Genomic DNA, 115,343 nt, shown 5'->3' with positions numbered 1-115,343 from the left:
GTTGGCATAGCCGACAACGTTATGGTTGTTGTCGTAGAACGAGAACGGGATCGACGATTCACGGTTTCCCAGCTTGATAACGCCGTTATCCTTGATCGACTTGAGGGTACCGGTTTCCTGCGCCTGAGCAGCACCTGCCATCAGGCCAACACAGCACATCGCCAACGCAATTTTCGAGAGGGTCATTCCTTGGTCTCCTTGGCAAAAACGAGTGCATTTTAGCACTGCAATTACCGATTTTTTTATTCTCGATTGTTCGGAACGAGCGTCTTTTTTGACGTAACTCGCTCCGAACGTTCCTTTTTACGCACGAATGCGTACTACTACTTAGCCGGACTATACCCTATCGATCAGGGGTACAGACCACGCATTTCACGCGCCTGCAGAATACGGCTACACGCAACGATGAATGCGGCTGTACGCAGCGAAACCTGGTGCTCCTGCGCCACGTGCCACACGCCGTCGAACGCTTCGCGCATGATGCGCTCCAGACGCTGGTTGATCTCTTCCTCGGTCCAGAAGAAGCTCGAGAAGTCCTGCACCCATTCGAAGTACGACACGGTCACGCCACCAGCGTTGGCGACCACGTCAGGCACGACAAGAATGTTTTTGCTACGCAGGATGTCGTCCGCAGCCGTCGTGGTCGGGCCGTTGGCGCCTTCCACCACGACCTTGGCGCGGATCTGATCGGCGTTCTTCTCGGTGATCTGGTTTTCCAGCGCGGCCGGGATCAGGAATTCGCAGTCGATCGACCAGAATTCTTCATCCTTCATGGTTTCCGCGGCCGGGAAGCCACCCACGCCGCCGGTCTCGGCCACGTGCTTAAGCAGGTTCGGCACATCGAGGCCGTCCGACTTGTAGATCGTGCCGGTGTGATCTTGCACGCCGATGACATGCGCGCCGGCTTCATGGAACAGGCGGGCAGCGATACCGCCCACGTTGCCGAAGCCCTGCACGATCACGCGCGCACCGCGCACGTCCATGCCCAGACGACGGGCTGCTTCGCAGCTCACCACGAACACGCCACGGCCGGTCGCTTCGCGGCGGCCCAGCGAGCCACCCAGCGAAATCGGCTTGCCGGTCACGACGCCGGTGGCGGTGGAACCCTCGTTCATCGAGTAGGTGTCCATCATCCACGCCATGATCTGCTCATTGGTGTTGACGTCCGGTGCCGGAATGTCTTTCGTCGGCCCGATGATGATGTTGATTTCGCTGGTGTAGCGACGCGTCAGACGCTCCAGCTCGCCACGCGAAAGCTTGCGCGGGTCGACGCGGATACCGCCCTTGGCGCCGCCGTAAGGCACGTTCACCGCTGCGTTCTTGACCGACATCCAGGCCGACAGGGCCATGACTTCGGACAGCGTCACGTCCTGGTGGAAACGCACGCCGCCCTTACCGGGTCCGCGCGAGGTGTTGTGCTGAACGCGATAGCCCTCGAAGTGGGCAATGGTGCCGTTGTCGAGTTCGATCGGGCAGTCGACCACGAGAATACGCTTCGGGCGCTTGAGGGTTTCGACCCAGCGCGAGAGCGAACCGAGGTAGGGGGTAACGCGGTCGACTTGTTGGAGGTAGTTACCCCACGGACCGAGGTGTTCGGCGTCGAGGTAAGAGGGCAAGGCATGTGACGTTTGAGACATCGTTGGATTCTCCGGCTTCAATCTGCACCGCCGGCACACACCGCGCCAGCGACACGAATGGCTGGCACTTTACAAAGAACCCCGATTAACAATCCAATGCCGAATAAACATGCATCTATGCATTTCCTGCATAGATGTGAGCATCCCCTCAATTTTCCGGTACGTCAGGCAAATCGCCGCGATCACGCGTCAACGGGGACGTCCTTACCGGATGCGAATAGCCCTTCTCGCGGCGTAGCCCTACTCCGTATCCGGTCTATTGACGATGCCTATCCGGCGGCGTCCCGCAGCCATCAGAGAGGCGTGAGACTTAGCCTTTGACCTGATCCCGAACAGCCTGCCAGAAGGCTTCGACGACGTCGCGCTTGGCGCGCTCGCGGCGGTTGCTTGCGTCCGTATAGGCGAGCCGGTCCCGATACAGACGGATTTCCATGTCCAGGTGCCAGGGCGTCGCGGCTTTGCCCGGCGGCGCGAGGTCGATCAGTTCGCCGCGCGTTACCGAATCGACCACCGCGCTCTCGGGCAGAAACGCCACGCCGTGTCCGGCGAGCACCATCGCTTTAAGCGCTTCCGCCATGTCCGTCTCGTAGACCTTGTCCAGATGCGGACGGCTCGACACATCCCCCACGAGCAGATCGGCCATCCGGCCGAGGTAGGCGTTGGACGTATAGGCCAGATACGGCACCGGCGCTTCGGGGGTTCCGGGCAACTTGAAGCGGGCGCGTTTTTGTGCGGCCGGGGCGCTGTACGGACTGAAGCGCTCGCTGCCGAGCACGATCATCTCGTAGCGCGCCGAGTCGAGCTGCAGCGGCTGGCTCGGGTGGTAGTAGCACATCAGAAGATCGCAGCCGCCGTCGGTGAGCGACATGGCCGCATCGTGCACGTTGAGCGCACGCAGACGGCTGCGCAGCAAGCCCTGACGCTTTTCCAGCTGCTTGAGCCAGCGCGGGAAGAACGTCATCGAGAGCGTGTGGGGGACGGCGAAGTCGATCACCGAATGATCGGCGGAACGTTGTTCGCGCAGCAACGCGCGGGCTTCCTGCGCCTGCGCGAGCAACGTCAGCGCCTGCTCGTAGAAGACCTCGCCAGCGGGCGTGAGGCGCGTCGGATAGCTGGACCGGTCGATGAGTTCGCTGCCCAGCCATGCTTCGAGCGACTGGATACGCCGCGAGAAGGCGGGCTGCGTCACGTGACGCAATTCCGCCGAGCGGCTGAAACTGTTCGTCTTGGCGAGGGACACGAAGTCCTCGAGCCACTTGATTTCCATGCGGTGCTCCCGCGCAGGCGATGTCAGTGCGCAAGTCTACTCAATCGCCTGCCGGGATGACAGACCCTTGCCCGTCATCCTCATGCAGAATTGCGCACACTCACGCACACTCACGCCCAGCCGCGCTCAGGACACCACCGTGGCGAAGTGCGATGCCTCGGCATCCCCTTCCCCGCCACGACGCTGTTGTTGCAACGCCCACATCTGTGCGTAGAGGCCTTCCGCGTGCAGCAACTGATCGTGCGTACCGCGCTCCACGATGCGTCCCTTGTCGAGCACGATGATCTGCGCCGCGTGCACCACCGTCGAGAGACGGTGCGCAATGACGAGCGTCGTCCGTTCGCGTGCGATGTTGCGCAACTCCGTCTGAATCGCCTGTTCCGAGCGCGAATCGAGTGCCGATGTTGCCTCGTCGAAAATCAGAATATGCGGATTCTTGAGGATGGTCCGCGCAATCGCCACACGTTGCTTTTCACCGCCGGAAAGCTTCAGCCCGCGCTCGCCAACCATCGATTCATAACCGGCGGGCAGGCTTTCGATGAAGTCATGAATGTGCGCGGCCCGCGCGGCGGCAATCACCTGCTCGCGCGATGCGGACGGATTGCCGTATGCGATGTTGTAGTAGATCGTGTCATTGAACAGCACCGTATCCTGCGGCACGATGCCGATGGCGGCGCGCAGCGAATCCTGCGTGACGTTGCGAATGTCCTGACCGTCGATGGAAATGCGCCCGCCGTCGAGTCCGGGGAAGCCTACGTCGTAGAAGCGGAAAAGCAGACGCGAGAGCGTCGATTTGCCCGAGCCGCTGTGGCCGACGACAGCGGTGGTCGTGCCCGCCGCAATGGTGAAATCGACGTCGTGCAGAATCTGACGCGCAGGCTCGTAGCCGAAGTTCACGTGGTCGAACCGCACCGTGCCGCCATTGCATACCAGCGGTTGCGCGCCCGGCGGATCGGCCACTTCGCGATTCACGTCGAGCAGCGTGAACATGCGGTCCATGTCGGTCATCGCCTGCTTGAGCTCACGATAGATCACGCCGAGGAAATTCAGCGGGATGTAGAGCTGCAACATGAACGTGTTGACGAGCACGAGATCGCCGAGCGTCATGCGTCCGCTCATCACGCCCTGCGTGGCATGCCACAGAATCAGAATCAGCCCGCTGGCGATGATCACCTGCTGGCCGAAATTCAGCACCGACAGCGAGTTTTGCGAACGGATGGCGGCCGCGCGATAACGTTTGAGGTTCTCGTCGTAGCGCTGCGTCTCGAAGGCTTCGTTGCCGAAGTACTTCACCGTCTCGTAGTTGATGAGCGAATCGATGGCGCGGGCGTTGGCCTTCGAGTCGAGTTCGTTCATCGTGCGACGAAAGTGCGTGCGCCACTCCGTGACCTTCACCGTGAAGGTGATGTAGAACACGAGCGCCACGAGCGTGACGATGGCGTAGAACGCTTCGTAGCGCACGACGAAGAAGCCGAGCACCAGCGCGACTTCGATGAGCGTGGGCAGAATGCTGTAGAGCGAGTACGAGATCATCGACTGGATGCCTCGTGTGCCCCGCTCGATGTCGCGGCTCATGCCGCCCGTCTGCCGCTCCAGATGGAACCGCAGCGACAGTGCGTGCAGATGCCGGAACACCTTGAGCGCGATCTGACGCACGGCGCTTTCCGTCACCTTCGAGAACAGGATTTCGCGCAGTTCGGTAAAGAGCGACGTCGACAGGCGCACCACACCGTAAGCGATCACCAGCATGCCAAGGCCGCCCACGACAATCAGGCTCGGATCGTTCGTGGCACGCGCCGTCGCCGAGAGCGACGCCACCGGGCCGAGGGCGTCGACGATGTGCTTCATGATGACCGGCACGCCGAGGTTGGCGACCTTCGCCAGGATCAGGCACGACAGCGCCAGCGTGACGCGGCCGCGAAACTCCATCAGATACGGAATCAGGGATTTAATGACCTGCCAGTCGCCGCGCGCCGGTTTGGCGGCATTGGGCTTGCCGGAAGCCGCCGGCGCGGGCTCGGCCGGAGTAAAACGTCTCATGGTGGGGTGGGGCGGCGTCCGGCTCGCGAGAGGGCTTTCCGCTAGAATCGTTGATGACGTATTTTCGCAGAACCCGGCGACGTGCGCTGAACCCCGCCAAATCGACGCCGGCCAGCTTTCCCGCTCTAGCAAGGAACCTCATGAGTACCCCGACCCCTGCCCTCACGGCCCTGCCCGAAGAAAAAGAACTGGCGTTGCGCGTGATGCCGATGCCCGCCGACGCCAACGCCCACGGCGACGTCTTCGGCGGCTGGATCATGTCTCAGGTCGACATCGCCGGGTCGATCCCCGCCGCACAACGCTCCAACGGCCGTGTGGCGACCATCGCCGTCAATTCGTTCCTCTTCAAGGAGCCAGTCTTCGTCGGCGACTTGCTCAGCTTCTACGCCACCATCGTCAAAACGGGCAACACGTCGATTACCGTCTATGTCGAGGCTTACGCCCAGCGCATGCGCCTGTCGCACGAGATCGTCAAAGTGACCGAGGCTATGGTGACGTATGTCGCGACCGACGAAGACCGCCGTCCGCGCCCGCTGCCGAAGCTCGACGCCGTCAGTTGACGTCAGTTGGCTCTGGGGGACGGTAGCCCCGCGCGACCGTCCGACCGGTGCCAGACGCAAAAACGCCGCACGCCTCGCGAATCGGGGCGTGCGGCGTTTGTCTTTTCTACGGACGGACAGACGGTCCGAAAGCAGCAGAACTTACGAAATCTTCGTGAAATCCGGCTTGCGCTTCTCGAAGAAGGCCGTGAATGCTTCGCGGGCCTCGGGCGACAGCAAACGCTTGGCGAACTCGACGCCCTCCTCGCCAATGCGTGCCTGCACGTCGCTTGCGCCGTCAGCCTTCATCAGTTGCTTGGTCACGCGCAGCGACCCGGCAGGCATGGCGGCCAGTTGTGCAGCACGCTTCGCCGCGAACTCTGCCAGCTCGGCGGCGGGCACGATGCGGTTGACGAAACCCATCGCAACCGCTTCGTTCACGTCGAACGGCTCACCGAAAAGCAGCTTCTCGGCGGCGCGGTGATAGCCGGATACGCGGGGCAGCAGCCAGCTCGACGCGGCCTCCGGGCACAGTGCCAGTTGCGAGAACGGCAGCGCAAAGCGGGCCGAATCGGCCGCGTAGACCACGTCGCAGTGCAGCAGCATCGTCGTGCCCACACCAACGGCATTGCCCGCCACGGCGGCCACGATCGGCTTGGTCGCCTGACTGATGGCGCGCAGGAACTGGAACACGGGCGCGCTCTCGTCCTTCGGCGGATTCTTCAGAAAGTCTTCGAGGTCGTTGCCTGCCGAGAAGGCTTCGGGCTGGCCCTGAATCAGGATCACGCGCAGCGAGGCGTCGTCTTCGGCTTCGTTGATCCCGTCCGCGAGTGCCTGATACATGTCGGCGGTGATCGCGTTTTTCTTCTGAACGCGGTTGAGCGTGAGCACCTGCACCGCGCCCTGACGCTGCACCAATACGTCTTCCATCGTGTGTGTCTCCTCGGTGTCCCAATAGCGACAGATGACGACGCAGGGGGCAGCCACGCATTTGCGAAACCGCACCCCGGCGTCCTGAGCCGTCGTCAATCCTGGCGTCTGGCGTGCCGCCCATGCACGGGCGGAGTCTGCCTTACATGCGCTCGATGATGCCCGCCGCGCCCATACCGGTGCCCACGCACATCGTCACCATGCCGTACTTCAGGTTGTGACGGCGCAGCGCGTGCACCACGGTCGCAGCGCGAATCGCGCCGGTCGCGCCCAACGGGTGACCCAGTGCAATCGCGCCACCCATCGGGTTGACCTTGCTGGTGTCGAGGTCCAGATCCTTGATGACGGCGAGCGCCTGCGCGGCGAACGCTTCGTTCAGTTCGATCCAGTCCATGTCCTGCTGGCTCAGCCCTGCGGCACGCAGCGCCGCCGGAATCGCTTCCTTCGGCCCGATGCCCATGATCTCGGGCGGCACGCCGCGCACGGCGAACGACACGAAACGCGCGAGCGGCGTGAGGTTGAACTGCTTGAGGATCTTTTCGCTCACGACGAGCAACGCACCGGCGCCGTCCGACGTCTGCGAGCTGTTACCGGCCGTGACCGAGCCCTTGTTCGCGAACACGGGACGCAGCTTGCCCAGCCCTTCGATGGACGTGTCGGGACGCGGACCTTCGTCGAGCGAGAGCGTGCGCGTCTTGATCGAGACTTCACCCGTGGCCAGATTCGGGAAACGCTCGACGATCTCGATCGGCGTGATCTCGTTCGTGAACTCACCGGCCTGCTGCGCCTTGATCGCCTTCTGGTGCGAAGCCAGCGCGAAGGCGTCCTGCGCTTCACGGGTCACGCCCCACTGCTGCGCGACCTTCTCGGCGGTCAGGCCCATGCCGTAGGCGATGCCCACGTTCTCGTCGCGCTCGAAGATCGACGGCGAGAGCGACGGCGTGTTGCCCATCATCGGCACCATGCTCATGCTTTCGATGCCGCCGGCGATCATGGCGTCGGCTTCGCCCACACGAATGCGGTCGGCGGCCATCGCCAGCGCAGTCAGGCCCGAGGCGCAGAAACGGTTGACGGTGACACCACCGACCGTGTTCGGCAGTCCCGAGAGCAGCGCACCGATACGCGCCACGTTCAGGCCTTGCTGGGCTTCGGGGATGGCGCAGCCGATGATCGCGTCCTCGATGACCTTCGGATCGAGATCCGGCACCTGAGAGAGCGTGCTCTTGAGGATGGTCGCGAGCAGATCGTCCGGACGCGTGTTCTTGTAGCTGCCCTTGGGTGCCTTGCCGATCGGCGCACGCGTGGCGGCAACGATATAGGCGTCTTGCAGTTGTTTGCTCATGTCAGTCTCCGGTCGGCTTAGTTGCGCACCGGCTTGCCGGTCTGCAGCATGCCCATGATGCGTTCCTGGGTCTTCGACGTGCCCAGCAGTTCGATGAAGGCGCGACGCTCAAGCGCCAGCAGCCATTCTTCGTTCACGAGGCTGCCCGCTTCGACATCGCCGCCGCACACGGCTTCGGCAATGCGCGAGGCGATCAGGAAGTCGTGCGCCGAGATGAAGTTGCCGTCGCGCATGTTCACGAGCGACGCCTTGATCGTCGACACGCCCGAGCGGCCTGCCACCGGAATGCCTGCAGGTTTGAGCGGCGGACGGTAGCCGGCGACCGACAGCGCGCGCGCTTCGTTGCGGGCGACCGACAGCAGTTCGTGCACGTTGTAGACGATGGTGTCCGACGGCTTGAGATAGCCCATGTCGCGGGCGTCGAGCGCGGAGGCCGAGACCTTCGCCATCGCGGCGTTGGTGAACGACTTCGTCACGAATTGCAGATACTGGACGCTACCGGCAGCGGTGGCCGCTTCGGCCGCACGAATCGCCGCTTCCTTCAGGCCGCCGCCGCCCGGCACGAGGCCGACGCCGACTTCCACGAGACCGATGTAGCTCTCCAGCGCTGCCACACGCTTGGCGCTATGCAGCAGCAGTTCGCAGCCACCGCCCAGCGCGATGCCGGACACGGCCGAGACGACCGGCACCTGCGCGTACTTCACACGCATCATGCCGTCCTGGAACTTCTTGATGAACGGCTCGATCCCCTTGGCACCGCCCATCATGAAGGCAGGCATGGCCGCTTCCAGATCGGCACCTGCCGAGAACGGACCACCCGGTGCGCCGAGCTTGAGCGACGTCGGCTGCCACACGACCACGCCGCGATACTGCTGCTCGGCCAGATCGATAGCGCGGGTCAGACCGTCGATGACGTCCGGCCCGATGGTGTTCATCTTCGTCTTGAACGAGACGATCAGCACGTCGTCCTGCCCCGGGGTCTCGTCGACCCACAGACGCGCGGCGTCGGTCTCTTCGATGGTCTTGCCGAACTTACGCGGATCGGCGCTGGCCTCACCCACGAGCGATGCCGGGAACACCTGACGCTGATACACCGGCAGCGTGCTACGCGGCACGAAGGCGTCCTTGGCCGGGTTGTACGAGCCTTGCGCGGTGTGAACGCCACCGGCTTCGGCCACCTTACCGCCCGTCACCCACTTGGGCAGCGGAGCGTTCGACAGGGCCTTGCCCGCGTCGATATCTTCCTGCACCCACTGGGCGATGTCCTTCCAGCCTGCGGCTTGCCAGTCTTCGAACGGCCCCGTCGTCCAACCGAAGCCCCAACGAATCGCGAAGTCGACTTCACGTGCGTTGTCGGCGATCTGCTCCAGATACACGCCGATGTAATGGAAGACGTCGCGGAACACGGCCCACAGGAACTGCGCCTGCGGGTTGGTCGATTCGCGCAGCAGGCGCAGACGCTCAGCCGGTGCCTTCTTCAGAATGCGCGCGACCATTTCGTCGGCCTTCTTGCCCGACTCGACGTACTCGCCCGTTTGCGGGTCGAGTACCTTGATGACCTTGCCTTCCTTCTTGTAGAAGCCCGCGCCCGTCTTCTGACCCAGCGCGCCCTTCTCCACCAGTGCTTTGAGCACAGGCGGCGTGGCGTACGTCGGGGCAAACGGGTCGTCCTTCAGGCCGTCCTGCATCGTCTTGATGACGTGCGCCATCGTGTCCAGACCGACCACGTCGGCGGTACGGAACGTGGCCGACTTGGCGCGACCGAGCTTGCTGCCCGTCAGGTCGTCGACAACGTCGAACGGAATGCCGAACTTTTGTGCTTCGGCGAACACCGCCAGAATCGAGAAGACACCGACACGGTTCGCGATGAAGTTCGGCGTGTCCTTCGCACGCACGACACCCTTACCGAGCGTGGACGTGAGGAACGTTTCGAGCTGATCGAGGATTTCCGGCGCGGTCGTTGCGGTCGGGATCAGTTCGACCAGATGCATGTAACGCGGCGGGTTGAAGAAGTGCACGCCGCAGAAGCGTGCCTTCAGATCGGCGTCGAAACCTTCCGAGAGTTCGGTGATCGACAGCCCCGACGTGTTCGACGCAAAAATTGCGTGCTTGGCCAGATGCGGCGAGACCTTCTTGTACAGGTCGTGCTTCCAGTCCATGCGCTCGGCGATCGCTTCGATCACCACGTCGCAACCGGCAAGCTTTTCGAGGTCGTCCTCGTAGTTCGCGGCTTCGATGTATTGTGCGTCGGCCTTGTCGGCGAACGGCGCGGGACTCAGCTTCTTCAGGCTCTCGATGGCGCGCGTGACGACGCCATTCTTCGGGCCTTCCTTGGCCGGCAGATCGAACAGTACGACGGGCACTTTCGCGTTGACGAGGTGCGCGGCAATCTGCGCACCCATCACGCCGGCGCCGAGTACGGCAACCTTGCGTACGACCAGGGGTTTGTTGGTTTGGCTCACGGTGATCTCCTCCGCTCTCAGAACAGGTCGACGTCGACTTCCATCAGCGTCTTCGCGCCGGCACGTGCCATGCGAATTTGCGACGCGGTCTCCGGCAGCAACTTGGCGAAGTAGAAGCGCGCCGTGGCGAGCTTCGATTCGTAGAACTTGTCGCCGCTGCCTTGCTTGTCCAGTGCAATACGCGCCATGCGCGCCCAGAAGTACGCGAAGACCAGATGGCCGACCACGCGCTGATACGGCACGGACGCCGCACCGACTTCATCCGGATTGGCCATCGCCTTCATGCCGATTTCCATCGTCAGCTTCTGGACCTTGTCACCGATATCCGCGAGCGGATTGATGAACTCCTGCATCTCTTCCTTGGTGCCTTCGGCTTCCACGAAGTCCGACACGAGCTTGCCGAACTTCTTGAGCTTCGCGCCCATGTCGCCCAGCACCTTGCGGCCGAGCAGGTCGAGTGCCTGAATCGAGTTGGTGCCTTCGTAGATCATGTTGATACGCGCATCGCGCACGTATTGCTCCATGCCCCACTCGGAGATGAACCCGTGACCGCCGTAGATCTGCATAGCGTGGTTCGTGCACTCGAACGCGTTGTCTGTCAGGAACGCCTTGATGATCGGCGTGAGCAGCGCGACGAGGTCGGCCGCTTCTTTACGCTCGGCTTCGTCGCCGTGCGACAGTTCCTTGTCGATGTGCAGTGCGGTCCAGTACGAGAAAGCACGACCGCCTTCCACATAGGCCTTTTGCGTGAGCAGCATGCGGCGCACGTCCGGGTGCACGATGATCGGATCGGCGGGCTTGTCCGGTGCCTTCGGGCCGGTGAGCGAGCGCATCTGGATGCGTTCCTTCGCGTACACCAACGAGTTCTGATAAGCGACTTCGGTCAGGCCCATGCCTTGCATGCCGACGCCCTGACGCGCCGCGTTCATCATCACGAACATGGCGTTCAGGCCCTTGTTCGGTTCGCCCACGAGCCAGCCCTTCGCACCGTCGAGGTTCATCACACACGTGGCGTTGCCGTGAATGCCCATCTTGTGTTCGATGGAGCCGCACTTGATGCCATTGCGCTCGCCGGGTGCGCCGTTCGCATCGGGGATGAACTTCGGCACGACGAACAGCGAGATGCCCTTCGTTCCCGGCGGCGCATCCGGCAAACGTGCCAGCACGAGGTGAACGATGTTGGCGGCCATGTCATGCTCGCCCGCCGAGATGAAGATCTTGGTGCCGGAGATGGCGTACGAACCGTCGCCGTTCGGTTCGGCCTTCGTGCGCAGCATGCCGAGGTCGGTGCCGCAGTGCGGCTCGGTCAGGCACATCGTGCCCGTCCATTCGCCCGACACGATCTTCGGCAGATAGGTGGCTTGTTGTTCGGGGGTGCCGTGGGCGTGCAGACACTCGTAAGCGCCGTGCGACAGGCCGGGATACATCGTCCACGCCTGATTGGCCGAGTTGAGCATTTCGTACAGGGCGTTGTTCACGACCTGCGGCAGTCCCTGACCGCCGAATGCCGGATCGCACGCCAGTGACGGCCAGCCAGCTTCGACGTATTGCTGATAAGCGGCCTTGAAGCCCGTGGGAGTGGTGACGACGCCGTCGCCTTCGTATTTGCAGCCTTCGCGATCGCCCACCTGATTCAGCGGGAAGACGACTTCGCTACAGAACTTGCCAGCTTCTTCGAGCACCTGATTGATGGTGTCGGCATCGATGTCCGCGTGCTTCGGCATCGCCTTCAATTCGTTTTCCACGCCCAGCAGTTCGTGCATGACGAATTGCATGTCGCGCAGCGGCGCGTTGTACTGTCCCATGACCTACTCCTCCGAACAAATCGAATCGAATCGCGGACGGCTCGCGCCTCACCCGCGCTGATAAGACGAAATCAGTTTTTCCAGTGCCACTCGGGTCATGTCGACGGCGCCGGGGTCCCGAAGGAAGCGCGCGTCGTGATGCAGGCCGAGTGTCAGGCTGTACATTTCAAAGAGCATCAGGCGCGGATCGGTGTCCGGGCGCAGATGTCCCTCCTCCTTCGCTTGCGTAATCGCGCGCAGCAGGGCAGATCGCCACAACTGCACACTCTTCACCAAGGCTTCGCGCACCGGACTGGCCGCACGATCGTCATACTCGACAGCACCGCTGATATAGATGCAGCCCGTCGTCACTTCGCGAATCCGCTTGTCCATCCAGCGATCCACCAGCGCTCTGAGTCGCGGCAGCCCGCGCGGCGCTTCCATACTGGGAGCGAACACTTCTTCGTCGAAGCGCCGGTGGTATTCCATCAGCACTTCGATCTGCAAATCCTCACGCGACCCAAAGTGCGCGAAGACGCCGCTCTTGCTCATTTGCATACGATCGGCCAGCAAGCCGATCGTCAGCCCCTCAAGCCCATCCCGCCCCGCCAGTTCAAGCGCGGCATTCAGGATCGCGGCACGTGTCTGTTCACCCTTTCGCATATGTTTTGCATCGCTTTGGTTATCCGTTCTTCGATGCTAACCAAAAAATCGAACGGCCGTCCTATTATTGGGAAACGTCCATGGGGTAACAAGGAATTTATTAGACCGGAATACCTAATCGGTATTGGGCCTGGACCCCGGCCCGGCGGGCGCGGGCAGGCGGTTGGGGAGGGGCGGACGCCGCTCAGTCGTACTTGCCGCGCGTGAGCAGTTTCATCGCCAGGCGATAGAGCCGGTAGGCCATCCACTGACGGAAGCGCCGCCAGCGCGAGCGTTCGCCGTAGCGCTCAGGGTCGATCAGACGTGCGTCTCCGAACGCGCGACGGATATGGTCGCGCAGCTCGATGACAACGGGATCGTCGAGTACCACGACATTGGCTTCGTGATTCAGAAACAGGGACAGCGCGTCGAGATTCGATGAGCCGACCGTCGCCCAGACATCGTCCACCACCGCCACCTTGCCGTGCAACTGACGCATGTCGTACTCACCGATGCGCACCCCGGCGTCGAGCAGCTTGGCGTACAGCCACGGCACCGCCGTATCCAGCAGACGGAATTCCTTGCGGCCAATGAGCAGATGCACCGACACGCCGCGTCTGGCGGCTTGCGTGAGGGCGCGTCGCAGACGACGTCCCGGGACAAAGTACGGATTGGCGAGCCAGACTTCGTGACGGGCCCGTCCCAGCGCCATCAGATACGCCTTCTCGACCGCGCGACGATTGTGGAGGTTGTCTCGCGCGACGAAGGCCGCCTGACCGGCATAGGGCGCATGCAAGCGCCCGCGCAAGCCCCGGCGACGGTGGCGGAACGGTGTACGGAGATACCCCGGCGCCAGACGCTGCCACTGAAGGTGAAACGCCGCGACAATCTCGGCGACGATGGGTCCCCGGCACTGCACTGCGAAGTCCCAGCGCGGGTCGTCCATGCGCGTGCCGCCACCGCCACCGCCGTTGTAGTCGTCGATGATGTTGATGCCGCCCACGAACGCTACCGTGTGATCGACGATCGCGATCTTGCGATGCGTGCGCGAAAAGCCGAACTTGCCAAACAGCCGGGGGTTGTAGATGCGATGCGCCACCCCGTTCTCACGCCAGGCATCGAAGAACGGCAGGCGTCGGCTGGTGCCGATGCCGTCCGTGATCACGCGCACCGTCACCCCACGTTGCGCCGCCCGCTGTAGCGCGGCGCTGACGTTCTCCCCCGCGTCGTCGGCTTCGAAGATGTACGTTTCGAGCGCCACGTCGTGCTCAGCGCGATCGATGGCGTCGATGAGGGCGGTGAAATAGTTCGCGCCGAGATAGAGCAGTGCCAGTTCGTTGTCGCGGGAGAACGGCAGATATTTGCTCATCGGCTGGGCGGGGGGACGATGGGGACGATGAGGACGATGAGCACGCAGGGCATGGGGCGGGCGATCAGCGCACGCGCAACGGCAACTGCCGGATGGCGTCGCCGTTCGAGGGAGAGAAACAGCGCTCGGCGGCCGCTTCCCACGGCAACCAGACATAGTCGACGTGCTCGCGCGGCGAGAGCGTCACGACCGTGTTTTCCGGGACACACAGGCCGAACCAGTGCTCCGTGTTGCGCGTGACGCCCGGCGCGTAGCGATGCGCCCAGCGCGGGTAGATGTTGTACTGAATCTCGTGATGCCAGTCGGTCAGCGCGGCATCGGGCACGGGTGTGCCGTTCGCCACACGAATGCCCGTCTCCTCGAAGACTTCGCGCGCGGCGGTCTCGACCAGCGGCTCGTCGAGCTGATCCTTGCTACCGGTGACGGACTGCCAGAAATTCCCCGCGTCGGCACGCTCGATGAGCAGAACGTCGAGCGCCGGCGTATAGATCACGACCAGCACGGATTCGGGAATCTTGAAGGGTTTCATGCAGGCAACGGGGTTCAGGCAGCGATGATGCATTGTATAGGGCCTGCGCGACGTTGCGGTGCACGGATGCCGACATCACGCGTGCGTATCGCCCCGATCACCGGCATTGCCACATCACACACGCCAGAAAGCAAAAACCCCCTCGCCTCACGGCAAAGGGGGTTTTCCAACCGGCGCGCCATGCCGGGACACAGGTCCCGGCCGTGGCTTGCGGTTGCGACGCGTCGGCTTACGCCTTCGGTGCTTCCGGCTGACGCAGACGGATGTGCAGTTCGCGCAGTTGACGTTCGTCGACCGGCGACGGCGCTTGCGTGAGCAGATCCTGTGCACGTTGCGTCTTCGGGAACGCGATCACGTCGCGAATCGAATCGGCACCGGCCATCATCGTGATGACGCGGTCCAGACCGAACGCGATACCGCCGTGCGGGGGCGCGCCATATTGCAGGGCGTCGAGCAGGAAGCCGAACTTCGCGCGCGCTTCTTCTTCACCCAGCTTGAGTGCGCGGAACACCTTGCTCTGCACGTCTTCCTGGAAGATACGGACCGAACCGCCGCCGATTTCCCAGCCGTTGAGCACCATGTCGTAGGCCTTCGCCAGGCACTTGCCCGGATCGGTCTCGAGGTAATCGATGTGCTCGTCCTTCGGGCTCGTGAACGGGTGGTGGCAAGCGACCCAGCGGGCGTCTTCCTCGTCGTACTCGAACATCGGGAAGTCGACGACCCACAGCGGACGCCAGCCGGCTTCGAACAGGCCGTGCGACTTGCCGAACTCCGAATGACCGATCTTCAGACGCAGTGCGCCGATACCGTCGTTGACGACCTTTTCCTTGTCCGCGCCGAAGAAGATGATGTCGCCGTCTTGCGCGCCGGTGCGCTCAAGGATCGAAGCGACTGCCGCGTCGTGCAGGTTCTTCACGATCGGGCTTTGCAGACCGTCGCGGCCCTTGGCCACTTCGTTGACCTTGATCCAGGCCAGACCCTTCGCACCGTAGATCTTCACGAAGTCGGTGTACGCATCGATTTCGCTACGCGAGATCTCTGCACCGCCCGGCACGCGCAGGGCGACCACACGGCCGCCTTCGGTCGTGGCCGGCACCGAGAACACCTTGAAGTCCACGTCGCCCATCACGTCGGTCAGTTCGGTGAACTCGAGCTTCACGCGCAGGTCCGGCTTGTCCGAACCGAAGCGGCGCATCGCCTCCGAGTACTCCATGACCGGCACCTTCGCGTCGAGTTCGACGTCGATGGCTTCCTTGAACACGTGACGGATCATGTTCTCGAACAGATCGCGGATTTCCTGCTCCGAGAGGAACGAGGTTTCGCAGTCGATCTGCGTGAATTCCGGCTGACGGTCAGCACGCAGGTCTTCGTCGCGGAAGCACTTGGTGATCTGGTAGTAACGGTCGAAGCCAGCCACCATCAGCAGCTGCTTGAACAGCTGCGGCGATTGCGGCAGCGCGAAGAACTGACCGGCGTTCACACGCGACGGCACGAGGTAGTCGCGCGCGCCTTCCGGGGTGCTCTTCGTGAGCATCGGCGTTTCGATGTCGATGAAGCCTTGCGCGTCGAGATACTTGCGCACTTCCATCGCCACCTTGTAACGCAGGCGCAGGTTGTATTGCATTTGCGGACGACGCAGATCCAGCACGCGATGCGTGAGGCGCGTGGTTTCCGACAGGTTTTCGTCGTCGAGCTGGAACGGGGGCGTAACCGACGGGTTGAGCACCTGGAGCTCGTGGCACAGCACTTCGATCTTGCCGCTCGTCAGGTTGGCGTTCTCGGTGCCGGCCGGACGGCTGCGCACGAGACCCGTGATCTGCACGCAGAACTCATTGCGCAGGCCTTCGGCGGCCTTGAACATCTCAGCGCGGTCCGGATCGCACACGACCTGCACCAGACCTTCGCGATCGCGCAGGTCGATGAAGATGACCCCGCCGTGATCGCGGCGGCGATTGACCCAGCCACAAAGCTTGACCGTCTGGCCCAGTTGTTGCTCGGTCACCAGACCGCAGTAGGAGGTACGCATGGACATTTTGCTGTTCCGATTTTCAAAAAATGGCGCCGACAGATCCCGGTGGCTCACAGGAGCGGACCGGGACGTTGTTGGCGCGGGTTGTGGGCGGGCGCCACCACGCCCATCGATACGATGTACTTCAGTGCAGCGTCGACCGTCATGTCGAGTTCGATCACGTCGCTCGCCTTCATCATCAGGAAGAAGCCCGAGGTCGGATTCGGCGTCGTCGGGACATAGACGCTCACATACTCGCCCTGCAAGTGATTGACCACATCGCCGCCCGGCGCGCCGGTCAGGAAAGCGATGGTCCAGGACTCGCCGTGCGGATAGCGCACGAGCAACGCTTTGCGAAACGCGTTGCCGCTGCTCGAGAGCAATGTGTCGGAGACCTGCTTGACGCTGCCGTACAAGGGTCCAACGATGGGAATGCGCGTCAGAATGGCTTCCCACCAGCCGACCAGCTTCTGGCCAATGAAATTATGCGTCAGAAGGCCGACGATGAACACGAAGGCGAGCGTGACGATCACGCCGAAGCCCGGAATGCGCAGGCCGAGCAGGCGCGACGGCTGCCACTCGTCCGGCAGGAGCAGCAAGGTCTGATCCATCGTGCCGATGATCAGACCGAGCACCCAAAGCGTGATGGCGAGGGGCACCAGCACCAGCAGGCCGGTGAGGAAAATCGTCTTCAACGCGGGTTTTTTGACGCTCATGGCAGGACTCGCGAATGTGGTCGGCTACTGGGGGTCAGGGAAAATTCGGCTTAATGGCAGGCGCAACCGCCGCCGCAGCTCGCTGCCGGGGCGCTCGACGACTCGCCGCCAGCCGAAGCTGCACTCGACGACGCGGAGGCGCTCTCGCCCGACGACGCGGCTGCCGGGGCTGCCGATGCTGCTGCGCCCGCTGCCGGGGCGCTCGTGCCGCCGGAACCACCGCGGAAATCGGTCACATACCATCCCGAGCCCTTGAGCTGGAACCCGGCAGCAGTCACCTGCTTGCGGAACGAGTCCTTGCCGCATTCGGGGCACTGGGTGAGCGGGTCATCGCTCATTTTTTGCAGCACATCCTTGGCGAAACCGCATGTTTCGCAACGATAGGCATAGATAGGCATGATTCTTTCCGACGGAAAAAGGCGCGCAAAGCCTTGAATTATAACCGCTTCACAAGGCTTTCGGGATTTGTACGGAGATAAATGGGGGCGTCGTGAGGCAAGATCAAGACCGGGCGTCGCCACGATCCGCGTGGCAAGCCGCGCCGTCAATGGAAAAGGGCGACTGCCGCCGCCCTCTTGCCCTGCACTCGCCGTCAGCCATTTCGCAGCCACCTAGCGAGCACTCACATGCACCGCATCGGCAGACTCAGTCCGCCGGGATCAGATCGTCGAGACCTGCTGCTCCTGCGGCTGACCGCGCTCCGAGGCCGGTTGCAGCAGCGAGCCGACGACCATCCCCGCGATCGACGCCAGCAGACCGGCCAGTTGCGGCGGCACCAGCGCTTCCGGCGCAAGGGCTTCGCAGGCAATCCACACGATCAGCCCGAAGAACACGGCCAGCGTGCCGCCCAGCGAGCTGGAGCGCTTCCAGTACAAGCCGAACGCCAGCGGCACGAAGCAGCACACGAGCGTGACCTTGTACGCGCTCTCGACCATCTGGAAGATCGACGCCTTCGAGTTCATGGCGTACACCAGCACCAGCGCCGTGAAGCACAGCACGACGATGCGCATCAGACGCAGCAGATGCTTGTCGTCGATCCGGCCCTTGAGCATCGGACGAATGATGTTCTCCGCGAACGTCACCGACGGCGCCAGCAGCGTCGCCGACGCGCAACTCTTGATGGCCGAGAGCAACGCGCCGAAGAACATCACCTGCGCGACGATCGGCACGCTGGTGAGCACCAACTGCGGCAGGATTTGTTGTGGGTCCGTGCCGATGTACTTCTGCACCATCGACGGGGCGATCAGGAGCGCCGAGTAGGCGAGGAAAATCGGAATGAACGTGAAGAAGAAGTACAGCACGCCGCCCGTCACCGAGCCGGAGACGGCAATGTTCTCCGACTTGGACGACATCACGCGCTGGAACACGTCCTGCTGCGGGATCGAGCCGAACATCATGGTGACGCCCGCCGCTATGAACGCTAAGACATCTGCCGGATTCATCTCCGGCAGGAACACGAACTTGCCTGCCTCAGAAGCGTGCGCGATCACCGCGCTTGCCCCACCCGGCACCATGCCCGACACGACCACGGCGATATACACCAGCCCCACGACGATGATGATCATCTGGATGAAGTCGGTCACGGCCACCGAAATCATGCCGCCCAGCAGCGTGTAAGCGAGCACCGAGACCGCACCGATGATCATGCCCGTCGGCTCCGACATCGCGCCGCCGGACACCGTATGGAACACGAGCCCCAGCGCCTTGATCTGTGCGCCGACCCAGCCGAGGTACGAGATGACGATGGCGACCGACGTCACCACTTCGACCGTCCGGTTGTACTTGAGCTTATAGAAGTCGCCGATCGTCATGAGATTCATGCGATACAGCTTGCGGGCGAAGAACATGCCCACGAGGACCAGACACATCGACGAGCCGAACGGATCGGCCACCACGCCGCGCAGGCCCTCACCAATGAACGTCGCAGGAATGCCGAGCACCGCTTCCGAGCCGAACCAGGTCGCGAACACGACAGCCACGACCATGCCATAGGGCAGACGGCGGCCAGCGACGGTGAAATCCTTGGTATTGCGGACCTTGAGGGCGGCCAACAGCCCGATAGCCACCGAAATGACCCAATACAGAATGACAAACCAGATCAGCATAACGCGGCCCCAGCCAAGCCCCAGAGCGACGGTTGCGGCAGGGAAACGTCAACGGCAGGCGTGATCCGGCCGAAAGAAGCCGCCGCGCAAGCCAACGAAACCGAGCCTTGGGCCGCAGCCTTCCGGGCAACAGAAAATCAGGTCGTGCATGACGGGGCTGATGCGATTCAGCGCTCGGGAGCGCCCGTTTTTGCCACCTGGGGAAAAAATTTTGGGCCGATTATAGCGGCGCGCGGGATGCGTGGGGAAAAAAGTCACAAATCCCCGGACGGATCGTGGCAAATATCGGGAAATACCGAGTGGCGGTTAGGCGCAGTTGGCGTCAGCGACGTGTTGCACAAATGCGTCGCCACGAGAGATCAGCGACGTCGCCAGACCATCCAGTGCTCGGCCCCGGCAAAGACCGGCACCGAGTCGTCGACGAGACGGTCGGCTTCGCAGACGAAGTCCTGCGACAGCAGCGCGTCGAGGGCTTCCGGCGCGATGCCGAACGGCGGCCCCTTCGGCGTTTCCTTGAGGAAGAAGAATCCGGCCAGACGTGCGCCCGACGGCAGCAGCTGCGCCATGCGACGGGCGTAGTCGGCCCAGAGATCGCGCGGCAACGCACAAAGGAATGCGCGCTCATAGATCACGTCGAGCGTGAACGGCGGCGTGTAGGCAAAAAAATCGGCTTGCTCGACGAGCGACGCTCGCGCACCCAATTGAGACTTGGCGGCATCGACGGCCCCCGGCGAGAAGTCGATGGCTCGCACCGGCCAGTCTTGTGCGTCAAGCCACGCGGCTTCGTACGCTGCACCGCAGCCAGGGATCAGCGTGGCACGCGCAGCACCCTCGCCCGCAACGAACTCACGCAGCGCCTGCGGCACACCGGCGGCGTCCCACGGCATGAAGGCGCTGGCGAAACGTTCGTCCCAGAATTCCGCGCGCGACGGATCGCGATGCGCAAACGAGGGAACCGGCGGCGTCCCGCTCTTCTCTGGGGACTCTCCTTCGCGCGAGGCGTGGAGCACCATCGAATGTCTGCGATTCACGACCACGTCCGTCCCCTTCTCAATGCTCAGCTATACAGCCACACGAACGCCGTTAGCACACCGATGGCGATACCGCCGACCAGACAGAATGCGCCCGTCAGCAGGCGGTTGGTGCGGCGTTGCTCCTGAAGGAGTGCGAGCAGCAGCGTGTCGTCTTGCGGACGTGCATGCGCCGCCAGTGCCTGATGGATGAGCCGCGGCAATTGCGGCATCGTCTTGCTCCACTGCGGCACTTCCGCTTTCAACCGCTCCAGCCAGCCGCGCGGGCCGATCTGCTCGGCCATCCAGCGCTCCAGGAACGGCTTGGCCGTCTTCCAGAGATCCAGATCGGGATCGAGCTGACGCCCCAGCCCTTCGATATTGAGCAGCGTCTTTTGCAACAACACGAGTTGCGGCTGAATTTCGACGTTGAAGCGGCGCGACGTCTGGAACAAACGCATCAGCACCAGCCCCAGCGAAATCTCCTTGAGCGGACGATCGAAGTACGGCTCGCACACCGCACGGATCGCGCCTTCAAGTTCTTCCACGCGGGTGTCCGGCGGCACCCAGCCGGACTCCAGATGCAGCGACGCCACTCGGTGATAGTCGCGACGGAAGAACGCGAGGAAGTTCTGCGCGAGGTAGTTCTTGTCGAATTCGGACAGCGCCCCGACGATGCCGCAATCGAGCGCGATGTAGCGTCCGAACGTTGCGGGATCCAGGCTCACAAGAATGTTGCCCGGGTGCATATCCGCGTGGAAGAAGCCGTCGCGCAGGAACTGCGTAAAGAAGATCTCGACGCCTTCGCGCGCCAGCTTCTTCAGATCGACGCCCGCCTCGCGCAGCACGTCGATCTGGCTGATCGGCACGCCGTGCATGCGCTCCATCACGAGTACCGAACTGGAACTGAATTCCCAATAGATCTCCGGCACCATCAACATGCCCGAATCGATGAAGTTGCGACGCAGCTGCGCGGCGTTGGCGGCTTCGCGCATCAGGTCGAGTTCGTCGTGCAGATACTTGTCGAACTCGGCCACGACTTCACGCGGCTTCAGGCGCTTGCCGTCCGGCCACAGACGCTCGACCCAACCGGCGAGATCGCGCATGAGCGCCAGATCGCTGTCGATCACGTTGAGCATATTCGGACGCAGCACTTTGACCGCAACTTCCTTGCCTGCATGCTCGCCGTCGCGAACCCGTGCAAAGTGCACCTGCGCAATCGATGCGCTCGCCACCGGCATGCGCTCGAACTCCACGAACACTTCGTCGAGCGGACGGCCCAGCGACTTTTCGATGCTCGCATGTGCGACCTGCGGATCGAACGGCGGCACCTGATCCTGCAAGCGAGCGAGTTCCTGTGCGATGTCCGGCGGCATCAGGTCGCGACGCGTCGAGAGTACCTGCCCGAACTTCACGAAGATCGGACCCAGCGATTCGAGCGCCAGACGCAAGCGTTCGCCGCGCGGCGCCTTCAGCCCGCTACGGCCAATCGTGAGCACGCGCAGCAACCCTCGCGTGAGGGGATGCGGAATGCTCGAGAGCACCAGCTCGTCGAGTCCGTAGCGATAGCAGACGAAGAAAATCTTGATGAGACGCAGAAGACGCATCGGTCAGCGGCCTCCGGTAGTGCGGGACGCCGCAGCGGGCGATCCCTTCAGACGTTCTAACTTCTCGAGACGCTTTTCCAGCCGCGCGAGGTCGTCGCGCAGCGTGCCGATATCGGTGCGCATCGCATCCAGACGCGGACGCGCCACCAGCAGCGGGTTCTCTTCCACGAAGTAGTCGGCCAGCGAGCGCACCAGCGTGCCGCCCGTGCGGCGAGCACCGGCGACAGCCGCGCGGCCGGTCTCCGTCACGCGATGGGCGGCGGCGTCGCCAATGAATTTGCTGAGGTCTTCGGCCACTTCCCAGCGCAGATGCTGCGCCAGATAGGACACCGTATTGGCGAACTCGGCGTCGCCTTCGATCTTGACGTGGCGCATCACGGCGGCCTGTCCGCCGCCCGCGAAGTCCGCCAGCGCCGCAGGGGGCACCGAGATGCTGACATCGCAGGGGAAGTCCGCCTCAGTGGCGGCCAGATAGCCGTCGTCGCCCACGCGCAGGCGCACGTCGATTGCCGACATGGCCAGCCGGGCGGACGCGCCGACATGATGGCGCAGACGGTCGCGTGCCCACGGTTCGCGGGCAAGCAAATGGTTCACGGTGGCGGCAAAGGCTTTGGCGGCTACGGTCATGAGCTTGGCGGCCGGCCGGTGCTGAACACCGGTCGCACCGAAAGACGCCGTCCGCAGACAACCTTCGGACGGCAAAAACAAAAGAGCCCGCGCATTGACGCGCGGGCTCTCATTGTAAGGCAGGTTACGCCAAAAACGTCGCCAGCCTAATTCAGCTTAAGCCAGCTTAGGCGAGCTGCTGAATCCCGGCGAGCACCCAGCCACCGTTACCGGTCACCGGCTTGGTCAGGTTCCACACCTCGTTGAACGGCTCGGCGGCGGCACCTTCGGCTTCGCGGATCAGGCCCGAGAAGCGAACGCTGGCCATGTACTCGCTGGTCGATTGCTCGATGCCGAGGAGTTCGGCGTCCAGTTGCACGACGTCCGTACGGTTGGTCGACTTACCGCGCTCTTCGAGGTCCATCTTGATTTCCGCAAACATCTGCGGCGTGGTGAACTCGTTGATGTCGGCCTGATCGCCCTTGTCCCAAGCGGCTTGCAGACGGTTGAAGTACACCTTCGCGCTGCGCAGGAAGCCTTCCGTGTCGAAACCGGCAGGCACACCGAACGACTCGGCTGCGGCGGCACCGGCTGCGGCACCTGCGGCGACCGGGGCAGCCGTCTGGAAGGCGGTCTGCTGCGGCTGTTGCGGCTGCTGCTGGTTATCCCATTGCTGACGCAGCGAATTGTTCGACGATGCGTCGTTGCCTGCGCCTGCATAGGCCGGCGTCTGGGACTGCGACTTATTGCCACGGAAGCGGCGGATCAGCCACATCACGGCGAACGCGATCAACGCGATGATGATGACGTTGGCCATCATGCTGGCGAACGCGCCACCCATGCCGAAGTGCGACAACAGGGCGGCAATACCGAGACCTGCGGCCAGACCGGCGATCGGTCCGAGCCAGCGGTTGGCCGGTTTGGCGGCTGCGGCCGCGCCTGCGGCACCTGCGCCAGCGGCCGCCGGAGCGGCCTGAGTCGGGGCTGCGCCCGGGGCGGCTTGCGCCGGCTGCTGCGGCGTTGCCTGACGTTGCGTCACGGTGTTGGACTGCTTGCCGATGCTCCGGCCGCCGCCAACGCGCTTGGCGTCAGCGTCCGCGATCGTCATGCCGACCGCCACTACGCCGGCCACAACGCCCAACAACAGCTTGTTTTTCAGGAACTGGAACATCGTTCTGGTCTCTCCGTGGAGTTATAGGTTGCTGTCTACTGACAGACGTCAACCCAAATGGTTCAGACGTTTTTTACGTACTAAAACCAGATAAGGCGACGGGCGATTCTGCCACAGCAAAATTAGCTTGTACTTAGGGGATGGCAAACAAAACGCCCCGGCGCGGCGTTTCACCGCAATCCGGGGCGCTGTATGTCGTCTGGACGATCAGGTAAGTAAGTGTGTACTCAGAACTTACGTCCGATGTGCAGGGCGACGACACCGGCGGTCAGGTTGTGGTATTCCACGCGCTCAAGACCGACGTCTTCCATCATCGTCTTGAGCGTTTCCTGATCCGGGTGCATGCGAATCGATTCGGCCAAATAGCGATAGCTGTCGGCGTCGCCCGCGATGCGCGAGCCCAGCCACGGCAGCACTTTGAACGAATACGCGTCGTACGCCTTTTCCAGCGGCTGCCAGACCTTCGAGAACTCCAGCACCATGACCTTGCCGCCCGGCTTGATCACGCGGCGCATTTCCGCGAGCGCGGCGTCCTTGTGGGTCATATTGCGCAGGCCGAACGCCACCGTCACCACGTCGAAATAGTTCGACGGGAACGGCAGCTTCTCGGCGTCGCAGAGCAGCGACGGCGTGACGATCCCGTCGTCGAGCAGGCGATCGCGGCCCACGCGCAGCATCGATTCGTTGATGTCGGTGTGCCAGACTTCGCCGGTCGGGCCTGCCGCCCGTGCGAACGCTTTCGACAAGTCGCCCGTACCGCCTGCGATGTCGAGCACCTTGAAGCCGGGGCGCACAGCGGCGCGTCCGATGGTGAAGGCCTTCCAGATGCGGTGCAGGCCGCCCGACATCAGGTCGTTCATGATGTCGTACTTGCTCGCGACGGAATGGAACACCTCGGCAACCTTGCCAGCTTTTTCCTTCTCGTCGACGGTCGTATAACCGAAGTGGGTCTGATCACCCATTGCACATCTCCAAAATCAGGTAAGCGGGCACACACTCGCGTGCGTGCGGCGCCGGGGCCTCAATGGTGGTGACAGCCACCGGCCGCCGGCGACACCATCGGCGTGTCGCGATCGACACCCGCTGCCGCGAGCTTGTCCAGGTATTCCTGCCACAGCGCGTCCTGACGCACGCACAGCTCGTAGAGGTAATCCCACGAATAGATGCCGGTGTCGTGGCCGTCCGAGAAGACGGGACGCACGGCGTAATTGCCGATCGGCTCCAGACCGTTCAGCGTGACGTCACGCTTGCCGGTTTGCAGCGTCTCCTGCCCCGGCCCGTGCCCACGCACTTCCGCCGACGGCGAGAGTACGCGCAGCAATTCGAACGGCAGGCGGTAGGTCTTACCGTCCTCGTAACCGAGTTCCAGCACCTTTGATGCGCGATGCAGCGTCAGGGAAACGGGAATCGGCGTGTCTTTCTCCAGCCCAGCCATGATCTTGCTCCAGAAAATTCGGTCGCCGCGCGCACATGCCGCGCGAGTGCCGCATACGGCACATCGGCGGGCAGTATAGCCGCTCGGGCGTGCTCAGTCAGGCCTCTGCATCAAGCAGGCCAGCCCGGCATGCGTTCCAATTCTGCCACGATGGCCTCGCGCAACGCCGGTAGCCATGCCGAGCGCTCTGCGATGACCGCCTCCGGCAGTTCGCGCTGCGGCGCGCTCCAGACCGAACCGGGAAAGTGGATGTCGTCGCGATAACGCGGAATCACGTGCCAATGCACGTGCGGCACCATATTGCCCAGGCTCGCCACGTTGACCTTGTGCGGCGACATCACCGTGCGTTGCGCGGTCTCGACGGCGAACACGGCGCGCATCACATGCTCGCGCGCCGCCTGCGGCAAATCGCTCATCTCCGCGACGTGCTCGCTCCAGATCACGCGCGCGAAACCCGGATAACCGGGCTCGCTCGCCAGCACCACGCGCAGCACAGGATCGCGCCACACCACTTCGCCGCCGTCACCAGCGCAAAACGGACATTCCATGATGATTCTCCCTCCCGTTGGCCTGTCGCGCTGCCGTCCCAAATGCGATGAAAGCAATGAAGGAACGGCACACGTCAGTGCTTCTTTCCTTTGCGGCGCTTACCGGTGGCCGGATCGACCGGCCCCAGAGCGAGTTCGGCGAAGTCGATTTCGCTGAGCAGCTCGCGTAGCGTTTCGTCGTTGATGCGGTGCGTAATGCGCAGACGCGACAGCTCCACACGCTCCGCCTGCAACGCGGCGGCCCGCAGGCGCCGCTCCACCTCGACCTCACGCACCGCGCGCTCACGCATCTCTTCGGTCGCCGTCGCAGCGTTAAGGGTTCGGCGATACCGGCCCATCACCCGCGCCGCCGCTTCCGCGCACACGGCCGTATCCAGTTCGTCACCCGACTTGGCGATCATCTTCTGCAGCGACTCCACCGCGCGAATCGCGGCCTCGGACGCCGCCAGCCGCGCCTCACCCATCTCGCGATTGCGCGGGTCTTCGACCGGCCAGCGCACGCCGCGCAGCAGGATCGGCAACCCGAGGCTGCCACCGATGAGCGAAAGCAGAATCACGCCAGCGGCGAGAAAGATCAGCAGATCGCGTCCCGGGAACGGCGCGCCGCCCGGCAGCGCCAGCGGCACGGAGAGCGCACCGGCCAGCGTCACCGCACCGCGCACACCGGAGAGCGCCGTCACGCCGGTGAAGCGCATGCCCGGCTTCATCGTGATCTCGCCGCGACGCATGCCGAGGAAATACATCACGCGCCACGCCGCCCACACCCAGCAAAAGCGCAGGACGATAAGCACGGCGGAGATCGCGCCGACGTAGAACATCAATTCGCCGAGATTCGTCAGCGTTCCCCACAGATGCTCGCTCGGACGCAGCGCCGCGCGCACGATGTCCGGCAGTTGCAGGCCGAGCAGCACGAACACCGAGCCGTTGAAGACGAATTCGAGCATCGACCACACCCCGTTGCCGAGAATGCGCGTCGCTGTACGGGAGTTAAGCAGATCCGTCGAACTCACCGTCATGCCCGCCGCCACTGCCGCCAGAATCCCGGAGAAACCGAAGTGCTCCGCGAGCAGATAGGCGGCGAATGGCATGAGCAGCAGAAGCAGCACGACAGTCGCGGGCTCTTCCGTGGAGGCGTCCAGCACACGGCGATGGAATTGCGTGAACAGCCACGTCACCGCCCAGCCCGCGAGCAGGCCGCCCAGCGCGATGACGAAGAAAGAGAACGTGGCGTTGCCGATAGAGAAGATGCCCGTGGTCGCGGCCACCAGCGCGAACTTGAACGCGACGAGGCCCGACGCGTCGTTCATCATCGCCTCGCCTTCGAGCACATGCATAAGCCGCGTGGGCATGCGCATGCGCCCGGTGAGCGCGGAGACGGCGACGGCGTCGGTCGGCGAGAGCACGCCGCCGAGCGCGAACGCGACGGCCAGCGGAATCGACGGGATCATCCAGTGGATGAAGTAGCCCACGCCGAGCACCGTGAAGATCACGAGGCCGAGCGCCATCGCGACGATCGGCACGCGCAGGTGCCAGAACTCGCGCTTGGGCATGCGCCAGCCGTCGGCAAACAGCAGCGGCGGGATGAACAGCAGGAAGAAGATCTCGGGATCGAGATCGATGTGCAGACCCGCGCCCGGATAGGCGAGCGCGGCGCCCACGGCGATCTGCACGAGCGGGACAGGCAGGAATCTGACGAAGCTGACCAGCACGCCGGTCAGCGCCACTACGAACAGCAGGATCAGTGCTGTGTAGACTACCTCCATGCCACCTCCGTGGTCCGTCGGTCAATCATCGGCCGCGTCCCCCAGAGGCGCACGAGGGGTGAGAGGTGCATCAGACCAGCACGCGTTCGATGCCGCCGTTGTTTGCATCCTTGACGTAGTCCACCAGCCACTGATCGCCCAGAATGTGCTTGGCGATCTCGACGACGATGTAGTCGGCGGTGACATCGGCATCGTCGTTGTAGCGCGACAGACCTTGCAGGCACGACGGGCAGCTCGTCAGGATCTTGACGTCTTCCACCTTACCGTCCGCTCGCAGCTTCGCCGCGCCCTTGCGCATTTCCTCTTCCTTGCGGAAGCGGATCTGCGTCGAGATATCCGGACGCGTGACGGCCAGCGTACCCGATTCGCCGCAGCACCGATCGTTCTTCTCGATCTTGTAGCCGTCGTTCTCGCTGCCCATCAACTGGTTCACGAGCTTGACCGGGTCCATCGTCTTGATCGGCGTGTGGCACGGATCGTGATACATGTAGCGCGTACCGTTCACGCCTTCGAGCTTCACATTCTTCTCAAGCAGGTACTCGTGGATGTCCACGATACGGCAGCCCGGGAAGATCTTCTCGAATTCGTAACCTGCGAGCTGATCGTAGCAAGTGCCGCACGACACCACCACCGTCTTGATATCGAGGTAGTTCAGCGTGTTGGCCATGCGGTGGAAGAGCACGCGGTTGTCCGTCACGATCTTCTCGGCCTTCTCGCCCTGCCCCGATCCGCGTTGCGGATAGCCGCAGCACAGATAGCCCGGCGGCAGCACCGTCTGCACGCCCACGTGCCAGAGCATCGCCTGCGTGGCGAGACCGACCTGCGAGAACAGGCGCTCCGAGCCGCAGCCCGGGAAGTAGAACACCGCTTCCGAATCTACCGTGGTGGCCTTCGGGTTGCGAATGATCGGCACCACCTTGTTGTCTTCGATGTCGAGCAGCGCGCGCGCCGTCTTCTTCGGCAAGTTGCCCGGCATCTTCTTGTTGACGAAGTGGATCACCTCTTCGCGCAGCGGCGGCTTGCCGACGGTTGCAGGCGGGTGTGCCGTCTGCTTCTTGGCGATCTTCTTGAAGATGTCCGCACCGAAGCGTTGCGCCTTGTAGCCCCAGTCGATCATCACCTTGCGGGTGATGTTGATCGTCTCGGGGTTGGTTGCGTTCAGGAAGAACATCCCGGCGGCCGCGCCCGGATTGAACTTCTTTTTGCCCATCTTGCGCAGCAGGTTGCGCATGTTCATCGTCACGTCGCCGAAGTCGATCTTGACCGGGCAAGGCGTGGCGCACTTGTGACAGACCGTGCAGTGATCGGCCACGTCGTTGAACTCGTCCCAGTGCTTGATCGACACGCCACGGCGCGTCTGCTCTTCGTACAGGAACGCTTCGATGAGCAGCGACGTTGCGAGAATCTTGTTACGCGGGCTGTAAAGCAGGTTCGCGCGCGGCACGTGCGTGGCGCACACCGGCTTGCACTTGCCGCAGCGCAGGCAGTCCTTCACGCTGTCGGCAATCGCGCCGATGTCCGATTGCTGCATGATCAGCGACTCGTAGCCCATCAGCCCGAAGCTGGGCGTATAGGCGTTGCGCAGATCGGCGGGCAGTTCGGGCAGATTGAGCAGCTTGCCCTTGTTGAAGCGCCCTTCCGGGTCCACGCGCATCTTGTACGCGCGGAATTCGCCGATTTCGGCTTCCGTCAGGAACTCCAGCTTGGTGATGCCGATGCCGTGTTCGCCCGAGATCACGCCGTCGAGCGAGCGCGCGATGTCCATGATGCGGGCCACGGCCTTGTGCGCATCCTGGAGCATCTCGTAGTTGTCCGAGTTCACCGGGATGTTCGTGTGCACGTTACCGTCGCCAGCGTGCATGTGCAGGGCTACGAACACACGACCGTGCAGCACGCGCTTGTGGATCGCCTGCGCTTCGTCGAGGATCGGCTTGAACTCGCCGCCCATGAAGATCTGACGCAGTTCGGCACGAATCTCCTGCTTCCACGAAATGCGCACCGTGCGATCTTGCAGCAGATCGATGAGACGCGTTTCCGGATGCTTGTTCAGACGGTCGTTCAGCGCGACGTTGATATCGCGAATGCCGTGACGATTGAGCAGCGGGATGGCGTCGGCGAGCGACATTTCGAAGTTGTCGCGCAGGTACTCCCAGCGAGCGCGCACCTCGCGCAGCATCGTGAGCGCCGTCTGCACGCGATCTTCGAGAAGTTCGGCCGACGGAATTTCGTTCGCGTCGTCTGTCTTGCCGAGCGGCAGATTGCCCGCTTCGAAGAACGTTTCGAGCGCGTCGACCAGTTGCAGCTTGTTCTTGAGCGAAAGCTCGATGTTGATGCGTTCGATGTGATCCGTGTACTCGCCCATGCGATGCAGCGGAATCACCACGTCTTCATTGATCTTGAAGGCGTTCGTGTGACGCGCGATGGCGGCCGTACGCGAGCGGTCGAGCCAGAACTTCTTGCGCGCCTCGGCCGACACGGCGACGAAACCTTCACCGCTCTTGCCGTTGGCCATGCGAATGACTTCCGACGTCGCTTGTGCGACCGCGTTGTCGTCGTCGCCGACGATATCGCCGATCAGCACCATCTTCGGGAACGCGTTGCGCTTCGACTTCGTGGCATAGCCCACTGCGCGCAGATAGCGCTCGTCCAGATGCTCCAGACCGGCGAGAATCGCGCCGCCCGCAGCCGTCTGCGCGAACATGTAGTCCTTGATTTCGACAATGCTCGGAATCGCTTCCTTCGCCTGGCCGAAGAATTCCAGACACACCGTGCGCGTGTGCGCGGGCATCTTGTGCAGAATCCAGCGCGCGCTCGTGATCAGGCCGTCGCAGCCTTCCTTCTGGATGCCCGGCAGACCGGCGAGGAACTTGTCCGTGACGTCCTTACCCAGACCTTCCTTGCGGAAACGCTTACCTTCGATCTCCAGCATCTCGGTCTTGAGCAGCACTTCGCCCGGGGCCTGATTGCCGTCGAACCATTTGAGCTCGAAGCGAGCGACCGGGATGTCGTGAATCTTGCCGAGGTTGTGATCGTGACGCGTGACTTCCAGCCAGTTGCCCTGCGGATCGACCATGCGCCACCAGGCGAGGTTATCCAGCGCGGTGCCCCACAGCACGGCCTTCTTGCCACCGGCGTTCATGGCGACGTTGCCGCCGATGCACGAGGCGTCGATCGACGTCGGGTCCACCGCGAACACCAGACCGGCGCGCTCGGCGGCTTCGGCCACACGGCGCGTGACCACACCTGCGCCCGAGAAGATCGTGCCGACCGGCTTATCGACGCCCGGCAGTTGCAAGTATTCGACCTCGTCGAGCTGTTCCAGCTTTTCCGTATTGATGACGGCCGAGAACGGCGTGAGCGGAATCGCGCCGCCCGTGTAGCCCGTGCCACCTCCACGCGGGATCACCGTCAGCCCCAGTTCGAAGCAGCCCTTCACCAGCGACGCCATTTCGGCTTCGCTATCCGGGGTCAGCACCACGAACGGATATTCCACGCGCCAGTCGGTCGCGTCCGTCACGTGCGAGACACGCGACAGACCGTCGAACTTGATGTTGTCGCTGGCGGTCGTGCGACCGAGCACCTTCTTCGCGCGACGGCGCAGTTCCGCCATCTTCTCGAACTCGGCGGCGAAGTCCGCCACGGCGCGGCGTGCGGCCACTTCCAGTTGCTCGACGCGGGCAGCGCGCTCGCGGCCATGCGCGTCGGCGTGTTCGGCCACGTCGGCACGGCGACGCTTGTCGATTTCGTTCAGACGGTGGTCGAGCGCGTCGATCAGCAGCTTGCGGCGCTTCGGATTGTCGAGCAGGTCGTCTTGCAGATACGGGTTACGGCGTACCACCCAAATGTCGCCGAGCACTTCGTACAGCATGCGCGCCGAGCGGCCGGTACGGCGTTCGGCACGGAGTTCGTCGAGGATCGCCCAGGCGTCCGCGCCGAGCAGGCGCATGACGATTTCGCGGTCCGAAAACGACGTGTAGTTGTAAGGAATTTCACGCAGACGCGGGGGTTGAGCGGCTACGGCATGCTTAGCGTCGTGCGGCTCGAAGGCAGGCAAGGGTGCGTTCATCTTGTCGGGCTCGTCATTGCGGCGGTGCATCCGCCGTCGGCGTTCGTCTCGCGGGACGCGCCGAAAGTCAAAATCGGGTATGCGCTGGGCGTGCCAACCGCAGGCGCAAGGGGTGCGCGCGGGCCGGCAACGGTCAATCTGCGGTCAACGAGATCGACGACTGCCGTGCAAGGACGCCGATGACGAATCGTGTTCGGTCATCGGGCAGAAGCACAGAGGGGTGAGGCAGTTGGTGCGCATGCCCAGATCTTTCTTCCGGCTTGGGAAAGTGTTGGTAGGGGAATGTAGGTCGAATTGTACTTCATTGCACCGCAACACGTCGGCGCCGCGCCGAAAACCCCTGCGTGACGCGTCAATCCACTCTTTTCCATCGCACTTCCATCGCACGTGAACCTGCTGCGCGCCTCATCGCTACGTTGATGGCGGCTTCACAACGACGCCGACGCCAGCACCCACCCCTCACTTTCACCATAAAAGCACACCGCTATATTCCTTTAGATACAACGACTTGCGCCGTACTTCTGAACTGAAATTTCCATGGAATGGGAGTATGTTCTACCCGTCCCCCGACTTATCCACCCATCAAGAGGTGTTTCCATGGCTTCGTTCCAACTGAACGGCAAAACGGTGAAGGTCGACGTCGACCCCGCCACTCCCCTGCTCTGGACCTTGCGCGACGCGCTCAACATGACCGGCACCAAGTTCGGTTGTGGCATGGCGTTGTGCGGTGCCTGCACCGTCCATCTCGACGGCCAGCCCATCCGTAGCTGCGTCACCCCTGTGTCTGCCGTCGAAGGCAAGAAGATCACCACCATCGAGAACGTCGGCGCCGATCCGGTCGGCGCTGCCGTGCAGGCTGCATGGGTCAAGCACGACGTGCCGCAGTGCGGCTACTGCCAGAGCGGCCAGATCATGTCGGCCACCGCCCTGCTGCGCGATAACAAGTCGCCGAACGACGAACAGATCGATACCGCGATGGCGGGCAACATCTGCCGTTGTGGCACGTACGCCCGCATTCGCGCGGCCATCAAAGACGCCGCATCGTCGCTGGCCTGAGGCGAGGAGACACCAACATGCGTGAACTTCGTTTCTCCCAACGTCCCGGCGTTGCCGTGGGCGACTTCACCGGCGTGAGCCGTCGTGGCTTCCTCAAGACGTCCGCCATTGCAGCGGGCGGCCTGATGCTGGAAATGTCGCTGCCCGGCATGATGCGCACGGCCAGTGCACAGGGCGCGGCCCCGGCAGCGGTCGTGCCGTCCGCCTTCGTGCATATTGCCCCGGACGACACTGTCACCATTCAGGTCAACCGACTCGATTTCGGACAAGGCGTGCAAACGGCGCTGCCGATGCTCGTTGCTGAAGAACTCGATTGCGACTGGTCGAAGGTCCGTGGCGAGCTGGCCCCGGCGGCCGACGTCTACAAAGACCCGATGTTCGGCATCCAGATGACGGGCGGCTCCGGCTCCATTGCGCACTCTTGGATGCAGTACCGGCGCATTGGCGCGTCGGCGCGTGCGATGCTGATTGCGGCGGCAGCCCAGCAATGGAAAGTCCCGGCCGACCAGTTGCGCACCGAAAAGGGCGTCGTGCTCGGCCCGAACGGTAAGCGCGCCACCTACGGCAGTCTCGCCGCTAAGGCGCAGGCCATGCCGGTCCCGGCCAACGTTGCGCTCAAGGATCCGTCCGCCTTCCGCCTGCTCGGCAAGCCGACGGGTCGTCTGGACGCCAAGGCCAAGTCGACCGGCACGCCGATGTACGGCATGGACTTCAAGCTGCCGAACCTCAAGGTAGCGGTCGTGGCGCGTCCGCCGGTGTTCGGCGCCAAAGTGAAGACGTTCGACGCCAAGGCGGCGAAGGCCATCAAGGGTGTGCGCGACGTCCTTGAAATTCCGGACGACCGTGGCGGCACCGCCGTTGCCGTCATCGCCGATGGCTACTGGCAGGCGAAGACTGGCCGCGATGCGCTCAAGGCCGAATGGGACACCAGCGGCGTCGAGCATGTCGACACCACGGCGCAGTTGGCCAAGTACAAGGAAATGGCGAAGACGCCGGGCACCGTCGCCATCGACGCCGACGTCTCCAAACTCAAGGGCGCACCGAAAACCCTCGTGGCCGAGTACAGCTTCCCGTACCTCGCCCATGCCCCGATGGAACCGCTGAACTGCACGGTGCAGATCTCGGGCAAAGGCGCGGAAGTGTGGACCGGCACGCAGTTCCAGACCGTCGATCAGGCGGCCATTGCGCGCACGCTCGACCTCAAGCCTGAGCAAGTGAAGCTGCATACACTCATGGCGGGCGGTGGCTTCGGCCGTCGTGCGGTACCGACGTCCGACTACGGCGTTGAGGCCGCGCAGGTCGCGAAGGCATGGCATGGCGCGGGCCATCGCGAGCCAGTCAAGGTCATCTGGAGCCGGGAAGACGACATTCACGGTGGCTACTACCGTCCGATGTACGTGCACCGTGCCGAGATCGGTCTGGATGCCAAGGGCAACGTGCTCGCGTGGAATCACACCATCGTCGGCCAATCGATTCTGGCGGGCACGCCGTTCGAGAAGATGATGGTGAAGAACGGCATCGACGGCACGAGTGTCGAGGGTGTCTCGGGCACCCCGTACGCCGTACCGTTACGCCTGACGTTGCACAGCCCGAAGGTGAACGTGCCGGTGTTGTGGTGGCGTTCGGTGGGCAACACCCACACGGCGTTCGTGATGGAGACGTTGATCGACGAATTGGCGAAGAATGCGGGCCAGGACCCGGTCGCGTACCGCTATGCGTTGTTGGGCGACAAGCATCCGCGTCACCGTGACGCGTTGGCATTGGCCGTGGAGCGCTCGGGTTACGGCAAGACCAAACTGCCCGCAGGGCAGGCATGGGGTGTGGCCGTACATGAATCGTTCGACTCGGTGGTGGCGTACGTGGTGGTGGCAGAGATGCCTAACGGTGCATCGGGTGCACCGCGTCTGGTGAGTGCCACGGCGGGCGTGCATTGCAACTTCGCGGTCAATCCGTTGACGGTTGCGGCGCAGGTTGAGGGTGCGGCGTTGATGGGCTTGGGCACAACGTTGCCGGGTGCGGCGATCACGCTCAAGGATGGCGAAGTCGAGCAGAGCAACTTCCACCAGTACACGGTGGCGCGTCTGACGGACATGCCCGCGATCAATGTGCACGTGGTTAGCTCGGGCGACGCACCGACGGGGATGGGCGAGCCGGGTCTGCCGCCGTTGGCACCGGCGTATGCGAACGCCGTGTTTGCGTTGACGGGCAAACGTCAGCGCGCGTTGCCGTTCGAGGTCACAAGCGCGTAATCACTAGCCACTAGCCACTAGCGCACTAGCGCACGAGCGCGTAAGAAGGTGGGTCCTGGGAAAGCATGATGGTGAGCCGGACCGGGGCCCCTTTCTGAACCGAGTTGGGTCTATGTCTGAGGGGCGGAAAGGGGCCCCGGTCCGGCCTCCGGACTTCGTGAGGACCTCTGGAAGGGGCCTCAGCCGATGAGCAGATGCTTGAATGGCGCGAAGATGCCTTGCCAGAACGATTCGGGCACACGCAGCATCAGGTAGGTGATGGCGACGTAGCGGAGTGTCTTGCCGATGGCGACATAGATAAGGCATGAACGCCACGAGAGCCGGAGCCATCCGGCAAGGGTGCAGAGTGGATCGCCGACGACGGGCAGCCACGAAAGCAAAAGCAGCGGTGGTCCGAAGCGTCGCATCCAGCGGGTGTAGCGTTCGTTCATGGGCGCTTTGCCGTCCGCGTCCCCTTTGCCTGCCTTCCCCTGCGGCACATCGACAACCACTGCGACACCACCGACCGCCGCCGCCCGCGCATGCGCCCGTCGGCGCGCCTTGAGCCGCACGAACGCGCGACGCGCCGCGAACCCCATCCACCAGTCCAGCATGCCGCCGAGCGTATTGCCCACGCTCGCCACGACAATGGCCGTCCAGAACATATGCGGATTGAGCGCCACGTAGCCGAAAAGCGCGGGTTCCGAGCCCATCGGCAGCAGCGTGGCGGAGAGAAACGACACCAGAAAAATGGCGGGCAGGCCCACGCCGGGCAACGCCAACACGCCCAGCAACCAGGTGATGAACGACTCCATGCAGCTCCGCAGAAAGCAAAATCCGACCGAAAAACATCGCAACGCCATCGCCCCCGACCGACCAGACGGTCAGCCAACGACACGGCGAATGCGTGCACACGCGTTTGGCAGAAACAAAAAGTCTGGCGCATAATGCGAGACCATGACCCGACCCTCGACGCCGCCCGTGGCCATTCTACTGGCAGGCGGACTCGGTACCCGCTTCGACGCGGCGGGGCGCCGGAACAAGCTGCTCGCGCCGCTGCCCGGAGATCCCCTGAACCGACCCGTTGCCCTCGCCAGCGCCCACGCGCTGCTGGCTGCATTGCCGCGCGTAATCGCGGTGGTGCGACCGGACTCGGCCGAGCTGGAGAACGTGCTGTTGCAGGCGGGTTGTGAAGTCGTCATGAGCCACGCTACCAAGCGCGGCATGGGTGCGACCCTCGCGGCGGGCATCAACGCCGCCTCCGACGAAGATCCGCCCCCGGGGCTCGAGCATCTCGACGGCTGGCTCGTCGCGCTGGCCGACATGCCCTACATCCACCCGAATACCCTGCGCGCGATTGCAAACGGCCTCACGTCGCCCGAAGCCATCGTCGCCCCGAGTTATCAGGGACAGCGCGGCCATCCCGTCGCGTTCGGTTCCGCCTATACCTCACGTCTTGCCGCCCTCGATGGCGACATCGGCGCGCGCGACCTGTTGATTAGCGAGCACATTACGATCGTCGATGTCGACGACGCCGGAATCGTGCGCGACATCGACACCCCAGACGACCTACGCTAGGGCGCGCACTCCCCTTTCCAGTTTTTCCCCGAAAGACCAAGCGCGACCGCCCCGGCGGAAGTGCTGGTCTATCATTGTCCTTTTGTTCCTTGATGTGCCTAACCTGAAGAAGCCCTAAATCATGTCTGACGCAGCTCCCGACTATCTGAAGAAGATCCTGACCGCTAAAGTCTACGACGTCGCCTTTGAGAGCGAACTCGAACCGGCTCGCACGCTTTCCATGCGGCTGCACAATCGAATTTATCTCAAGCGCGAAGACAACCAGACGGTGTTCTCCTTCAAGATTCGGGGCGCGTACAACAAGATGGCCAATCTCAGCGAGGCCGAGCGCGAGCGCGGCGTGCTGACCGCGTCCGCCGGGAACCACGCGCAGGGCGTTGCCTACTCGGCGGCGCGTCTGGGCTGCAAGGCCGTCATCGTCATGCCGGTCACCACGCCGCAGGTCAAGATCGACGCCGTGAAAACCCACGGCGGACGCGCCGTCGAAGTCGTGCTCGCGGGCGACTCTTATAGCGACGCCTACGCGCACGCCATGACGCTGCAAGCCGAACGTGGCCTGACCTTCGTGCCGCCGTTCGACGACCCCGACGTTATCGCCGGTCAGGGCACCATCGGCATGGAAGTCCTGCGTCAACATCAGGGCCCGCTGCATGCCATCTTCGTGCCCATCGGTGGCGGTGGACTGGCGGCCGGTGTCGCGGCTTACGTCAAAGCCGTGCGTCCTGAGATCAAAGTCATTGGCGTGCAATCGGTCGACTCCGACGCGATGGCGCAATCCATCCACGCTGGCGAGCGCATCCTGCTAAACGACGTCGGTCTGTTCGCTGACGGCACCGCCGTCAAATACGTCGGCGAAGAAACCTTCCGCCTGTGCAGCGAGTATCTCGACGAAGTCGTGCGTGTCGACACCGACCAGCTCTGCGCCGCCATCAAGGATGTCTTCCAGGACACGCGCAGCGTGCTGGAGCCGTCCGGCGCGTTGTCCGTGGCAGGCGCGAAGCTGTATGCCGAGCGCGAAAAGCTCAAGGGCGAAACACTCGTCGCGATCACCTCGGGCGCCAACATGAACTTCGACCGCCTGCGCTTCGTCGCGGAGCGCGCCGAAGTCGGTGAAGCACGCGAAGCGGTGTTCGCCGTCACCATTCCCGAGGCACGCGGCAGCTTCAAGCGCTTCACCGAAGTGGTGGGCAGCCGCAATGTGACCGAGTTCAACTACCGAATTAGTGAAGCGTCCAGCGCCCACATCTTCGTGGGCATCCAGATGCACAACCGCGACGAAGGCGAGCGCATCAAGGCCGGTTTCGAGCGTCACGACTTCCCGACGCTCGATCTGTCGAACGACGAACTCTCCAAGCAGCACATCCGCTACATGGTGGGCGGCCGCTCGGCGTTGGCCAGCCACGAAGTGCTGTACCGCTTCGAGTTTCCGGAGCGTCCGGGCGCGCTGATGAAGTTCCTCTCGGCCATGAGCCCGAACTGGAACATCAGCCTGTTCCATTACCGGAATCAGGGCGCGGACTACAGCAACATCCTCGTGGGGATTCAGGTCCCGAACGACGAGAAGGCCGCGTTCCGCGACTTCCTCGCAACGCTCGGCTATCCTTACTGGGACGAAAGCGACAACCCCGTGTACAAGCTGTTCCTCGGGTAAGTCGCGACGCACTCATTCACGCACTCAGCCACTGACACACGACAGGAAATCGCCGCCGCCATGCCCATCACGCTCGAGAACAAACTCGTTGTCGCGATCTCGTCGCGCGCGCTGTTCGACTTCGAAGAGGAGAACCGCGTGTTCGACGCGGGCGTGGCGAGCGGCGACGATCAGTCGTACATGCAGTATCAGCTCGACCGTCTCGACACGCCCGCCCCGGCGGGCGTCGCTTTCCCGCTCGTACAGAAGCTGCTCGCGTTCAATCAGGGCGGTGATACCAGCGGTGCCGGTGACACGAAAGACAAACATCGCGTGGAAGTCGTGGTGCTCTCGCGCAACGATCCCGTGAGCGGCATGCGCGTGTTCCGCTCGGCGCGACAACTCGATCTCAAGATCGAGCGCGGCGTGTTCACGCGCGGACGCGACCCGTTCGGCTATCTCAACGCGCTGGGGGCACATCTGTTCCTGTCGGCAAACGAGCGCGATGTGCGCGGCGCGCTTGCCGCCGGTTTCCCGGCTGCACGCGTGTATCCGGACTCTGCGAAAAAAGCCGAATTGCATCCCGACGAAATCCGCATCGCTTTCGACGGCGACGCGGTGCTCTTCTCCGACGAGGCGGAGCAGGTCTTCCAGCGCAACGGCCTCGACGCCTTCCAACAGCACGAAATCGAGCGCGCCGCCACGCCGTTGCCCCCCGGTCCGTTCAAACCGCTGCTGCTCGCGCTGCACCGTTTGCAAGCCCTCGCAGGCCATGAAGTGCCGGTCAAAATCCGCACCGCGCTCGTCACAGCGCGCTCGGCCCCGGCCCACGAGCGTGCCATTCGCACGCTGATGGACTGGAAAATCGACATCGACGAGGCGATGTTCCTGGGCGGGCTGGACAAAGGCGCATTCCTGCGCGAGTTCGAGCCCGATTTCTTCTTCGACGATCAGACTCGCCACTGCGAATCGGCGGCCCGCGTCTCCCCGACCGGTCACGTCATCAGTGGCATCGCCAATCATGACCACGCCTGAACAATCCTCGCTCGGCAAGGAAGTTGCCTACACCGAGCAGTACGACCCGTCCCAACTCTTCCCGATCGCCCGTGCGCCCGCGCGCGCCGAAATCGGCGTACCCGACGCCCTGCCGTTCTTCGGCGCGGACATCTGGAACGGCTACGAACTTTCGTGGCTCAACGAGAAGGGCAAGCCGCAAATCGCGCTGCTGACCGCGATGGTGCCCGCCGATTCGCCGTTCATCATCGAGTCGAAGTCGTTCAAGCTGTATCTTGGCTCGTTCGCGCAGACGAAGCTGGCGAATGTCGACGCCGCGCGCGCCCTGATCCAGCAAGACCTGTCGGAAGCCGCAGGCGCTCCGGTCCAGGTGCGACTCGTAGAGCCGAGCGGCTTTGCCAAGCTCGAACTCGACGAACTCGACGGCTTGCTCGTCGACCGGCTCGACATCGATACCGACATCTACGTGCCGGATGCGTCGCTACTCACCGCCGCGTTCGACGAAGCGCCCGTGGACGAAACGCTCGTGTCCAACCTGCTCAAATCGAACTGCCCGGTCACCGGCCAGCCCGACTGGGGCAGCTTGCAGATCCGCTACGTCGGCCCGCCGATCAATCAGGAAGGCTTGCTCAAGTACGTGATTTCGTACCGGCGTCACACCGGCTTTCACGAGCAATGCGTGGAAGGGATCTTCATGGACATCATGCGTCAGTGCAAGCCGACTCAGTTGGCGGTCTACGCCCGCTACACGCGACGCGGCGGACTCGACATCAATCCGTTCCGTACCAACTTCACGTTGCCGATGCCGGACAACGCACGTACGGCGCGTCAGTAAGCGAAACCGGGGCTGTCATCCCAGATAGCCCAGCTTCGCCATCAGTTTCAACGCGGCGTTCCTGACGTTGGCGTATTTCGGCTCGCCGTCGCAACGCACCAGCGTCTGCCTCATCGCCTGGCACGCGCCGTCGAACTGGCGCAGCTCGATCAGACACTCCCCCACGCGATACATCGGCCCGGGGGCGTCCTCGTCCAGGAGCGCCGCCGCCATGAACAGCGGCAGCGCCGCCTCGGGCTCGCCCTGACGTTGCATCGATAGCGCGAGCGCCACCGCGTAGTCCGCTTCAAGCGGACACGCTGACAGCAGCGGCGCAAAACACTCGATGGCCTGAGCAAAGTCGCCTCGCTCAAACGCCCCGTAGCCACAGCGATAGACGGCGTCGCACTGCGCAGCATCCCATGCGCCGGGGCGCGGCAGATCCATCGCCTCGCGTTGCGCTTCGGCGTCGCGCACCGCCGCCAGCGCTGCGTCGATCTTTCCGGCCATGAACGTCGACGAGGGCGCATGGCCCGCACATTCCAACGGATCGTCAGACATAGTCACGTGACCCGACCTCCCTCGGCGACTCGAATTGCACGCGCGTGCTCAACGACGTCATCTCACGCCCGGCCTCGCGCCGCTTCTTCAGGCACAGACAGACCTGCCCCAGCCCGAAAGTCACGGCGAGCGTCGACAACCCTGCCATCCCTCCGCCGACGCCCACACCGATCCAACGATCCTGCCGCGCGACCTCCGAGTCGTCGTCCGAGGCGGAGGCTTCGAGGCAGTAGTACGCGCCGGTCGCCAGCCCCAGCAGGCCAAGTACCGTAATCGCCACGCCGGTCAGTCCGCCCGACAGCCCACCGCGCCCCAACCGGCTCATGGTCTGGGAGCGTAAGCGGACGTCATCCGGCGTCACGGGGAAATCGATAGTGATGCGGGCGTCTTCGGCGGACTCGATGGCAGCGCGGTGCGTATGCGTAGCCGGTGCGCTCGGCCCTGTCTCGCCGATGGGTCCTGATCTCACGATGACCTCCTTTCAGGTTAGGAGGCTGAAGATTGCGCGCTTATGCGACAACGAACCATCGAAGGCAAACCGCAGACTTTGCGAAACGGTAACGTCCGTCTCGGTCAACCGGAAGGCGCAACGTCCAAATGAAAAAGCCGACGATGATCGTCGGCTTTCTCCAGATGCTCTCAGTCAGGCAGCGGCGACTTACGCAACCGGCTTCTTGTACGCCACGCAATCCACTTCCACCTTGCAGTCGATGACCATGCTCGACACCACGCAAGCGCGGGCGGGCGGATGATCCCCGAAGTACTCCTTGAACACCTTGTTGAACGACGCGAAGTCACGCGGGTCGTCCAGCCACACGCCGATGCGCATGACATGTTCGGTGCCGTAACCGGCCTCGGTCAGAATCGCGATCATGTTCTGGATCGCCTGATGCGACTGGGCGACGATGCCCCCGTCGATCACTTCGCCGTCTTTCATCGGGGTCTGTCCCGAGACGAACAGGAAGCCGTCGGCTTCGGTCGCGCGTGCAAAGGGCATGCGCTGGCCGCCAGTGCCCTGCCCGCCTTCCACGCCATATCGTTTGATGCTCATCATCGCTCCTTTCAACGAATCGTTTTCAACAACACCGGCTCAGAACAACAGTTCAAAGCACCGGCTGCGGCGTGCCGCGACGCACAAAGCGTCCGGCACGCGCGTTCTGCGTCGGTGCGCGGTCCTGCCACGAGAGCACACCGTTGACCCACACCGCCGAAATGCCATACGCGGGTTGCATCGGATCGGTAAACGTCGCGGCATCGGCCACGGTCGCCGGATCGAACAACACCAGGTCGGCCCAATACCCTTCACGCACAAGTCCACGCTCGCTCAGACCGAAACGCTCGGCGGAAAGCCCCGTCATCTTGTGGACGGCTTCCGCCAGCGGGAAAAGTGACTGCTCGCGGCTGTAACGTCCCAGCACGCGCGGGAACGCACCCCATAGACGCGGATGCGGCAGAGGGTCGTTAGGCAGCCCGTCCGAGCCGACCACCGTCGCCGGGTGACTCAGAATGCGGCGCACGTCGTCTTCTTCCATGCAGTGATACACGGCGCCTGCCGGTTGCAGACGCTTCGCCGCTTCCATCAGATCGACGCCCCAGTCGGCAGCAATCGTCGCGAGCAGCTTGCCGCCCTGATCGGGATGCGACTGGGACCACGTAACGAGAATGTCGAAGTCGTCGGTGACCTGCTTGAGATCGAGCGTCGACGAACTCGCCGTGTATGGATAGCAGTCGCAGCCGACCGGCTGAAAGCGCTGTGCCTTGTCGAGTGCTTCGAGAATTTCGGTGCTGCGTCCCCAGTTGTCGACGCCCGCACACTTCAGATGCGAGACGACCACCGGCACGCGCGCATGACGTCCGATGCGGAAGGCTTCGTCGAGCGCTTCGAGAATCTCGGCGAATTCGGTGCGCAAGTGCGTCGCATAAAGACCGCCCGCCTCAGCCAGCGGTTCGGCCAGCGCGAGCACTTCCTCGGTCGGTGCGGCATTCGCGTTCGCGTAGGCCAGTCCCGTCGACAAGCCCAGCGCGCCGTTGTCCAGCGCTTCGCGCAGTTGCGCGCGCATGCCTTCGATTTCGGCTTCCGTCGCCGGGCGGTCGAGACGATCCATATGGTTGTTGCGCAGCGCAGTGTGGCCGATCAGCGCCGCCACATTGATCGACGGTTGCGCCTTTTCCAGCGCTTCGACATAGGCCGCGAAGGTCGGGTACTGGAATGCACTCGCCTCGCCCAGCAAGTTCATCGGATCGGGCGGATCGCCTTTGAGCGTGACCGGCGACGCGCTGATGCCGCAGTTGCCGACGACGACCGTCGTCACACCTTGCGACAGCTTCGGCGTCATTTCCGGCGCGCGCACGACGTTGGTGTCATCGTGCGTATGGACGTCGATGAAGCCGGGGCTCAGCACGTTGCCGTTGCCTGCGACGACTTGCTTCGCCTGCCAGCCCGAGCGCTCCCCCGCTGGCGCAATCGCGTGAATGCGGCCGCCGCGCAACGCCACGTCGAAACGGTCGTCCGTCATGGGTGCGCCGGAGCCGTCCGCCAGACGAACGTCGGTGATCAGCGTATCGACCGTGCGATCGGCAAGATTTTCGGTGCGGTCAGTCATGGTCAGTCTCCCAGAGGCTGGCGATCGCCGCCGCCCCGATGTGTGTCGAGCACATATTTGATTCGTCGCAACAGCGCCTGACTCTGCGGCTTGGCGAGCAGCGCCAGTTCCGTAGCCAGCACGTCCATGGCAAGCAGCATCGCGTAACGCGACGACGACGGTTTGAAAATGAAATCGGTTTCCAGCGCGCGGATCGGCAACACCTCGTCGGCGAGCGCTGCCAGCGGCGACCCCGTCGCGGTGACGGCCACGACCTGCGCCCCGTATTCGCGCGCAATTTCGCAGGCAGATAACAGCTCCGGCGTGTGACCGCTCACCGAGAAGGCGAGTACGACGTCGTCGCGTCCGAGCGTACCCGCGACCATGCGAGCCAGCACGGCGTCCTGATAGCTGGCGACCGGGCGGCCCAGACGCACAAGACGGTAGCGCGCCTCGTCGGCCAGCAGCGACGACCCGCCACCCATCCCGAACGCGTACACCATGCGCGCCGAGAGCAGTCGCGTGGCGGCACGTCGCACGGTATCGGGCTTGATGAGTCCGCGATGCACCTGCAACGTCGTCTGAATATCGTCGGCAATCCGGTCGATGGTCTCGCCGCCACCGTCTTGCCCGCTGGCCGCACTCGCGCCGAGAAAGCGCTGGCCGACGACCGCCGCCTGCGCCAGTCGCAGCTTGAGGTCGCGCACGTCGCGGCAACCCATCGCCTTGGCGAAGCGGGTCACGCTCGCCTCGCTCACGCCAGCGCGCTCGGCAAGCACGTTGATCGACGCTGCGGCAGCGCCCGCCACGTCTTCCAGCACGACCTGCGCGACTTTGCGTTCTGCCTGACTCAGGGCGTCGCTGCGTTCGGCGACGCGGGTCACGATATCGAAGGTTTCGGCCATATATCCGGTCTGTGCGGCGTCTCAACGGTCGGACGCCCAATATTTGTTACTTTATAACAAAACTGTCAAACGCTGGTAATTAAACGCTATTATAGAAGCCATCCAGCAGCTTTCAGCGCACAGACATGAGGAGATATGGGAATGAGTGATACAAACTATCAGCACGGTATGATCGATACCCTCAACAAGGGTCTGGGTGCGCTGGACGCGCCGCTCGCGCCCTCCAACACGACCGGTCTTGGCTGGAATCTGCTGAACGAAGACCTGAGCCTGCCGACGGCGGTGCTCTACGAGGACAAGATTCGTCACAACCTCGCGTGGATGCAGCGCTTCGTGCACGAATATGGCGTGAAGCTCGCCCCGCACGGCAAGACGACGATGGCCCCGAAGCTGTTCCGTCGCCAGTTGGATGGTGGCGCATGGGGCATCACGCTCGCCACGGCACAGCAGACGTACGCGGCCTACCATCACGGCGTGCGACGCGTACTCATGGCGAACCAGCTCGTCGGCAAACGCAACAAGACGATGATTGCCGACCTGCTGAAGGATCCCGACTTCGAATTCTTCTGCCTGGTGGACTCGGCTGCTGCGGTGGCACATCTGGGCGAGTTCTTCCGCACGCGTGGTCAGACGATTCAGGTATTGATCGAACTCGGCGTGACGGGTGGTCGCACGGGCGTGCGCGACGCTGCGCAGCAGCAAGCCGTGCTCGACGCACTCACGCAGTATCACGACGCCGTCAAACTGGCGGGCGTGGAAGTCTACGAAGGCGTGCTGAGCACGGAAGCCGATATCCGCGCCTTCCTGCAACGCGCCGTGAGCATCACGCGCGAACTGGTCGCAGCGGGTCGCGTCGAGCGCAACCCGGCGGTGCTCTCGGGTGCGGGCTCGGCGTGGTACGACGTGGTCGCGGACGAATTTGCGCACAAGGACGTGGGCGCACCGCTGGACGTAGTCCTGCGTCCCGGTTGCTATCTCACGCACGACGTGGGCATTTACAAGGCGGCGCAGGCACAGATCGCGACGCGCAACCCCATCGCGAAGCAGATGCGCTCGCAACTGCAGCCGGCGCTGCAACTGTGGGCGTACGTGCAATCGATTCCCGAACCCGAGCGCGCCATCATTGCGCTGGGCAAGCGCGACGCCGCGTTCGACGCAGGCATGCCGGAACCCGCACAGCAGTTCCGTCCGGGCGAGAGCAAGTCGCCGAAGGCGACGCCCGAGCACTGGGAGGTCACCGGCATGATGGACCAGCACGCCTATCTGCGCATTGCGCCGGGCGACGACATCCGCGTGGGCGACATGATTGCGTTCGACATCTCGCACCCGTGCCTGACGTTCGACAAGTGGCGTCACCTGCCGGTCGTCGACGGCGATTACAACGTCGTGGAGATCGTGCAGACGTTCTTCTGATCGTCGTCACACCGTTCGTCCTGAACACAGCAAGGAAAAAGCCGCTTCGAATTCGAAGCGGCTTTTTTGTGGTCGACATCCGCCGGGGCGAGCGACCTATGACGCGTTTTTGGAAGCACGCTTTCTTGCAGGCGTGGTGTCCGTGGCGTTCGCAGCGCTCGCCGCGTTCGATCCGGCAGGTGCAGCAGCGCCCGATTTCGCTCTGGACGCCACCGACTTGAACTGCGCCTCCAGATGCACGAGCGCGCTCTCCAGCGTGGCGATCTCATCCGGCGTCATGCCTTCGAGCGTGTCGTCGAAGAAAGCCTGACGGCGCGGCGTCGCCTCGTCGTGCACGGCCATGCCCGCTTCCGTCAGCGTGACGTTCGTCAGACGATTGTCGTCGGGGTCGGTCGCGCGCGACAGCCAGCCGAGCGCTTCCATCGATTGAAGTTGACGCGTGAGCGACGCCGGGTCGAGTCGGCAATGCTCCGCAAGAAACTTCTGCGAGCAGGTGCCGCGTTCGGCCAGCGAGAGAATGATGCGCCAGCGCGGCAGCGGATGTCCGACCTGCGCGTCGAAGGCGAGCATCATCGCGCGGTAGGTCAGACTCAGTTGCTGAATGACGTTACGTTTCAAAGCGGTCGGCATCGCGTCACTCCCCGGCTGGCGGCTGCGGTTGCGTCTTCGCGCCGCGCGTCAGACGAATGAGCGGCACGCGTCGCACAAACCACAACCCGGCAAGCGCCGCCGCGAGCGACACCATCTGGCCATTGTGAATGGCGGCGACGAGCGACGTGCGCGCCGATTCGATAAACAGCGCGCCGTTCTGGCCCATGTGCGCGAGCGTCATCAGGAAGTCGCTTTGCGCGGTAGCGTTCACGAGGATCTGCGGATCGGAGAGCTGCGACGTGAAACGCGTGCCTTCGTTAGCCGCCAGCGCATCGGTGACGCGTGCCGTATAGCTGTGATTCACCAGCGTGCCGACGATGGCCGTGCCGAGCATCCCACCGATCATGCGCAGCGACTGCATCAGTGCGGTGGCGATGCCGAGGTGCGCACGCCCGGCGACCTCCTGTGCGAAGACCGTCAGGTTCGGCATCACGAAACCGAGGCCGAGACCCGCAAGGAACATGTAGGCGGCGATCAGCAGATGCGAGGTACCGCGATGCGTAGTGATGATGCCTGCACAGGCCAGCGCAAGCAGCAGGAAGCCGCCGTACAACATTACGTTCGGATTCCGCAGACGGGTAATCAGACGCCCGTTCACGATGCTTCCCACGGTGATACACACGACCAGCGGCGTGATGAGCAAACCGGTTTCGCGCGGCGAGAGTCCGAAGCCGCCTTGCAGCAGCAACGGCGCATAGAACAGCAGCCCGAACATCGAAAAGCCCGCAAAGACGGACAGCACGAAAAGCGGCGCGAGCGATTTGTCACGGAACATCTCGAACGGCAGGATCGGATGCGAGGTGCGCTGCTCCCACCGATAGAGCGCGAGCGACGAGACGACCAGCACGACAGCCAGCGTCACCACGCCGCGCGAGAGACCGTCGGCAGGCAGCCATTCGACGAGCATCTGCAAGCTACCGAGCGCTGCGGTGATGAGCACGGCGCCGAGCCAGTCGATACTGGCTTTGCTGTGTTCTTCGGCACGCATTTGCGGCAGGTGGCGTCCGATGAACCAGATGCCGAGCAAACCGACGGGTAGATTGACGTAGAAGACCGAACGCCAGCCGTAGGCTTCGGTGAGAAAGCCACCGAGCGAAGGGCCAATGGCGTTCGCAATGCCGAAAGCGGAGCTGAGCATGACCTGCCAGCGTAGACGCACGTGAGGATCGGGGAACAGTTCGGGGACACACGCGAACGCGGTCCCGACGAGCATACCTCCGCCGATGCCCTGCAGGGCGCGGGCCAAGACGAGGAACGGCATGCTGTTCGCCGCACCGCAGAGGACCGACGCGGCTGTAAAGACGATGATCGCCGCCATGACGAAGCGCTTGCGGCCGTAGAAATCGCCGAGGCGTCCGAAGATGGGGACGGTGATGACGGAGGTGAGGAGATACGACGTTGCGACCCACGCGTAGTACTCGAACCCCTTGAGTTCCGCGACGATGGTCGGCAGTGCGGTCCCGACCACTGTCTGGTCGAGCGCCACCATCATCGTGCAGAAACAAAGGCCGAGCATCGCCACGAGCGACTGTCGGAAGGGCAACACCTGCCCCGCCGAGTGCGGGGTGCTAGGACTGGGAGCCATTTTTTTGGACGGATCAATGTTTGATCAGTCAACGATTCTAGCACGTTTGGTGCGTAGGGGATTTGGACGAGCTGCTAATAGCAATAAAAACGGTAAAGGCGTACCGGGGTCGGGGGTGACCCGTAGGCCACACTGCCGGGCACGGGTCATATAGCGGCAAAGTGTTACGACCGCTTTCGGCCATCAAGAGCCACTGCTCTTTTCGCCCTCAATGGCCAATCAGCGCCGCGTTCCGGCCGTTCGGCGCTCAAAGTAGACCCCTCCCCGAGACACGAGGAGTTGCTGGTTCTGACACATTGGTCGACTTAACCTCTCAGCTCGCCGGATTGCGTGCCATGACGATCCACGCGGCGCCGTTGATCATCACCGACCGCTCGCCGGGAAGGCTCGCAAAGGCGGCACTAACTGCGGCCGAGGCGCGCGCGCGGATGTCGTCGGGCTGATCAGCGAGCGCACGCGACAGTGGGCCGACCTCGAGCGTCATCCTCACTGCGTCGTCGATCGCAGCGTCCCGCGTTTCGCCCTCGCCGAATGGGACGACCGCGTCGAAGGGCGAGATAGCGATATCGGTAAAGCCGGCCGCCGTCAGGATGCCTGCCACGCGCTCCCGGTCGCCGAACGAAAACGGGCCGGGCGCTTCGGGATTGGGCAGCGCGGTCGGCGGGAGGATGCCCTTGAGCGCGCCAACCGGCAGGCGCATCCAATCGTTCTCGGTCGCGCCGCGCCAGCAGACGAAAGCGACCCGACCGACCGGCCGGAGCGCGCGTCGCATATGGGCGAACGCCGCTGTCGGATCGTCGAAGAACATCACCCCGAAACGCGAGAACAGGATGTCGAACGCGCCCTCGGGCAGCTCTGCGCTGCTGGCGTCGGCCACCTGAAACAGGGCCGGCGTATCCGGTCGCGCAAGCGCGCGCGCCTGGCCGATCAGCGGTTCGGATATGTCCACGCCCAGCACTTGCCCCCTCGCGCCGACGCGGGCGGCCAGAGCCAGACTCGACGCGCCCGCGCCGCAGCCGATGTCCAGCACGCGCTCACCCGTCGCGGGCGCGGCGGCTTCGATCGCGGCCTGGCCGAACACCGACACCAGAGCGTCGAGCCGGGCCTGGTTGGCAACCCAGCGCTCCCCGCTTTGACCGTTCCAGTCACCCACCTGATCAGCACTTTGCTTTGCCATGTCATCTCCTTGACTCGACGGTCTGCCTTTCACCGCGCCGATCTACGCCGACCTTTTCGAAGGCGACGACGCAGCGGGAGAAAGGAACCTGTGCTCTCAAACCACCATCGATTGCTGGGCGAAGATGCCCGCCATCGCACCCTGCGAGGATGCCTGGGTGACCGACGGCAAGAAGGGCGTGGCAAGGTCGCCGACGGCGTAGATGCCGGGCATGCTGGTTTGGCGTCGGTCGTCGACGTTGAGGACCACGCCGGTGGGCGTATCGAGCGTGGCGAGGCCCAGTGATTCATGCAGGCTTGCGGACGGCTTGTTACGCGGATTGGCGAACAGGATGTCAACGGCGACATTGCTGCCGGTATCGAGATTGACGGTGGTGATATGGCCCTTCTCGTGGGCGATCTCGACGATTCGGCCATCGACGAGAGGTATGTTGCGGCGTGCCAGATCGGCCTGGATATCGGGCGCGATGTCATGTCCATCGGCGAAGACAGTCAACGTGTCAGTCCAATCGCGGAACAGCTTGGCAGACTGATACGACTGCGGACTGGACCAGACAAGGCCCCAATGCTGGCCAGCGACTTCAAAGCCGTCGCAATACGGGCACGGCACGATGGACGTGCCCCAGCTTTCGGCAAAGCCCGGCACATCAGGCATCTGGTCGGCGACACCATAGCTCAGGATCACGCGGCGCGCCCTCAGGCTTTCGTGATCGTCAGTGACAACGCAGAAATCGTCGATGGCGCCAGACACGCTCTCGGCCCGGGCATTGACGAGGCTGATCGTTGGATAACGCGCCAGCTGCTGCCGCGCCTCGGCCAGGATGTCCAGCGGCGGCTTGTGGTCGTGGCCGAGCAGGCCATGCGAGTGGCCGGCAAAGCGGTTGCGCGGCCGGCCCGTATCGAGAACGGTGACCTTGCGGCGGGCACGGCCGAGTTGCAGGGCGGCGGCGAGGCCGGCAAAGCTGCCGCCAATGATGATGACGTCGTTCATGGTGATGGGCTCCGGGTTGTGAATGAGGAGTGGGCCGGGGACACCGGATCTGGACGACCGGTTGAAACCTGCCCTTGGCTTGCACATTGCGATACTGGATGGTATCGTATTAATCAATTTGAATACTGTCAAGTACTGGAATTATCGTGACCGAAAACAGCCAGGGCCGGCGCGGCCGGCCCGCCAACGAGGCGCTTCGCCAAACGATCGTCGACGCGGCCTGCGAACTCTTTGTGGAATTGGGTTTTCAAGCGACGACGATGGACAAGGTCGCCCAGCGGGCGAAGATTTCCAAGCTGAGCATCTATCGGCACTTCGAGAACAAGGAGGCGCTGTTCAGCGCGGCCATGGTGGCCCATTGCCACCAATTTGCACCGCAGGCCCTTTCTGAAGGCGTCGACGGTTCGGCCGAAGATCAACTCATGGCGGTCGGGGCCTCCCTGCTCCGTACGCTGTTGAGCCAGGGCGCTCGAAGTGTCGAAGCCATGGTGTTGGCCGACAAGACGAATCAACCGTCGTTAAGCAAGCTCCATTACGAAGCTGGGCCTGCCTATGTCATCTCCCAAATCGAGGCTGTGTTGCGTCAGTTGCACGCGAAAGGGATGCTGAACGTGCCCGACGCGCACCTGTCCGCCCGCTTGTTTGCCGCGCTTTTCAAAGGATCGGATCTGCTGCTGATCGCACGCTTCGATGAGGCGAGAGCAGAGGACGACAACGAAATCGAATCCTATTGCCGGTCGGCCGTCGCCCTGTTCATCGCTGCGCACGGTGGCGCCTAAAGGCGCGCTCTCGCGGCCGCTGAAGAACACGCAGCAATTGCATACGCTGTTCGCCCCGAGCAACCTATGGATGATGCGTGGACGGCTGATGGGCTAGTCTCATTGCATGAGCGCAAAAGCCGCCCGCGCAGGCAGGCAGAGGCCGCTTTCACACGATAGCGGTCGCTACTGCGGCCTGAGTGGAACGACAGAGAAGGGTCGAAAATCGCCGTTCGTTATCATCTGTGTAACCGACTTTATTCCTCAGCACTACGCAGATCGCTCGCCGGGGCGTGACCGTAACCGTTTGAACGGGGAATAGCGATCCCATTGTTTTCAAGTAGTTACTACGCGTCGTGGTAACCGTTTTTATTACTAATATCAGCTGCTAATAGCAATAAAAACGGTAAAGGCGTAGCGGGGTCGGGGGTGACCCGTAGGCCACACTGCCGGGCACGGGTCATGTAGCGGTCAAAGCGTTACGACCGCTTTCGGCCAAGAAGGGACGCTCCACGTCGACACCGAGATCTCGGATGATTCGCGCTTGGATGACTCTCATCTGCGAGTTGCTCTAAAACAGTAGAAGCAAATGTCCATGGCTTTTCCCAATCGAGAAACGCAATCGCAGCCTTGATGAGTTCCGATTTGGTCGTATGCCTGGGAACAAGAGCAAACTCACCTGGCAGAAGCCACCGCTAAAGCTCCGATAAATTTGGGCGATCCGGACGAGACTTCAAATGGCGTCGAATGTCCGAGACCCGGCAATACGCCCTGATGGCGCATCGCTGGGTCGCGTCGATTTGTCTCACCGACGCTCGTCAAGTAACTGAACCACCACAACGTCGGTATCGTCAAGCGCGGTGACCGACACTTCGGACTCGCCGGTCACCAGTGCGCCGTCGCGTGGCTCCAGCCGTATCCCGCCAATGTCGAGTCGGCCGTGGTCGCTCACGAAATAGGCGGCTTGCGCTACCTCCAACGCCACGTGTGCCGTGGTGCCTTCGCGCAACGTCGCAATCCTGACGCGGGCATCGGCGTCGATCGGCAACGCCCCGGCGCGTACATCAGCAGGGTCTCCGCTCGCGAGGGTGACGAAGCGGCCGTCGCGTCGCGCCGGCGAGCAGCTTCCGGTGGTCCACGACGGCGCGCCGCCAGGCGCACGCGGTTGCAGCCAGATCTGGAACAGCCGAGCCGGCACGTCTTCGTCATTGCGCTCGGCGTGATGAATGCCCGTGCCGGCATGCATGGCCTGCACGCTTTCGGCCACGAGGCGCGCGCGATTACCGGTGTCGTCCTCGTGCGTGATGGCGCCCGCGCGGACCCACGTCACGATTTCGATGTCGCGATGCGGGTGCAACCCGAAGCCCGAGTGCGGCGCAAACTCGTCGTCATTCCAGACGACCAGTGGCCCCATCGGCCGATGCGCGAGTTGCCCGATATTGCCGACGCGAAAGTGCAAGCGCGCTTTCAGCCAATCGGTAGACAAGGCGCCCAATGACGTAAAGGGGCGATGTTCAATCATGATTGCGGACTCCCAAGACAGCCGGCTGCGCCACGCCAGATGGGCAGCCGGCTTCGATGCCTGCTCGGCTTAGATTTGCTGTTGACCGCCGTCGACGAACAGTTCCGCGCCGTTCACGAAGCTGGCGTCGTCGGACGCGAGGAACAGCGCTGCGCTGGCGACTTCCGTCGCTTCGCCGAGACGCGCCAGCGGGATCTGTGCGGCAAGGTAGTCGGCCAACCCCTGACGTTGCGCTGCGTCGTCGCCTGCGAGGTCGAGCAGACCGGGAGTGCGGGTCGCGCCCGGGCTGATCGTGTTCACGCGGATGCGGCGCGACTTCAGGTCAAGAATCCAGCTGCGGGCAAACGCGCGCACCGCTGCCTTCGAGGCCGAGTACACACTGAACGCCGCAGTACCCGAGCTGCCAGCCGTCGATCCTGTCAGGATCACCGATGCACCGTCTGCCAGCAACGGCAGCGCCTTCTGAACAGTGAACAGCACGGCCTTTACATTACGGTCGAACGTCTCATCGAAGTGCGCCTCGGTGATGTCGCCGAGTGCGAGCATTGAGCCGCCGCCAGCGTTGGCAAACAACACGTCGAGACGGCCGTGGGCTTCGCCGATTTGCTTGTACAGCGAATCGAGTTCTTCCAGTTTCGTCGAGTCGACGCGAAGACCGGTGGCCTTGCCGCCGACTTCACGGATCGACGCGACGGCCGCGTCGAGTTCCGCCTGACGGCGGCCGGTCAGATAGACGTGGGCGCCTTCGGCGGCGAAGCGTTGCGCGGTGGCCAGGCCAATGCCACTGGTGGCGCCGGTGACGAGTGCGATCTTGTTGTCGAGTTTGCGGTTCATGGTGTCACTCCTGTATGCGGTTGAGTCGTTCGGTTTGCGCCGGAATTCGGCGTTCGCTGCGGGTTGTGTGCTGCGATGTGTGGAGAATATCGACGTGCCGATGTTTTCGAAATAGAATGCATCGCAAATCAACGTTGCAAATTTGAAATGATGGGTGACCATGTCGAAGCTGCCTGATTTCGAAGGACTCGCGATGTTTGCCAAGGTCGCAGAGGAGGGCTCGTTCGCGGCGGCCGCGCGCGAGATGGGGGTATCGGTCGCGACCGTGTCGCGTGGCGTGGCGCGTCTGGAGGATCGACTGGGCGCGAGACTGCTCAATCGCACGTCGCGCCAGCTCGCGCTGACCGAGTTCGGCCGGACGCTGTGCGAGAAGGCCGGCGAGATCTATCGTCAGGCCGAGGCCGCCGAAGGTGCGGCGCGCGAGTTGTCGGTGCAGCCGCGTGGGCTCGTACGGCTTGCCGTGCCGATGTCGTTTGGCCTGCGCTGGGTCGCACCGCTGATGCCGGCGTTCTTCCGCCGCTATCCCGACGTGCAGGTCGATCTGCATCTGGCGGACTCTACCGTCGATCTGGTGGCTGACGGGTTCGACGCGGCGCTGCGGATAGCCGCCCTGCCCGATTCGTCGCTGGTCGCACGTCGCCTGTGTGCAGTCACGCAATACGTGGTGGCGTCGCCCGCCTATCTGGCGCGCGAGGGACGGCCGGCGCATCCGGACGACCTGGTGGACCGCCCGTGCATGTCCTACGCGTATCGCGCGCGCAGCGACGTGTGGCGTTTCACCAATGAGGCTGGCGACGAAGCACCGGTGATGCCGACCGGCCCGCTGCGTGTGACGAATTCGGATGCTCTGCTGCCGATGCTGCTGGAGGGGCTGGCGATCGCCGAGCTGCCGGAATTCATCGCGGGGGAGTATCTGAGCGATGGTCGACTAGAAGCGATCCTCACCGACTGGTCGCTGACGAAGGGCGGCCTGTACTTCGTCACGCCATCAGCCCGTGCGAGGCCGGCGAAGGTGAGCGCACTGTCGGACTTCTTCGCTGAACACCTGAGCGAGCCGACCTGGCGCTGGCCGAAATGACCGCCGCACGCCCTGCCGGCAGCATCATTTCAAATATGCAACGATAAGTTACAAACACTTCTATTTCGCAAAATTCGACGGGTCCGTATTCTCCATTCCATCGACTGCACGACTTCTCCGGGCAGCCTGACAACCAACGAATGGAGCTACGAAAATGACCACGCAAAACTCGCAAGTTGCTACCCCGAACGCCGCCACCGTCGCGCTGCTGGACATCCTGAACCAAGCCGAAGGCCCGGGCCTTGAAACGCTTTCGCCGGCGGCGGCCCGTGAAGTGCTGGCTGGTGCGCAACGCGGCATTGCCGTCGACGTGTCGGGCATCGATGTCACGCAGCGCACGATCACCCAAGGCGGCATCACGGTGCCGCTGACCATCGTGAAGCCGCAAGTGGCCGTTGGCGTGCTGCCGGTGTTCATGTTCTTCCACGGTGGCGGCTGGATTCTCGGCGACTACCCGACGCATGAGCGTCTGGTGCGCGATCTCGTCGTGCAATCGGGCGCCGCGGCCGTGTTCGTCAACTACACACCGTCGCCGGAAGCGCGTTATCCGGTCGCCATCAACGAAGCATATGCGGCCACGCAATGGGTCGCGGCAAATGGCGCAGAAATCGGTGTCGATGGCAGCCGGCTGGCGGTGGTGGGCAACAGCGTCGGCGGGAACATGGCGGCGGCGATCAGCCTGCTGGCGAAGCATCGCCAGGGTCCGGCGATCCGCTTCCAGGGGCTGATGTGGCCGGTCACGGATCACACGTTCGACAACGGTTCGTACAACGCCTATCCGGACGGCTACTTCCTGAGCCGCGCCATGATGAAGTGGTTCTGGGATGCCTACACGACCGATGAGGCGCAACGCAATGAGGCCTATGCCTCGCCGCTGCGGGCGCCGGCCGATGCGCTCAAGGGCTTGCCGGCCGCGCTGATCCAGACCGCGGAGTTTGACGTGCTGCGCGACGAAGGCGAGGCGTACGGTCATCGTCTCGATCTGGCGGGCAACGAGGTGACGGTTACGCGCTACAACGGGACGATCCACGACTTCGGGCTGCTGAACGCACTCGCCGGTGATGCACCGACGCGCGCTGCGATGAAGCAGTTGGCCAACGAGTTGAAGACGCGTCTTCAATAACTGCACGACGACACTGCGTGAACGGCGCATCGAGTGCGCCGTTCTCTGCCACGCCATATCACCGGATGAAACCCATCATGAAAAACGCTACCCAACTGCTTGCCGCTTACCTCGACGCCATCAGCGACCCCAAGGCTGCTGCCGCACTGTTTGCCGACGACGGCGTGCTGGAACTGCCGTATCTGAAATCCGCTCGTGCGCAGGGGCCTGAGCAGATCGAACGCTTCATCGGGGGCTTGCTCGCGAAGGTGCCCGACTTCAAGTTTCACAACGTGCAGTATTTGATCGAGACGCCGGAGCAAGTGTTTGCCGAGTATGAAGTCGAGGCGCTAGTGCCGTCGACGGGGAAGATTTATCGCCAGATGTATGCGGGCCGGCTTGTGGCGCGCGACGGGAAGATCGCACTGCTGCGCGAAGCGCTCGATACCGCCGCTGCTGCGGCGGCGTTCTCTGCCAATTGAATGTAGCTTCGACGCAGTGTCGTTGAACGGCCCCGTTCCCGACGATGCATCAAGGACCACCGCTTGCCGGAGCGATATAAGGCACCTGGCAAGCGGTGCGTGAAATTCCAGCGGTTTCGCAAATTTCGATATCAAACCAACTCATGAATACGAACGCCAACACCAGCGATTACAGCGCACAGTTTCCCGATCACGGGCAATCTCCGGCAGACCATGACAAGAATCTGGCTACGGCCATCGTTGTCACGGCCTACTACCGGGTTGATCCCGCCGATCGCCAAACATTTGTCGATGCCGTCATTCCCGAAATGACCGCCGCACGGCAGATGCCGGGCTGCATCTATTACGCCTTTGCCGCCGACCTGACGGACGAGAACCTCTTTCACCTGGTCGAAGGTTGGGCAGATCAGGAGGCGTACGAGTATCACGAGAACGCCAGCTCATTCCTCACTGCGTTGGCGACGGTGGTAAAGCACGTCCGGATTCTCGATCGCCAAGGCGTGCGATATGAAATCGCGCGTCAAATCATCGACGACCCCCGAGAAAAAGTCGCTTGAGCGCAATCTCTGCCAAATTCAAATAAGTCCCCCGCTGTGATCGGCGATGTTGCGATATTGCCCTTTGAAATACAGCAATGGCTGATTCGCCGCAGCATCCTGCACGTCTAACGCCTTGACTTCACCGATCACAATCACGTGATCGCCTGCCGCGTGTTCCGCGTAAATTTCGCAATCCAGCCAGTGAAGACTGCCTGGAATGATGGGATTGCCCAGCGGCGAGGTCTGCCAGTCGACGCCATGCCATTTGTCCGTGCCTCGCCGGGCGAACTGGTTGGAAATTTCTGCTTGCTCTCCCGAGAGGATGTTGACGGCGAAGCGTCCCGCCTGACGGATCTTGGGGTAGCTGGCCGACGTGGCCATCACGCTGAACGACACCAGCGGCGGATTCGTCGACACGCTATAGAACGACTGACACGTAAAGCCTAGCGGCTCGTCGTCGATGTGCGACGTAATGATTGTGATACCGGAGGCGTAGTGCCCGAGCGCTTCGCGAAAGCGCAATGGCTCGATGGCCGGACTGGGAAGTGACATAGCGGGGGAGAAATACCGGGGGGGCAATTCAACTGGCGCAAGCCAACCCGCTCGCCGTGCCACCCGATCCCTTCAGATGGGTAACAACGTCCCACGGGCCGACTTACGCCGGACGACTCAGACCTCAGTTCGACAGTTCGCGCCGCACGATTTCCGCACCGGCACTCAGTGCAGCCAGCTTGCCGCGTGCCACCGCACGGGGCAGCGGTGCCATACCGCAGTTGGTGCACGGAAAAAGCTTGTCGGCATCGACAAACTTCAATGCCTTGCGCAGCGTGCTGGCGACTTCTTCCGGCGTCTCGATGGTTTCGGACGCCACGTCAATGGCCCCGACCATCACCTTCTTGCCGCGAATGAGCTCGATCAGATCGATGGGCACATGCGAGTTGTGGCATTCCAGCGAGATCATATCGATGCTGGATTTTTGCAGCTTCGGGAAAGCTTCTTCATACTGACGCCACTCCGTGCCCAGCGACTTCTTCCAGTCAGTATTGGCCTTGATGCCATAGCCATAGCAAATGTGAACGGCGGTCTCGCACTTGAGCCCTTCAATGGCGCGCTCCAGCGTCGCCACGCCCCATTCGTTGACTTCGTCGAAGAAGACGTTGAATGCCGGTTCATCGAATTGAATGATGTCGACGCCCGCCGCTTCCAGTTCCTTCGCTTCCTCATTGAGAATCTTGGCGAATTCCCAGGCGAGCTTTTCGCGGCTCTTGTAGTGATCGTCGTACAGCGTGTCGATCATCGTCATCGGGCCGGGCAGCGCCCACTTGATCGGCTGCTTGGTCTGCGCGCGCAGGAACTTCGCGTCTTCGACGAAGACCGGCTTTTGGCGGGCGACAGCGCCCACGACTGTCGGCACGCTCGCGTCGTAGCGGTCGCGAATTCGCACGGTCTGACGGCTATTGAAATCGACGCCGCTCAGGTGTTCGATAAACGTCGTCACGAAATGCTGACGCGTTTGCTCGCCGTCGCTGACGATATCGATGCCCGCGTGCTGTTGCTCTTGCAGAGACAGACGCAATGCATCTTGCTTGCCCTGAACCAATTCATCTCCTTCCAGCTTCCAGGGCGACCAGAGTTTCTCGGGTTCTGCGAGCCAGGACGGTTTCGGCAAGCTACCTGCAGTCGAAGTCGGCAACAATTTTTTCACGATGAATGACCTTGCGTTTAAGTGAGTCAATGAGCGTAGTTAGCGGACCACTGATCAAGCGTGGCGCGGTAGGGTTTGACGAAGTGCTCCTCGACAAACTTTCCCTGCTCGATAGCCAGACGGCTACGTTCTTCTCGATCGTAGACAATGCGAGTCAGCGAGTAATCCTGATGCTTCAGGCTCGGCTGATAGGATTCCCCGGCGGCGGAATTCGCGTTGTAAATCTCAGGGCGATAGATCTTCTGGAACGTGTCCATCGTGCTGATGGTGCTGATCAGTTCGAGATCCGTGTAATCGCCCAGCAAATCGCCTGAGAAATAGAAAGCCAAAGGCGCGACGCTGTTGCGAGGCATGAAATAGCGCACTCTCAAGCCCATCTTCGCGAAATACTCGTCGGTCAGCGAATACTCGTCCTGCAAGTATTCGGTACCCAGCACAGGGTGCACATTGGCCGTTCTGCGGTAGGTGCGCGTGCTCGATACGCTCAGGCAAATAACAGGCTGCTTGTTGAAGTTGGCTTTGTAAGCGTCCGAGTTCACGAACGACTTGAACAGCTTGCCGTGCAGGTCGCCGAAATTCTCCGGCGTGCCGAACTTCGGCTGGTCCTTGTTGTGCGCCAGCAGGAGCACGCTGAAGTCGTAATCGCGCACGTACGACGAGAAGTTGTTTCCCGCCATGCCGTCGATAAGCACGTTGTTCTTCTTGTCGAAAATACTGGTTTTCAATATTTCGATCAGCGGAAGCGCGCTGCCATTGCTTTCACCGCCAATGCTCATTTCGACGGAAATGATGTCGAGCTTGACGGTGTAACGGTCGCCCTTCGGATTGTCCCAATGCGCCAGCGCGTTGAAACGGTTGTCGATCATCTGAAGCGTATTGCGCAGGTTGTCCTGGCGGCTGCTGCCACGGGCCAAATTAGCAAAGTTGGTCGTGATGCGCGTATTGTCCGACGGGCGATAGTCCTCGTCGAAACTAATGCGCTTGATGGCGAAGGTGAAATCTTGACTCATGATGATCTGACGCTCTGATTCTGAAATTGAAACTTACTCGCCCTGTTCTGCGGCTTCGTTACCGTAGAACATCACGCCGAGCTGAATGCGCTCACGACCGCTCTGCATACGATGCTTGTTCGTGTCGCGCAGCGAATAGACACAGCCGCAGTACTCCTGCTGATAAAAGTTCTCGCGCTTGCTGATCTCGATCATGCGAGCGGACCCGCCGCCTTTGCGCCAGTTGTATTCCCAGTAATGCATGTCGGGGTAGTGAGACGCAGCACGTACGCCGCAATCGTTGATCTGCTGCATGTTTTTCCAGCGAGAGATCCCGAGCGAACTCGTGATGACCGGGAAGCCATGCTCGTGGGCGTACAGCGCAGTGCGCTCGAAGCGCATGTCAAAGCACATCGTGCAACGCACGCCGCGCTCCGGCTCGTGCTCCATGCCTTTGGCACGTTCGAACCAGTTATCGCGGTCGTAATCGGCGTCGACGAACGGAATCCCGAACTTCTCGGCAAAACGGATGTTCTCGTTCTTGCGAAGCTCGTATTCCTTGAGCGGATGGATGTTCGGGTTGTAGAAGAAGATCGTGAAGTCGATACCGGAAGCCTGAATGGCTTCCATGACTTCACCGGAGCACGGCGCGCAGCATGAGTGCAGCAACACCTTCTTGTGCCCGCCGGGTAATGCCAATGGCTTGCGTTCGATTGCGGACACCACGAGAAGCTCCATGAATAACGCCCGCGTACATCGGACTATGAGCTTCGGATTATGGTGTCCGACCCACCATTATGAAAATCGATAAATTCTCATATTTCCATGAATTGTGTTCATGTAGATCGCTACAACGAAACCTCAGACTTTCGCGGGCTTCTTCGCCTGCTCGATAAACGCGCGCAGATAATCGGTCTCCATATCGGCCTCGCGAGCGCCCAGATAGATGTGCTTGGCGATGCCGTTCTTGCCCAGCCGGACGGGCACGACGTCCATCTTGTCCGCGTACTCCAGCACCAGCCAGCGAGGTAGCGCCGCCACGCCACGCCCGCTCGCGACCATCTGCATCATGATGTCGGTGGTTTCGATGGGTTTATGGCGCTTCGGTGTAATGCCCGCCGGTGTGAGGAACATGTTGTAGATATCCAGACGGTCGACCGGCACCGGATAAGCCACCAGCACCTCATTAGTCAGTTGCTTGGGCTTGATGTATGCCTCATTGGCGAGCTTGTGGTTGCTGGCAACGACGAGTACCTGTTCGTAGTCGAACACCGGCTCGAAGACAAGTCCCGGCTTGTTCAGCGGATCGGGCGTGACCAGCAGATCGATCTCGTAACCGAACAGCGCGCCGATCCCACCGAACTGGAATTTTTGTTTGACGTCGACATCGACATCCGGCCAGGCGGCCAGATAGGGCGACACGACTTTGAGCAACCACTGGTAGCAAGGGTGGCATTCCATGCCGATGCGCAGCGCGCCCCGCTCACCCTGCGCGAACTGCTGCAAGCGCTCCTCGGCCAGATCCAGTTGCGGCAGCACCCGGTTGGCCACCGCCAGCAAATATTGACCGGCCTGCGTCAGACGCAAACTCCGGCCCTCGCGCAACCAGATGTTGGTGCCCAGTTGCTGCTCGAGCTTCTTCATGCTGTGGCTCAACGCCGACTGCGTTACGTGCAGCACCCCTGCGGCGGCGGTCAGCGACCCCTGCTTTTCCACCTCCTGAACGATGGACAAATGGATACGGTCAAGCATGATGGATGAGCAAAATTCATATTTTGATGGGATGCCGGGATTTTACGTCATCAAACTACGCGCTTGCCACGCGACCTGCCATCGTCATCAAGCCGGATGAAGCGCCCCTGTCGCAATGACCGGGCCGGTGGGCTGCCCGGTCGGAGATCCCCCTGGCGGTTCGAGGGAGACGGCGAGGACGGCAGCGGCGCCGCGCAACGCGGCGGCCGTCGTGGGAGAAAGCGGGATGGTCACGGTTTGCGCGGGATCGAAAACGCCGAGCGGGACGGGTTTCGCATCGCCCTGCACCAGCCACAGCTCGGTCACTTTGTTCTCGGCAATCGATGGCCGCGTCGCGGGGACGATAAGGAGTTGATCCTGTTGCGACGCGATGGTCGCCGTCCAGTGGGCAACGCCATCCTGTCGCGCGATGGTGGCCACCCGATAATCGAGCGAGACGGATTGCGTCGGCGCGCCACCCGGCAAGGTGAACTTGAGCGCCACGGCGAGCAACACCAGCGCGGCAACGCTCGCGCCAATGCCCAGCCATCGCCACAGTGGCAGAGAATTCCAGAGCCCAACCGGCGTTGCATGGGTCGTAGCACGGGTCGTAGCACTCGGTTGGGTCGGCCGGATCGCCTGCTCGACACGCTGCCACACCCAATCCGGTGGCGCTTCCGGCGGCATGTCTTCGGCCAACGGCGTCAGACGATCCTGCCAGAACGCCAGTCGCGCCTGCACCGCCGGATTCGCCAATGCATCCCGCTCCAGTGCGCGACGTTCGTCCGCCTCCATCACGCCGAGCACATACTCGGCGCAACGCAGATCGTCGTCGGAATGCGCGGGCGTGTTCATGGCTCAAGACACCCCTTTAGCTGCATGAGGCTGCGACGTATCCAGCTCTTCACAGTGCCCAGCGGGACAGCAAGACGCTCCGCAAGCTCGCTATATGCCAGCCCGCTGAAAAATGCCTCGCGCACGGCATTGCGTTGTTGTGGCGGGAGAAGTTGCAGGCAGTGCTCCAGTCGACGCCGTGCTTCGCTCGCCTCTGCCATCCGCAGCGGTGAGGGGGTGTCGGCGGGAATACTGAGGGCGTGGTCCTCGTCGAGCGGCGCTTCGCGAGACTGCCGCAGGCGGTCGATCACGCGGTTGCGAGCCAGCGTAATCAGCCAGGTCATCGCTGTGCCACGGGTGACATCGAATGCCGAAGCGCGTCGCCACACATTGACATAGACGTCCTGCAGCAGATCCTCGGCTTCAGCACGGTCGGACACCATGCGCAGGATCACACCGAAGATCCGTGCCGACGTCTTTCGATAGAGGGCGGCGAACGCCTCGCGATCTTCGTTCGCGACGGCACTCAGCATCGCGCCGAGTTCCTCGCGCGCAGCCATATGTGCGTCGTCCGCAGGCGGGCGTGCAGACGCTGGGCTTGGCCGATCTTCACTTTCCCGGGACTCGTTCATGCGCATCAGACAGTCGCGAAAATCACTACGGTGGGGTTCAGCGGAATATAGCACCTTCGCCTCCGGTCGGGAGATGCCTCGACAATCCAGCCGTTCGCACTGCGCGCAAGGAACGGCGTACCTGTCTACACATACGAGCGACGAGCGCGCGCGGATGCACCGCGTCCGCCATTCGCCCCGGTTGCATCGCCTTCTTCGCGACGAGACCCTCTTTTTTTGGCTCCCTCGCATCCGGAGGCGAAGTCGACTCGTATTTACCGTTGCTTCCGCTTTGCGAAGCGCCATAGAACAGGTGAAGACATGAGAACGCAACGATTTGGTGGATTTCTGCTGGTCCTGCTTGCAGCCGGTTACTTCCCGAGCATGCACGCCACGGCGGCGTCGATGGACGGCAGCGAAAAGACCGTCATGGTGGGCGGGGCGGCGATGTACCCATCGAAGAACATCATCGAAAACGCCGTGAACTCGAAGGACCACACGACACTGGTCGCCGCCGTGAAGGCTGGCGGTCTGGTCGACACACTGTCCGGGCCGGGACCGTTCACCGTCTTCGCGCCGACAAACGAAGCCTTTGCCGCGCTTCCCGCTGGCACCGTCGACACGCTGCTCAAGCCGGAGAACAAGCCGACGCTGGTCAAGGTGCTGACGTATCACGTCGTCCCCGGCAAGCTGGGCGCACAAGAACTGATGGGCATGGTGAAAAGCGGCGGGGGCAAAGCGATGCTCAAGACCGTCGAAGGCGACTCGCTGACCGTCCAGCAAAGCGGTCATGGGCTAACCGTCACCGACGACAAAGGCAATGTCGCCAAAGTCGCCATCGGCGACGTATTCCAGTCCAATGGCGTGATTCACGTCGTGGACAAGGTGCTGATGCCCTGAGCCTAGGTCAGGCGCAAATGGAAGTGACGCAGTGTTGTTAGTTTGGATGACGAGACGAATGGAACGTTTCGGACGTTCAAGCGCTGAACGTATACTGCGTCCCTCCCCCCAATTGATGCACACCATGGAATCCCTGCTGCAACTGCGCAACGCGCGCCCGGCTGACGTCGACCGCTGCTACGAAATCGAGATCAGCGCCTACGAAGGCGACGAAGCCGCCACCCGCGAAAAAATCGCCACGCGCATCGACCAATACCCCGAGGGGTTTCTCGTCCTGACGCGCGACGACCGGATCGTCGGCTTCATCAACTCGGGATGCGCGCACGAAGTCGTCATGTCCGACGAAGCGTTCAAGGAACTGGTCGGCCATGACGCGGCCGCACCGAACGTGGTGATCATGTCCGTCGTGCTCGCCCCGGACGAACAGGGCAAAGGCTACGCCCGCATGCTGATGACGGCCTTCGTCGAGCGTATGCGCGCGGCCGGGAAGGCGACCATCCACTTGATGTGCAAGGAGCGGCATGTGCCGCTGTACGAACGCTTCGGCTACACATACGTCAAGCCGTCCCCATCGGACCACGGCGGCATGGCGTGGCATGAAATGGTGATGACGCTCTGACGTCCACGGCTGGCGGGGATGGCTCGGACCATCCCGGCCAGCCCCCACCGCACCATTCCGTCTCGCCCCGCGCTCCAGAGGGCGATTTGTTGCGCCAAAGCGGCATGCCTTAGGGAAAAGTAGTTCCACATCTGTCTCCCGCAGTACAATCCCCCCCACTCCGCATTCCCGGGGACACTTATTCGCACTTGAGGAACAGAACTTTGGCTTCATCGGAACACGACCCGTCCGCACCGTCCGAATTGCGCCGCTCCCTGTCGGCGCGCCACCTGACGATGATCGCCGTCGGCGGGTCCATCGGCACCGGCCTGTTCGTCGCCTCGGGCGCCACCATCGCGCAGGCTGGCCCCGGCGGGGCGCTGCTCGGTTATGTGCTGATTGGCCTCATGGTCTACTTCCTGATGACGAGTCTGGGCGAACTGGCTGCCGCCATGCCCGTGTCCGGCTCGTTCTCGACCTATGGCGCGCGCTACGTCGACGAAGGCTTCGGCTTCGCGTTGGGCTGGAACTACTGGTACAACTGGGCCGTCACTGTCGCGGTGGACCTTGTGGCCGCGCAGCTCGTCATGGCGTACTGGTTCCCCGACGTTCCCGGTGTCTACTGGAGCGCCCTCTTCCTCGCGATCACCTTCGGTCTGAATGCGTTATCGGCACGCGGGTTCGGCGAAGCCGAATTCTGGTTCGCGCTCATCAAGGTGATTGCCGTACTGGCTTTCGTGGTGATGGGCGTGATGATGCTGCTGGGCATCATTCGCGGCGGCGAAACGGGCGGCGTGGCCAACTGGACGGTGGGCGACGCGCCTTTCGCTGGCGGCTTCGCGGCGCTGATCGGTGTAGCGATGGTCGTGGGCTTCTCGTTCCAGGGCACCGAGCTCATCGGCATCGCAGCGGGCGAATCCAAGGATCCGGCGCGCAACCTGCCGCGCGCCGTGCGCCAGGTCTTCTGGCGCATTCTGCTGTTCTATGTGGCGGCGATCCTCGTGATCGGCCTGCTGATTCCGTACACCGACCCGCATTTGCTGCGCAATGACGTGACCGATATCAGCGTCAGCCCGTTCGCACTGATCTTCGAGCGTGCGGGGCTGCTGGGCGCGGCGTCGGTCATGAATGCCGTGGTGCTGACCTCGGTGCTCTCGGCGGGCAACTCGGGGATGTATGCCGCAACGCGCATGCTCTATAGCCTGGCGCGCGACGGCAAAGCGCCGAAGATCTTCGGCAACATCTCGCGCAACGGGGTGCCGATGTCCGCGCTGCTGGCGACGGCGGCTGTCGCCGCTCTATGCTTCTTCACGTTCGTGTTCAGCCCCAACGCCGTCTACATCTGGCTGCTCAACACCTCGGGCATGACGGGCTTCATCGCGTGGCTGGGTATCGCAATCAGCCATTACCGCTTCCGTCGCGGCTACGTCCGGCAGGGCCACGATCTGGCCAATCTGCCTTACGTTTCGCCGTTCTTCCCGTTCGGTCCGATCTTCGCATTCGTGCTGTGCCTGATCATCACGCTGGGCCAGAACTACGAGGCATTCCTTCAGGACAAGATCGATTGGGGCGGCGTGGTGGCAACGTACATCGGCATCCCCCTGTTCTTGTTGATCTGGGCGGGCTACCGACTCGTGCGCGGGTCGCATTTCGTGAAGTATCGCGATATGCATTTCCCGCACGGACAAATGCGCGCTCGCACGAATTCGATGGATGGGGAATCGGTTGGGGAGACGGCCTGAAAGGCCGACACTTCGGACGTACTCTAAGACGTACATTCGGACGTTCTGCAAGGGCGAAGCTGTTGATCCCCAACCCGCCCTTGCATTGATTCGCGACTTCAGAAATTACTTCAGCACGCTGTCCAGTGCCTTCGCGAACCGGTCCACGGCAGCGTCGACATCGTTGAGCTTATCAAGGCCGAACAGGCCGATACGGAACGTCTTGAAGTCTTCCGGCTCGTCGCAACGCAGCGGCACACCGGCCGCGGTCTGCACACCCACCTCGGCAAACTTCTTCCCGGAGCGGATGCCATCGTCGTCGGTATAGCAGACGACAACGCCCGGCGCTTCGAACCCTTGCGCCGCCACACTCTTAAAGCCCTTCTCCGCGAGCAGCGCACGAATGCGTCGGCCGAGTTCGAGCTGCTCGTCACGCACCTTCTCGAGACCGTCGGCCTCGGTTTCCTTGATGACGTCGCGCAGCACGGCGAGACTGTCGGTCGGCATCGTGGCGTGATACGCGAAGCCGCCCTTCTCGTAGGCTTCCATGATCTGGAGCCACTGACGAAGATCGCACGCGAAGCTGGTGCTCGTGGTGCTGTCGATGCGCTCACGCGCGAGTGCGCCGAGCATCACCAGTGCACAGCAAGGCGATGCGCTCCAGCCCTTCTGCGGGGCGCTGATCAGCACGTCCACACCGCACGCCTGCATATCGACCCACACCGTGCCCGATGCAATGCAATCGAGTACGAACATACCGCCGACCGAATGCACCGCATCGGCCACGGCGCGAAGGTACGCGTCGGGCAGCATCATGCCGGAAGCCGTCTCGACGTGCGGCGCAAACACCAGATCCGGCTTCTCTGCCTTGATGGCGGCAACCACTTCGTCGATGGACGCGGGGGCAAACGGCGCTTGCCGACCTTCCTGAACAGGACGCGCCTTGAGCACCACCGTCTCAGACGGAATATTGCCCATGTCGAAAATCTGCGACCAGCGGAAGCTGAACCAGCCGTTACGAATCACCAGACACTTCTTGTTCGTCGCGAACTGGCGCGCCACGGCTTCCATGCCGAAGGTGCCGCTGCCCGGCACGACCGCGACCGACGCCGCGTTGTAGACCTTCTTCAGGCCATCGGAAATGTCGCGCATCACGCCCTGAAAGCGTTGCGACATGTGATTGACGGAACGGTCGGTGTAGACGACCGAGTATTCGAGCAAGCCGTCGCGATCGACGTCGGGGAGTAAACCTGGCATGTCTGCCTCCGATAATAGTTATGTGAATCGGTCTGGAACAGATTCTAACGAAATCCCATTGCCAGCGCCCTGATGGAAAGCCCCGTCCCGATCAGGGTTCTCCATGACACCCACCCGACGCCTGCCTCCGACTTACATGCTGCGCATGCCCGCGTCCTCGTCCACGAGCGCCGACTTGTCGAGATAGTCGTGGAAATGCACCGTCACCTGATCGAGGTGACGTGGGAATGGGCCAACAATGCCCGTCGCGCAAGAATAGCGTGTGACAGACAGGTGCCATCGTACCCCGGGCGCTCAACACCGGGATGAGCCTCCGGCATCGAAAGGAGGATCGGCGTTATAATTACGCCGATCCCATCGGTCGCCGTTTAGAAAACGCCGTCTACGAACGCAACGACGCGCCTCGCCACCTCAGCCTTCGCCCGTCATAACGTCACACTCAATACCATGTCCTTCATCAGCACCGGCGTCGAATACAGCCTGCACTGCCTGCTTTTCCTTGCGGATTCTTCCGCCGGTGTTCGCGACGCCAGTGTGCGCGATCTCGCAGAGATGCAGGGCATTCCGGTGGAGTATGCGGCCAAGCTCTTTACCCGCCTGTCGAAGGCCGGGCTGGTCGTGGCGACGGAAGGCGTGCGGGGCGGCTACTCGCTGGCGAAAGACAGCAAAGACATCTCGGTGCATGACGTCGTGATCGCTATCGACGGCGAGAAGGGGCTGTTCGACTGCCGCGAAGTGCGACGTCAGTGCGCGCTGTTCGAAGGGGATCCGCCCGCCTGGGCGTCGAAAGGAAAGTGCTCGATCAACGCGATCATGCAATCGGCCGAAGAAAGCATGCGAGCCGAGTTGCGCAAGCACACGCTCGCCGATCTGGCCGCAGGCGTGAACGCGAAAGCACCGGCCGCTTACGGCAAGCGCGTCATTACGTGGTTCGACGACCGCGCTGCGGCACGACGCGCGCATTAACGTTAAATTAACGTCAAACACCGGCACGAACACGCGCGCAATACCTGACGGTCGCGCCGCCCTCGCGCGACCGCTTCCCATCACTCACCGTTCGAGATAACGGCTCAGATCCCGTTCGCAGTCGAGCAGCGCCTGCTCGGCCTGCGGCGGCATGACCATCCCCTGCATGGGGAAGAACGTCACATCCTTGATACCGATGCAGCCCAGCGCATGCCGGAGGTATGGCGTCAGAAAGTCCGGCTGACGGGCATTCTCGCCCGTGTGAAACCCGCCGGACCCGATGATGACGATGGTCGGCCGGTCCTTCAGCAATCCCACTTTGCCTTCGGGCGTACTCGCGAACGTGCGTCCGATGCGCAACACATAGTCGATCCACAACTTGAGCGCCGCAGGCACCGTGAAGTTATGCATCGGTGTGGCAATCGCGAGAAACGACGTCGCCTCGATCTCTTCGATCAGTTGTTCGGACAAGACGAAATGCGTCGGATCCGGCTCTCTCGATGTAATGGCCGTCGCGTAATCGACCGAGATCGGCGGCAAAGGCGACGCAACCAGATCGCGAACGATCACCGGGCCGTCACCATAGCGCCGGGCGTTGTTTTCCAAAAACGTCTGGGCCATACCGAATGCGCGGCTAGCCGGACCATGCGGGCTGGCGTTAAGCAGAAGACTTCTCATCGGCTCGCCTCGCTCGACGTCGTCAACGGTTCCACAAAGTGCATGCCCTTCGCGAGCAGACCATTGCGGAAATAGAACCGTTGCGCGAGCGGCATATGCAGCCCGGTATCCAGCACGAAGTTGGCACATCCCGCCTCGCGGGCAATCGCCTTGACCTCGTTCAACAGTTGCGACCCTGCGCCGCCCCGCTTGTTGTCGGCTGCCACGACAAGATCGTCGACATAGACGAACCGGCCGTACAGCAGGTTCGTCACGTGACGGTAGCCCGCGAGGCCCAGCAGGCGTTCGCCGTCGAACGCCCCCAACAGCCGATATGCCTCCTTGCGCTGAGCGTCCACCTGCTCGACGAAAGCCTCGGCGCTCGCCAGATGCGGGCGAAGTTCTTTCATGACGGGATAGGCCGCGTGCACCGCGCCGGGCGTCTCAAGGTGTTTGAAAGTAAGCAACGTATTCATGATCTCTCTGACAGTCGTTCACTGAGGACTCTATCTGCCGGTTTTGGCCCAGACCAGTGACAAGAACTGTCGAAACTTCCGGGACAAGACACGTCCTTCCGCAAAAAATCCTTGCACAACAAAACTCCGACTCATAGAATCGGCGTTATCGTATCACAGTGATAACCGCCCCAATTCATCTCCTCCCCCCGAGTTTTCAGGAGCAATCAGCATGACCCAACGTATTCTTGTCATCGGCGCAGGCTTTGCCGGAACGTGGAGCGCCCTGGCTTCTGCGCGTCTGCTTGACATGGCCGGACGCACCGACGTGGAAATCGTCCTCGTCGCGCCGGAACCGCATCTTCATATTCGTCCCCGTCTGTACGAGAAGAACCCCGGCGGCATGAAAGCCCCGTTGAAGCAGCTTTTCGATACGGTTGGCGTCCAGTTCATTCAGGGACGTGTCGCGCACATCGACGTGGAACACAAGATGGTGACGATCGCCGATCTCGACGCCGAGACACCGCACGGCGCCATCAGCTACGACCGTCTGGTGCTCGCCGCAGGCAGCCGTCTGTTCAGCCCGCCGATTCCGGGCATTCAGGAACACGCGTTCAACGTCGACCAGATTGCCGATGCCGTGAAGCTCGAAGCGCATCTCGACGGTCTCGCGAGCCGCCCGGCAACCGTGAGCCGCAACACCGTGGTGGTCGCCGGTGCAGGTTTCACCGGCATCGAAACCGCCGCAGAAATGCCCTCGCGACTGCGCGAAATCCTCGGTGAGAACGCCGACGTGCGTGTGATCATGGTAGAGCGCAACGACGCCATCGGCCCGGATCTCGGTCCGGGTCCGCGCCCGGTGATTACGCAGGCGCTTCAGGAACTGGGCGTGACGTGGAAGCTGGGATCGGGCGTCGCGAACATCGACGCCAATGGGGTGACGCTGGAAAACGGCGAGCGCATCGACGCCGACACCGTCATCTGGACGGCTGGCGCACGCGCCAATACGCTCACGGCGCAGATTCCCGCCGAGCGCGACGCCTTCGGTCGTCTGCACGTCGACGCTAACCTGAAGGTGATCGGTCTGGACGCCGTCTACGCCACGGGCGATTGCGCTCGCGCGACGACCACCGACGGCGGCGACAAGCCCACCATGATGGCGTGCCAGCACGCGATTTCACTGGGGCGTTCGGCTGGCCACAACGTGGCGGCGGACCTGATCGGCGAAGCGCCGATTCCCTACAATCAGCCGAAATACGTGACGTGTCTCGACCTCGGTCCGTGGGGCGCTGTCTACACGGAAGGCTGGGATCGTCAGGTCGTGCTGCAGGGTGCGCAAGGCAAGAAGCTGAAGACGGAGATCAACACGCAGTGGATCTATCCGCCGAGCAACGCCACCCGTGCACAAGCGTTGGCAAGCGCAGACCCGCGTCAGGCCGTGGTCGCGTAATGTGACGGCGCGGTGGGGTCCCCCCGTCCCGCCGCGCCAATGCATTGCGGCATGGGTGCGCTACTGCGCCACCCATCCTTTCGCTTGCCCCGTCTCCATCTGCGCACGAAGCTCCGCCACCAGATAGTCGACGAATGACGCGATGCGCGCCGAGATCGCGGTGTTGCGGTAGTACACGGCGTGAATCGGCTGACGCACGTCCTGCGCCTGACGCGCCAGCACCGGCGCGAGACGCCCCGCTTCACAGTCACGCACCGTCATGAAATCGGACAGGCACACGATGCCCGTCCCTTCCAGCGCGAGTTGCCGAAGCGTCTCGCCGCTAGACGACATCACATCCGGCGCGATCCGGTACGGCTCACCGTCTGCGCCGAGAATCGGCCACACGTTCAGCGATTCGGGTTGCGAGAAGCCGAGTAGCGTGTGCTTCGCCAGATCCTCCACGCGGCGCGGATGTCCGTGCTTTTCCAGATAGGCCGGACTCGCGAACATACGCGTGCGACTGTTGCCGATGAGTCGGCTATGCAGCGTCGAATCCTTGAGCCGACCGATCCGGATGGCCACATCCGTGCGACGCTCCAGCAGATCGATGAAGCCTTCGTTGCTGTTGAGCTCAAGCTCCACCTCGGGATAGCGCTCACGATAGCCCGGCACCAGCGGCACGATCACGTGCAGCATGAACGGCGTCGCGGCATCGACACGCAGTCGGCCGGACGGCTTTTCACGGCGCGTCACCATCTGCTCTTCCGCACTTTCGACCGAATCGATGATGGCGCGCGCATTCAGCAAGAACGCGTTGCCCTCCTCCGTCAGCGCCAGCCGACGGGTCGTGCGGCGCAGCAGCGTCGTCTTCAGCTTCTCTTCCAATCGCCCCAATGTCCGGCTGGTGGCCGACACCGTCAGGTCCAGTTGCTGGGCCGCCGCCGTGATCGACCCGGTATCCACCACGGCCACAAAGGCTTGCAGTTCGTCGAGCGTGATCTTCATTGTTGATTTGAAATCAAAATAATTTCGTTTATAGGCTACTTTTTCTGCAAAAGTAAAGGGCGCAGACTGCCGTTCAACTTCACCGACCCGGGAATTCCCGTCATGAACCAGTCCTCCCCCCAACCCTCGACATCGTCGGCGCATGCCACGCTGTCGCTTCTGGCCCTGGCCATCGGCGCGTTCAGCATCGGCACAACGGAGTTTTCGCCGATGGGCCTGCTCCCCGTGATTGCCGAGGGCGTCCACGTCTCGATCCCGACGGCGGGCATGCTGATTACGACTTACGCCCTCGGCGTGATGATCGGTGCGCCTATCATGACGCTGATCATGTCGCGCTGGTCGCGCCGCACGGCACTGATCGCGCTGATGGCCATCTTCACCATCGGCAACCTGCTCTCGGCCGTCTCGGCGAACTACACGACGCTGTTGCTCGCCCGTCTTGTCACGAGCCTGAACCACGGCGCGTTCTTCGGGCTGGGCTCGATCGTCGCCGCCAGCGTGGTGCCGCGTGAGAAGCAGGCCAGCGCCGTCGCCACCATGTTCATGGGGCTGACGATTGCGAATATCGGCGGGGTGCCTGCCGCCACATGGCTGGGCCAGACCATCGGCTGGCGCATGTCCTTCGCCGCGACGGCCGGACTCGGCCTGATCACCATGCTCACGCTGCGCTTCGCGCTGCCCAGAGGGGAAGCCGGACGCATGCCGGATATCCGCCGCGAGTTGTCGGTACTCACGCGCCCGGTCGTGCTGATGGCGATGGCGACGACCGTCCTGGGTGCAGGCGCGATGTTCACCCTGTACACGTACATCGCACCGACGCTGCAAACCATTACTGGCGCCTCGCCCGGCTTCGTCACCGCGATGCTCGTGCTGGTGGGCGTCGGCTTCTCGGTTGGCAACATCGCCGGAGGCAAACTCGCCGACCGCTCGATCAACACCAGCCTGATCGTCTTTCTGGTGCTGCTCGTCGCGATCATGCTTGCCTTCCCCATTCTGGCCCGCACGCATATCGGCACCGCCCTCGCAGTCGTGGTCTGGGGTATCGCAACGTTCGCCCTCGTCCCGCCGCTGCAAATGCGGGTGATGCGCGCTGCCTCCGAAGCGCCGGGACTCGCGTCGTCAGTCAACGTCGGTGCCTTCAACCTCGGTAATGCCGTAGGGGCAGCCGCCGGTGGCGCAGCGATTTCGGCCGGTTATGGCTACACGGCGGTGCCCATCGTCGGGGCGCTGATTGCCGGATCGGGCCTGTTGCTGGTGCTGCTGCAAATGGCAATGCACCGCACGCCGATGCAGACGGTCGGTAACTAAGCAACGCTTTCGACTCACAACACACAGCAGCACGTTTTTCGTCACCCAATTGATTAAGGAGCTCACGATGAGCCACATTCCCGCTTTCGGTCTCGGCACGTTCCGCCTCAAGGACCAGGTTGTCATCGATTCCGTCCGTACCGGCCTTGAACTCGGCTACCGTGCTATCGACACCGCACAGATCTACGGCAACGAAGCCGAAGTCGGTCAGGCGATTGCCGAGTCCGGCGTCGCTCGCGACGATCTGTTCCTCACCACGAAAATCTGGGTCGAGAACTATGCCAAAGGTAAGCTGGCCGCCAGCCTCGAAGACAGCCTCACGAAGCTGCGCACCGACTACGTCGACCTCACGCTGATCCACTGGCCCGCGCCGAATAACGGCGTGTCGCTCGAAGAGTTCATGACGGCGCTGGCCGACGCGAAGGCCAAAGGTCTGACGCGTCAGATCGGCATCTCGAACTTCAACATCGAGTTGACGAAGCAGGCGATGGCCGCCGTGGGCAAAGACGCCATCGCGACGAACCAGATCGAACTGAGCCCGTATCTGCAAAACCCCAAGCTTGTGGGTTTCCTTGAGGAGCAGGGTATTCACGTCACGTCGTACATGACGCTCGCTTACGGCAAGGTGCTGGGCGATGCGGTCATCGGCAAGATCGCGCAACGACATCAGGCCACGCCCGCACAAGTGGTGCTCGCCTGGGCGCTGCAACGCGGCTTCTCGGTGATTCCGTCGTCGACCAAGCGTGAAAATCTGGCGAGCAATCTGCTGGCGCAAACGCTGCGTCTGACGGACGACGACATGGCGCAGATCGCCGCGCTCGACCGCAACGGTCGCGAAGTCAGCCCGGACGGACTCGCCGCCAAGTGGGACGACTGATCCCCTTGCGATCGAACCTTATCGAACCTTTAAGTCGTTGCCTGCGGGCAACGACGACAACACTGCACACATCATGACTCAGGATCCTCTGTTTCAACCGCTACAACTCGGCGCGGTCACGTTGCCGAACCGTATCGTGATGCCGCCCATGACCCGCTCGCGTGCGAGCCAGCCCGGCGATGTCCCCAACGCCCTGATGGCCGAGTACTACGCGCAACGCGCCGGTGCCGGTCTGATCGTCAGCGAAGGCACATACATCGCGCCGCTCGGCAAAGGCTATGCGTGGACGCCGGGCATCCATTCACCCGCACAGATCGCCGGCTGGCGCACCGTGACCGAGGCCGTGCATGCTGCTGGCGGTCACATCTTTGCGCAGTTGTGGCACGTGGGCCGACTGAGCCACACGAGCCTGCTCGGCGGCCGTCAGCCGGTGTCGTCGTCGCCGATTCAGGCCGAAGGGGTGAACGTCTTCATCGCAGGCGAAGACGGCACGACGCCCGGCTTCGTGCAGGCCTCGGCACCGCGCGCGCTGAGCATCAAGGAAATCGGAGAGATCGTCGACCAGTACCGCGCGGCAGCGCGCAACGCCATCGAAGCGGGTTTCGACGGCGTGGAATTGCACGGCGCTAACGGCTATCTCGTGAATCAGTTCATCGACTCGAATGCCAACACGCGGACCGACGCCTACGGCGGCTCGCTGGAAAACCGTCTGCGCTTTCTGCGCGAAGTGACCGAAGCACTGATCGAGGGGGTAGGCGATGCGAAGCGCGTCGGCATCCGTCTTGCGCCGCTGACCACGCTCAACGGCTGTGTCGACGCCGATCCGGAAACGACCTACCTCGCAGCGGCGAAGTTGCTGGGTGAGTTGGGCGTCGGCTACATCCACATCGCGGAAGCGGACTGGGACGATGCGCCGGTGATGCCCGTCGAATTCAAGCTGAAGTTGCGTGCGGTGTACCCGGGCGTGCTGATTTACGCAGGCGGTTACACGGCAGAGCGCGCGCGTGAAGCCGTCTCGGAAGGATGGGCCGATCTCATCGGCTTCGGCCGTCCGTTCGTGGCCAATCCTGATCTGACGGAGCGCCTGCGCGTCGGTGCGCCACTGGCCTTGCATCATCGCGACACGTTGTTCGGTGGCGGTGCGCGCGGCCTGACGGACTATCCGGCGATGGTCAAAGAAGCGGCCTGAACGGACTAGTGGACGTCACGATGACGTGGCGACGCGTGCCTTCCCGGTGCGGGTCGCCCGCCAGCAGAGGATCGACCCGCCGCAGACCATGCACGCGCCCTGCCAGAAGGGCGCGGACAGCGGCGTGTGCAGCAACAGTGCGGCGAGCGCCGCTGACAGCACGGGGATGAAATACGACGCGCCGACGAGGATCGTCACATTGCCGCGCAGGATGCCCACGTTCCACGCCGCATAACCGAAGCCCATTGCGGCGGCCGCCAGCACGAGATAAACGCCCGAGTGCAGGTCCAGCGACATCGCACCACCGCCACCGGCGAAATACTTGATCCAGAGCGCGACGGCCACGAGCATGAAGAACGGCGTCACGCCATTCTTGCCCTCGGCGATGCGCGCCGTCACCGTGCAATACCCCGCCCAGATGATCGCGCCGACGAACGCCAGTCCATAGCTCAACGGGTTATCGGCAATGTTGACGAGCATGCCGGGCAGATCGAGCCCCTGATCGCCGCCGAGCACCCAGCAGATGCCGAGCATCGACAACACAAAACCGGGCACGACCAGCCAGTTCGCGCGCTGTTTGTTGAAGAGAATGGCGGAAACGAGTGTGAACGTCGGCCACAGGTAATTCACCATACCGACTTCAATCGCCTGACGTGCCGTATTCGCGTATCCGATGGACAGCGACAGGCACAGTTCGTAGGCGACGAACAGCAAACCGCCCCACACCAGATAGCGACGCGGGAACGTGCTGAGCTTCGGGAAACCGACCGTCAACACGAGAAACAGCGACGCCACGGAATAGATCGCCGCAGCGCCGCCCGTCGCACCCAAGCTTTCGCTCACGCCGCGAATCAGCGCCACAATCGACGCCCAGAGCACCACTGCGCTCAGCCCAATGAGTGTCGCCTTGTTCCTGCTGTTCATGCGGTTGCCTGCGTCGATGAAAAGTAAGTGGCCAGCGCGGGATTATACGAAATGCGGATTTGCGTAGCAGCGTCGCTCAGACGGTCTACAGGGACCATCGCAGGTCGGCCTCGATCGGTACTCGCTATACACCGGCAAGATTGCCGTCGCCCAGCTTCTCACGTGCAAACGCCCGCACATGCTCCACAAACGAATTGAGCAACAGCGGCACCGGACGCTGCGAAGGCGTCAGCACCGAAGTGTCGGTAAATATGGCTGGCTCGAAACGCTTGAACACCACGCCGGTGCCACGGTAGCTCCACGCACTAAACGCATCGATCAGCGCAACCCCGGCCCCCGCCTCGACAAATGAGCAGATGGCGTACGAAATCTGACTCTCCATCTGCATTTTGACTTCCACACCGTGCGACGCGAGCAATGCATCGATCTGCAATCGTGCCTCCACGCTGCGTGGGTGCGCGACGAATCGCTCGCCGTCGAGATCGCTCGGCCCTACGACATCACGCTCGCAAAGGCGATGTCCCGCAGGCAGCGCACAGATCATCTTGGCCGCAACAAGTCGCGAGGCATTCGCCGTCGGATGACTCAGCGACAACCGCGCGAAGCCCACGTCGCAGCGCTGCCCCATGACCATATCGACGATGGAGCGGGTCGAATGCATGACCATCGACACATGTGCCTCCGGTCGTGTCTTCAGGTAATCCGCAATCGCATGCGGCATGAACGAAAGCGCCAGCGCGGGCGCCGCCGCAACGTGAAGCGTGCCCCGCTGCATGTTGCGGATCTCGTCGGCCGCCCGCGCGATCCGGTCGACGCCGACTAGCGAGCGCTGTACCTCCTCGTACAAGGCACGGGCTTCGACCGTCGGATACAGCCGCCCCTTGACCCGTTCGAACAATGTGAATTTCAGCGATCGCTCCAGATCGGCGATCAACCGCGTGGTCGCTGGCTGCGAAATGTGCAGCATCTCGCTGGCGAGCGTCACCGTCTGGTGCAGCATCACGGCGCGAAAGGCTTCGAGTTGACGGAGTTTCACGTGGGCATCCAATAACAAAACATTATCGATTTGCAAAAAGAAAGCATTTCACAAGCAGATTTTGACTTTCTAATCTTCCGATATCCCCAATTCTATTTGGTTGTACGGGGGGATCATCAGCAATAACGATATGTGTTGGAAAGGGGGTTTACCCCAATCTTCCGGAGGATGACTCACCTTATGAGCAACGAAACTGCGTACACGCTCCCGCCCCCGGCGACGCGTGACGAGACCCCACCCGCGCCCTCACCGGACCTGCGTATTCATCCGCGCCCGAAGAAATCGGACTGGCTCTGGTATGGGTTGTTCGGCATCGCGCTGATCCTTTTCTACCAATGGTTCATCGACAACCCGCGTTGGCAGTGGGACGTCGTCGCCCATTACCTCTTCAACGCCCGCGTACTCGCGGGCCTTGGAAACACGCTGATCCTCACGGCACTTGCCAGTGCGCTAGGCCTCGTGCTCGGCGCCATCGTGGCGGCGTGCCGCATGTCCGGCAATCCGGTTCTGCGCGGCGCGGCGTTCGCCTACATCTGGATCATTCGTGCGACACCGACGTTGGCGATGCTGTTGTTCCTATTTTTCATCTCGGCGCTCGTGCCTCGCCTCTATCTGCCGATACCGTTTCTGAACCTGAATCTGTTCGACATCGACACCAGCAACGTGATCTCGCGGCTGAGCGCCGCCACAATCGGGCTGGCGATCTATCTCGGCGGCCACAGTGCGGAGATTTTTCGAAGCGGCCTCGGTGCCGTCGACAAGGGACAACGCGAAGCCTGCAAAGCAATGGGCATGAGCGACATGCGGATGATGTGGCACGTGGTCATTCCGCAGGCGGTTCGCGTCATCATCCCGCCGCTGGCCAACGAACTCATCACGATGTTCAAGAACACGTCGCTGGCCTCGGTCATCGGTTACGTCGAGCTCCTCACGACTGTCCAACTGATCTATTCGACGACCTTCGAAACCATTCCGCTGCTGACCGTCGCCTGCCTCTGGTATCTGTTCCTGACCAGTCTGGCCATGTGCGGGCAGCTCCTGCTCGAAAAGCGCTTCGGCAAAGGAGTCCACCCGTGATGAACTCGCACCACGACGCCATTCATCTGCAAGCTCAGCCGCCGTTGCTGCAAATGCGTAATGTGACGAAACAGTTCGGCGCGTTTACTGCGCTGCACGGCATCGACTTCAATCTGTATCGCGGCGACGTCGTCGCCATCATCGGCCCCTCCGGATCGGGCAAGAGCACCCTGCTTCGCTGCATCAACATGCTCGATCTGATCGACGCCGGTGTCGTGACGTTCAACGGCGAAGTGCTCGGCAGCGAGATGCGCGGAACACGCTGCGTCAGGTTGCCCAAAAAGGAACTGGACCGGCAGCGCCGGTACTTCGGCATGGTGTTCCAGGGGTTTCATCTCTTTCCCCATTACACCGTGCTCGACAACGTGCTTTCCGGGCCGCGCATCGTCGGCGGCGCCGCGCGCAAGGATGTTGTAGAGCGTGGCAAGGCGCTGCTCGCCCGCGTCGGCCTGTCCGACAAGATGAATCACTACCCGTCGCAACTCTCCGGCGGACAGAAGCAGAGAGTCGCTATCGCCCGGGCGCTGGCGATGGAGCCGGAGGTCATGTTGTTCGACGAACCCACCAGCGCACTCGACCCGGAACTGGTTCAGGAGGTGCTCGACGTCATGAAGGAACTGGCAAGCACCGGCACCACGATGGTGGTCGTCACGCATGAAATGGAATTCGCCCGGAAGGTCTCGAACCACGTCGTATTCATGGACGGTGGCCGCATCGTCGATCAAGGCTCGCCCGACCACATCTTCCAGGGCGGCGGTACAGCGCGAAGCCAACGCTTTCTCGCGAACGCTCGCGCATAAGTCCGGCGAGAGGTGCCTGCGACGCTCGTGCGACGCGCGCCCCGCCATCACACTCGATAAAACAGGATTCGAAATGTCAAACGACGGAATGATGAGACTGGGTGTCTCGATGCGCTATCTGGGCTATCACATGGCGGCGTGGCGTCATCCCGATGTTCCCGCCGACGGCGCCATCGACTTTCACTACTTCCTTGAAAGCGCGCGCAAGGCCGAAGCGGCGAAGTTCGACATGATCTTCTTTGCGGACGGCGTTGGCGTGCGGGCCTCCGATACGCCCCCGGGATCGGCGGCGCGCGACGCGAAAAACGCCGAACTCGAACCTTTGACGCTGCTCGCGGCGATCGGCGCCTGCACGAAGCATATCGGCCTCGTGGGGACCGCGTCGACGACCTATAACGAGCCGTTCCATATCGCACGCAAGTACGCCTCGATCGATCACATCAGCGCCGGACGCGCAGGCTGGAACGTGGTCACGTCGTGGTCTCAGCAAGAAGCGTGGAACTTCAACCGCGACGAACATCTGGGCTATGAGGAGCGATACGAGCGTGCCGACGAATTCGTCGACGTCGTCAAGAAACTCTGGGACAGCTGGGAAGACGACGCCTTTATCCGCGACAAGGCCAGCGGCATCTTCTACGACGAGAACAAGTTGCACGTCCCGCACCACAAGGGCAAACATTTCAAGGTGCGCGGCCCGCTGAATTCGGCGCGTACGCCGCAGGGCCGCCCCATCATCGTTCAGGCTGGCGCTGCCGACGCCGGGCGAGAGATCGCCGCGAAAAACGCCGACGTGGTGTACAGCGCATCGTTCGACATTCAGTCGGCCAAGGCTTACTACGACGATTTGAAAGGCCGCCTCGCAAAATACGGTCGCACGCCGGACCAGCTCCTGATCATGCCGGGACTGACGCCCTACGTGGGCCGCACACGACAGGAGGCACAAGACAAGTTCGATCAGTTGCAGGAGCTGATCGATCCGCTCAGCGGTCTGTCGATTCTCTACAGCGTGCTCGGCGACCTCTCCGGCTACGACCTCGATGGCCCGGTGCCCGCCACCAGCGCCGGTCCCGTCAGCAGCATCGGCAATGGATTGCTGGAACTGGCCCGTCGCGAGAACCTCACGATTCGCCAGCTCTACAAGATTCGCGCTTCGGGCGGACGCCAGTTGATCGGCACAGCGCAGGACATCGTCGACGATATGGAATCGTGGTTCCGCGAAGGTGCCGCCGACGGCTTCAATCTCTGCCCCGCGACGCTTCCCGGCGGCCTGGACGACTTCATCCAATTCATTCTTCCCGAACTGCGTCGTCGCGGCCTGTTCCGAACCGAGTACGCGGCACAGACGCTGCGCGGCAATCTCGGACTCGGTGCGCTGTCATTCGGTGGCTGAACGCGATCTGGTGCGACGTGTGCGGCCCAGACTTGCCGTACACGTCGCGCGCTTCATCAGAACTCAAGAGGTATCCGTATGAACGACCAAGTTTCCTCCGACGTCTTTCGACACGCCATGACGTGCTTTGCCAGCGGCATCACGGCGGTGACCACGTACGAAGACCGTGTGCCGTCCGGTCTGATCGCCACTTCGGTGTGCAGCCTGTCTGCCGATCCGGCCACGATCCTCGTGTGCGTGAACAAGACAGCGTCGGCGCATGACGTAATCCTTCGGACACGGCGCTTCGCCGTCAATCTATTGTCGGCAGAACAACTGGCCGTGGCGAAGCGTTTCACTTCGATGCGCGGTCCCGAGCGCTTCGATCCCGTGAACTGGCAAGCCGGGGAACTCGACGTCCCCACACTGACAGGCGCGGTCGTCGTATTCGAATGCCAACTGGCCAAAGTGCATGACGGTTTCACGCACAGCATTATCGTCGGCCAAATTACCCGGGCTACCGTGAACGACGAAGGGGCTGCCGACTGTCTGCTCTGGCATCACCGGGATTTCGCCCGCACCGTTCAACAAGCTGCCTGATACGCCACCGACCTGCCGACATCCAGAGGTTTTCGTATGACGATCGAATTCAAATTCGCGACGGTATGTGTCGTCGCATGGCTCGGGATTGTGAGTCCCGCGCACGCGCAGGAGCCGCCTGCACGCCCGCCCATCAAGGTCGACCCGGCGCTCGCCGCACAAGTCCCGAAGTTCTACCGTGAGCGCGGCACACTGACCGCTGGCGTCAATCCCGACGTGGCGCCAATCAAGTTCGTCGACGGCGACGGCAACATCGTGGGGTTCACCCCGGAACTGCTCTCGGCGGCGGCCGCGGTGCTTGATCTGAAGATCAAGCTTGCCCAGTCGTCGTTCGACGCCCTCATTCCCGGTCTGGGCGCCAACCGCTTCGACGTGCTGCTCTCGCTTGCAGACTTTTCATCGCGCCAGAAAGTCGTGACCTTCGTCGATTACCTCGACATGGGCATGACGGTCGTCGCCATGCCTTCCAAGGCGGTCGCGATCCCGTCGCTCGACGCCCTCTGCGGAATGCAACTCGCTTTGCCGCGCGGCACGGCCTCAATGGAAAAGGCGACCAAGCTGAGTGAAAAATGCCAGAAAGACGGCAAGCGGCCCATTTCGGTGGCGACGTACCCCGACTCGAACATGACGCTGCTTTCGCTATCGACGGGCGCCAGCCAGGTCGCCTGGGTGGATTCGCCGGTCGGCTACTACAACGAAACCAAATTTCCCGCCAAGTACAAGGTCATCCACTACAACGCCGAAGCGCCCTATGGCATCGGCTTCGGTGTCGACGAGAAAGGGCGGCAACTCGCGAGCGTCATGCGGCAGGCCCTGCTCAAGCTTCAGCGCGACGGCACCTATGACGCGCTGATGAAGAAATGGGGACTCGCTACCAAGGACGCCAAACCCGACTTCCCTATCAACGGCGGCATGCGCTGATACTGGGCACAAGGAAGCGCCGGACGGCAAACAACGACGGTCCGGCCACCGGCGTCATGCCTTCGGGAACACCGGCGTAAAGCGGGGGGGTCCGTCAGCGAACTGACGCAGAAATTACAAAAAAATGACGAAATCGGTGACCTGTGGACAAAGCGAACGCTCAACCCGCCAACCGGCGTGCCGCGCGCTCGCACTCCTCCACCAACCGCGCCATCACGTCTGCCGCTGCGGGCAGATCGCCGATCAGCCCGGCCGACTGACCGAGTTCGACCTTGCCCCACTCGACATCGCCATCGAGCGCCGCCTGTTTGAGCGAACTGGATTTGAACAGCGTGTCGTAGGCAGCGGCGTCCGGCTCTTCCTTGTCGGCCAGCAAGACGCGCTCGGCGAATTGATTGCGCGTCATGCGAACGGGCAGGCCTCGCACGCCGACGAGCGTCGTGCCGTCGATATCGGTATCGAGCACCGCACGCTTGTAGTTCTCATGCACGCCCGCCTCGCGCGTCGCAAGAAACCGTGTGCCGAGTTGCACGGCATCCGCACCGAGCGCCAGCAACGCCGCCACGCCATAACCATCCGCCACGCCACCGCCAGCCACAATCGGCAGGTCGAATTCGACGACCGCGCGACGTACCGCCACAAGCGTGCTCACACCGTTCACCGGCGGATGCCCGCCCGCCTCGGCACCTACGACGACGAGGGCATCAACGCCCGCATCCGCCGCTTTGCGCGCATGGGGCATGGTCGAGACCACGTGAATCCAGCGAACGCCGCGCGACTGAAAGCGTTCGAGGTGCGCTTTCGGGCCGCCTTGCGAAGCAATCACCACCGGCACACCTTCCTCTTCGATGACGTTGAGAAACTGCTCGGCCTGCGGACGGTACAACGGGATGTTGACGGCGAACGCGCCATCGGTGGCGGCCTTCACTTCGCGCACGGTATCGCGAAAGGCATCGAGATACATCGGACCTGCGGCGATCACGCCAAGCCCGCCCGCATTCGAAACGGCAATCGGCAGCGCCGCGTTGGACGACGCCCAGCTCATCCCGGCCTGGATGATGGGATATTTGATATTCAACAGCCGAGTGAGGCGGGTCTGAAGCATGAAAAGTCCCTCGAAATACCGCGCAGACGCGCATTGACGATGCTCGTCAATCTAAGGGACATATGATGCATTGTCAAACAATTTGCCGCGAAACAAGCAACTCGATCAGAGCCCTTCGCCAGCCTCTTCCCGCTCCTGATCCAGCATGATCCTCGCCTGATACGTGAGCTTGTCAAGTATCTTGGGCAGCGCATCGCGCTCTGCGCGCGTGAGCACGGACAACAGACGGTCGTTGAGTTCTTCGGCAACGGGGAACACCTGCTTCACGAGATCGCGGCCGTGGGCCGTGAGCGAGATGACGACACCGCGCGCGTCCGCGCTGTCGGTGCTGCGCTGGAGAATGCCGCGCGCTTCGAGCGCCGTCACCGTGCGGCTCATCAGCCCCCGGTCGAACTGTGCCTGCTCCGCGAGTCGATTGAGCGACATGCCGTCGCTGCTGTGCAGCAACGCGATGGAGCGCCATTCGTTGAGCGTCAGACCGAAGTTGCGCTCGTACACGCTGGACGAACCCTTCGTGTAGATGTTCGTCAGTTGACGCAGTTGAAACGACGTGAGCTGCCGCAAGTCGGACGGTGCTGCGCTCACCGGTTCGGGCGAGCGCGAGGGGTTGGGCTTGGGCATGTGGCGAATCAGCCGGTAGGCAGGGAAAGGAATGGCGTCATGCTATCGCCTCGCCCGCGCCCGGTCAAACCCGCACCTGCCGTGATTCCACAAGGATTGCGCACCGTCCGAGGCGCGCAATCACGAACGCCCTTACGAACCGGAAACACCCTTGGGCAACAGCCGCGCAGGAATCCCCACGAGCAACAGAATGCTGCCGAACAGCACGAAGCATCCGGCAACCTGCAAGCCGAGCGCGAGGCTGCCTGTGGTCGTCTTCACGTAGCCGATCACACTCGGCCCGACCAGCCCGCCCAACGCACCGATGCTGCTCACCACCGCAATCCCGGCCGCCGCACTGGCGGGCGCGAGATACGTCGACGGAATCGTCCAGAAGACGGACAGGCTCGACAGGTGCCCCGCCGTCGCCACTGCCAGCAGGACCACAGCCAGCTCGACGTTGTGCGACAGATACGGCATCACCATGAGGCTCGCCGCCGCAAACATTAACGGCACCGAGGCATGCCACCGACGCTCGCGCTGACGGTCCGAATGACGGCTCACAATCAGCATCGCCACGATGCCGACAACCGGCGGAATCGCCGATAGCAGACCGACGTGGAACGGGTCTTTCACGCCGGTGGACTGAATCACCAGAGGCGCGAAGAACGCGATGGTGCTCGCCAGCACATAGGCACAAAACGACACCAGCCCCGCCACGTACACGCGCCAGTCGCCCAGCGCCGCCAGCGTGCCGCCGTGACCGTGACCACCTCCGCCAGCATTGCTCGCCTTTTGACGACGCTCCTCATTGAGCACGTGCGTCAGCCGCGCCTTCTCATCGTCGCTCAGCCACTTCGCCTGTTCCGGCCGGTCTTCCAGGGCGAAGAACACCACGATACCGAGCAGAATGGCGGGAATGCCTTCGAGCAGGAACATCCACTGCCAGCCCGCAAGTCCGTGAATCTGATGGAAGCTGCGCATGATCCAGCCCGACGTCGGCGCACCGATCATCGTCGCAATCGGAATCGCGACGAACGACAACGCCGTCACACGCGCACGCCGCTCCGCCGGAAACCAGTAGCTGAGATACAGGATCAGCCCGGGAAAGAAGCCCGCCTCCGCCGCACCGAGCAGCATGCGTGCGACGTAGAACTCCGTGGGCGTGCGAACGAACATCATGGCGCAGGAGACCGCACCCCAGAGCGTCATGATGCGCAACAGCGTCTTGCGCGCCCCCATGCGGGCGAGCATCAGATTGCTCGGCACCTCGAACAGCAGAAAACCGACGAAGAACAACCCCGCACCGATGCCGTAGACGAGATCGCTGAAATGCAAATCCGCCTTGAACTGAATCTGTGCGATGCCGATGTTCGCCCGGTCGATATAGTTGATGATGTAGCAAACGAACAGCAACGGCAGTGTGCGCCAGGCGATCTTGCGGTAGGTCGATTCCTCGACGACCTGACCGGCCGCGCTTGCGCCGGGCGTGTCTGGCCCGCCGAACGGCTGTGACGCCGTCGTCGTGTGTGAAGTCATGTCTCCTCCAATCTTGATTTTTTGATGAGGTTCGGTTGGGGGCGGACGTCGTGTCCATCGACGCCCGGCCGTCAGGTGTCAGGACAAACCGAACTCCCGAATCGCGTAGTCGCGCAGCTTGTTCTTCTGCACTTTCGAGCTACCCGTCATGCCGATGCCGTCGAACGAATCGACGAATCGCAGGTATCTCGGCACCTTGAAATTCGCGGCACGCGCGCGGCACCAGTCGATCAGCGCTTCGCTCGTGACGTCCGCACCGGGGCGCAGCACCACGAACGCCGCAGGCACTTCGCCCAGACGGGCGTCCGGCACCCCTACGACCTGCGCCAGTTGCACCGCCGGATGCGTGAACAGCGTCTCTTCCACTTCGGCGGGCGCCACGTTCTCGCCACCGACGCGGAACACATCCTTCAGACGGCCAAGCATGCGCATGCGCCCTTCACCGTCGATCACGCCGAGATCGCCCGTGCGTAGCCAGCCGTCGTCGCTGAACGCCTGCGCCGTCTCCTTCGGCTTGTTGTAGTAGCCCTTCATCACGCTCCAGCCGCGCACCTGAATCTCGCCGGGTTCGTCCGCACCGAGCACGTCGCCCGTCTCCGGGGACACCGTGCGGATCTCGATTCCGGGATGCGGGCTCGCCCAGCCGCCCACGCGCAATTCGAGCGGATCGCGCCAGTCGTTGAGCACCACGTTGGGCGAGGCTTCGGATTGCCCATACGCACCGACCATGTAAGGCACGCCCATCACGTCGTGAATCTTCTGCATGATTTCCGGCCCTGCCGCTGCCCAGCCGCCACGCAGGTGAATGCGCTCGCGACGGAATTCGGGGTGGCCCATCATCATCAGGAAAATCGTGTCGTTGCCCGACGTCAGCGTGCAGCGCTCTTCATCGAGGATGGTCAGCACGCGTGCCACATCGAACGACGGCACCGACAGCAGGCACGCCCCCGTCACCAGCGAGACCAGCAGCGACATCGTCGTGCCCGCCACATGGAAGAACGGACGCACGCTGAAGTAGCGATCATCGGCACGCACACCGATGCGCTGCGCCGACGCGGCAGCGTTCATCAGCATGTTGCGATGACGTAGCAGCACGCCCTTCGGGAACGACGTCGTACCGGAGGTGTACTGAATCAGCAGCACGTCGTCGGGCGAGACTGAGGCCGAGCGGCTCGCGACTTCGTCACGCAACGCGGGCGTGTCCGGCAATGCGTCGAAATGCTCGACGCCCTCCGGCAAACCTCGCCCACTGTCGCCCACCATCACGGCGCGACGCAGCAGCGGCAGAAAGTCGCCCGGCAATTGCGCATCGAAGGCAGGCTCTACACTGCGCAGCAACGCCGTGTAATCGATGTTGAGGAACGTGTCGACGTAAAACAGCACGCGCACGTCGCCCTGACACAGACAGTAATTCAACTCATCGGACTTGAATCGGGTATTGACGGGCACGGCGACCGCGCCGATCGATGCCGCCGCGTAGAACAGCACCACCCAATCCACCGAGTTGCCCATCAGAATGCCGACATGCTCGCCGTGCTGAACGCCGAGATGCACCATGCGCGCGGCCGCCTGCGCGACGCGCTCGCTCAACGTGCGATAGTCGATGCGCTCACCCTCGATCACCAGCGCTTCGGCTTCGGGTGTTGCACGCGCACGCGCCGCGAGAACGGCGGGCAGCGTGACCGGCCCTTCGAGCCCGAACTGGCTGGCGTAGCTTTCATGCCCTACGTCATGAACCTCAGGCATGACCGCCTCCCTGCTTCGTGTCCTGGTTTGCCGCATGGTCGACATCGTTGCTCGTACCGCTGCCGAAGCGTGCAATCTTGCTGCCCCAGTCAGGGCTTTGCAGCAACGTGTCGATGGCGAGCATCTCGATGGCGAGCGCACCGGCGGGGTCCGTCTCGACACCACGGTCGATGCAATCCTTGGTGAGACGCATCGCCAGCGGCGACGCGGCGGCAATCGTCTGCGCCATCACGCGCACGGCGTCCAGCGCGCCGTCCGCTGGCACGATGCGCGACACCAGCCCGGCCTCGCGCGCTTCCTGCGCCGACAACGTGCGACCGGTGAAGGCCATGTCCTTGGCGAGACGCTTGCCCACGGCGCGCGGCATGCGCTGCGTGGCGCCGACCGTCCCCCACAGCGCTTCAGGGGTGCGGAACGCGGCGGCATCGGTCGCGACGATGAAGTCGCAGGCCATGGCGATCTCGCCACCCGAGCCGATAGCCGGACCTTCGACGAGCGCGATGCACGGCTTGCCGATCTGCTCGATGGCGTCGTAGGCGGCGAACGCCTTGATGCGACGTGCGCGCACATCGTCAAGACTCATCCCCTGACGCTCCTTCAGATCCGCCCCCGCGCAGAACACCGGTCCGTTAGCGCGAACGATCACGCAGCGCACCGAGTCGTCGTCGCGCAAAGCCTGAACGATGGCGCGCAGTTCGTCGCACATAACGGCGTTCAGCGCGTTGCGCTGCTGCGGCCGGTTCAGCACGACTTCGACGACCGCGTCCTGACGCACGATCTCCAATGTCTCCCAACTTTTCATGCTTGTCTTTCCTAACGTCGAATCGATTTCAGATGGCGCCTTCGCGCCGCAAATCCGCGATTTGCGCCGGGGCATAGCCGAGCGTCGCCAATACCTGATCGGTGTGCTCACCCAGCAACGGCGGACGCCCCACTTCGGGATCGGCAAAGCCGTCGAACTTGAACGGCACCGGCAGCGCGCCGAACTTGCCGATGGACGGATGCTCGAACTCGCTCACCATGCCGCGCGCCAGCACGTGCGGATCGGCCAGCACTTCATCAACATGCTGGATGGGGCCTGCGGGGACACCGGCGGCGTCGCACGCGTCGCACAACTCGCGGCGCGTTCTGCCCGCGATAGCAGCTGTCAGCGCCGCCATCAGACGGTCTCGATGCGCCACGCGGCCTGCATTGGTCGACAGCGTGGCGTCGGCCGCCAGCGCGTCAAGTCCGAGCAACTCGCACAACGGCAACCAGTGCTGATCGCTGCACGTGATGTGGACGTAAGCACCGTCGCTGCACGCGAATGTGGCCGACGGCACGCGCCCCGGATGTTCCGTCCCCAGACGCGGCGGCACTTCACCCAGCGCGAAGTAACGGCCAGCGGCGAGAGTCAGCAGACTGACCTGACCGTCGAGCATCGAGAAATCGACGTGGCAGCCTGCGCCGGTTTGCGTGCGGCCCTGCAACGCACTCAGAATCGCAATCGCAATCCACAAGCCCGACGACAGATCGGCGATCGGCAGCCCCGGCTTGACCGGACCACCGCCGCGCTCGCCCGTCAGACTCATTAGCCCGCCCATCGCCTGAAAGACGGTGTCGTAGCCCTTGCGTTTCGCGTACGGGCCGGTCTGACCGAAACCCGTGCATGAGACGTAAATGAGTTTCGGATTGGCTTCGCGCATCGCTGCCTGATCGAGGCCATAGCGCTTCAGCGTGCCGACAGGGAAGTTCTCCAGCAGCACGTCGGCACGCGACGCCAGATCGCGAATGATCGCGCGCCCCGCCTCCGTCTTCATGTTTGCCGTCACGGACTGCTTGCTGCGGTTGCAGGCGAAGTAGTAAGCCGACTCGTCACCGACTTTCGGCTCGAACGTGCGTGTCTCGTCTCCGCTGCCCGGCTGCTCGATCTTGATGACCGTCGCGCCCAGTTCCGCGAGGATCATGTCGGCGAACGGGCACGCCAGCACGCGCGCCAGTTCAAGGATCGTCACGCCCGCCAACGGCTTCATCGGTGCGCTCACGACTTCGGGGCGCGCTTGGGGAAGCTGCGCATCATCAGGTTCGTATCGAGCGAGACGTCGAACGCCTGCGTGAGCGGCAGATCCGCCACGCGATGGAACAGCCGCTTGGTCGCCGTCATCGACACCGGATCGTAGTCGGCCAGACGCGCAGCAAGCGCCACAGCGTCGTCGACCAGGGTGCTGTCGGGGCTGACACGATTGGCAAGTCCGAGCGCCAGCGCGCGCGATGCGTCGACGGTATCGCCTGTCGACACCAGCTCGAACGCCGTCTTGCGCCCGACCTGACGCACCAGATTGGCCATCACGATGGCAGCCACGATGCCGTGCTTCAGCTCCGGGTAGCCCAGCTTGAGGCTCTCACCGACGACCAGCAGATCGCAGGCCAGCGCCAGTCCCGCGCCGCCCCCCATCGCATAGCCCTGCGCTGCACCGACGACCGGCGTACCGATCTCGACGAACGCCCGATGCAGCGACGTGGTGAGGTGCGCACGCTTGAGCGCAGCCTGCGAGGCGTCGGCATCGCTGCCGCCCGCCACGAAGCCACCGAACTCCTTGACGTCGGCCCCGGCGCAGAAGCTCTGTCCTGCACCCGCGAGCACGATGGCGTTCACTTCGGGATCGGCGTCGGCCTCACGCAACGCCGCCAGCAGCGCCTGCGTCAGTTCGTTATTCAGCGCGTTGCGCTTGTCGGGGCGATTCATCGTGATCACGCGTACAGCGCCGCGATCTTCGATCAGCAGGGAGTCGGGATACGTCATGTTGCAGGAGGTTCGAGACATCGGATTCATCAGCCAGAGGTGAAACAAGGTATGGCGGCTAGCCTAATCCACAAAATGTGACGTCGTCAAATAAAATTATCTAACCACGAGGGAGACACGCCAATAACACTGCAAACATCCAAACGAATTACGGGAAACCCCTTGTGCGGCGATTTAAAAATTATTTGACATTGCATCACATTAAGTGATTTCATGCGCTCCATCCGAACTCACTTCCGGCGCATTGCGCCCGCATGTCATGTCCGATCTGATCCTGTGCGAATGCTTCGCCCGCGACGGCCTGCAGCACGAGACCGCGTTCCTCTCCACTGACACCAAGCGTGACCTGATCGATCAGTTCGCACGCGCCGGTTTTCGTCGCGTGGAAGCCACGTCCTACTCCAACCCGGCCGTGGTGCCTCAGTTCGCCGACGCGAGCGAGTTGCTCACCGTGCTGCCGCGTGTCGATGGCGTTCACTACAAGGCGACGTGCGCAAACACGCGCGCCGTCGAGCGCGCGCTGACCGATCTCGACGCCGGGATCGGCGTCAACGAAATCAGCCTGTTGGTCTCGGCCAGCGACTCGCACTCGGAGCGCAATCTCAAGCAATCACGTGCGGGTCAGTGGCTGCGCGTCGAAGCGATGGCGAAGGCGGCGCAGGGCCGCTTCCGTCTGGTCGGCACGATTTCCGTGGCGTTCGGCTGTCCCTTCGAAGGCGCGATCGATCCGGCCAGCGTCATGGAAGACGTGGCGCGCTTCGCATCGCTCGGCGTGAAATACATCACGCTCGGCGACACGATTGGCGTGGCGACACAAGCATCCACGAAAGCGCTGTTCGCGCAGATGCTGTCGTCGTTCCCCGACGTCCACGCCATCGCGCACTTCCACGACACGCGCGGCACCGGCATCGTCAACTACCTCGCCGCGCTCGAAGCGGGCGTGACTCACTTCGACGTCGCGTTCGGCGGCACGGGCGGCCATCCCGCAAAGGTGCAGTACGGCGGCGGCGTGACCGGCAACGTTTGCACGGAGGACTTCGTCAACGTGCTCGAAACGATGGGTGTCGACACCGGCATCGATCTGAGCGCCATGATGGCCGCCTCACAAGCCTGTGAGACGGCGCTCGGTCGCCAATTGGCGAGCCGCGTGGCCCGCACCGGTCTCAATCCGATGTTGCGTTCGATGTTGAGCGCCAGTCCGGCGACGACGAAATGAGCCGCGACGCCGCCGACCTCGACCGCGAACTGCGCGTCGAATCGCAGTTCTGTCTCGATAACGGATTCACACTCGTCGACGCAGGCGACGGCACCGCCGTACTCGCCTGCGACGTGCTCGACAGGCATACGAATCGTCACGGCAACGCGCACGGCGGGCTGATTGCGGCGCTGATGGACACAGCGATGGGCGTGGCCACACGTGCGAGCGGTGCGTTCGACAACCTCGGCACCGCCAGCCTCACAATCAACTACCTGCGCCCCGCACGCGGACGCATCACCGCACACGCACGCGTGCGCCGCAGCGGCCGCACGCTCGCGTTCTGCGAGGCCGAAGTGCTCGACGCAGAAGGCCGCCCGCTCGCCACCGCCAGCGCCGTGTTTGCCGTCGCAACGCGAAATTCCGCGCCACCGGCCTGATCCACCACCGCAACACCACAAAAACCACATCGGAGACACGTTTCATGCCTTTCGCAACACGACGCCGCCTTGGGTACGCCGCGGCCTGCCTGTCCTTTGCCTCGCCGCTGCTACTCGTCCCCGCGAGTGCGCACGCCGAAGTCACCCTCTATGGCCTGATCGACACGGCCATCCGCTACGAGACCAACGCCAACGCGAGCGACGGCAAGCTGTTCAGCGCCTCGCAAGGCTCGTTCACCGGGTCGCGCTGGGGCATCAAGGGCACGGAGAAACTTGGCTCCGATCTGGAGACGTTCTTCGTGCTGGAGAGCGGTTTCAATCTGGACGACGGCACGTCGTTGCAAGGCACGAAGAGCGCGGGCTTCGGGCAGGCGTCGTCCAACGGTGCGGGACGGCTGTTCGGCCGCCAGGCATTCGTCGGCGTGCGCGGAAGCTACGGCGCGCTGTCGGTTGGGCGTCAGTACAGCGTGGGCTATACGGCGATGGGCGCAGCGCAGATCTTCAACAACCCGAACCTCGACACCCTGATCGTCGCGAGCAACTATGTCGGCAGCCGTCTCGACAACACGGTGAAGTACACGCTCGACGCCGGTGGCTTCTCACTGGGCACGGCCTACACCTTCGGCAACGCCGCAAGCGATACGCATGCGAACTCGGGCGTGGGGGTGACGGCCGGTTATGCGGCGGGCGGCGTCAACGGCACGCTGCTGTACCAGCGCCTCACATCGGCGGACGGCACGCAGTCGCGCAACACGTTCGGCTTCTCGACGGGCGCGGCGTTCGGCGCATGGCGGGCGACGGCGGGCTACCTGCACAGCCAACTGACCGAAGTTGAGACGCGCAACAATGTCATGCTGCTCGGCCTGAGCTACAACCCACTGCCAGCGCTGACGCTGGGGGTCGGTGGCTTCGTCGACTGGCAGGCGCAGCCGGGCGGCAAACGTACCGCCGTCTACGGTATGGCCGATTACCAGTTGAGCAAGCGCACGGACGTCTATCTGGAAGTCGATCACAACAACATCAGCGGCAAATACACGCTGATCGCCTCGCAAGGCACCTACGGCAGCAAGGTCGGGGTCTCGCTGGGGCTGCGTCATACCTTCTGACAGGACGACGAACTGTTCCGGCCGGGAACGGGCAAATCTGTATCTGTTATCGCCGTGACGGGGTGACTAGAATCTAGTCACCCCGCCCACCGACGAAGGATTTCCATGCTCCGCATTCTCGGCAGACCCGCTTCCATCAATGTACGTAAGGTGTTGTGGCTCGCACATGAGCTTGGCATTCCCTTCACCAACGAACCGTGGGGCGACGGCGACACCTCGCGCAAGCTCGATAACCCTGCGTTTGCGGCGCTCAATCCGAACCTGATGGTGCCGGTGATCGACGACGGTGGTTTCGTGATGTGGGAATCCAACAGCATCCTGCGTTATCTCGCCGCGTCGCGTGAACGCACGGACCTCTACCCCGTCGCACCGCGCGAGCGTGCGCGTGTCGACCAATGGATCGACTGGCAATCGTCCGATCTGAATCCCGCGTGGAAGTACTCGTTCCTGTCGCTGATTCGTCGCTCGCCCGGCTACGACGATCCACAGGCGCTCGCCGCCAACTCAGCACGCTGGAACGACTTCATGCGCGTGCTCGACAAGCAACTGCAAACGACGCAGGCCTTCGTGAGCGGCGATAACTTCACGCTCGCCGACATCCCCGTCGGCCTGTCCGTGCATCGCTGGTTCAGCGTGCCGATCGAGCGTCCGCAACTGGAGGCCGTGTCGGTCTACTACGAAACATTGTCCGAACGCGAAGGCTTCCGCCTTTACGGACGCAACGGCACGCCGTAAGACGTTACGGCGCGCGTTGCTTTCGCTGCGTCGACATTGCGTCAGCGCTGCGCCGGTGTCGCCTCGGCCATCGTCTCGCGCATGACCTCCGCTAAAGCAATGACACCCGCCTCGATATGCTCCAGCCGGATCGACGAGAACCCGAGCCGGAACATGTTGCGCGGCGGGTTATCCCCCATGAAAAATACATCGCCCGGCTCGATCAGAATGCCGCGCGACTTGGCCCGCGCCGCCAGCAAGTTCGCGTTTAACTGCGGTGGCCCCTGCACCCAACACGACGCACCGCCCTTCACGCGCACGAACGTCGCTTCCGGCATGTGCGTCGAGAGCGCAGCGCTCAGCACTTCGGCACGCTTGGCATAGGTATCGGCCAGACGTCGCAACAGCGCGTCGTGATGGCCAAGTGCCAGGAACATCGAGAACGAACGCTGAATGAACGCCGACGGGTGACGAATCATCAAACGGCGCAACGCACGTAGCTCATTGACCAGCGCCGCCGGTGCGACGATATACCCCAGCCGCAATCCGGGCGCGAACGACTTCGACAGACTGCCGATGTAGATCACCCGGTCGCTGCGGTCCAGACTTTTGAGCGCCGGAATCGGAATGTCCGAATAGCTGTTCTCGCTCTCGTAATCGTCTTCGATCACCACGAAGTCGTCGGCCTCTGCGCGACGCAGCAACGCCTCGCGATGCGCGAGCGGCATCGTCGTGGTCGTAGGACATTGGTGCGACGGCGTCACGTACACGTAATCGCACTGCGACAAGCGCTCGTCCACCGGCAACCCGTGCTCGTCGACCGGCAGTCCAACCAGCTTCGGCGTGCGCATCGCGAAGATGTTTCTGGCATCGGGATAACCGGGGTCCTCGACGCCTACGGTCGTACGCGCGCCCACCAGCAAATCGGCGAGCAGATACAGCGCCTGTTGCGCACCATTGGTGAGCACGATCTGATCGGCATCGGCCCACACGCCGCGACGCGGCAACACGCGCGTGCGAATCTGCTGGATGAGCGTTTCGTCGTCGCGCGCGATCATGTCCGGCGCCCAGTCGCGAATCTCCATGACGGTGAGCGCCTTCTGGCAGCACTCGCGCCAGTCGGCGGTCGGGAACATGGTCGGATCGAACTGCCCGTAAATGAACGGGTACTGGTACTGCTGCCAGTCGATGGGCTTCACGATGTTGCGCTGCGCCGAAGGCCGCACGACGTAACGTCCCTCCCAGTCGGGCGTGGACGGATCCAGCGGGGCGATGGTGCCAGCGGATTCCGTCTGCGCCCGCCCTTCCTGCGCGTGCTTCCCATCACGACCGTCCCTGCCGTCTCGGCCATCGCGTGCGTCCCGCGCACTCGCGGGCTGCGACCCCACGCGCGGCGCGAGGATATCGCCATTGACGAAGTAACCGCGCCGCTCCCGCGCGATCAGATAGCCCTCGTCGACCAGTTGCTGGTAGGCCAGCACCACCGTGTTGCGCGCCACGCCCAGCCCTTCGGCCAGCTCGCGTGACGACGGCACGGCCGCACCGCGCATCAGGCGTTCGTCCAGAATCGCCGACACGAGCATCTGGCGAATCTGGCTCTGCAAACTCATGCCCGCTCGCGCCGACACCAAAAACAACTGGTTCCACATCGCCGCGGAAATCCGGCTCGACATCGCGTCCCCTTTTTGTCTGTCACTTCTAGAACGTCAATTATTACTCATGAGACGGTGACGTTTATTCCGAATTGGGGTTTATCCGCAGACGGGCGAAAGCTGGCGAGATTCGAGCATTCATGCGGCTTGCGGGCCGATTCCCGGGTAACTGGACCAGTTGGCATCATCAAATGCGGCCAACTGGCTCTAACGAACAAAAATGTGCGCGGCAATGATGCAGTCACTTGACGCCGATTTGTCATGCCAGATGCGTCAACCCGAGAGTTCCACCGAAAACCTTTCGAACTGAGGTGAACCATGACTGGACTTCCGAACCGGCTGCGACGGGTGTTCGCAGCGACGGCACTGGCGGCTGCGGCCTTACCCGCAACCCTGATGCTCGGATTGGCGGCGCCTGCAACGGCGCAGGCGCAGGAGAAAGAGGTGACGATCGCGTATCAGCAGATCGTCGATCCGTGGCTGGTCGCCATTTCGAGCGGCGAGTTCGAGAAGGCGACGGGTTACAAGATCCACTGGCGCCAGTTCGAATCGGGTGCCAAGGTGGCCACGGCGCTCGCCTCGGGCGACATCAAGATCGGCGTGCTTGGCTCCAGCCCGATGGCGGCGGCCGTCTCGCAAGGGCTGGACCTGCAACTGTTCTGGATCCTGGACGACATCAACCAGGCCGAAGCGATGGTCGTACGCAATGCGTCGAACATCAAGACGCCGGCCGACCTCAAGGGCAAGAAGATCGGTGTGCCGTTCGTCTCGACGACGCACTACCACACGATGTTTGCGCTGCAACAATGGGGCATCAAGCCGACCGAGGTGCAGGTGCTGAACATGCAGCCGAACCAGATCGTGGCCGCATGGGAGCGCGGCGACATCGATGCGGCTTACGTGTGGGATCCGGCGCTCGCGCAGATCAAGCAAAGCGGTCATGTACTGATCACGTCGGGCGAATTGTCGAAGCAGGGCAAGCCGACGTTCGATGGCATTGCCGTCGACCGCAAGTGGGGTGAAGCAAACGCCGATTTCATGGCGAAGTTCGTGAAGGTTATTGCGAGCGCCGATGCGGCCTACCGTCAGAATCAGGCGGCCTGGACGGCGAGCTCACCGCAGGTCAAATCCATCGTCAAGATGATCGGCGGCAAGCCGGAAGATGTGCCCGGCGCATTGTCGCTCTACGCCTATCCGTCGGCCGAACAACAGGCGTCTGCGGAATGGCTGGGTGGCGGCAAGGACAGCCGCGCTGCGAAGGCATTGAAGGACACCGCCGACTTCCTGAAGGGTCAGCAGAAGATCAATGCCGTCAAGGCGGACTACACGCCGTTCGTCACGTCGCGTTATGTCGACGCCGCACTCAAACTGAAGTAAGCCGCACCGGGGCCGACGCGCCGGCCGGTTGTGCGGCGCGCCATCCCCTCCCCAATCGCTGGATCGGCTGGAGAAGGGCTTCATGGAACAACTCATCGTCAACGACGTCAGCGTCGTATATCCCGGCCGGCGTCCCGGCGAGCAGGTACAGGCGCTCGCCCACGTCGATCTGACCATCGCACCCGGCGATTTTGTTGTGGCGCTCGGCGCTTCGGGCTGCGGCAAGACCACGCTGCTCAGTCTGATGGCAGGCTTCATCGCCCCCACCTCCGGTGAATTGTTGCTCGGCGACGCCCCCATCGAAGGCCCCGGCGCCGACCGTGGCGTCGTCTTCCAGAAGCACGCGCTGCTGCCGTGGCTGAGCGTGATGGAAAACACCGAATTCGGTCTGAAGCTGCAAGGCATTCCCAAGACGGAACGACGCGCCCGCGCCGCACGCAACCTCGCGCTCGTCGGCTTGCAGGACTTCCACAATCACATGATCTATCAGCTCTCGGGCGGCATGCAGCAGCGCGTGGGGATTGCACGTGCGCTGACCTGCAATCCGTCGATGCTGCTGATGGACGAACCGATGGCTGCGCTCGATGCGCTCACCCGCGAGACCATTCAGGAACTGTTGCTCGATGTCTGGCGCGAGACGCAGAAGATGATCTTCTTCATCACGCACAGCGTGGAAGAAGCGTTGTTCCTTGCCAGCCGCCTGATCGTAATGTCGCCGCGCCCCGGGCGCATCACCCACACCTACGAACTCGACTTCAACAAGCGCTATCTCGAAAACCGCGATGCGCGCGCCATCAAGTCGAGCCCCGATTTCATCGCCATGCGCGAGACGGTGCTCAGCATCATCTACGGTGACGAGCGTGCCGGGCAGACTGCGTCTGCCGGTGCGGTCGCGGCCTGATGTGCCTGATCGAAGCCGGAGACGAGCCATCATGATGACCAAACCCGTCACAACCCCGCAGGCACCGTCCGCCACGAATGGCAGCGGCATGCAGCGTCCGTCCTCTCCTCTGAATACGCCGCGCGCACCGCGCCGTAAAGGGTTCTTCGCCCGAATGTTCGCCCCGCGTCCCGTGAAGGCCGGTGAATCGTTCGGCGCACCCGGTCAGGGGCCGAGCCTGGCGATCAGCGTCGTGACCGTGTTCGTGCTATTGGCGATCTGGGTCGCTATTACATCGTCAGGAATGATCAAGCCGCTGTTCCTGCCGGGACCGCGCGCCATCGTCGAGAAGTTCATTCAGGTGTCGACCGAAGGCTTTGCGGGCTCGACGCTGTGGCAACACACGCTCGCCAGTCTGTATCGCGTGTTCGGCGCGTTTGCGCTGGCATGTGTGACGGCGATTCCCGTCGGCATTCTGATGGGCGTCTCGCGCATCGGACGCGGCGTATTCGACCCGCCCATCGAGTTCTATCGTCCGCTGCCGCCGCTGGCCTATCTGCCGCTCGTGATCATCTGGTTCGGCATCGGCGAGTTCTCGAAAGTGTTCCTGATTTACCTGGCTATCTTCGCGCCGCTGGCGATTGCAGCACGGGCGGGCGTTCGTTCCGTCTCGATGGAGCAGATTCACGCGGCGTATTCGATGGGTGCGTCACCGCGCCAGATCGTGATGCACGTGATCGTGAAGTCGGCACTGCCGGAAATCTTCACCGGCATGCGCATCGGTATCGGTGTGGGCTGGACCACGCTGGTGGCCGCCGAAATGGTGGCGGCATCGAGCGGCCTCGGTTTCATGGTGCTCAACGCGGCGGAATTCCTCGCGTCGGACATCGTGATCATGGGGATCATCGTGATCGGCTTCTTCGCCTTCGGGTTCGATCTCATCATGCGCTATCTCGAGCGCGTACTCGTGCCCTGGAAAGGCAAGGTCTGACAAGGCAGAAGCGGTTTTCGTTGGTCATCACAAAAAGACGCAGGGCGGCGCGCCCCCCAGTACCTACCGCGCCGCACCTGACGTCAGACAAGGCATTAAGGAGGTTGTGTGGCAGTTGAGACATTCATCGGCAGTTCCCCCCTCGTTGCAGTCCTCGCAGTGATTCCCCGCTTCGCGCATCCGCTCACAGGAGGTCGTCATGGCCAATCGTGATACCGGAACGCATCTGCAATCGAGCCTCAAACAACGTCACATGAGCATGATCGCGCTGGGCGGCGTGATCGGTGCCGGTCTGTTCGTCGGCAGCGGCGTAGTCGTGCATGCAGCAGGCCCCGCAGCGGTGCTGTCGTTTCTCATCACCGGCGTACTGGTGGTGCTGGTCATGCGCATGCTCGGCGAAATGGCGTGCGCCATGCCTGCGGTCGGTTCGTTCTACGAGTATGCGCGGCTGGCCTGGAACGACAAGCCGGTCGGCGGCGAGCTGGCCGGTTTTCTGACGGGTTGGATGTACTGGTACTTCTGGGTGATCGTGGTGGCCGTCGAGGCCGTGGCCGGTGCGAACCTGATCCAGTTCTGGTTGCCGGACATTCCCGCATGGGCCATCAGCCTCGTGCTGCTAGTAGTGCTCACGCTGACGAATCTGGTGTCGGTCGCGTCATACGGCGAATTCGAATTCTGGTTTGCGTCGATCAAGGTCGCAGCGATTGTGGTGTTCCTGTTCCTCGGTGGACTGTTCGTGTTCGGCATGTGGCCGGGCGCGGTGGCCAGCACTGGACATCTGCTATCGCATGGCGGCTTCATGCCGAACGGCATCGGTCCGGTGATGTCTGGTGCGGTGGCGGCGACAGGGTTCTACTTCGGTGCGGAGATTGTGACGATTGCCGCTGCCGAAGCTGCCGAACCGCAGCAGGCGGTGGCACGTGCAACGAACTCGGTCATCGGCCGCGTGCTGTTCTTCTACATCGGCTCGATTCTGCTGGTCGTGATGCTCGTGCCCTGGAATTCGGCTGGCATGGCAACGCCGTACGTGAGCGCGCTCGAAGCGATGCGCATTCCGGCAGCCGCGCACATCATGAACGCAGTGGTGCTGACGGCAGTGCTGTCGGCGTTGAATTCGGGGCTGTACGCGTCGTCGCGCATGCTCTTTGCGCTGACACGCCGTGGCGATGCGCCTCGCTCGCTTGCGAAGCTGAATTCACGCGGCGTGCCGGTGCGGGCGATTCTCGTAGGCACACTGTTCGGTTATGCCGCCGTGGTGATGTCGTACGTCTCGCCGGATACCGTGTTCGCGTTCCTCGTGAACTCGTACGGCACCGTGGCGATCTTCGTGTACGTGCTCATCGCTTTCTCGCAGTTGAAACTGCGCAAGCGGCTCGAACGCGAAGCACCGGCCCGGCTCAAGATTCGTATGTGGGGATTTCCGTACCTCACCTGGGTCGCGATCATCGGAATGTTGTCCATCGTCGGTGCGATGGCTTTCATTCCCGATCAACGCACCCCGCTGGCACTGGGTGTCGTGAGTCTGACGGTGCTGCTGGTCGCGTTCACGGTGCGCTCAATCTGGCGCAAGCTGCGCTCGCCGGATCCGGAATTCGATATTTAAATTAAGTTGGATGAGACGACGGGGACAACCCGTCGTCTGCTTTTGGAATGGATTCCTCGGCGTGAAAGGGATCCAGACTTGCGTCAAAACGTTTGACTCGACGCAGCTCTTTCACTCGCCTTCGCCCACAACCAGTCGAACTCGGCGCGTCCGAGCAGACCGTCGTCCCTTCCCGGTGGTCTCGGTTCGCTATTTTCGTTGTGCACGGACGTCGATATCGAAGCGCGAGGTGCCCCGCTCTCTCCAAGTTTCGCAAAGCAAGCGAATGCGTCCTCCCGGCACGCATCGGCGTCACTGTCACTGCGAACTCTCTTCAGATCGAGCGCCTCGCGTCCCAGCTCATCGGCCGCACGGCGATAGGCACTGACGCCGACGTTCGCATTGCCGGTTCGTACATGCAGCGCCCCGAGTTCCATCAGCGCCAATCCGTACGCCCTACGGTCGCCGACAAAATGAAACGCTTCGGCGCAATTTGACAGCATGTCGTGCAGTGAGAAGCCCGTGGCGTCATCAAACTCGGGGACACGACGCCCTAGCGCACGCAACGACGATCCCAACGCCTCGATCACCGTCCCGGGTACGCCAAGCTCCGCGATTCGCCGTTTTCCGATCCACCGATCGATGGCGGCGCTCCACGCCAGACATGCCTCCCGATCCAGCTGCCAAACGTGCTCCTCGCGGAAGCGCTCAGCGAACTGCGCGAGGCCCGACGCGGCCCCTTCCGTCTCAACCGAAAGCAGTTGCTCGATTTCCTCGTGCGTGAGCCGCCCTTGCGTGTTCTCGAAGCACTTGTGCCCAAGCGGAAGGCAAAGGTCCATGTCGAGGAACTTCAAATAGATTTGCCCGCGCTGCCCGATCTCGGCCCTTGCAAGCATCCTTTTACGATCATCGTGCATGAGCAACTTCAGGACATCCACAGCACCGTCTTCCGCGCGGCAGATCGCGTCCTTGTCTTTGCTTTTCAGATAATCTCGCCCCGCTTCCGTCGAGGCGATGTGCCCCAGCGCCACGCTATTCAATATCTCCGACTTTCGACTGACCGACAGCCAACTACAGAGGCGATCTATCACGCCCATGTGCGTGAAGTTCGCGAGAAACTCGTCGAACACGCCGTCCGACACCGGTCCGCCAGCGAGAAATTGACGATTGAATTCGTCCAGCGTCTGCACGCGACGTTCGCTGAGATGAAAATTCGGGTAGTTCAGCACCGGAAACCAGCAGGCATTCGGACAAATGGGGGGCATGACATTTCATCTATCAGAGACGTATCGGCATCAGTCTGCCCCCTTCGCCCGGGCGCTTACTTTCATTTATCGCCGCGCTTTCGACCGCTCGCTCGCCATCTACTTCAGCGATTCGACGCCACTACTGCGTCGGTCCGCGCTTGGTCCGGCCAGCGTATCCTCCACCGATCCCAACATCCGCAGGTCCATCGGACTCGTCATGGAGTCGTACACACTAGAATTGGTATCGTTTGCGTTGCCCTGTTGTAGAAGATCGATTGGCGCTACTTGCCTCGCGGCACGATTGCGCCAGTGGGTCGCGCTACTCTGATCGCCCGATGCGTCCGATATTCTCGCCATTTCAGTGCAAACTGACCGCGCCTCCAGATCGTCCCCTATCAGCCAGTCGATCGTAAAGAGTCTCTCCCCTGCATACGCCGTCAACGCGTTGTCTCCCGCCGCTTTTGACGACTCAAATCCAACTTGCAAAAGTTGACGGAGATACCGCTTCTCGTTTCGCGCTGCGCGCTTGCGGAACAGTTCGAGAAACAAGACGCTGGCTTCCTGATACGCGGTCCTGGCCCCTGCCTCGTCCCCCGTCAACGCGAGATGGACGGCAAAATCCCGCCACACAAACGCCTCGTTCGCAGACACGTCACCAACGCCGAACGATGCGGCGCTGGAAACCAAAAGAGGTATCCGCTGCGACACCCGATGCCCCCCGTGCAGCGACACCCATCCGCCCAGCGCACGGTAGGCACTTCCGATGTCGTCGATGTCCGTCGACGTCACCTTGAACTCACCGGATAAGACCCCGTCTGTCGCCTGATGTAGCAGTGTCGCCCAGGCGAGTACGACATCCAGCCCGTTGGCGCCCATCTCGCACAGACCGTTTCCACAGACGAAGCGGCTCAACAGCGTTCGGCCCTCGTCATCGTGACGCAGCACCAGTTCGCCCGCCTCGGCAACACTCAGCGCGCCTCTAAGCGTCTCGAAGCAACTCGCGCCCAATGGCATACGGAGTTCGCTACCGGGTAACGCAACCACAATCCGAGCGTCGACACTCAGCACCGCGCTTCTCAGCAGTTCCGCGCGGCGATCGCAGTCAAACTCGCACAACAGCGTCAAAGCGTCGTGATCGACCCTGTCGAGTAGCTGTCGCGCGAGCAAGAACTCGGCACCGCCCCGGGACGCTGCGATATGACACCGGGCAGCCCGGTGCAGCATCTGCGCTTTCTCCGAATCGCCGAGGCAATTGCCGCCCAATATGCCCAAACGCCCTGTGCGCGTGAATCCGCTCAGAAAATCCTCGAATATCCGATCCGCCGGGATTATCGTCACGCCAATCTGCTCATTGAACCGCTTGATGACGTCCAGGCGACGGTCGCTGAGGTGGAGATCAGGGGGTGCGCACAACAATGGATTTGCGCTGGAAGCGGGAGGTACTGGCAGCATGTCGGCCTCGTAGGTTTGACGGAAGGTCGGTCTCGCTTGACCTGCTTCCTGGAACGTCGGCTATCGCGACACTTGCAGCGACTCCGAAGCATCTGAAGACGCCGATGATTCAGCCCCCCGCGACGCGCGGGGCCCTTGCATTGCCTGTTCGCTCCATTGACGGGCTTGCGCGATGTCTCCCATACGACGCTCCGTGTTCGCGACAACGGCGGCGACAGCACGCGCTTCCGATGGCAAATTGCTGCGGATATGACGCTCGTATAACGTCATTCCCGTGCGACTCGTTTGTGCCAAGTTGCCGGATTCTCGGTAGACGTCGAACGCCATTTCAAGACAATCTCTGGCCTTTTCCTCTTGCGTTTGCGTGAGAAACAAATCGGCCGCGAGAGACAGTTTGGCCCCGGCGCGGTTGAGGGCATCGATTCTCATCGACGTTTCGCCTGCCTCATGGTGATGTTTGGCGATGTCCCGCCAGACAAGTCCGCTCGCCTTAGGTCTATTAGCGGCATCGAACAGCTTGGCGCTGATGCGCAAGGCTGAGGCCAACGGTATACCGGCGTGGTTTGCCTGCGTGGCAGCGCCTCGCGCGACTGCCCGATAGGCAAGCGCCAACTCGTGAAGCCTATCTTGGCCGCCCAACGATTCGATTGGCGTTTGACCGCGACAGCGCTCAAGAAAGGAACTCCAGGCACGCAGAACACCCGAGTCGTAATACCCTGCATGCGACCGCTTCTGCTCCCTTGCGAAATTGCCGATCAACGTTCGGTCAGTGTCGTCGCGATTCGACATCAATTGCCTGGACTCAGCTTCCGAGAGCGCGCCATCACCGTCACCGAAGCAGTCGCTCTCCAACGGCATGCGCAGTTCGTAGTCCGGGAAGGTCAGGACGATCAGGTCACGCGCACCCAACCTGGTACCTTTGAGCATCGTCTGTCTGGCGGCAGGTGTCAGCCCGCGCAATAGCTCCCGTGCATCCTGATTCACCTGTCGGAGCATTTCCTTGCCAGCCAGAAAATCGCGCCCGGCGCTCGATGTCGCGACATGACAACGCGCCAGCCTGGATAGGATCTCGGACTTCTTTCCACCACTCGAAAAGCAATCACGGATGATATCGACCGGCCCCATGTGCACGAAGCCGTTCAGGAATGCGAGAAACACCGCGCCCGGCGGGCGCGCACTCTCGGTGATCGCGCTATTGAAACGGCTCAGCACGCCCAGTCGTCGGTCACTGAAATGATGGCCGGGAAACGACTCGATCGGCAGATTCGGGCCGTTGGCTAACGAGTTCGACGGGATTGTCATGGAGTCTCCAGACACACGTATTAGATTCAGTCTGCGCGCGCCCTTCCCGACTCACTTTCAAGTATCGCCGTCCTTGCTGTGGGATATCCGACTGCGACCGGTCCGCGGAAGGTAACGTCCACCGCGTCAATGGGTGGCTTTTGGCCCTCCAAGGGCGGCACTTGCTTGGCCAGCGCTTTCCATCGATCGGCGACCTCGATGTTTCCCAGCCTACGCTCCGCATCCGCGACAATGGCGGCGACAGCACGCGCTCGTGATTGAAAATTGCAATCGATATGGCAATCAAACAAGGCCTTGCCCGTGCGACTCGTCTCTGCCAAATTGCCGGATTCGCGGTAGGCGTCGAATGCCATTTCAAGAAATTTTCTCGCCTTGTCCGCTTGCTTCAGGAGGGAATAGCCATCAGCGGCGAGAAACAGTTTGGCGCCGGCGGTATTGAGAGCCACGATTTCCTGCGATTTTTCACCTTTCTCGTGGAAGTATTTGGCCACGTCCCGCCAGACAAGCCCGCTCGCCTTTGGGTTATTGGCTTCATCGAAAAATTGAACGCAAAGGCGCAGGATTTCGAGTAGCGGCAGACGCGCATGGTCTTCCTTCGTGGCGGCACCGCGCGCGATCGCCAGATAGGCATACCCAAACGCTTCGAGGATCTCCTCGCTGCCGCGCTGTCCGACTGGCGTTTGACGTCGACAGCAGTTAAGAAGCTCACACCAGGCACGCAGAACATCGGTGTCGTAAGTCTCTACCTGCGCGCTCCTCTGCTCGCTTGAAAATCTGTCGAGCAGCGTTCGGTTGGTAGCATCGCATGTCATGATCAACTTCCACGCCTCGGCTTCCGAAAGCGCGCCATCGCCGCGACGAAAGCATTCTATTTCCAACGGCATGCGCAGTTCGAGATTCGGGAAGGTCATGACAATCAGGTGACGATCGCCCAACTCCGCGCCTTCGAGCATTTGCTCTCTGGCGGCACGTCTAAGCCCGCGCATTAGCGTCCATGAGTCGTCGACCACCTGCGAAAGCAAACCCTGCCCCGCCAGAAAATCTCGGCCTGCGCTCGATGTCGCGATATGACAACGCGCCAGCCGAGACAAAGTCTCAGACTTCCTTCGGTCGTCATCAATGAAGTCACCGAGCAGGTCGATCGGCCCCATGTACGTGAAGAATTCCATGAAATCGAAAAACACGCCTTGCGGGGGACGGCTATTCTCAGCGACCTTGCGATTGAAGTCTCTCAGCACATCTAATCTTCTGTCGCTGAGTGTTTCACGGGGAGTCCACAAGAACGGCAGATTGGGACTGTTGGTCAATGAATTCGGTTGGATGCCCATGGATTCTCAAGTAGCGCGTATTGGATTCATTCTGCGCGCGCTCCTCCCGACTCACTTTCAACTATCGCCGTCCTCGCTGCGGGATATCCGACGGCTACCGGTTCGACTTTTGGGCCTTCAATTTCGCGAGTCGTCCCATGACTGCCAGAGTTCTTAGGTTCGACTCGATTTCCGAAAGCGTTTCCTCGGTCTTTGCCTGTTGATCGGCCCACGCGGCCTCAAATTCAGTCCGACTGATGTGGTCGACAAACTTGGGGAGTGGCACGATTTCATCGACCGCCCGAGATATCCGCGCCTGAGGCCCGCCGCGGAGACCTCGTAATGCGTGTTCCTCCGCGTAAGTCCTCAACGCCATTCCATGGCAGACAACAGCGTCGGCATAATGACCGTCGCTCCAACGTTTAAGCGCATTTCTGGCGAACACGCTTGCCGCTAGCGTGGCCACCCCTACGGCCGCGTCGCGTTCGAATTTGAGAGCACGGGAAGCTGCGAGCTTACATAGGGTTGCGCCACAGGCTCCAAGATCCCCGGCAAGAAAATACGCTTCGGCGCAATGGGTGAGCATCCGAACCATTGGAAACTCCTCCTCGCCCCCCCGTGAGAAAGCACGGTCCGTCAGGTTCCTTAAAGTGAACGCCAGCGCTTCTAGCACCGCCTTCTTCTTACTGAACTCCGCAATCGGTTTGCCATCGATGCATCGATCTATCAGATCACTCCAGAAATGACACGTCTCGGTATCCGGGGTCTGTGCGTCAAGATGAACAAGCTTGGCGGAGAAAATATCCAACAGACAGTGAAGTCGCGCCTCCGGGTCCGTGAGCAGCTTCTGTATCTCATCCGTAGTCAATGCGCCCTCCCCGGTCCCTAGCCAGGCGCGTCCAAGAGGGATGCATAACCCGCCATCCGGGAAGCGAACGACAATCTGCCCGCGATCGCCAATGTATGCGTCGGCAATCATCACCTCCCTAAGCTCTGCGGTCAGCGCGCCAAACAGCGTTGCGGAATCCTGGTCGACGAGATGAAACTGGTTGCGTTTCGCAAGAAAATCGCGGCCCGGGCCAAACGAGGCCACGTGGCAGCGCGCTGCGGCGCGCAAGACACTCTCCTTTTTCTCTTCCGACAGACCGCGAAGCACAGAGCCCAGCAGCTCCGTGGAATCGAAGTTCCGTATGAAGTCCTCGATCACCTGGTCCGCAGGGCGGTTGCCATCGTTGAACCGACAAGTGAAGTCTTTCAGTTGATCGATGGCACTGTCACGGAGACTTTCGTGCGGAGCGGTCGATATCGTGAGGTTATGAAAATGCGTTTCGGAAATATTTGGCATACAGGTCGTCTCGTCGAAGTCTCTGAACCACCAGTCTGCGCCGGAGCACCGAGCGCTCACTTTCAAATTTCACCGCGCTCGCAATCATCGGGGGGAAACCCTATCGGGAAGTCGAGACTTCGACGCGGAAGACCGGGCGACATCGTGGAATTGACGCCCCCTCTTCCTCAGAGTGCCATCCTGAAGCGCCGCTCGATTAGTTCGACGTGCCGGGGCCAGACTGTTAGGCCCCGGATTTCGCGAGTCTTCCTATGATTCCCTGAGCTCTTAGGTTCGACTCAATATTCGAAGGCACTTCCTCGGACTTTGCCCATCGATCTGCCCACGCGACTTCAAAATCAGACTTGCAGATGTGTTCTACAAGTTTGGGGAGTGGAACGATTTCATCGACCACCCCGGATATCGGCGCCGGGGGTCCCCCGCGTAACCCCAGTAACTCAGGCACCCTCTCGTAAGCCCTCAATGCCATTGCACGGCTAGTGCCGGCGGCGGCATGTTGATCGTTTTCCCAACATTTGAGCGCACTTCTGGCGAGCACACTTGCCGCAAGCGCGGTCACCTCGACGGCCGCGTCGCGTTCGAGTTTGCGCGTATGGTAAGCCGCAAGCTTTAAAAGGGCGGTGCCACAGGACTTGTGATCCCCGGCAAGAAAATACGCTTCGGCGCTATTCGTGAGCATTCGAACCATTGGAAATTCCTCGTCGCACCTCCGCGCGAAAATGCGGTCCGTCACCGTCATTAAGGTGAACGCCAGCGCTTCTAGCACCACCTTCTCCGCACTGAATTCCGCAATCGGTTTGCGATCGATGCATCGATCTATCAGATCACTCCAGACATGACACGTCTCGGTATCCGGGGTCTGTGCGTCAAAATGCACAAGCTTCGCGGAGACAATTTCCAACAGGCTGTGACCTCGCTCCTCCGGGTCCGAGAGCAGTTTCTGTATCTCATGCGTCGTCAATGCGCCCTCCCCGGTCCCTAACGAGGTGCGTCCGAGAGGAATACGCAACCCCATATTCGGGAAGCGAACGACAATCTGTCCACGATCGTCAGTGTATGCACGAGCAAATATCGCCGCTCTAAACTCTGCAGACAACGCGCCAATCAGCGTTGCGGAATCCTGGTCGAGGAGATGAAGCTGGTTGCGCTTCGCTAGAAATTCGTAGCCCCGATCAAACGAGGCCACGTGGCAGCGCGCTACGGCACGCGAGACTTCGTCCTTTTTTTCCTCGGACAGGCCGCAAATCACAGGGTCCAAGAGTTCCGTGGAATCGAAGTTCCGAACGAAGTCGTCGATCACATCATCCGCAGAACAGTTGCCATCGTTGAACCGCCGATCAAAGTCTTTCAGTTGATCGATGGCATTATCGCGAGGACTTTGGTGTGGAGGGGCCGATACCGTGAGGTTATGTTCAGAAATATTTGGCATACAGGTCGTCTCGTCGAAGTCTCGGACCCACCAGTCTGCGCCGGAGCATCGGGCGCTCACTTCCAGATTTCACCGCGCTCGCAATCATCGGGGGGGAAACACTATCGGGAAGTCGAAACCTCGACACCGAAGACGGGGCGACATGCTGGAATTGCCGCCCGCTCTTGCGCAACGTGACACCCTGAGGCGCAGCTCGGTTAGTTCGATGGGCGGGGGCCAGACGGTTGGACCCTCAATTGCCCCAGCCTTTTCATGATTGCCCGAGTTCTTGCGTCCTCAACTTGCGAACGCATTTCCTCGGTCTTTGCTCGTCGATCTGCCCACGCGGCCTCAAATTCAGTCCGACTGATGTGTTCGACAAGCGTGGGGAGCGGCACGGTTTCATCAACCGCTTCGGATATCGGCGCCGGAGGCACGCTATGGATACCCCGGAACACCCCTTCCTGGGCATAGGCGCTCATTGCCATTCCATAGCTAACGACGGCCTCGGCAAATCGACCGTCTTCCCAACGTTGAAGCGCATTTCTGGCGAGCACGCTTGCCGCAAGCGTGGCCGCGCTTGCGCCAAGCGAGGCCACGCCTACGTCTGCACCGTATTCCAGTTTGTCCATATAAGAAGCCGTGAGCTTGAATAGGGCTGCGCCACAGGCCCCAAGATCACCGGCAAGAAAATACGCTTCGGCGCAATGGGTGAGCAGCCGAACCATTGGAAATTCCTCGTCGCCCCCCCGTGCGTCAACACGGTCCGTCAGCTCCTTTAAAGTGGACGCCAGCGCTTCTAGCACCGCCTTTTCCTCACTGAACTCCGCAATCGGTTTGCCATCGATGCATCGATCTATCAGATCACTCCAGACATGGCACGTCTCCGTATCCGGGGTCTGTGCGTCAAATTGCATAAGCTTCCCGGAGAATAATTCCAAACGGCAGTGAAATCGCTCCCCCGGGTCCGTGAGAAGTTTCTGTATCTCATGCGTCGTCAATGCACCCTCCCCGGTCCCTAGCGAAGAGCGTCCGAGCGGAATACACAACCCGATATCCGGGAAGGGAACGACAATCTGACCACGATCACCAATGTATGCGTCGGCCAACATCGCCGCTCTGAGTTCTGCGGGCAACGCGCCAAACAGCGTTGCCGAATCGTAGTCGACGAGATGAAGCGGGTTGCATTTCGCAAGAAAATCGCGGCCGCGACCAAACGAGGCCACGTGGTAGCGCGCTGCGGCACGCAAGACGTCCTCCTTTTTTTCGTCGGACAGACCGCGAAGCAATGGGCCCAACAGTTCCGTGGAATCGAAGATCCGTATGAAGTCCTTGATCTCCTCGTCCGCAGGACGGATGCCTTCGTCGAGCCCATAAGTGAAGTCTTTCAGTCGAGCGATGGCGCTATCGCGAGGACTTCGGTCCGGAGCGGCCGGCACGGTGAAGTTATGACCAGGCGTTTCGGAAATATTTGGCATACAGGTCGTCTCGTCAGAGTCGGAGAATGATGCTTGCGAATCCGCTTTATTCGCCTTCCGCTGGGATTGATGGACGTGTTGGCGACGGCGGAACGCTCGATTGCATTGGCGGAATACGAGGCTTACGCGCAGCCCACAACTTTTCAAATCCGGATTGAGAGATATTCGGACCGAGCATAAGAGGCGGCGGATATCCTTCCTGCTCAGGAGGTACGGTGGCCCTCGCCCCACCGACGGCGGGCGCCAACGCCCTTCCGGTCACATAGGCCGCGTATGCCAATTGTCTGCACTCCTCTGCATCGTCATATCGCCCGACGTTCCATAGGTCGAGTGCAGCACCGGCAAGGACATCTGCCGCAATCTTGTTCGCCGATGCCGCGTTACGAAAATCGCGTCTTCGTTGGTGGCCATGCCCCATTTCGATCAAGCTTTCCGCGCAGGATTTGGGATCGTCGGCATGAAAATACGCTATCGCGCTATTGGTAAGCATGCGTGGTATTGGAAATTCGTGATGAAGCCCGCGCTCCGATACCCGGCTCGCCAGTGCCCTAAGTGCGGAGGCCAACATGCCCAGCACCGTCGGGTCATTGCTGAACTGATTGATCGGCTTGCCGTCGACGCATCGCTGAATCAAGTCGTACCAGACATGGCACGCCTCGTTGTCCGGGTACTCGGCATTGACACGCCCGAGCCCAGCGGAGAATTTCTCCAGTAGCGACTCCAACTGCCCGTCCTGATACATCAGCAGTTGCTTGACCTCGTCCGTCGTCAATGCCCCTGCTCCGGTACCTAACAAGGTGCGTCCGAGCGGAACGCGCAACCCGATGTCCGGGAACGTGAGGACGATCTGCCCGTAATCACCGATGCGTGCGCTGGTGATCATCGCCTCTTTGATCGGTGCGGGAAGCGCACCGATCAGCTCCACAGCATCCTGGTCAACCTGGTCGAGCAGCTTCCGGCGCTCAAGAAAATCGCGGCCTGGCCCGAACGTCGCCACGTGACACCGCGCCGCACGACACAATATTCGCTTCTTCTCTGTGTCGGACAGACAGCTGAGCACCATATCCCGCAGTCCCATGTGCGAAAAGTGGCTCATGAAATCGTCGATGGCACTGTCTGAGGGCACTTGACCGACGTCGAACTTACAGGTGAAGTCCGTCAACCGATCTATTCGGAGTTCGCTGAGACTTTGGTTCGGATAGTTTTGGACCGGAAAGTTTAGGCTGGGGGCGGCAGAGATTTCTCGCATGAACGTCGTCTCACAGGAGGCTTGGAGCCACCAAGTCTGCGCCGGAGCGTCAGACGTTCTCTTTCAGTTTTCGCCGCGCTGGGGGTCATCACATTCCCATCCTCTGCGCGGCGAATCCGTCATGAAGGCGAGTGAGAGCTTGAGCGCTGGTTTACGGTATCGCTATCGGTTTCCGAGCCATTTACCGGTTCGTTCGGGACGGCGTGCACCTGCGCGACGGTCGAGCGGGAAGCGCCGCTGTTCACCGCCGCATTCTCGCGATGAGCCGCCGCCTTCTCATAGGCATCCTGTGCTAGCACCAGGTATTCGTTCCCTTCGGCCGACTTCCCCTGCGCCATCAATTGTTCAGCTATCTGATAGAACCTTCCCCCTGCATGCATATACGCGCTGCTCGCGCGTTGATCTCCGGCTTGCTCGTGGTAGCACGCGATATCGATCCATCCTAATGCGACGTTCATCCCGTCCTGCGCGTGATCGAATGCCTCCAGGCTGTCGACAAGCATCTTGAAAAGCGGAAGGTCGCTGGTGTACGAACATCCGGATATCCGGCTTCCCAACGCTCGCAAGGCCATTCCAAGTGTTCTCAATTCGGCGGGATCTGCGCTGAATTCTCTGATCGGCTTCCCCCCCATACAGCGCTGGATGCAGTCATACCATGCCGCCCAGACGTCGATGTCGGAATACGGCGTATGGGTGTGGCCCATCTCACTGGAAAATCGTTCCAAAAGCGATGGCGTCTGCTCATCGTGACCAAGGAGCAATGCTCTGGCCTCGTCGTACGACAGCGACCCCGGTTCGTCCCCGAAACACGGACGGCCCAGCGGAAGGTTCAGCGCTAGTTCAGGAAATGACAGGACGATCTGGAAACGAGGGCCAATACACGCGCGCCGCAGCATATGGTCCCGGGCATCGGACTGCAGTGCGCCCAGCAGCTTTTGGGAGGCATCGATGGCATGGCCCAACATTTGATCTCGCACCAGAAAATCCCGTCCGGCGCCATACGACGACACGTGACATTGCCCGGCCCAGATCAGAATGTCTGCCTTGTCCCCGCAGGTGAAGCAATTTCGTAGGGTATCGATCGGCCCAAGATTCGCGAACCGCGCCAGGAAGCCCCGAAACGCGACGTCATCGGGCGATCCGCCCCCTTCCAGACGGCGGTTGAAGTCGTCGAGCAACGCCATTCGGCGCTCGCTAAGATTGGAATCAGGGTAGCGCTGTACGGGGAAGTTGGCGCCGGTGAGGGGTGCGGTCGAAATCATGACTGTCGGGAAGACTGAGTGGGAGAACAATCAGTCTGCGTCCGAACGCACGATGCCACCTTTCATTTTTCGCCGTAGGGGTGCCATCTGTCTTTCATCACGGATCTGGTGAGCACAGATCCGCAGCACGTCCTTCGACAAGCCCGGCTAGGCAAGACAGGGCGATGATTCTAGACGAGTCGCTTGCAACGCACCTTTGAATTTCGAAATTTCCTCGTCCGACAGCACGCCGATGAAGACCATCGATGACGGCTGCACAGGCAGTTCCGGGCGCGCTCTGAATGTCGCCCGTGAACCCACGACATGCATTTCGCTCATGCCACCGGTCGACGACACGACGAATCCTTTCGCTCGCAACAACTTGCCGCGAAACATCAACAGTGCTGCCCGCAGGCGATTGCGATCCAACGCGCCGTCCGCCTTCCAGACGAAGCTTCGCAGACCACTCGGCAACGCGTGCCCCGATGCGCGCAGCGGCCTCGGGCTCAGCAAACCGGGCAAAACCAGCGCTTCATCGGGAAACAGAATCGCCGGAGGCACCACACCGTTATCCGCCGTCACGACGATCTGCGTCGCCCCGAGTTCGGTCAGCCGTTGCCGCACCACCTGCATCGCGTCAGGTGTGACGAGATCCGTCTTCGTCATGACGAGCGTGCTCGCCGCCATGATCTGCTTGCGGGCGATGTCGCCGACGTAGCGGTCGGCGAGTGTTTCCTCGATGCCGCACGCGTCGACTGCGACCACAATGCCGTGCAATCGAAACGCCTTGTCCAGCAACCCCACCTGCGCAATGCGCATGGGATCGGACACCCCGCTCGCTTCGATCACCAGCAGGTCGGGGCGCTGCGCCCGCTCACCGATGGCGATAAGCGTCTCCACGAGGCGCCCGCCGATGGTGCAGCACACGCAACCGTTTTCCAATCCGATGACGTCGTCGCTACGCTCCCGGATAAGCGAGGCATCGACGTTGACCGAGCCGAAGTCATTCACGAGCACCGTCACGCGCAAGCCGTCCGCGTTGCTCAGCAGCGCGTTGACGATTGTCGTCTTTCCAGCACCGAGATAGCCACCGAGAACGATCATCGGCACCGGTTGCCTTGCGACTTCGGCCTGCTCGCGCGCTTCGGGTGTCTGCACGGTCGTCATCGCGGCGCGCGGAAAATCTCGCCACCCAATACCGTGCCCCACACCGGCATCTGACGCAGTTCGTCTACCGGGACGTCGTAAGGATCGGCGTCGAGCACCGCGAAGTCCGCGTACTTGCCGACTTCGACGCTGCCGATCAGATGATCCATGCCCAGCGAGAACGCCGCGCCCAGCGTGATGGCGCGCAAGGCGTCGTCGACCGGCAAGCGCAACGACTCGCCGAGCACGCGGCCCGACGACGTCTCACGTTTGATGGCGCACCACGCGGTGAACAACGGATTGAGTTGCGTGATCGGCGCGTCGGAGTGCAGTGCAAACGGCAAGCCGATCTGCCGCGCGATCTCTGCCGCATCCATGCGATTGGCGCGATCCGGCCCCATCGTCTGCGTGTAGTGCGCGTCGCCCCAGTAGTAGACGTGATTCGCGAAGAAATTCACGCACATGCCGAGGCGCTGCGCGCGCGTGAGTTGTGCGACGTCGGCCATCTGGCAGTGCTGCAACGTGTGACGATGGTCGGTACGCGGATGCACTTCGAGCAGCTTCTCAATGGCGTCGAGCACGACTTCCGTGGCTTCGTCGCCATTCGTATGAATGTGCATTTGCAGTCCGGCCGCGTGGAACGGCAGGAATGTCTCGACGAGTTGCGACGGTGCGATCAGCCACAGTCCGTTGGGCTTGCCGTTGTGATAGCCCGGCCAGCGCAGACGCGCCGTGAACCCCTGAATCGAGCCGTCGACGATGAACTTTACCGGCCCGTAATGCAGCTTGTCCGTGTTGCCTTCGCGCGCATCGAGTACGCGTTGCGGCCCACCCTCAGGGCAACGTTGCGGTGCGAAAGCGGGCACGATGCGAATCGGATACTTCGCATCGGCCGTCGCCTCATGGAGATTCGCATTGCCGGTCGGCGTCAGATCGTTGACGAGATCGGTCGCCGTGGTCACACCCGCGAGTTGCGCGACCCGGCCGAAATTCCAGATCGCGCGCGGACTCTCGCTCGCGGCAATCGACAGCCCCTCGCCGATGACGCGATACACCGGAAACATCGCCGCGAATTCCTGCAACTCGCCGGTCGGCTCGCCGTCTTCACCGAGGACGATGCCTTCCACGTCCACGTCGCCATCGATGCCCGCGAGCTCGAGCATCGGCGTGTTCACGTTCATCAAATGGACGCTGGCATGCAGGATCGCGATGGGGCGGGTCATCGACACCGCATCGATATCGCGCGCGACCAGCGGCGCGCCTTCGAAGAAAATCGGATCGTAACCCCAGGCGAGCAACGGCTTGTGATCGTCCGTCATGCGTTGCTCGGCGTCGCGCAAGCGAGCCAGTACTTCGGACGGCGTCTTCAATCCCTCCCACAGATGACCGTCCGGGCCACGCCGGTCGTAGTAACCGACATAGACGGCGTCCCACATCGCGCCTTCCATCAGGTGGCAGTGCCCCTCGACCAGACCGGGCATCAGCACCTTGTCGCGCAGCGTGTCGATGGGCGCAGCATCCGTCCAGCGGCGCATGTCGTCGGCGTCGCCGACGGCGAGAATCCGGCCGTCGCACACAGCGACGTGGGTGGCCACAGGCTGCGCCGGATTCATCGTCACGATCTTGCGGGCGACATACACGCGAATGTCGTCGCGGCTCGCTGAGGTGTTGTCTCTTTCTGTCATCGTTACTTCTTATAGGGGGAAAGCGTGCCGACACCGGCGTCCATCGAACGTGCGGCGCGTTGGCCGCCGAGGAGCAGGTGTAGCACCGACATCACCACGACGTTGACGACCAGGCAAATCAGCCCGAGGTTGACCCCGCCGAGGTCCGGATTCTTGTAGTAGAGCACGAGCGCGAGACCCTGCCCCGCCAGCACACCGGCGGCGACGGCAGTGGCGCGCACGCGCATGCGGAACACCACAGCGATTACGCCCGGCAGGAACTGTGTCACGCCGTAATACGCCATATTGATGAGCGTGAGCATGAGGTTCGGCGTGAGCAACGTCAGCACAATGGAACCCAGCAGATACAGCACGATCACCACCTTCGAGCTGGCCTTCTGACGATGCTCCGGCATGCCCGAGAGGATGTTGCGCGTGACGATGGGGCCGAGCGCAAGGCAGATGCCTGCGAGCACGAGCAATCCCGAGAGCGCCGCCCCAGCCGCCACGAGGCCGACGAGCCACGACGGTAGCAATTGCGTCACAGCAGCGAAGAACGCTTCATTGGGCGAGGCAAGCTGGATGTTCTGGCTGATCGCGTAGTACGACGCCAGCACCAGGAACGGATACATCAGCATGTACAGCGGCATGGCGACCTGCGTACGCCGGATCGTGGACGCGCTCTTCGCGGTGAAGAAGTTCTGCACGCCAAAGGGCATCACGTACATGCCGAGCGACTGGAACACGATGGTCGTCATCGCGAAGGTGAGCTGCTGCGTGCTCATCGCGTTGCTCACGTGCTGGCTCGCGGCCTGAAACACGGGTGTAACTCCGGACTCCCACGCCACCGCGACCCCGGTGATCACGATGGCCGCGACCATTAGCACGTCTTTGAGCACCGCGATGTAGGCGGACGCCCGTACCCCGGCAATCGCGATGTAGACGAAGGCGAGCATGGCCGAGAAACTGATGAGCCACAGCGGCTGGAAATTCCATCCCAGTCCCTTGAGCGCCGCCACCAGTCCTGTGAACTGCAACTGTCCCCAAGGCAGCAGGAAGACGATGGCAGTGATCGCGACCACCAGTTCGAGAAAGCGATTCTGGAAGTGGCCCTTGAACAGGTCGGGCAGCGTGATCGCGTTGTAGCGCTTACCGGCGTCCCAGATTTTCGGGCCGAGGAAGTAACCGACGGGATAGGCCAGCAGAATGTAGCCGAGGAACCACACGCCGTAGGTCGGCCCCTTGGCGTAGATGCCGCCGGGAAATCCGACCATCGTCCCGATGCTGTAGATCTCACCGGCGGCGAGGAAGAATACGAGCCACGCGCCGAACTGGCGCGACGCGACGAAGAAGTCGTGCATGCTCTGCGGGCCGCGTCCGCCGCGCGCTCGCAATGCGAGATAGACCGACAACAGAATGAAGCCGGCAAAGATGAGGGTTGCCATCGACGCAATCTCCGGAATTCGGAACGTAAGCGGGATCGGGGTGCCGTGTGTACTGGCTCGCGTGAGCGCAGCACCGCATCAACGCGCGCAGAAGCGCGCCTGAGGTTCAGCGACTAAGGAAGGAATGGCGGATCCGCGCGTCACGCGGGGTCCTCGACGATATGGCGATCGAAAAGCGTCCAGCACAGCCACAGGCAGACGGACGTGAGCACGAACCACAAGAAGATCCAGCCGTAGATAAACGGCACGCCGAGCACATAGCGCTCGACGGAAGCTGCCCAGGGCAGCAGTCCTACAACCCCGAGATACGGCA

The 115,343-nt window shown here is 62.3% G+C and carries 104 protein-coding genes (2 of these 104 only partly in view); 34 read left to right on the top strand and 70 right to left on the bottom strand.

Features of this window, described 5'->3' with window-relative positions:
• The 4 genes from NTU39_RS04785 to NTU39_RS04770 all read right to left on the bottom strand — a co-directional run.
• Positions 1–186, bottom strand: the start of a protein-coding gene (locus tag NTU39_RS04785; protein WP_150665579.1) for a glutamate/aspartate ABC transporter substrate-binding protein. It extends 723 nt beyond the left edge of the window; 186 of the gene's 909 nt are visible here — the first part of the coding sequence; it begins with the start codon at positions 184–186; the stop codon falls past the left edge of the window.
• A gap of 164 nt (positions 187–350) precedes the next feature.
• The gene (locus NTU39_RS04780) at positions 351–1,637 is read right to left on the bottom strand and encodes a Glu/Leu/Phe/Val family dehydrogenase (RefSeq protein ID WP_150575657.1); all 1,287 of its coding nucleotides are present in this window, start codon (positions 1,635–1,637) and stop codon (positions 351–353) included.
• A gap of 310 nt (positions 1,638–1,947) precedes the next feature.
• Positions 1,948–2,904, bottom strand: a complete 957-nt coding sequence (locus tag NTU39_RS04775; RefSeq protein WP_150665578.1) for a LysR family transcriptional regulator — start codon at positions 2,902–2,904, stop codon at positions 1,948–1,950.
• 126 nt (positions 2,905–3,030) lie between these two features.
• The gene (locus NTU39_RS04770; RefSeq protein ID WP_257959339.1) at positions 3,031–4,944 is read right to left on the bottom strand and encodes an ABCB family ABC transporter ATP-binding protein/permease; all 1,914 of its coding nucleotides are present in this window, start codon (positions 4,942–4,944) and stop codon (positions 3,031–3,033) included.
• Positions 4,945–5,084: 140 nt separating this feature from the next.
• Here NTU39_RS04770 and NTU39_RS04765 point away from each other — a divergent pair, with 140 nt between their 5' ends.
• Positions 5,085–5,504 (top strand): acyl-CoA thioesterase, encoded by a 420-nt coding sequence (locus tag NTU39_RS04765; protein ID WP_257959338.1) that lies wholly within the window; start codon positions 5,085–5,087, stop codon positions 5,502–5,504.
• 141 nt (positions 5,505–5,645) lie between these two features.
• Here NTU39_RS04765 and NTU39_RS04760 read toward each other — a convergent pair whose 3' ends face one another.
• From NTU39_RS04760 to NTU39_RS04665, 20 genes are all read right to left on the bottom strand, one after another.
• A complete protein-coding gene (locus tag NTU39_RS04760; RefSeq protein ID WP_039396125.1) occupies positions 5,646–6,413 on the bottom strand; it encodes an enoyl-CoA hydratase in 768 nt (255 codons plus the stop codon).
• 142 nt (positions 6,414–6,555) lie between these two features.
• Positions 6,556–7,755 (bottom strand): acetyl-CoA C-acyltransferase, encoded by a 1,200-nt coding sequence (locus NTU39_RS04755; RefSeq protein ID WP_257959337.1) that lies wholly within the window; start codon positions 7,753–7,755, stop codon positions 6,556–6,558.
• A 17-nt stretch (positions 7,756–7,772) separates the two neighbouring features.
• Positions 7,773–10,157: a 3-hydroxyacyl-CoA dehydrogenase/enoyl-CoA hydratase family protein gene (locus NTU39_RS04750; protein ID WP_257960039.1), complete on the bottom strand. Its 2,385-nt coding sequence runs from the start codon at positions 10,155–10,157 to the stop codon at positions 7,773–7,775.
• A gap of 77 nt (positions 10,158–10,234) precedes the next feature.
• Positions 10,235–12,022 carry an acyl-CoA dehydrogenase C-terminal domain-containing protein gene (locus tag NTU39_RS04745; RefSeq protein WP_150665574.1) on the bottom strand — a complete coding sequence of 596 codons (1,788 nt, stop codon included), beginning with the start codon at positions 12,020–12,022 and terminating at the stop codon, positions 10,235–10,237.
• Positions 12,023–12,070: 48 nt separating this feature from the next.
• Positions 12,071–12,664 carry a TetR/AcrR family transcriptional regulator gene (locus NTU39_RS04740; protein WP_046290871.1) on the bottom strand — a complete coding sequence of 198 codons (594 nt, stop codon included), beginning with the start codon at positions 12,662–12,664 and terminating at the stop codon, positions 12,071–12,073.
• Positions 12,665–12,848: 184 nt separating this feature from the next.
• Positions 12,849–14,012: a cardiolipin synthase ClsB gene (gene clsB / locus NTU39_RS04735; RefSeq protein WP_150665573.1), complete on the bottom strand. Its 1,164-nt coding sequence runs from the start codon at positions 14,010–14,012 to the stop codon at positions 12,849–12,851.
• Positions 14,013–14,076: 64 nt separating this feature from the next.
• Complete coding sequence (gene nudB, locus NTU39_RS04730) at positions 14,077–14,541, bottom strand: dihydroneopterin triphosphate diphosphatase (RefSeq protein ID WP_150665572.1); 465 nt, start codon at positions 14,539–14,541, stop codon at positions 14,077–14,079.
• 229 nt (positions 14,542–14,770) lie between these two features.
• Positions 14,771–16,573, bottom strand: coding sequence for an aspartate--tRNA ligase (aspS, locus tag NTU39_RS04725; protein ID WP_046290870.1), 1,803 nt, complete (start codon positions 16,571–16,573; stop codon positions 14,771–14,773).
• 47 nt (positions 16,574–16,620) lie between these two features.
• Positions 16,621–17,265 (bottom strand): DUF502 domain-containing protein, encoded by a 645-nt coding sequence (locus NTU39_RS04720; RefSeq protein ID WP_150665571.1) that lies wholly within the window; start codon positions 17,263–17,265, stop codon positions 16,621–16,623.
• 50 nt (positions 17,266–17,315) lie between these two features.
• Positions 17,316–17,663 carry an FmdB family zinc ribbon protein gene (locus NTU39_RS04715; protein WP_150665570.1) on the bottom strand — a complete coding sequence of 116 codons (348 nt, stop codon included), beginning with the start codon at positions 17,661–17,663 and terminating at the stop codon, positions 17,316–17,318.
• Positions 17,664–17,924: 261 nt separating this feature from the next.
• Positions 17,925–19,370: a high affinity choline transporter 1 gene (locus NTU39_RS04710; RefSeq protein ID WP_150665569.1), complete on the bottom strand. Its 1,446-nt coding sequence runs from the start codon at positions 19,368–19,370 to the stop codon at positions 17,925–17,927.
• Between the two features lie 359 nt (positions 19,371–19,729).
• The gene (locus NTU39_RS04705) at positions 19,730–20,383 is read right to left on the bottom strand and encodes a methyltransferase domain-containing protein (RefSeq protein ID WP_257960038.1); all 654 of its coding nucleotides are present in this window, start codon (positions 20,381–20,383) and stop codon (positions 19,730–19,732) included.
• A 44-nt stretch (positions 20,384–20,427) separates the two neighbouring features.
• Positions 20,428–21,987 (bottom strand): ubiquinone biosynthesis regulatory protein kinase UbiB, encoded by a 1,560-nt coding sequence (gene ubiB / locus NTU39_RS04700; RefSeq protein ID WP_257959336.1) that lies wholly within the window; start codon positions 21,985–21,987, stop codon positions 20,428–20,430.
• A 3-nt stretch (positions 21,988–21,990) separates the two neighbouring features.
• Complete coding sequence (locus tag NTU39_RS04695; protein ID WP_150665567.1) at positions 21,991–22,614, bottom strand: ubiquinone biosynthesis accessory factor UbiJ; 624 nt, start codon at positions 22,612–22,614, stop codon at positions 21,991–21,993.
• Between the two features lie 166 nt (positions 22,615–22,780).
• Positions 22,781–23,764: a Tim44 domain-containing protein gene (locus tag NTU39_RS04690; protein ID WP_150665566.1), complete on the bottom strand. Its 984-nt coding sequence runs from the start codon at positions 23,762–23,764 to the stop codon at positions 22,781–22,783.
• 227 nt (positions 23,765–23,991) lie between these two features.
• Positions 23,992–24,726 (bottom strand): bifunctional demethylmenaquinone methyltransferase/2-methoxy-6-polyprenyl-1,4-benzoquinol methylase UbiE, encoded by a 735-nt coding sequence (gene ubiE, locus NTU39_RS04685; RefSeq protein WP_039396086.1) that lies wholly within the window; start codon positions 24,724–24,726, stop codon positions 23,992–23,994.
• Positions 24,727–24,785: 59 nt separating this feature from the next.
• A complete protein-coding gene (locus NTU39_RS04680) occupies positions 24,786–25,199 on the bottom strand; it encodes a gamma-butyrobetaine hydroxylase family protein (RefSeq protein WP_150665565.1) in 414 nt (137 codons plus the stop codon).
• A gap of 110 nt (positions 25,200–25,309) precedes the next feature.
• The gene (locus NTU39_RS04675; RefSeq protein WP_150665564.1) at positions 25,310–25,747 is read right to left on the bottom strand and encodes an HIT family protein; all 438 of its coding nucleotides are present in this window, start codon (positions 25,745–25,747) and stop codon (positions 25,310–25,312) included.
• Positions 25,748–25,821: 74 nt separating this feature from the next.
• Positions 25,822–27,510, bottom strand: a complete 1,689-nt coding sequence (locus NTU39_RS04670) for a Na+/H+ antiporter (protein ID WP_150665563.1) — start codon at positions 27,508–27,510, stop codon at positions 25,822–25,824.
• Positions 27,511–27,580: 70 nt separating this feature from the next.
• Complete coding sequence (locus NTU39_RS04665) at positions 27,581–31,576, bottom strand: DUF3683 domain-containing protein (protein WP_150665562.1); 3,996 nt, start codon at positions 31,574–31,576, stop codon at positions 27,581–27,583.
• A gap of 597 nt (positions 31,577–32,173) precedes the next feature.
• On the opposite strand from NTU39_RS04665, the gene NTU39_RS04660 reads away from it, so the two are divergent.
• Positions 32,174–32,632, top strand: a complete 459-nt coding sequence (locus NTU39_RS04660) for a (2Fe-2S)-binding protein (protein ID WP_150665561.1) — start codon at positions 32,174–32,176, stop codon at positions 32,630–32,632.
• Positions 32,633–32,649: 17 nt separating this feature from the next.
• A complete protein-coding gene (locus tag NTU39_RS04655) occupies positions 32,650–34,881 on the top strand; it encodes a xanthine dehydrogenase family protein molybdopterin-binding subunit (protein ID WP_257959335.1) in 2,232 nt (743 codons plus the stop codon).
• A 179-nt stretch (positions 34,882–35,060) separates the two neighbouring features.
• Here the strand turns inward: NTU39_RS04655 and NTU39_RS04650 are convergent, their stop codons facing one another.
• A complete protein-coding gene (locus NTU39_RS04650; protein WP_257959334.1) occupies positions 35,061–35,675 on the bottom strand; it encodes a YqaA family protein in 615 nt (204 codons plus the stop codon).
• Positions 35,676–35,817: 142 nt separating this feature from the next.
• Between NTU39_RS04650 and NTU39_RS04645 the strand changes: the two genes are divergently transcribed.
• The 4 genes from NTU39_RS04645 (at position 35,818) to queF (ending at position 39,917) form a co-directional block, all read left to right on the top strand.
• Positions 35,818–36,438 (top strand): nucleotidyltransferase family protein, encoded by a 621-nt coding sequence (locus NTU39_RS04645; RefSeq protein ID WP_150665558.1) that lies wholly within the window; start codon positions 35,818–35,820, stop codon positions 36,436–36,438.
• A gap of 121 nt (positions 36,439–36,559) precedes the next feature.
• Positions 36,560–38,089 carry a threonine ammonia-lyase, biosynthetic gene (gene ilvA / locus NTU39_RS04640; RefSeq protein ID WP_257959333.1) on the top strand — a complete coding sequence of 510 codons (1,530 nt, stop codon included), beginning with the start codon at positions 36,560–36,562 and terminating at the stop codon, positions 38,087–38,089.
• Positions 38,090–38,149: 60 nt separating this feature from the next.
• A complete protein-coding gene (locus NTU39_RS04635; protein WP_257959332.1) occupies positions 38,150–39,103 on the top strand; it encodes a 5'-nucleotidase in 954 nt (317 codons plus the stop codon).
• Positions 39,090–39,917, top strand: a complete 828-nt coding sequence (queF, locus tag NTU39_RS04630) for an NADPH-dependent 7-cyano-7-deazaguanine reductase QueF (protein ID WP_150665555.1) — start codon at positions 39,090–39,092, stop codon at positions 39,915–39,917. Before NTU39_RS04635 ends, queF begins: the two co-directional genes overlap by 14 nt.
• 15 nt (positions 39,918–39,932) lie before the next feature.
• On the opposite strand, the gene NTU39_RS04625 is transcribed toward queF, so the two are convergent.
• From NTU39_RS04625 to NTU39_RS04605, 5 genes are all read right to left on the bottom strand, one after another.
• Positions 39,933–40,463, bottom strand: coding sequence for a hypothetical protein (locus tag NTU39_RS04625; protein ID WP_150665554.1), 531 nt, complete (start codon positions 40,461–40,463; stop codon positions 39,933–39,935).
• Positions 40,450–40,926, bottom strand: a complete 477-nt coding sequence (locus NTU39_RS04620; RefSeq protein ID WP_257959331.1) for a hypothetical protein — start codon at positions 40,924–40,926, stop codon at positions 40,450–40,452. Before NTU39_RS04620 ends, NTU39_RS04625 begins: the two co-directional genes overlap by 14 nt.
• 189 nt (positions 40,927–41,115) lie before the next feature.
• Positions 41,116–41,502 carry a RidA family protein gene (locus NTU39_RS04615; RefSeq protein ID WP_150665610.1) on the bottom strand — a complete coding sequence of 129 codons (387 nt, stop codon included), beginning with the start codon at positions 41,500–41,502 and terminating at the stop codon, positions 41,116–41,118.
• 58 nt (positions 41,503–41,560) lie between these two features.
• Positions 41,561–43,060 carry an N-acyl-D-amino-acid deacylase family protein gene (locus NTU39_RS04610; protein ID WP_257959330.1) on the bottom strand — a complete coding sequence of 500 codons (1,500 nt, stop codon included), beginning with the start codon at positions 43,058–43,060 and terminating at the stop codon, positions 41,561–41,563.
• Positions 43,061–43,062: 2 nt separating this feature from the next.
• The gene (locus tag NTU39_RS04605; protein ID WP_150665551.1) at positions 43,063–43,944 is read right to left on the bottom strand and encodes a MurR/RpiR family transcriptional regulator; all 882 of its coding nucleotides are present in this window, start codon (positions 43,942–43,944) and stop codon (positions 43,063–43,065) included.
• 141 nt (positions 43,945–44,085) lie between these two features.
• On the opposite strand from NTU39_RS04605, the gene NTU39_RS04600 reads away from it, so the two are divergent.
• The gene (locus NTU39_RS04600) at positions 44,086–45,357 is read left to right on the top strand and encodes an amino acid deaminase (protein ID WP_257959329.1); all 1,272 of its coding nucleotides are present in this window, start codon (positions 44,086–44,088) and stop codon (positions 45,355–45,357) included.
• Between the two features lie 96 nt (positions 45,358–45,453).
• Here NTU39_RS04600 and NTU39_RS04595 read toward each other — a convergent pair whose 3' ends face one another.
• The 4 genes from NTU39_RS04595 to NTU39_RS04580 form a co-directional block, all read right to left on the bottom strand.
• Entirely contained in the window at positions 45,454–45,987 is a 534-nt protein-coding gene (locus NTU39_RS04595) for a MarR family winged helix-turn-helix transcriptional regulator (protein ID WP_257959328.1), read from the bottom strand.
• Between the two features lie 4 nt (positions 45,988–45,991).
• Positions 45,992–47,593 carry an MDR family MFS transporter gene (locus NTU39_RS04590; RefSeq protein WP_150665548.1) on the bottom strand — a complete coding sequence of 534 codons (1,602 nt, stop codon included), beginning with the start codon at positions 47,591–47,593 and terminating at the stop codon, positions 45,992–45,994.
• 313 nt (positions 47,594–47,906) lie between these two features.
• Positions 47,907–48,770, bottom strand: coding sequence for a class I SAM-dependent methyltransferase (locus tag NTU39_RS04585; RefSeq protein ID WP_257959327.1), 864 nt, complete (start codon positions 48,768–48,770; stop codon positions 47,907–47,909).
• Positions 48,771–48,866: 96 nt separating this feature from the next.
• Entirely contained in the window at positions 48,867–49,760 is an 894-nt protein-coding gene (locus NTU39_RS04580; RefSeq protein WP_257959326.1) for an NAD(P)/FAD-dependent oxidoreductase, read from the bottom strand.
• A gap of 146 nt (positions 49,761–49,906) precedes the next feature.
• Here NTU39_RS04580 and NTU39_RS04575 point away from each other — a divergent pair, with 146 nt between their 5' ends.
• Entirely contained in the window at positions 49,907–50,539 is a 633-nt protein-coding gene (locus NTU39_RS04575; protein ID WP_150665545.1) for a TetR/AcrR family transcriptional regulator, read from the top strand.
• 784 nt (positions 50,540–51,323) lie between these two features.
• On the opposite strand, the gene NTU39_RS04570 is transcribed toward NTU39_RS04575, so the two are convergent.
• Positions 51,324–52,040: a pirin family protein gene (locus NTU39_RS04570; RefSeq protein ID WP_150665544.1), complete on the bottom strand. Its 717-nt coding sequence runs from the start codon at positions 52,038–52,040 to the stop codon at positions 51,324–51,326.
• Between the two features lie 69 nt (positions 52,041–52,109).
• Positions 52,110–52,874, bottom strand: a complete 765-nt coding sequence (locus tag NTU39_RS04565) for an SDR family NAD(P)-dependent oxidoreductase (RefSeq protein WP_257959325.1) — start codon at positions 52,872–52,874, stop codon at positions 52,110–52,112.
• Between the two features lie 160 nt (positions 52,875–53,034).
• Here NTU39_RS04565 and NTU39_RS04560 point away from each other — a divergent pair, with 160 nt between their 5' ends.
• The 4 genes from NTU39_RS04560 (at position 53,035) to NTU39_RS04545 (ending at position 56,093) form a co-directional block, all read left to right on the top strand.
• The gene (locus tag NTU39_RS04560; RefSeq protein WP_257959324.1) at positions 53,035–53,952 is read left to right on the top strand and encodes a LysR family transcriptional regulator; all 918 of its coding nucleotides are present in this window, start codon (positions 53,035–53,037) and stop codon (positions 53,950–53,952) included.
• 154 nt (positions 53,953–54,106) lie between these two features.
• On the top strand, positions 54,107–55,075 hold the full coding sequence (locus tag NTU39_RS04555) for an alpha/beta hydrolase (RefSeq protein ID WP_150665541.1): 969 nt from the start codon (positions 54,107–54,109) through the stop codon (positions 55,073–55,075).
• A 77-nt stretch (positions 55,076–55,152) separates the two neighbouring features.
• The gene (locus NTU39_RS04550) at positions 55,153–55,536 is read left to right on the top strand and encodes a nuclear transport factor 2 family protein (RefSeq protein ID WP_150665540.1); all 384 of its coding nucleotides are present in this window, start codon (positions 55,153–55,155) and stop codon (positions 55,534–55,536) included.
• Between the two features lie 143 nt (positions 55,537–55,679).
• Positions 55,680–56,093: a putative quinol monooxygenase gene (locus NTU39_RS04545; RefSeq protein ID WP_150665539.1), complete on the top strand. Its 414-nt coding sequence runs from the start codon at positions 55,680–55,682 to the stop codon at positions 56,091–56,093.
• Positions 56,094–56,111: 18 nt separating this feature from the next.
• Here NTU39_RS04545 and NTU39_RS04540 read toward each other — a convergent pair whose 3' ends face one another.
• The 7 genes from NTU39_RS04540 to NTU39_RS04510 form a co-directional block, all read right to left on the bottom strand.
• Positions 56,112–56,627 (bottom strand): flavin reductase family protein, encoded by a 516-nt coding sequence (locus tag NTU39_RS04540; protein ID WP_150665538.1) that lies wholly within the window; start codon positions 56,625–56,627, stop codon positions 56,112–56,114.
• A 124-nt stretch (positions 56,628–56,751) separates the two neighbouring features.
• Positions 56,752–57,780: a methionine synthase gene (locus NTU39_RS04535; RefSeq protein ID WP_174984918.1), complete on the bottom strand. Its 1,029-nt coding sequence runs from the start codon at positions 57,778–57,780 to the stop codon at positions 56,752–56,754.
• A 26-nt stretch (positions 57,781–57,806) separates the two neighbouring features.
• Positions 57,807–58,790 carry a DUF1852 domain-containing protein gene (locus NTU39_RS04530; protein ID WP_257959323.1) on the bottom strand — a complete coding sequence of 328 codons (984 nt, stop codon included), beginning with the start codon at positions 58,788–58,790 and terminating at the stop codon, positions 57,807–57,809.
• A gap of 33 nt (positions 58,791–58,823) precedes the next feature.
• Complete coding sequence (locus tag NTU39_RS04525) at positions 58,824–59,495, bottom strand: epoxyqueuosine reductase QueH (RefSeq protein WP_150665608.1); 672 nt, start codon at positions 59,493–59,495, stop codon at positions 58,824–58,826.
• 135 nt (positions 59,496–59,630) lie between these two features.
• Entirely contained in the window at positions 59,631–60,521 is an 891-nt protein-coding gene (locus NTU39_RS04520) for a LysR family transcriptional regulator (RefSeq protein WP_150665536.1), read from the bottom strand.
• A gap of 87 nt (positions 60,522–60,608) precedes the next feature.
• Positions 60,609–61,355, bottom strand: coding sequence for an anti-sigma factor (locus NTU39_RS04515; protein WP_257959322.1), 747 nt, complete (start codon positions 61,353–61,355; stop codon positions 60,609–60,611).
• Positions 61,352–61,894 carry a sigma-70 family RNA polymerase sigma factor gene (locus NTU39_RS04510; RefSeq protein ID WP_257959321.1) on the bottom strand — a complete coding sequence of 181 codons (543 nt, stop codon included), beginning with the start codon at positions 61,892–61,894 and terminating at the stop codon, positions 61,352–61,354. The genes NTU39_RS04515 and NTU39_RS04510 overlap by 4 nt, the downstream gene beginning before the upstream one ends.
• Positions 61,895–62,329: 435 nt before the next feature.
• Here NTU39_RS04510 and NTU39_RS04505 point away from each other — a divergent pair, with 435 nt between their 5' ends.
• The 3 genes from NTU39_RS04505 to NTU39_RS04495 all read left to right on the top strand — a co-directional run bounded on the left by NTU39_RS04505 (position 62,330) and on the right by NTU39_RS04495 (position 65,185).
• Positions 62,330–62,845, top strand: a complete 516-nt coding sequence (locus NTU39_RS04505; protein WP_246184679.1) for a fasciclin domain-containing protein — start codon at positions 62,330–62,332, stop codon at positions 62,843–62,845.
• 124 nt (positions 62,846–62,969) lie between these two features.
• Positions 62,970–63,464 (top strand): GNAT family N-acetyltransferase, encoded by a 495-nt coding sequence (locus NTU39_RS04500; RefSeq protein ID WP_150665532.1) that lies wholly within the window; start codon positions 62,970–62,972, stop codon positions 63,462–63,464.
• Between the two features lie 203 nt (positions 63,465–63,667).
• Positions 63,668–65,185 carry an amino acid permease gene (locus NTU39_RS04495; protein WP_174984915.1) on the top strand — a complete coding sequence of 506 codons (1,518 nt, stop codon included), beginning with the start codon at positions 63,668–63,670 and terminating at the stop codon, positions 65,183–65,185.
• Positions 65,186–65,290: 105 nt separating this feature from the next.
• Here NTU39_RS04495 and NTU39_RS04490 read toward each other — a convergent pair whose 3' ends face one another.
• Positions 65,291–66,421 (bottom strand): aminotransferase class V-fold PLP-dependent enzyme, encoded by a 1,131-nt coding sequence (locus NTU39_RS04490; RefSeq protein WP_257959320.1) that lies wholly within the window; start codon positions 66,419–66,421, stop codon positions 65,291–65,293.
• Between the two features lie 447 nt (positions 66,422–66,868).
• Between NTU39_RS04490 and NTU39_RS04485 the strand changes: the two genes are divergently transcribed.
• On the top strand, positions 66,869–67,387 hold the full coding sequence (locus NTU39_RS04485; RefSeq protein ID WP_150665530.1) for an RrF2 family transcriptional regulator: 519 nt from the start codon (positions 66,869–66,871) through the stop codon (positions 67,385–67,387).
• A gap of 84 nt (positions 67,388–67,471) precedes the next feature.
• Here the strand turns inward: NTU39_RS04485 and NTU39_RS04480 are convergent, their stop codons facing one another.
• Entirely contained in the window at positions 67,472–68,065 is a 594-nt protein-coding gene (locus tag NTU39_RS04480) for an FMN-dependent NADH-azoreductase (RefSeq protein WP_150665529.1), read from the bottom strand.
• Positions 68,062–68,520, bottom strand: coding sequence for a GNAT family N-acetyltransferase (locus NTU39_RS04475; protein WP_150665528.1), 459 nt, complete (start codon positions 68,518–68,520; stop codon positions 68,062–68,064). Before NTU39_RS04475 ends, NTU39_RS04480 begins: the two co-directional genes overlap by 4 nt.
• Positions 68,521–68,731: 211 nt before the next feature.
• Between NTU39_RS04475 and NTU39_RS04470 the strand changes: the two genes are divergently transcribed.
• Positions 68,732–69,949, top strand: coding sequence for an NAD(P)/FAD-dependent oxidoreductase (locus NTU39_RS04470; protein ID WP_150665527.1), 1,218 nt, complete (start codon positions 68,732–68,734; stop codon positions 69,947–69,949).
• Between the two features lie 60 nt (positions 69,950–70,009).
• On the opposite strand, the gene NTU39_RS04465 is transcribed toward NTU39_RS04470, so the two are convergent.
• Positions 70,010–70,936 (bottom strand): LysR family transcriptional regulator, encoded by a 927-nt coding sequence (locus NTU39_RS04465; protein WP_257959319.1) that lies wholly within the window; start codon positions 70,934–70,936, stop codon positions 70,010–70,012.
• Positions 70,937–71,038: 102 nt separating this feature from the next.
• On the opposite strand from NTU39_RS04465, the gene NTU39_RS04460 reads away from it, so the two are divergent.
• The 3 genes from NTU39_RS04460 to NTU39_RS04450 all read left to right on the top strand — a co-directional run bounded on the left by NTU39_RS04460 (position 71,039) and on the right by NTU39_RS04450 (position 74,310).
• Entirely contained in the window at positions 71,039–72,244 is a 1,206-nt protein-coding gene (locus tag NTU39_RS04460) for an MFS transporter (RefSeq protein ID WP_257959318.1), read from the top strand.
• A 67-nt stretch (positions 72,245–72,311) separates the two neighbouring features.
• Positions 72,312–73,121: a 2,5-didehydrogluconate reductase DkgB gene (gene dkgB, locus NTU39_RS04455; RefSeq protein WP_257959317.1), complete on the top strand. Its 810-nt coding sequence runs from the start codon at positions 72,312–72,314 to the stop codon at positions 73,119–73,121.
• A 73-nt stretch (positions 73,122–73,194) separates the two neighbouring features.
• On the top strand, positions 73,195–74,310 hold the full coding sequence (locus NTU39_RS04450; RefSeq protein WP_257959316.1) for an alkene reductase: 1,116 nt from the start codon (positions 73,195–73,197) through the stop codon (positions 74,308–74,310).
• 15 nt (positions 74,311–74,325) lie between these two features.
• On the opposite strand, the gene yddG is transcribed toward NTU39_RS04450, so the two are convergent.
• Both yddG and NTU39_RS04440 read right to left on the bottom strand, forming a co-directional pair.
• Positions 74,326–75,234, bottom strand: coding sequence for an aromatic amino acid DMT transporter YddG (yddG, locus tag NTU39_RS04445; RefSeq protein WP_257959314.1), 909 nt, complete (start codon positions 75,232–75,234; stop codon positions 74,326–74,328).
• A 124-nt stretch (positions 75,235–75,358) separates the two neighbouring features.
• Positions 75,359–76,270: a LysR substrate-binding domain-containing protein gene (locus NTU39_RS04440; protein WP_150665521.1), complete on the bottom strand. Its 912-nt coding sequence runs from the start codon at positions 76,268–76,270 to the stop codon at positions 75,359–75,361.
• Between the two features lie 180 nt (positions 76,271–76,450).
• On the opposite strand from NTU39_RS04440, the gene NTU39_RS04435 reads away from it, so the two are divergent.
• From NTU39_RS04435 to NTU39_RS04415, 5 genes are all read left to right on the top strand, one after another.
• Positions 76,451–77,347, top strand: coding sequence for an amino acid ABC transporter permease (locus NTU39_RS04435; protein WP_246184671.1), 897 nt, complete (start codon positions 76,451–76,453; stop codon positions 77,345–77,347).
• On the top strand, positions 77,347–78,147 hold the full coding sequence (locus NTU39_RS04430; protein ID WP_257959313.1) for an amino acid ABC transporter ATP-binding protein: 801 nt from the start codon (positions 77,347–77,349) through the stop codon (positions 78,145–78,147). The genes NTU39_RS04435 and NTU39_RS04430 overlap by 1 nt, the downstream gene beginning before the upstream one ends.
• A gap of 73 nt (positions 78,148–78,220) precedes the next feature.
• On the top strand, positions 78,221–79,537 hold the full coding sequence (locus tag NTU39_RS04425) for an LLM class flavin-dependent oxidoreductase (protein ID WP_257959312.1): 1,317 nt from the start codon (positions 78,221–78,223) through the stop codon (positions 79,535–79,537).
• Between the two features lie 78 nt (positions 79,538–79,615).
• A complete protein-coding gene (locus tag NTU39_RS04420; protein ID WP_150665518.1) occupies positions 79,616–80,116 on the top strand; it encodes a flavin reductase family protein in 501 nt (166 codons plus the stop codon).
• Positions 80,117–80,152: 36 nt separating this feature from the next.
• On the top strand, positions 80,153–81,037 hold the full coding sequence (locus tag NTU39_RS04415) for an ABC transporter substrate-binding protein (protein WP_257959311.1): 885 nt from the start codon (positions 80,153–80,155) through the stop codon (positions 81,035–81,037).
• Positions 81,038–81,197: 160 nt separating this feature from the next.
• On the opposite strand, the gene NTU39_RS04410 is transcribed toward NTU39_RS04415, so the two are convergent.
• The 7 genes from NTU39_RS04410 to NTU39_RS04380 form a co-directional block, all read right to left on the bottom strand.
• Positions 81,198–82,142 (bottom strand): NAD(P)H-dependent flavin oxidoreductase, encoded by a 945-nt coding sequence (locus NTU39_RS04410; RefSeq protein WP_257959310.1) that lies wholly within the window; start codon positions 82,140–82,142, stop codon positions 81,198–81,200.
• Between the two features lie 105 nt (positions 82,143–82,247).
• Entirely contained in the window at positions 82,248–82,763 is a 516-nt protein-coding gene (locus NTU39_RS04405) for a MarR family winged helix-turn-helix transcriptional regulator (protein ID WP_052252507.1), read from the bottom strand.
• A 132-nt stretch (positions 82,764–82,895) separates the two neighbouring features.
• The gene (locus tag NTU39_RS04400) at positions 82,896–84,281 is read right to left on the bottom strand and encodes an MFS transporter (protein ID WP_257959309.1); all 1,386 of its coding nucleotides are present in this window, start codon (positions 84,279–84,281) and stop codon (positions 82,896–82,898) included.
• Between the two features lie 78 nt (positions 84,282–84,359).
• Positions 84,360–86,027, bottom strand: coding sequence for an AMP-binding protein (locus NTU39_RS04395; protein ID WP_150665514.1), 1,668 nt, complete (start codon positions 86,025–86,027; stop codon positions 84,360–84,362).
• Positions 86,020–86,829 (bottom strand): enoyl-CoA hydratase/isomerase family protein, encoded by an 810-nt coding sequence (locus NTU39_RS04390; protein ID WP_257959308.1) that lies wholly within the window; start codon positions 86,827–86,829, stop codon positions 86,020–86,022. The genes NTU39_RS04395 and NTU39_RS04390 overlap by 8 nt, the downstream gene beginning before the upstream one ends.
• 28 nt (positions 86,830–86,857) lie before the next feature.
• On the bottom strand, positions 86,858–88,051 hold the full coding sequence (locus NTU39_RS04385; protein ID WP_246184669.1) for a CaiB/BaiF CoA transferase family protein: 1,194 nt from the start codon (positions 88,049–88,051) through the stop codon (positions 86,858–86,860).
• Positions 88,048–88,830 carry an enoyl-CoA hydratase/isomerase family protein gene (locus tag NTU39_RS04380; RefSeq protein ID WP_257959306.1) on the bottom strand — a complete coding sequence of 261 codons (783 nt, stop codon included), beginning with the start codon at positions 88,828–88,830 and terminating at the stop codon, positions 88,048–88,050. Before NTU39_RS04380 ends, NTU39_RS04385 begins: the two co-directional genes overlap by 4 nt.
• 238 nt (positions 88,831–89,068) lie before the next feature.
• Here NTU39_RS04380 and NTU39_RS04375 point away from each other — a divergent pair, with 238 nt between their 5' ends.
• The 4 genes from NTU39_RS04375 (at position 89,069) to NTU39_RS04360 (ending at position 92,285) form a co-directional block, all read left to right on the top strand.
• Complete coding sequence (locus tag NTU39_RS04375) at positions 89,069–90,025, top strand: hydroxymethylglutaryl-CoA lyase (RefSeq protein WP_257959305.1); 957 nt, start codon at positions 89,069–89,071, stop codon at positions 90,023–90,025.
• Positions 90,022–90,444 carry a PaaI family thioesterase gene (locus NTU39_RS04370; protein ID WP_257959304.1) on the top strand — a complete coding sequence of 141 codons (423 nt, stop codon included), beginning with the start codon at positions 90,022–90,024 and terminating at the stop codon, positions 90,442–90,444. The genes NTU39_RS04375 and NTU39_RS04370 overlap by 4 nt, the downstream gene beginning before the upstream one ends.
• A 44-nt stretch (positions 90,445–90,488) precedes the next feature.
• A complete protein-coding gene (locus NTU39_RS04365; RefSeq protein WP_150665510.1) occupies positions 90,489–91,550 on the top strand; it encodes a porin in 1,062 nt (353 codons plus the stop codon).
• Between the two features lie 105 nt (positions 91,551–91,655).
• Complete coding sequence (locus NTU39_RS04360; protein ID WP_257959303.1) at positions 91,656–92,285, top strand: glutathione S-transferase family protein; 630 nt, start codon at positions 91,656–91,658, stop codon at positions 92,283–92,285.
• A gap of 41 nt (positions 92,286–92,326) precedes the next feature.
• Here the strand turns inward: NTU39_RS04360 and pdxR are convergent, their stop codons facing one another.
• The gene (gene pdxR, locus NTU39_RS04355) at positions 92,327–93,937 is read right to left on the bottom strand and encodes a MocR-like pyridoxine biosynthesis transcription factor PdxR (protein WP_257959301.1); all 1,611 of its coding nucleotides are present in this window, start codon (positions 93,935–93,937) and stop codon (positions 92,327–92,329) included.
• Between the two features lie 375 nt (positions 93,938–94,312).
• On the opposite strand from pdxR, the gene tauA reads away from it, so the two are divergent.
• From tauA to NTU39_RS04335, 4 genes are all read left to right on the top strand, one after another.
• The gene (tauA, locus tag NTU39_RS04350; protein WP_373275391.1) at positions 94,313–95,293 is read left to right on the top strand and encodes a taurine ABC transporter substrate-binding protein; all 981 of its coding nucleotides are present in this window, start codon (positions 94,313–94,315) and stop codon (positions 95,291–95,293) included.
• 82 nt (positions 95,294–95,375) lie between these two features.
• A complete protein-coding gene (locus tag NTU39_RS04345; RefSeq protein WP_150665506.1) occupies positions 95,376–96,194 on the top strand; it encodes a taurine ABC transporter ATP-binding protein in 819 nt (272 codons plus the stop codon).
• Between the two features lie 154 nt (positions 96,195–96,348).
• A complete protein-coding gene (locus NTU39_RS04340; protein ID WP_150665603.1) occupies positions 96,349–97,164 on the top strand; it encodes an ABC transporter permease subunit in 816 nt (271 codons plus the stop codon).
• A 199-nt stretch (positions 97,165–97,363) separates the two neighbouring features.
• Positions 97,364–98,767 carry an amino acid permease gene (locus tag NTU39_RS04335; protein ID WP_257959299.1) on the top strand — a complete coding sequence of 468 codons (1,404 nt, stop codon included), beginning with the start codon at positions 97,364–97,366 and terminating at the stop codon, positions 98,765–98,767.
• Positions 98,768–98,850: 83 nt separating this feature from the next.
• Here NTU39_RS04335 and NTU39_RS04330 read toward each other — a convergent pair whose 3' ends face one another.
• The 13 genes from NTU39_RS04330 to NTU39_RS04270 form a co-directional block, all read right to left on the bottom strand.
• Complete coding sequence (locus tag NTU39_RS04330) at positions 98,851–99,975, bottom strand: hypothetical protein (protein WP_257959298.1); 1,125 nt, start codon at positions 99,973–99,975, stop codon at positions 98,851–98,853.
• 135 nt (positions 99,976–100,110) lie between these two features.
• Positions 100,111–101,445: a hypothetical protein gene (locus tag NTU39_RS04325; protein ID WP_257959297.1), complete on the bottom strand. Its 1,335-nt coding sequence runs from the start codon at positions 101,443–101,445 to the stop codon at positions 100,111–100,113.
• Positions 101,446–101,505: 60 nt separating this feature from the next.
• Positions 101,506–102,747, bottom strand: coding sequence for a hypothetical protein (locus NTU39_RS04320; RefSeq protein WP_257959296.1), 1,242 nt, complete (start codon positions 102,745–102,747; stop codon positions 101,506–101,508).
• Positions 102,748–102,773: 26 nt separating this feature from the next.
• A complete protein-coding gene (locus NTU39_RS04315; protein ID WP_257959294.1) occupies positions 102,774–104,075 on the bottom strand; it encodes a hypothetical protein in 1,302 nt (433 codons plus the stop codon).
• 94 nt (positions 104,076–104,169) lie between these two features.
• A complete protein-coding gene (locus tag NTU39_RS04310) occupies positions 104,170–105,399 on the bottom strand; it encodes a hypothetical protein (protein WP_257959293.1) in 1,230 nt (409 codons plus the stop codon).
• A 223-nt stretch (positions 105,400–105,622) separates the two neighbouring features.
• Complete coding sequence (locus tag NTU39_RS04305) at positions 105,623–106,828, bottom strand: hypothetical protein (RefSeq protein WP_257959292.1); 1,206 nt, start codon at positions 106,826–106,828, stop codon at positions 105,623–105,625.
• A gap of 197 nt (positions 106,829–107,025) precedes the next feature.
• A complete protein-coding gene (locus NTU39_RS04300) occupies positions 107,026–108,285 on the bottom strand; it encodes a hypothetical protein (protein ID WP_257959290.1) in 1,260 nt (419 codons plus the stop codon).
• Between the two features lie 46 nt (positions 108,286–108,331).
• Positions 108,332–109,534 (bottom strand): hypothetical protein, encoded by a 1,203-nt coding sequence (locus tag NTU39_RS04295; RefSeq protein ID WP_257959288.1) that lies wholly within the window; start codon positions 109,532–109,534, stop codon positions 108,332–108,334.
• A gap of 119 nt (positions 109,535–109,653) precedes the next feature.
• Complete coding sequence (locus tag NTU39_RS04290) at positions 109,654–110,796, bottom strand: hypothetical protein (RefSeq protein WP_257959287.1); 1,143 nt, start codon at positions 110,794–110,796, stop codon at positions 109,654–109,656.
• A gap of 147 nt (positions 110,797–110,943) precedes the next feature.
• Positions 110,944–111,942, bottom strand: a complete 999-nt coding sequence (locus NTU39_RS04285) for a CobW family GTP-binding protein (protein WP_257959286.1) — start codon at positions 111,940–111,942, stop codon at positions 110,944–110,946.
• Positions 111,939–113,606: an amidohydrolase gene (locus NTU39_RS04280; protein WP_257959285.1), complete on the bottom strand. Its 1,668-nt coding sequence runs from the start codon at positions 113,604–113,606 to the stop codon at positions 111,939–111,941. The genes NTU39_RS04285 and NTU39_RS04280 overlap by 4 nt, the downstream gene beginning before the upstream one ends.
• A 2-nt stretch (positions 113,607–113,608) precedes the next feature.
• Positions 113,609–115,030, bottom strand: a complete 1,422-nt coding sequence (locus tag NTU39_RS04275; RefSeq protein WP_257959284.1) for a sodium:solute symporter family protein — start codon at positions 115,028–115,030, stop codon at positions 113,609–113,611.
• Between the two features lie 140 nt (positions 115,031–115,170).
• Positions 115,171–115,343, bottom strand: the 3' portion of a protein-coding gene (locus NTU39_RS04270) for a DUF3311 domain-containing protein (RefSeq protein WP_150661262.1). Its footprint extends 28 nt past the window's final position; the window shows 173 of its 201 coding nt (coding positions 29–201); its start codon lies beyond the right edge, outside the window — the gene reads right to left on this strand; its stop codon occupies positions 115,171–115,173.

The organism is Pandoraea commovens (assembly GCF_024704525.1).
Lineage (GTDB): Bacteria > Pseudomonadota > Gammaproteobacteria > Burkholderiales > Burkholderiaceae > Pandoraea > Pandoraea commovens.
Note: the sequence above shows the minus strand (reverse complement) of the source record. Positions and strands in the feature narration are given on the sequence as shown.

Coding starts and splice junctions, on each gene's coding strand:
- NTU39_RS04375 (WP_257959305.1), top strand. CDS start 89,069: ATGTCCGATCTGATCCTGTGCGAATGCTTCGCCCGCGACGGCCTGCAG.
- NTU39_RS04765 (WP_257959338.1), top strand. CDS start 5,085: ATGAGTACCCCGACCCCTGCCCTCACGGCCCTGCCCGAAGAAAAAGAA.
- NTU39_RS04365 (WP_150665510.1), top strand. CDS start 90,489: ATGCCTTTCGCAACACGACGCCGCCTTGGGTACGCCGCGGCCTGCCTG.
- NTU39_RS04760 (WP_039396125.1), bottom strand. CDS start 6,413: ATGGAAGACGTATTGGTGCAGCGTCAGGGCGCGGTGCAGGTGCTCACG.
- NTU39_RS04490 (WP_257959320.1), bottom strand. CDS start 66,421: ATGCCAGGTTTACTCCCCGACGTCGATCGCGACGGCTTGCTCGAATAC.
- ubiB (WP_257959336.1), bottom strand. CDS start 21,987: ATGCGTCTTCTGCGTCTCATCAAGATTTTCTTCGTCTGCTATCGCTAC.
- NTU39_RS04605 (WP_150665551.1), bottom strand. CDS start 43,944: ATGGCCGAAACCTTCGATATCGTGACCCGCGTCGCCGAACGCAGCGAC.
- NTU39_RS04660 (WP_150665561.1), top strand. CDS start 32,174: ATGGCTTCGTTCCAACTGAACGGCAAAACGGTGAAGGTCGACGTCGAC.
- NTU39_RS04745 (WP_150665574.1), bottom strand. CDS start 12,022: ATGGGACAGTACAACGCGCCGCTGCGCGACATGCAATTCGTCATGCAC.
- NTU39_RS04645 (WP_150665558.1), top strand. CDS start 35,818: ATGACCCGACCCTCGACGCCGCCCGTGGCCATTCTACTGGCAGGCGGA.
- NTU39_RS04315 (WP_257959294.1), bottom strand. CDS start 104,075: ATGGGCATCCAACCGAATTCATTGACCAACAGTCCCAATCTGCCGTTC.
- NTU39_RS04710 (WP_150665569.1), bottom strand. CDS start 19,370: ATGCTGATCTGGTTTGTCATTCTGTATTGGGTCATTTCGGTGGCTATC.
- NTU39_RS04320 (WP_257959296.1), bottom strand. CDS start 102,747: ATGACAATCCCGTCGAACTCGTTAGCCAACGGCCCGAATCTGCCGATC.
- NTU39_RS04290 (WP_257959287.1), bottom strand. CDS start 110,796: ATGATTTCGACCGCACCCCTCACCGGCGCCAACTTCCCCGTACAGCGC.
- NTU39_RS04310 (WP_257959293.1), bottom strand. CDS start 105,399: ATGCCAAATATTTCCGAAACGCATTTTCATAACCTCACGATATCGACC.
- NTU39_RS04610 (WP_257959330.1), bottom strand. CDS start 43,060: ATGACTGACCGCACCGAAAATCTTGCCGATCGCACGGTCGATACGCTG.
- NTU39_RS04680 (WP_150665565.1), bottom strand. CDS start 25,199: ATGGCTGGGCTGGAGAAAGACACGCCGATTCCCGTTTCCCTGACGCTG.
- NTU39_RS04300 (WP_257959290.1), bottom strand. CDS start 108,285: ATGCCAAATATTTCCGAAACGCCTGGTCATAACTTCACCGTGCCGGCC.
- NTU39_RS04485 (WP_150665530.1), top strand. CDS start 66,869: ATGTCCTTCATCAGCACCGGCGTCGAATACAGCCTGCACTGCCTGCTT.
- NTU39_RS04340 (WP_150665603.1), top strand. CDS start 96,349: ATGTTCGCCCCGCGTCCCGTGAAGGCCGGTGAATCGTTCGGCGCACCC.
- NTU39_RS04515 (WP_257959322.1), bottom strand. CDS start 61,355: ATGAACACGCCCGCGCATTCCGACGACGATCTGCGTTGCGCCGAGTAT.
- pdxR (WP_257959301.1), bottom strand. CDS start 93,937: ATGTCGAGCCGGATTTCCGCGGCGATGTGGAACCAGTTGTTTTTGGTG.
- NTU39_RS04750 (WP_257960039.1), bottom strand. CDS start 10,157: ATGGGTGCGCAGATTGCCGCGCACCTCGTCAACGCGAAAGTGCCCGTC.
- NTU39_RS04555 (WP_150665541.1), top strand. CDS start 54,107: ATGACCACGCAAAACTCGCAAGTTGCTACCCCGAACGCCGCCACCGTC.
- NTU39_RS04275 (WP_257959284.1), bottom strand. CDS start 115,030: ATGGCAACCCTCATCTTTGCCGGCTTCATTCTGTTGTCGGTCTATCTC.
- NTU39_RS04595 (WP_257959328.1), bottom strand. CDS start 45,987: ATGCCGACCGCTTTGAAACGTAACGTCATTCAGCAACTGAGTCTGACC.
- NTU39_RS04530 (WP_257959323.1), bottom strand. CDS start 58,790: ATGAGTCAAGATTTCACCTTCGCCATCAAGCGCATTAGTTTCGACGAG.
- NTU39_RS04740 (WP_046290871.1), bottom strand. CDS start 12,664: ATGCGAAAGGGTGAACAGACACGTGCCGCGATCCTGAATGCCGCGCTT.
- NTU39_RS04305 (WP_257959292.1), bottom strand. CDS start 106,828: ATGCCAAATATTTCTGAACATAACCTCACGGTATCGGCCCCTCCACAC.
- NTU39_RS04370 (WP_257959304.1), top strand. CDS start 90,022: ATGAGCCGCGACGCCGCCGACCTCGACCGCGAACTGCGCGTCGAATCG.
- NTU39_RS04560 (WP_257959324.1), top strand. CDS start 53,035: ATGTCGAAGCTGCCTGATTTCGAAGGACTCGCGATGTTTGCCAAGGTC.
- NTU39_RS04450 (WP_257959316.1), top strand. CDS start 73,195: ATGACTCAGGATCCTCTGTTTCAACCGCTACAACTCGGCGCGGTCACG.
- NTU39_RS04670 (WP_150665563.1), bottom strand. CDS start 27,510: ATGGAGGTAGTCTACACAGCACTGATCCTGCTGTTCGTAGTGGCGCTG.
- dkgB (WP_257959317.1), top strand. CDS start 72,312: ATGAGCCACATTCCCGCTTTCGGTCTCGGCACGTTCCGCCTCAAGGAC.
- NTU39_RS04335 (WP_257959299.1), top strand. CDS start 97,364: ATGGCCAATCGTGATACCGGAACGCATCTGCAATCGAGCCTCAAACAA.
- NTU39_RS04285 (WP_257959286.1), bottom strand. CDS start 111,942: ATGACGACCGTGCAGACACCCGAAGCGCGCGAGCAGGCCGAAGTCGCA.
- NTU39_RS04720 (WP_150665571.1), bottom strand. CDS start 17,265: ATGAGCGTCAAAAAACCCGCGTTGAAGACGATTTTCCTCACCGGCCTG.
- NTU39_RS04395 (WP_150665514.1), bottom strand. CDS start 86,027: ATGCCTGAGGTTCATGACGTAGGGCATGAAAGCTACGCCAGCCAGTTC.
- NTU39_RS04380 (WP_257959306.1), bottom strand. CDS start 88,830: ATGTCTCGAACCTCCTGCAACATGACGTATCCCGACTCCCTGCTGATC.
- yddG (WP_257959314.1), bottom strand. CDS start 75,234: ATGAACAGCAGGAACAAGGCGACACTCATTGGGCTGAGCGCAGTGGTG.
- NTU39_RS04715 (WP_150665570.1), bottom strand. CDS start 17,663: ATGCCTATCTATGCCTATCGTTGCGAAACATGCGGTTTCGCCAAGGAT.
- NTU39_RS04510 (WP_257959321.1), bottom strand. CDS start 61,894: ATGGCTGCGCGCGAGGAACTCGGCGCGATGCTGAGTGCCGTCGCGAAC.
- NTU39_RS04500 (WP_150665532.1), top strand. CDS start 62,970: ATGGAATCCCTGCTGCAACTGCGCAACGCGCGCCCGGCTGACGTCGAC.
- NTU39_RS04505 (WP_246184679.1), top strand. CDS start 62,330: ATGCACGCCACGGCGGCGTCGATGGACGGCAGCGAAAAGACCGTCATG.
- NTU39_RS04705 (WP_257960038.1), bottom strand. CDS start 20,383: ATGGTGCTCCACGCCTCGCGCGAAGGAGAGTCCCCAGAGAAGAGCGGG.
- NTU39_RS04390 (WP_257959308.1), bottom strand. CDS start 86,829: ATGAAAAGTTGGGAGACATTGGAGATCGTGCGTCAGGACGCGGTCGTC.
- NTU39_RS04280 (WP_257959285.1), bottom strand. CDS start 113,606: ATGACAGAAAGAGACAACACCTCAGCGAGCCGCGACGACATTCGCGTG.
- NTU39_RS04480 (WP_150665529.1), bottom strand. CDS start 68,065: ATGAGAAGTCTTCTGCTTAACGCCAGCCCGCATGGTCCGGCTAGCCGC.
- NTU39_RS04420 (WP_150665518.1), top strand. CDS start 79,616: ATGAACGACCAAGTTTCCTCCGACGTCTTTCGACACGCCATGACGTGC.
- NTU39_RS04405 (WP_052252507.1), bottom strand. CDS start 82,763: ATGCCCAAGCCCAACCCCTCGCGCTCGCCCGAACCGGTGAGCGCAGCA.
- aspS (WP_046290870.1), bottom strand. CDS start 16,573: ATGTCCATGCGTACCTCCTACTGCGGTCTGGTGACCGAGCAACAACTG.
- NTU39_RS04775 (WP_150665578.1), bottom strand. CDS start 2,904: ATGGAAATCAAGTGGCTCGAGGACTTCGTGTCCCTCGCCAAGACGAAC.
- NTU39_RS04475 (WP_150665528.1), bottom strand. CDS start 68,520: ATGAATACGTTGCTTACTTTCAAACACCTTGAGACGCCCGGCGCGGTG.
- NTU39_RS04430 (WP_257959313.1), top strand. CDS start 77,347: ATGAACTCGCACCACGACGCCATTCATCTGCAAGCTCAGCCGCCGTTG.
- ubiE (WP_039396086.1), bottom strand. CDS start 24,726: ATGGGTGATCAGACCCACTTCGGTTATACGACCGTCGACGAGAAGGAA.
- NTU39_RS04470 (WP_150665527.1), top strand. CDS start 68,732: ATGACCCAACGTATTCTTGTCATCGGCGCAGGCTTTGCCGGAACGTGG.
- queF (WP_150665555.1), top strand. CDS start 39,090: ATGACCACGCCTGAACAATCCTCGCTCGGCAAGGAAGTTGCCTACACC.
- NTU39_RS04755 (WP_257959337.1), bottom strand. CDS start 7,755: ATGAGCAAACAACTGCAAGACGCCTATATCGTTGCCGCCACGCGTGCG.
- NTU39_RS04655 (WP_257959335.1), top strand. CDS start 32,650: ATGCGTGAACTTCGTTTCTCCCAACGTCCCGGCGTTGCCGTGGGCGAC.
- NTU39_RS04415 (WP_257959311.1), top strand. CDS start 80,153: ATGACGATCGAATTCAAATTCGCGACGGTATGTGTCGTCGCATGGCTC.
- NTU39_RS04780 (WP_150575657.1), bottom strand. CDS start 1,637: ATGTCTCAAACGTCACATGCCTTGCCCTCTTACCTCGACGCCGAACAC.
- NTU39_RS04570 (WP_150665544.1), bottom strand. CDS start 52,040: ATGATTGAACATCGCCCCTTTACGTCATTGGGCGCCTTGTCTACCGAT.
- NTU39_RS04600 (WP_257959329.1), top strand. CDS start 44,086: ATGAGTGATACAAACTATCAGCACGGTATGATCGATACCCTCAACAAG.
- NTU39_RS04295 (WP_257959288.1), bottom strand. CDS start 109,534: ATGCGAGAAATCTCTGCCGCCCCCAGCCTAAACTTTCCGGTCCAAAAC.
- NTU39_RS04635 (WP_257959332.1), top strand. CDS start 38,150: ATGCCCATCACGCTCGAGAACAAACTCGTTGTCGCGATCTCGTCGCGC.
- nudB (WP_150665572.1), bottom strand. CDS start 14,541: ATGAAACCCTTCAAGATTCCCGAATCCGTGCTGGTCGTGATCTATACG.
- NTU39_RS04425 (WP_257959312.1), top strand. CDS start 78,221: ATGTCAAACGACGGAATGATGAGACTGGGTGTCTCGATGCGCTATCTG.
- NTU39_RS04520 (WP_150665536.1), bottom strand. CDS start 60,521: ATGCTTGACCGTATCCATTTGTCCATCGTTCAGGAGGTGGAAAAGCAG.
- NTU39_RS04360 (WP_257959303.1), top strand. CDS start 91,656: ATGCTCCGCATTCTCGGCAGACCCGCTTCCATCAATGTACGTAAGGTG.
- NTU39_RS04690 (WP_150665566.1), bottom strand. CDS start 23,764: ATGTTCCAGTTCCTGAAAAACAAGCTGTTGTTGGGCGTTGTGGCCGGC.
- NTU39_RS04665 (WP_150665562.1), bottom strand. CDS start 31,576: ATGAACGCACCCTTGCCTGCCTTCGAGCCGCACGACGCTAAGCATGCC.
- NTU39_RS04400 (WP_257959309.1), bottom strand. CDS start 84,281: ATGACTTCACACACGACGACGGCGTCACAGCCGTTCGGCGGGCCAGAC.
- NTU39_RS04695 (WP_150665567.1), bottom strand. CDS start 22,614: ATGACCGTAGCCGCCAAAGCCTTTGCCGCCACCGTGAACCATTTGCTT.
- NTU39_RS04410 (WP_257959310.1), bottom strand. CDS start 82,142: ATGCTTCAGACCCGCCTCACTCGGCTGTTGAATATCAAATATCCCATC.
- NTU39_RS04565 (WP_257959325.1), bottom strand. CDS start 52,874: ATGAACCGCAAACTCGACAACAAGATCGCACTCGTCACCGGCGCCACC.
- NTU39_RS04650 (WP_257959334.1), bottom strand. CDS start 35,675: ATGGAGTCGTTCATCACCTGGTTGCTGGGCGTGTTGGCGTTGCCCGGC.
- NTU39_RS04545 (WP_150665539.1), top strand. CDS start 55,680: ATGAATACGAACGCCAACACCAGCGATTACAGCGCACAGTTTCCCGAT.
- NTU39_RS04550 (WP_150665540.1), top strand. CDS start 55,153: ATGAAAAACGCTACCCAACTGCTTGCCGCTTACCTCGACGCCATCAGC.
- NTU39_RS04345 (WP_150665506.1), top strand. CDS start 95,376: ATGGAACAACTCATCGTCAACGACGTCAGCGTCGTATATCCCGGCCGG.
- NTU39_RS04580 (WP_257959326.1), bottom strand. CDS start 49,760: ATGAACGACGTCATCATCATTGGCGGCAGCTTTGCCGGCCTCGCCGCC.
- NTU39_RS04675 (WP_150665564.1), bottom strand. CDS start 25,747: ATGGAATGTCCGTTTTGCGCTGGTGACGGCGGCGAAGTGGTGTGGCGC.
- ilvA (WP_257959333.1), top strand. CDS start 36,560: ATGTCTGACGCAGCTCCCGACTATCTGAAGAAGATCCTGACCGCTAAA.
- clsB (WP_150665573.1), bottom strand. CDS start 14,012: ATGAGCAAATATCTGCCGTTCTCCCGCGACAACGAACTGGCACTGCTC.
- tauA (WP_373275391.1), top strand. CDS start 94,313: ATGCTCGGATTGGCGGCGCCTGCAACGGCGCAGGCGCAGGAGAAAGAG.
- NTU39_RS04585 (WP_257959327.1), bottom strand. CDS start 48,770: ATGGCAAAGCAAAGTGCTGATCAGGTGGGTGACTGGAACGGTCAAAGC.
- NTU39_RS04590 (WP_150665548.1), bottom strand. CDS start 47,593: ATGGCTCCCAGTCCTAGCACCCCGCACTCGGCGGGGCAGGTGTTGCCC.
- NTU39_RS04770 (WP_257959339.1), bottom strand. CDS start 4,944: ATGAGACGTTTTACTCCGGCCGAGCCCGCGCCGGCGGCTTCCGGCAAG.
- NTU39_RS04435 (WP_246184671.1), top strand. CDS start 76,451: ATGAGCAACGAAACTGCGTACACGCTCCCGCCCCCGGCGACGCGTGAC.
- NTU39_RS04460 (WP_257959318.1), top strand. CDS start 71,039: ATGAACCAGTCCTCCCCCCAACCCTCGACATCGTCGGCGCATGCCACG.
- NTU39_RS04325 (WP_257959297.1), bottom strand. CDS start 101,445: ATGCTGCCAGTACCTCCCGCTTCCAGCGCAAATCCATTGTTGTGCGCA.
- NTU39_RS04540 (WP_150665538.1), bottom strand. CDS start 56,627: ATGTCACTTCCCAGTCCGGCCATCGAGCCATTGCGCTTTCGCGAAGCG.
- NTU39_RS04465 (WP_257959319.1), bottom strand. CDS start 70,936: ATGAAGATCACGCTCGACGAACTGCAAGCCTTTGTGGCCGTGGTGGAT.